General features: G+C 62.0%; 96 protein-coding genes, 1 other RNA gene and 2 pseudogenes (2 of these 99 only partly in view). 33 read left to right on the top strand and 66 right to left on the bottom strand.

Annotation, left to right across the window (positions count from 1 at the left end; genetic code table 11):
• From ABVN20_RS01590 to hemN, 4 genes are all read left to right on the top strand, one after another.
• Positions 1 to 1,302 carry the 3' portion of a heavy metal translocating P-type ATPase gene (locus tag ABVN20_RS01590; RefSeq protein ID WP_368553539.1) on the top strand. The gene continues 1,149 nt to the left of window position 1, outside the view, so 1,302 of the gene's 2,451 nt are visible here — the last part of the coding sequence; its start codon lies off the left edge, out of view; the stop codon is at positions 1,300 to 1,302.
• A 25-nt stretch (positions 1,303 to 1,327) separates the two neighbouring features.
• The gene (gene ccoS, locus ABVN20_RS01585; protein WP_368553537.1) at positions 1,328 to 1,543 is read left to right on the top strand and encodes a cbb3-type cytochrome oxidase assembly protein CcoS; all 216 of its coding nucleotides are present in this window, start codon (positions 1,328 to 1,330) and stop codon (positions 1,541 to 1,543) included.
• Entirely contained in the window at positions 1,536 to 2,219 is a 684-nt protein-coding gene (locus ABVN20_RS01580) for a sulfite exporter TauE/SafE family protein (RefSeq protein WP_368553535.1), read from the top strand. Before ccoS ends, ABVN20_RS01580 begins: the two co-directional genes overlap by 8 nt.
• Before the next feature lie 125 nt (positions 2,220 to 2,344).
• On the top strand, positions 2,345 to 3,727 hold the full coding sequence (gene hemN, locus ABVN20_RS01575; RefSeq protein WP_368554545.1) for an oxygen-independent coproporphyrinogen III oxidase: 1,383 nt from the start codon (positions 2,345 to 2,347) through the stop codon (positions 3,725 to 3,727).
• On the opposite strand, the gene ABVN20_RS01570 is transcribed toward hemN, so the two are convergent.
• On the bottom strand, positions 3,724 to 4,203 hold the full coding sequence (locus ABVN20_RS01570) for a hypothetical protein (protein ID WP_368553533.1): 480 nt from the start codon (positions 4,201 to 4,203) through the stop codon (positions 3,724 to 3,726). The genes hemN and ABVN20_RS01570 overlap by 4 nt on opposite strands.
• A 155-nt stretch (positions 4,204 to 4,358) precedes the next feature.
• Between ABVN20_RS01570 and fnr the strand changes: the two genes are divergently transcribed.
• Positions 4,359 to 5,093 carry a fumarate/nitrate reduction transcriptional regulator Fnr gene (fnr, locus tag ABVN20_RS01565; protein ID WP_368553531.1) on the top strand — a complete coding sequence of 245 codons (735 nt, stop codon included), beginning with the start codon at positions 4,359 to 4,361 and terminating at the stop codon, positions 5,091 to 5,093.
• 80 nt (positions 5,094 to 5,173) lie between these two features.
• A complete protein-coding gene (locus ABVN20_RS01560) occupies positions 5,174 to 5,722 on the top strand; it encodes an adenine phosphoribosyltransferase (RefSeq protein WP_368553529.1) in 549 nt (182 codons plus the stop codon).
• 120 nt (positions 5,723 to 5,842) lie between these two features.
• On the opposite strand, the gene ABVN20_RS01555 is transcribed toward ABVN20_RS01560, so the two are convergent.
• The 5 genes from ABVN20_RS01555 to dnaX form a co-directional block, all read right to left on the bottom strand.
• Positions 5,843 to 6,991 (bottom strand): acyl-CoA dehydrogenase family protein, encoded by a 1,149-nt coding sequence (locus ABVN20_RS01555; protein ID WP_368553527.1) that lies wholly within the window; start codon positions 6,989 to 6,991, stop codon positions 5,843 to 5,845.
• A 191-nt stretch (positions 6,992 to 7,182) separates the two neighbouring features.
• Positions 7,183 to 7,785: a recombination mediator RecR gene (gene recR, locus ABVN20_RS01550; RefSeq protein ID WP_368553526.1), complete on the bottom strand. Its 603-nt coding sequence runs from the start codon at positions 7,783 to 7,785 to the stop codon at positions 7,183 to 7,185.
• A gap of 66 nt (positions 7,786 to 7,851) precedes the next feature.
• On the bottom strand, positions 7,852 to 8,886 hold the full coding sequence (locus tag ABVN20_RS01545; RefSeq protein ID WP_368553524.1) for an NADP-dependent oxidoreductase: 1,035 nt from the start codon (positions 8,884 to 8,886) through the stop codon (positions 7,852 to 7,854).
• 275 nt (positions 8,887 to 9,161) lie between these two features.
• Positions 9,162 to 9,500 carry a YbaB/EbfC family nucleoid-associated protein gene (locus ABVN20_RS01540; RefSeq protein WP_368553522.1) on the bottom strand — a complete coding sequence of 113 codons (339 nt, stop codon included), beginning with the start codon at positions 9,498 to 9,500 and terminating at the stop codon, positions 9,162 to 9,164.
• Between the two features lie 66 nt (positions 9,501 to 9,566).
• A complete protein-coding gene (dnaX, locus tag ABVN20_RS01535; RefSeq protein ID WP_368553520.1) occupies positions 9,567 to 11,666 on the bottom strand; it encodes a DNA polymerase III subunit gamma/tau in 2,100 nt (699 codons plus the stop codon).
• Between the two features lie 142 nt (positions 11,667 to 11,808).
• Between dnaX and ABVN20_RS01530 the strand changes: the two genes are divergently transcribed.
• Complete coding sequence (locus tag ABVN20_RS01530; protein WP_368553518.1) at positions 11,809 to 12,555, top strand: substrate-binding periplasmic protein; 747 nt, start codon at positions 11,809 to 11,811, stop codon at positions 12,553 to 12,555.
• Positions 12,556 to 12,564: 9 nt separating this feature from the next.
• Here ABVN20_RS01530 and ABVN20_RS01525 read toward each other — a convergent pair whose 3' ends face one another.
• Positions 12,565 to 14,265 carry a putative bifunctional diguanylate cyclase/phosphodiesterase gene (locus ABVN20_RS01525; RefSeq protein ID WP_368553516.1) on the bottom strand — a complete coding sequence of 567 codons (1,701 nt, stop codon included), beginning with the start codon at positions 14,263 to 14,265 and terminating at the stop codon, positions 12,565 to 12,567.
• 419 nt (positions 14,266 to 14,684) lie between these two features.
• Between ABVN20_RS01525 and ABVN20_RS01520 the strand changes: the two genes are divergently transcribed.
• A complete protein-coding gene (locus ABVN20_RS01520; protein WP_368553515.1) occupies positions 14,685 to 14,999 on the top strand; it encodes a helix-turn-helix domain-containing protein in 315 nt (104 codons plus the stop codon).
• A gap of 180 nt (positions 15,000 to 15,179) precedes the next feature.
• On the opposite strand, the gene ffs is transcribed toward ABVN20_RS01520, so the two are convergent.
• The 6 genes from ffs to ABVN20_RS01490 all read right to left on the bottom strand — a co-directional run bounded on the left by ffs (position 15,180) and on the right by ABVN20_RS01490 (position 24,618).
• Positions 15,180 to 15,276, bottom strand: an RNA gene (ffs, locus tag ABVN20_RS01515) — signal recognition particle sRNA small type.
• Positions 15,277 to 15,516: 240 nt separating this feature from the next.
• A complete protein-coding gene (locus tag ABVN20_RS01510; RefSeq protein WP_368553514.1) occupies positions 15,517 to 16,638 on the bottom strand; it encodes a putative zinc-binding metallopeptidase in 1,122 nt (373 codons plus the stop codon).
• Between the two features lie 185 nt (positions 16,639 to 16,823).
• Positions 16,824 to 19,181: an NAD-dependent DNA ligase LigA gene (ligA, locus tag ABVN20_RS01505; protein ID WP_368553512.1), complete on the bottom strand. Its 2,358-nt coding sequence runs from the start codon at positions 19,179 to 19,181 to the stop codon at positions 16,824 to 16,826.
• Between the two features lie 162 nt (positions 19,182 to 19,343).
• The gene (gene zipA, locus ABVN20_RS01500; RefSeq protein WP_368553510.1) at positions 19,344 to 20,207 is read right to left on the bottom strand and encodes a cell division protein ZipA; all 864 of its coding nucleotides are present in this window, start codon (positions 20,205 to 20,207) and stop codon (positions 19,344 to 19,346) included.
• 259 nt (positions 20,208 to 20,466) lie between these two features.
• Positions 20,467 to 23,955: a chromosome segregation protein SMC gene (gene smc / locus ABVN20_RS01495; protein ID WP_368553509.1), complete on the bottom strand. Its 3,489-nt coding sequence runs from the start codon at positions 23,953 to 23,955 to the stop codon at positions 20,467 to 20,469.
• A gap of 3 nt (positions 23,956 to 23,958) precedes the next feature.
• The gene (locus tag ABVN20_RS01490) at positions 23,959 to 24,618 is read right to left on the bottom strand and encodes a GntR family transcriptional regulator (protein ID WP_368553507.1); all 660 of its coding nucleotides are present in this window, start codon (positions 24,616 to 24,618) and stop codon (positions 23,959 to 23,961) included.
• Between the two features lie 268 nt (positions 24,619 to 24,886).
• Here ABVN20_RS01490 and xdhA point away from each other — a divergent pair, with 268 nt between their 5' ends.
• The 4 genes from xdhA to guaD all read left to right on the top strand — a co-directional run bounded on the left by xdhA (position 24,887) and on the right by guaD (position 31,030).
• Complete coding sequence (xdhA, locus tag ABVN20_RS01485; protein WP_368553505.1) at positions 24,887 to 26,341, top strand: xanthine dehydrogenase small subunit; 1,455 nt, start codon at positions 24,887 to 24,889, stop codon at positions 26,339 to 26,341.
• Complete coding sequence (xdhB, locus tag ABVN20_RS01480; protein WP_368553504.1) at positions 26,334 to 28,733, top strand: xanthine dehydrogenase molybdopterin binding subunit; 2,400 nt, start codon at positions 26,334 to 26,336, stop codon at positions 28,731 to 28,733. The genes xdhA and xdhB overlap by 8 nt, the downstream gene beginning before the upstream one ends.
• Positions 28,734 to 28,857: 124 nt before the next feature.
• Positions 28,858 to 29,715, top strand: coding sequence for a xanthine dehydrogenase accessory protein XdhC (gene xdhC, locus ABVN20_RS01475; protein ID WP_368553502.1), 858 nt, complete (start codon positions 28,858 to 28,860; stop codon positions 29,713 to 29,715).
• A gap of 7 nt (positions 29,716 to 29,722) precedes the next feature.
• Positions 29,723 to 31,030 carry a guanine deaminase gene (gene guaD, locus ABVN20_RS01470; RefSeq protein ID WP_368553500.1) on the top strand — a complete coding sequence of 436 codons (1,308 nt, stop codon included), beginning with the start codon at positions 29,723 to 29,725 and terminating at the stop codon, positions 31,028 to 31,030.
• 116 nt (positions 31,031 to 31,146) lie between these two features.
• On the opposite strand, the gene ABVN20_RS01465 is transcribed toward guaD, so the two are convergent.
• Entirely contained in the window at positions 31,147 to 31,911 is a 765-nt protein-coding gene (locus tag ABVN20_RS01465; RefSeq protein WP_368553498.1) for a GntR family transcriptional regulator, read from the bottom strand.
• Positions 31,912 to 32,261: 350 nt separating this feature from the next.
• Between ABVN20_RS01465 and ABVN20_RS01460 the strand changes: the two genes are divergently transcribed.
• Complete coding sequence (locus ABVN20_RS01460) at positions 32,262 to 33,452, top strand: benzoate/H(+) symporter BenE family transporter (RefSeq protein ID WP_368553496.1); 1,191 nt, start codon at positions 32,262 to 32,264, stop codon at positions 33,450 to 33,452.
• 50 nt (positions 33,453 to 33,502) lie between these two features.
• On the opposite strand, the gene ABVN20_RS01455 is transcribed toward ABVN20_RS01460, so the two are convergent.
• Positions 33,503 to 33,847 (bottom strand): YggL family protein, encoded by a 345-nt coding sequence (locus ABVN20_RS01455; protein ID WP_368553495.1) that lies wholly within the window; start codon positions 33,845 to 33,847, stop codon positions 33,503 to 33,505.
• A gap of 233 nt (positions 33,848 to 34,080) precedes the next feature.
• On the opposite strand from ABVN20_RS01455, the gene dacB reads away from it, so the two are divergent.
• The gene (dacB, locus tag ABVN20_RS01450) at positions 34,081 to 35,541 is read left to right on the top strand and encodes a D-alanyl-D-alanine carboxypeptidase/D-alanyl-D-alanine-endopeptidase (protein WP_368553493.1); all 1,461 of its coding nucleotides are present in this window, start codon (positions 34,081 to 34,083) and stop codon (positions 35,539 to 35,541) included.
• 230 nt (positions 35,542 to 35,771) lie between these two features.
• Here the strand turns inward: dacB and ABVN20_RS01445 are convergent, their stop codons facing one another.
• Together ABVN20_RS01445 and rlmKL are read right to left on the bottom strand one after the other, a co-directional pair.
• Complete coding sequence (locus ABVN20_RS01445; RefSeq protein WP_368553491.1) at positions 35,772 to 38,165, bottom strand: diguanylate cyclase; 2,394 nt, start codon at positions 38,163 to 38,165, stop codon at positions 35,772 to 35,774.
• 258 nt (positions 38,166 to 38,423) lie between these two features.
• Positions 38,424 to 40,685 (bottom strand): bifunctional 23S rRNA (guanine(2069)-N(7))-methyltransferase RlmK/23S rRNA (guanine(2445)-N(2))-methyltransferase RlmL, encoded by a 2,262-nt coding sequence (gene rlmKL, locus ABVN20_RS01440; RefSeq protein ID WP_368553489.1) that lies wholly within the window; start codon positions 40,683 to 40,685, stop codon positions 38,424 to 38,426.
• Between the two features lie 527 nt (positions 40,686 to 41,212).
• Between rlmKL and ABVN20_RS01435 the strand changes: the two genes are divergently transcribed.
• Positions 41,213 to 41,428, top strand: coding sequence for a ribosome modulation factor (locus ABVN20_RS01435; protein WP_003223300.1), 216 nt, complete (start codon positions 41,213 to 41,215; stop codon positions 41,426 to 41,428).
• Between the two features lie 828 nt (positions 41,429 to 42,256).
• Here the strand turns inward: ABVN20_RS01435 and ABVN20_RS01430 are convergent.
• From ABVN20_RS01430 to ABVN20_RS01305, 26 genes are all read right to left on the bottom strand, one after another.
• On the bottom strand, positions 42,257 to 43,174 hold the full coding sequence (locus ABVN20_RS01430; RefSeq protein ID WP_368553487.1) for an IS110 family transposase: 918 nt from the start codon (positions 43,172 to 43,174) through the stop codon (positions 42,257 to 42,259).
• A 439-nt stretch (positions 43,175 to 43,613) separates the two neighbouring features.
• Entirely contained in the window at positions 43,614 to 44,633 is a 1,020-nt protein-coding gene (locus tag ABVN20_RS01425) for a quinone-dependent dihydroorotate dehydrogenase (protein ID WP_368553485.1), read from the bottom strand.
• Positions 44,634 to 44,762: 129 nt separating this feature from the next.
• Entirely contained in the window at positions 44,763 to 45,203 is a 441-nt protein-coding gene (locus tag ABVN20_RS01420) for a hypothetical protein (RefSeq protein ID WP_368553483.1), read from the bottom strand.
• Positions 45,200 to 45,886 carry an oxygen-regulated invasion protein OrgB gene (locus ABVN20_RS01415; RefSeq protein WP_368553481.1) on the bottom strand — a complete coding sequence of 229 codons (687 nt, stop codon included), beginning with the start codon at positions 45,884 to 45,886 and terminating at the stop codon, positions 45,200 to 45,202. Before ABVN20_RS01415 ends, ABVN20_RS01420 begins: the two co-directional genes overlap by 4 nt.
• Complete coding sequence (locus ABVN20_RS01410) at positions 45,858 to 46,415, bottom strand: secretion system protein (protein WP_368553480.1); 558 nt, start codon at positions 46,413 to 46,415, stop codon at positions 45,858 to 45,860. The genes ABVN20_RS01415 and ABVN20_RS01410 overlap by 29 nt, the downstream gene beginning before the upstream one ends.
• Positions 46,415 to 47,122, bottom strand: coding sequence for an EscJ/YscJ/HrcJ family type III secretion inner membrane ring protein (locus ABVN20_RS01405; protein WP_368553478.1), 708 nt, complete (start codon positions 47,120 to 47,122; stop codon positions 46,415 to 46,417). Before ABVN20_RS01405 ends, ABVN20_RS01410 begins: the two co-directional genes overlap by 1 nt.
• Positions 47,119 to 47,427, bottom strand: coding sequence for a type III secretion system inner rod subunit SctI (gene sctI / locus ABVN20_RS01400; RefSeq protein WP_368553477.1), 309 nt, complete (start codon positions 47,425 to 47,427; stop codon positions 47,119 to 47,121). Before sctI ends, ABVN20_RS01405 begins: the two co-directional genes overlap by 4 nt.
• A gap of 55 nt (positions 47,428 to 47,482) precedes the next feature.
• Positions 47,483 to 47,743, bottom strand: coding sequence for a type III secretion system needle filament subunit SctF (gene sctF / locus ABVN20_RS01395; RefSeq protein ID WP_368553475.1), 261 nt, complete (start codon positions 47,741 to 47,743; stop codon positions 47,483 to 47,485).
• A gap of 10 nt (positions 47,744 to 47,753) precedes the next feature.
• Complete coding sequence (locus ABVN20_RS01390) at positions 47,754 to 48,923, bottom strand: PrgH/EprH family type III secretion apparatus protein (protein ID WP_368553473.1); 1,170 nt, start codon at positions 48,921 to 48,923, stop codon at positions 47,754 to 47,756.
• Between the two features lie 120 nt (positions 48,924 to 49,043).
• Positions 49,044 to 50,654 carry a winged helix-turn-helix domain-containing protein gene (locus ABVN20_RS01385; RefSeq protein WP_368553471.1) on the bottom strand — a complete coding sequence of 537 codons (1,611 nt, stop codon included), beginning with the start codon at positions 50,652 to 50,654 and terminating at the stop codon, positions 49,044 to 49,046.
• Between the two features lie 220 nt (positions 50,655 to 50,874).
• Positions 50,875 to 51,954, bottom strand: a complete 1,080-nt coding sequence (locus ABVN20_RS01380) for an IpaD/SipD/SspD family type III secretion system needle tip protein (RefSeq protein WP_368553469.1) — start codon at positions 51,952 to 51,954, stop codon at positions 50,875 to 50,877.
• Between the two features lie 12 nt (positions 51,955 to 51,966).
• Positions 51,967 to 53,025: a cell invasion protein gene (locus tag ABVN20_RS01375; protein WP_368553467.1), complete on the bottom strand. Its 1,059-nt coding sequence runs from the start codon at positions 53,023 to 53,025 to the stop codon at positions 51,967 to 51,969.
• Positions 53,026 to 53,049: 24 nt separating this feature from the next.
• Complete coding sequence (gene sctE / locus ABVN20_RS01370; protein ID WP_368553465.1) at positions 53,050 to 54,801, bottom strand: type III secretion system translocon subunit SctE; 1,752 nt, start codon at positions 54,799 to 54,801, stop codon at positions 53,050 to 53,052.
• A gap of 2 nt (positions 54,802 to 54,803) precedes the next feature.
• Positions 54,804 to 55,286, bottom strand: coding sequence for a type III secretion system translocator chaperone SicA (gene sicA / locus ABVN20_RS01365; RefSeq protein ID WP_368553463.1), 483 nt, complete (start codon positions 55,284 to 55,286; stop codon positions 54,804 to 54,806).
• A 241-nt stretch (positions 55,287 to 55,527) separates the two neighbouring features.
• Positions 55,528 to 56,562 carry an EscU/YscU/HrcU family type III secretion system export apparatus switch protein gene (locus ABVN20_RS01360; RefSeq protein ID WP_368553462.1) on the bottom strand — a complete coding sequence of 345 codons (1,035 nt, stop codon included), beginning with the start codon at positions 56,560 to 56,562 and terminating at the stop codon, positions 55,528 to 55,530.
• The gene (gene sctT / locus ABVN20_RS01355) at positions 56,537 to 57,343 is read right to left on the bottom strand and encodes a type III secretion system export apparatus subunit SctT (RefSeq protein WP_368554544.1); all 807 of its coding nucleotides are present in this window, start codon (positions 57,341 to 57,343) and stop codon (positions 56,537 to 56,539) included. Before sctT ends, ABVN20_RS01360 begins: the two co-directional genes overlap by 26 nt.
• 4 nt (positions 57,344 to 57,347) lie before the next feature.
• Positions 57,348 to 57,602: an EscS/YscS/HrcS family type III secretion system export apparatus protein gene (locus ABVN20_RS01350; RefSeq protein WP_368553461.1), complete on the bottom strand. Its 255-nt coding sequence runs from the start codon at positions 57,600 to 57,602 to the stop codon at positions 57,348 to 57,350.
• A 10-nt stretch (positions 57,603 to 57,612) separates the two neighbouring features.
• On the bottom strand, positions 57,613 to 58,272 hold the full coding sequence (locus tag ABVN20_RS01345; protein ID WP_368553459.1) for an EscR/YscR/HrcR family type III secretion system export apparatus protein: 660 nt from the start codon (positions 58,270 to 58,272) through the stop codon (positions 57,613 to 57,615).
• On the bottom strand, positions 58,269 to 59,192 hold the full coding sequence (locus tag ABVN20_RS01340) for a FliM/FliN family flagellar motor switch protein (protein WP_368553458.1): 924 nt from the start codon (positions 59,190 to 59,192) through the stop codon (positions 58,269 to 58,271). Before ABVN20_RS01340 ends, ABVN20_RS01345 begins: the two co-directional genes overlap by 4 nt.
• A complete protein-coding gene (locus ABVN20_RS01335) occupies positions 59,189 to 60,022 on the bottom strand; it encodes a hypothetical protein (protein WP_368553456.1) in 834 nt (277 codons plus the stop codon). Before ABVN20_RS01335 ends, ABVN20_RS01340 begins: the two co-directional genes overlap by 4 nt.
• Positions 60,019 to 60,474 carry a type III secretion protein gene (locus ABVN20_RS01330; protein ID WP_368553454.1) on the bottom strand — a complete coding sequence of 152 codons (456 nt, stop codon included), beginning with the start codon at positions 60,472 to 60,474 and terminating at the stop codon, positions 60,019 to 60,021. The genes ABVN20_RS01335 and ABVN20_RS01330 overlap by 4 nt, the downstream gene beginning before the upstream one ends.
• Positions 60,458 to 61,780 carry a type III secretion system ATPase SctN gene (gene sctN / locus ABVN20_RS01325; protein ID WP_368553452.1) on the bottom strand — a complete coding sequence of 441 codons (1,323 nt, stop codon included), beginning with the start codon at positions 61,778 to 61,780 and terminating at the stop codon, positions 60,458 to 60,460. Before sctN ends, ABVN20_RS01330 begins: the two co-directional genes overlap by 17 nt.
• Positions 61,781 to 61,790: 10 nt before the next feature.
• Positions 61,791 to 63,833 carry an EscV/YscV/HrcV family type III secretion system export apparatus protein gene (locus tag ABVN20_RS01320; protein ID WP_368553450.1) on the bottom strand — a complete coding sequence of 681 codons (2,043 nt, stop codon included), beginning with the start codon at positions 63,831 to 63,833 and terminating at the stop codon, positions 61,791 to 61,793.
• A gap of 21 nt (positions 63,834 to 63,854) precedes the next feature.
• Complete coding sequence (gene sctW / locus ABVN20_RS01315) at positions 63,855 to 64,961, bottom strand: type III secretion system gatekeeper subunit SctW (RefSeq protein ID WP_368553449.1); 1,107 nt, start codon at positions 64,959 to 64,961, stop codon at positions 63,855 to 63,857.
• Positions 64,958 to 66,604: a type III secretion system outer membrane ring subunit SctC gene (gene sctC, locus ABVN20_RS01310; RefSeq protein WP_368553448.1), complete on the bottom strand. Its 1,647-nt coding sequence runs from the start codon at positions 66,602 to 66,604 to the stop codon at positions 64,958 to 64,960. The genes sctW and sctC overlap by 4 nt, the downstream gene beginning before the upstream one ends.
• Positions 66,605 to 66,607: 3 nt before the next feature.
• Positions 66,608 to 67,336 carry a helix-turn-helix domain-containing protein gene (locus tag ABVN20_RS01305; protein WP_368553446.1) on the bottom strand — a complete coding sequence of 243 codons (729 nt, stop codon included), beginning with the start codon at positions 67,334 to 67,336 and terminating at the stop codon, positions 66,608 to 66,610.
• 228 nt (positions 67,337 to 67,564) lie between these two features.
• Between ABVN20_RS01305 and ABVN20_RS01300 the strand changes: the two genes are divergently transcribed.
• The 7 genes and pseudogenes from ABVN20_RS01300 to cobA all read left to right on the top strand — a co-directional run bounded on the left by ABVN20_RS01300 (position 67,565) and on the right by cobA (position 77,634).
• On the top strand, positions 67,565 to 68,776 hold the full coding sequence (locus ABVN20_RS01300; protein WP_368553444.1) for a CmpA/NrtA family ABC transporter substrate-binding protein: 1,212 nt from the start codon (positions 67,565 to 67,567) through the stop codon (positions 68,774 to 68,776).
• Between the two features lie 15 nt (positions 68,777 to 68,791).
• Positions 68,792 to 69,367: an ANTAR domain-containing response regulator gene (locus ABVN20_RS01295; RefSeq protein WP_017337471.1), complete on the top strand. Its 576-nt coding sequence runs from the start codon at positions 68,792 to 68,794 to the stop codon at positions 69,365 to 69,367.
• Between the two features lie 324 nt (positions 69,368 to 69,691).
• The gene (locus ABVN20_RS01290; RefSeq protein WP_368553442.1) at positions 69,692 to 70,903 is read left to right on the top strand and encodes a nitrate/nitrite transporter; all 1,212 of its coding nucleotides are present in this window, start codon (positions 69,692 to 69,694) and stop codon (positions 70,901 to 70,903) included.
• A 7-nt stretch (positions 70,904 to 70,910) separates the two neighbouring features.
• On the top strand, positions 70,911 to 72,581 hold the full coding sequence (locus tag ABVN20_RS01285; protein WP_368553440.1) for a protein kinase: 1,671 nt from the start codon (positions 70,911 to 70,913) through the stop codon (positions 72,579 to 72,581).
• Positions 72,582 to 72,936: 355 nt separating this feature from the next.
• Positions 72,937 to 74,130 (top strand): annotated as a pseudogene (locus tag ABVN20_RS01280) (NAD(P)/FAD-dependent oxidoreductase); the annotation flags it as partial.
• A gap of 23 nt (positions 74,131 to 74,153) precedes the next feature.
• Complete coding sequence (locus ABVN20_RS01275) at positions 74,154 to 76,871, top strand: molybdopterin-dependent oxidoreductase (protein WP_368553438.1); 2,718 nt, start codon at positions 74,154 to 74,156, stop codon at positions 76,869 to 76,871.
• A gap of 10 nt (positions 76,872 to 76,881) precedes the next feature.
• Positions 76,882 to 77,634: a uroporphyrinogen-III C-methyltransferase gene (gene cobA / locus ABVN20_RS01270; protein WP_368553437.1), complete on the top strand. Its 753-nt coding sequence runs from the start codon at positions 76,882 to 76,884 to the stop codon at positions 77,632 to 77,634.
• Between the two features lie 529 nt (positions 77,635 to 78,163).
• Here the strand turns inward: cobA and ABVN20_RS01265 are convergent.
• From ABVN20_RS01265 to ppsA, 8 genes are all read right to left on the bottom strand, one after another.
• The gene (locus ABVN20_RS01265; RefSeq protein WP_368553435.1) at positions 78,164 to 79,198 is read right to left on the bottom strand and encodes an OmpA family protein; all 1,035 of its coding nucleotides are present in this window, start codon (positions 79,196 to 79,198) and stop codon (positions 78,164 to 78,166) included.
• Between the two features lie 108 nt (positions 79,199 to 79,306).
• Positions 79,307 to 79,897 (bottom strand): RNA polymerase sigma factor SigX, encoded by a 591-nt coding sequence (gene sigX, locus ABVN20_RS01260; RefSeq protein WP_092303030.1) that lies wholly within the window; start codon positions 79,895 to 79,897, stop codon positions 79,307 to 79,309.
• 87 nt (positions 79,898 to 79,984) lie between these two features.
• Positions 79,985 to 80,809 carry a mechanosensitive ion channel domain-containing protein gene (locus ABVN20_RS01255; RefSeq protein ID WP_007916401.1) on the bottom strand — a complete coding sequence of 275 codons (825 nt, stop codon included), beginning with the start codon at positions 80,807 to 80,809 and terminating at the stop codon, positions 79,985 to 79,987.
• 2 nt (positions 80,810 to 80,811) lie between these two features.
• Positions 80,812 to 81,060 (bottom strand): CrfX protein, encoded by a 249-nt coding sequence (locus tag ABVN20_RS01250; protein ID WP_368553432.1) that lies wholly within the window; start codon positions 81,058 to 81,060, stop codon positions 80,812 to 80,814.
• Positions 81,061 to 81,124: 64 nt separating this feature from the next.
• Positions 81,125 to 82,120 (bottom strand): zinc transporter ZntB, encoded by a 996-nt coding sequence (locus tag ABVN20_RS01245; protein WP_368553430.1) that lies wholly within the window; start codon positions 82,118 to 82,120, stop codon positions 81,125 to 81,127.
• 21 nt (positions 82,121 to 82,141) lie between these two features.
• Positions 82,142 to 82,633 (bottom strand): ribonuclease E activity regulator RraA, encoded by a 492-nt coding sequence (rraA, locus tag ABVN20_RS01240; RefSeq protein WP_368553428.1) that lies wholly within the window; start codon positions 82,631 to 82,633, stop codon positions 82,142 to 82,144.
• A gap of 118 nt (positions 82,634 to 82,751) precedes the next feature.
• Positions 82,752 to 83,741, bottom strand: a complete 990-nt coding sequence (locus ABVN20_RS01235; protein ID WP_368553427.1) for an alpha/beta fold hydrolase — start codon at positions 83,739 to 83,741, stop codon at positions 82,752 to 82,754.
• Between the two features lie 191 nt (positions 83,742 to 83,932).
• Positions 83,933 to 86,308, bottom strand: a complete 2,376-nt coding sequence (ppsA, locus tag ABVN20_RS01230) for a phosphoenolpyruvate synthase (protein WP_368553425.1) — start codon at positions 86,306 to 86,308, stop codon at positions 83,933 to 83,935.
• Positions 86,309 to 86,482: 174 nt separating this feature from the next.
• On the opposite strand from ppsA, the gene ABVN20_RS01225 reads away from it, so the two are divergent.
• Complete coding sequence (locus ABVN20_RS01225; RefSeq protein ID WP_368553423.1) at positions 86,483 to 87,301, top strand: pyruvate, water dikinase regulatory protein; 819 nt, start codon at positions 86,483 to 86,485, stop codon at positions 87,299 to 87,301.
• Between the two features lie 117 nt (positions 87,302 to 87,418).
• Here the strand turns inward: ABVN20_RS01225 and prpD are convergent, their stop codons facing one another.
• The 6 genes and pseudogenes from prpD to ABVN20_RS01195 all read right to left on the bottom strand — a co-directional run bounded on the left by prpD (position 87,419) and on the right by ABVN20_RS01195 (position 95,999).
• Positions 87,419 to 88,903, bottom strand: coding sequence for a 2-methylcitrate dehydratase (gene prpD, locus ABVN20_RS01220; protein ID WP_368553421.1), 1,485 nt, complete (start codon positions 88,901 to 88,903; stop codon positions 87,419 to 87,421).
• Positions 88,904 to 89,110: 207 nt separating this feature from the next.
• Positions 89,111 to 90,302 (bottom strand): annotated as a pseudogene (prpF, locus tag ABVN20_RS01215) (2-methylaconitate cis-trans isomerase PrpF).
• Positions 90,303 to 90,368: 66 nt separating this feature from the next.
• The gene (gene acnD / locus ABVN20_RS01210) at positions 90,369 to 92,963 is read right to left on the bottom strand and encodes a Fe/S-dependent 2-methylisocitrate dehydratase AcnD (protein WP_368553420.1); all 2,595 of its coding nucleotides are present in this window, start codon (positions 92,961 to 92,963) and stop codon (positions 90,369 to 90,371) included.
• Between the two features lie 156 nt (positions 92,964 to 93,119).
• Complete coding sequence (gene prpC, locus ABVN20_RS01205) at positions 93,120 to 94,247, bottom strand: 2-methylcitrate synthase (protein ID WP_368553418.1); 1,128 nt, start codon at positions 94,245 to 94,247, stop codon at positions 93,120 to 93,122.
• A 145-nt stretch (positions 94,248 to 94,392) separates the two neighbouring features.
• On the bottom strand, positions 94,393 to 95,283 hold the full coding sequence (prpB, locus tag ABVN20_RS01200) for a methylisocitrate lyase (protein ID WP_368553417.1): 891 nt from the start codon (positions 95,281 to 95,283) through the stop codon (positions 94,393 to 94,395).
• Positions 95,280 to 95,999, bottom strand: coding sequence for a GntR family transcriptional regulator (locus ABVN20_RS01195; protein ID WP_368553416.1), 720 nt, complete (start codon positions 95,997 to 95,999; stop codon positions 95,280 to 95,282). Before ABVN20_RS01195 ends, prpB begins: the two co-directional genes overlap by 4 nt.
• Positions 96,000 to 96,298: 299 nt before the next feature.
• Between ABVN20_RS01195 and ABVN20_RS01190 the strand changes: the two genes are divergently transcribed.
• Genes ABVN20_RS01190 through pabB form a run of 4 tightly spaced genes read left to right on the top strand, consistent with a single transcriptional unit; the run spans position 96,299 to position 100,709 of the window.
• A complete protein-coding gene (locus tag ABVN20_RS01190; protein WP_368553414.1) occupies positions 96,299 to 96,835 on the top strand; it encodes an ATP-dependent zinc protease in 537 nt (178 codons plus the stop codon).
• Positions 96,836 to 96,840: 5 nt separating this feature from the next.
• Entirely contained in the window at positions 96,841 to 98,376 is a 1,536-nt protein-coding gene (locus tag ABVN20_RS01185) for an inactive transglutaminase family protein (RefSeq protein WP_368553413.1), read from the top strand.
• Positions 98,376 to 99,362: an alpha-L-glutamate ligase-like protein gene (locus ABVN20_RS01180; protein WP_368553411.1), complete on the top strand. Its 987-nt coding sequence runs from the start codon at positions 98,376 to 98,378 to the stop codon at positions 99,360 to 99,362. The genes ABVN20_RS01185 and ABVN20_RS01180 overlap by 1 nt, the downstream gene beginning before the upstream one ends.
• Before the next feature lie 9 nt (positions 99,363 to 99,371).
• Positions 99,372 to 100,709 carry an aminodeoxychorismate synthase component I gene (gene pabB, locus ABVN20_RS01175; protein WP_368553409.1) on the top strand — a complete coding sequence of 446 codons (1,338 nt, stop codon included), beginning with the start codon at positions 99,372 to 99,374 and terminating at the stop codon, positions 100,707 to 100,709.
• A gap of 111 nt (positions 100,710 to 100,820) precedes the next feature.
• Here pabB and thrH read toward each other — a convergent pair whose 3' ends face one another.
• Complete coding sequence (gene thrH, locus ABVN20_RS01170; protein ID WP_368553407.1) at positions 100,821 to 101,438, bottom strand: bifunctional phosphoserine phosphatase/homoserine phosphotransferase ThrH; 618 nt, start codon at positions 101,436 to 101,438, stop codon at positions 100,821 to 100,823.
• A gap of 172 nt (positions 101,439 to 101,610) precedes the next feature.
• Here thrH and ABVN20_RS01165 point away from each other — a divergent pair, with 172 nt between their 5' ends.
• On the top strand, positions 101,611 to 102,351 hold the full coding sequence (locus ABVN20_RS01165; RefSeq protein WP_368553405.1) for a phosphoadenylyl-sulfate reductase: 741 nt from the start codon (positions 101,611 to 101,613) through the stop codon (positions 102,349 to 102,351).
• A gap of 231 nt (positions 102,352 to 102,582) precedes the next feature.
• Positions 102,583 to 103,329 (top strand): 3-oxoacyl-ACP reductase family protein, encoded by a 747-nt coding sequence (locus ABVN20_RS01160; protein WP_368553403.1) that lies wholly within the window; start codon positions 102,583 to 102,585, stop codon positions 103,327 to 103,329.
• 118 nt (positions 103,330 to 103,447) lie between these two features.
• Here the strand turns inward: ABVN20_RS01160 and ABVN20_RS01155 are convergent, their stop codons facing one another.
• Entirely contained in the window at positions 103,448 to 104,134 is a 687-nt protein-coding gene (locus ABVN20_RS01155; RefSeq protein WP_368553401.1) for an HAD-IA family hydrolase, read from the bottom strand.
• 260 nt (positions 104,135 to 104,394) lie between these two features.
• Here ABVN20_RS01155 and ABVN20_RS01150 point away from each other — a divergent pair, with 260 nt between their 5' ends.
• Positions 104,395 to 109,248, top strand: coding sequence for an RHS repeat-associated core domain-containing protein (locus tag ABVN20_RS01150; RefSeq protein WP_368553400.1), 4,854 nt, complete (start codon positions 104,395 to 104,397; stop codon positions 109,246 to 109,248).
• Between the two features lie 3 nt (positions 109,249 to 109,251).
• Positions 109,252 to 109,647, top strand: a complete 396-nt coding sequence (locus ABVN20_RS01145; RefSeq protein WP_368553398.1) for a hypothetical protein — start codon at positions 109,252 to 109,254, stop codon at positions 109,645 to 109,647.
• 27 nt (positions 109,648 to 109,674) lie between these two features.
• Here the strand turns inward: ABVN20_RS01145 and ABVN20_RS01140 are convergent, their stop codons facing one another.
• From ABVN20_RS01140 to ABVN20_RS01120, 5 genes are all read right to left on the bottom strand, one after another.
• The gene (locus ABVN20_RS01140; RefSeq protein WP_368554573.1) at positions 109,675 to 109,917 is read right to left on the bottom strand and encodes a hypothetical protein; all 243 of its coding nucleotides are present in this window, start codon (positions 109,915 to 109,917) and stop codon (positions 109,675 to 109,677) included.
• A gap of 119 nt (positions 109,918 to 110,036) precedes the next feature.
• Complete coding sequence (locus tag ABVN20_RS01135; RefSeq protein WP_368553397.1) at positions 110,037 to 110,402, bottom strand: glycine zipper domain-containing protein; 366 nt, start codon at positions 110,400 to 110,402, stop codon at positions 110,037 to 110,039.
• A 274-nt stretch (positions 110,403 to 110,676) separates the two neighbouring features.
• Complete coding sequence (locus tag ABVN20_RS01130; RefSeq protein WP_368553395.1) at positions 110,677 to 110,892, bottom strand: hypothetical protein; 216 nt, start codon at positions 110,890 to 110,892, stop codon at positions 110,677 to 110,679.
• Positions 110,893 to 111,046: 154 nt separating this feature from the next.
• Positions 111,047 to 111,367 (bottom strand): YbjQ family protein, encoded by a 321-nt coding sequence (locus ABVN20_RS01125; protein WP_368553393.1) that lies wholly within the window; start codon positions 111,365 to 111,367, stop codon positions 111,047 to 111,049.
• A gap of 53 nt (positions 111,368 to 111,420) precedes the next feature.
• Positions 111,421 to 111,618, bottom strand: coding sequence for a hypothetical protein (locus ABVN20_RS01120; RefSeq protein WP_368553392.1), 198 nt, complete (start codon positions 111,616 to 111,618; stop codon positions 111,421 to 111,423).
• A 446-nt stretch (positions 111,619 to 112,064) separates the two neighbouring features.
• On the opposite strand from ABVN20_RS01120, the gene ABVN20_RS01115 reads away from it, so the two are divergent.
• Positions 112,065 to 113,453, top strand: a complete 1,389-nt coding sequence (locus ABVN20_RS01115; RefSeq protein WP_368553390.1) for a tyrosine-type recombinase/integrase — start codon at positions 112,065 to 112,067, stop codon at positions 113,451 to 113,453.
• Between the two features lie 622 nt (positions 113,454 to 114,075).
• Positions 114,076 to 114,330, top strand: coding sequence for a hypothetical protein (locus tag ABVN20_RS01110; protein WP_368554543.1), 255 nt, complete (start codon positions 114,076 to 114,078; stop codon positions 114,328 to 114,330).
• Positions 114,331 to 114,673: 343 nt separating this feature from the next.
• Here ABVN20_RS01110 and ABVN20_RS01105 read toward each other — a convergent pair whose 3' ends face one another.
• The gene (locus ABVN20_RS01105; protein WP_368553389.1) at positions 114,674 to 114,910 is read right to left on the bottom strand and encodes a hypothetical protein; all 237 of its coding nucleotides are present in this window, start codon (positions 114,908 to 114,910) and stop codon (positions 114,674 to 114,676) included.
• Positions 114,911 to 115,208: 298 nt separating this feature from the next.
• On the bottom strand, positions 115,209 to 115,343 hold the 3' end of the coding sequence (locus ABVN20_RS01100; protein WP_368553387.1) for a recombinase family protein. It continues 435 nt past the right edge of the window; only the last 135 of its 570 coding nucleotides appear in the window; its start codon lies off the right edge, out of view; it ends in the stop codon at positions 115,209 to 115,211.

Here is a 115,343-nt window from a genome sequence, read left to right as displayed (position 1 = left end):
CTGAACGTCGAAGGCGCGCTGACCGTCGAGGTGCTCGCCCTCGGCCATGACACCCGCCTGTCCGCCATCGTCCGCCTGCTGGATCGCGCCCAGTCGGAAAAACCCCGCCTGGCCGAGATCGCCGACCGCGCCGCGCAGTGGTTCCTGCTGCTGTCGCTAATCGCCTCGGCGGTGATCGGCGTAGTCTGGTGGGAGCTGGACTCCTCGCGTGCGTTCTGGATCGTCCTGGCGATGGTCGTAGCAACCTGTCCTTGCGCCCTGTCACTCGCCACCCCTACCGCGCTCACCGCGGCCACCGGCACCCTGCACAAGCTCGGCCTGTTGCTGACCCGTGGTCACGTGCTCGAAGGCCTGAACCAGATCGACACGGTGATTTTCGACAAGACCGGCACGCTCACCGAAGGCCGCCTGGCACTGCGGGCGATCCGCCCCCTCGGCACCCTGAGCAGCGATCAGTGCCTGAGCCTCGCCGCCGCCCTGGAGAACCGCTCCGAACACCCGATCGCCCGGGCCTTTGGCCGTGCGCCACTGGCGGCCGAGGAAGTCCACAGTACGCCGGGCCTGGGCCTTGAAGGCCTGGTCGGCGAACAGCGGCTGCGCATCGGCCAGCCGGCGTTTGTCTGCGCCCTCAGCGGCGCCGTCGCGCCGCCGATGCCCGAGGAAGCCGGGCAATGGCTGTTGCTGGGAGATGCCAGCGGCCCCCTGGCGTGGTTCGTCCTCGACGACCGCCTGCGCGACGACGCCCCGGCGCTGATCGCCGCGTGCAAGGCGCGTGGCTGGCGTACGCTGCTGCTGTCGGGCGACAGCTCGCCGATGGTCGCCAGCGTCGCGGCTGAGCTGGGCATCGACGAAGCCCGCGCCGGCCTGCGCCCCGACGACAAGCTGCAAGTGCTGCAACAGTTGCACAAGGAAGGCCGCAAGGTGCTGATGCTCGGCGACGGGGTCAACGATGTACCGGTACTGGCTGCTGCCGACATCAGTGTGGCGATGGGTTCTGCCACGGACCTGGCGAAAACCAGCGCCGACGCCGTGCTGCTGTCCAACCGTCTCGACGCCTTGGTGCAGGCTTTCAGCCTGGCCCGGCGGACCCGGCGGATCATTGTCGAAAACCTGCTGTGGGCCGCGCTGTACAATGGCCTCATGTTGCCGTTCGCTGCCCTCGGCTGGATCACGCCGGTGTGGGCCGCCGTCGGCATGTCCATCAGTTCGTTGGTCGTGGTGCTCAATGCCCTGCGCCTGACACGCCTGCCGAATACGGCGGCCGTCAGCGCCACGCCAGAAACCCGCCCGCTGCCGGCCTGAGCCGCGCGGGCATGGAGCCTCAACCATGCCAGCTCTCTACGTGATGATTCCGGCCGCGCTGCTGATCGTCGGCATCGCGATCTACATCTTCTTCTGGGCCGTCGACAGCGGCCAGTACGACGACCTCGACGGCCCGGCCCACAGCATCCTGTTCGACGACCAGGACCCGAACCACACCGCCGCCGTGGACGAAGCCAAGGATCAGGCCAGGCCGGACGACAAGGCGCCGCCGCATGCTTGAACTGGCCCCTCTGCTGGTGTCGGCGGTGATCCTCGGCCTGTTGGGCGGCGGCCATTGCCTGGGCATGTGCGGCGGCCTGATGGGTGCGTTGACCCTGGCCATCCCCAAGGAGCAACGCAGCCGGCGTTTCCGCCTGCTGCTGGCGTACAACCTGGGGCGCATCCTCAGCTACGCCAGCGCCGGCCTGTTGATCGGCCTGGCGGGCTGGGCGGTGTCCAATAGCCCGGCGGCAACGTTCATGCGCGTCCTCGCCGGGCTGTTGCTGATCGCCATGGGCCTGTACCTCGCCGGCTGGTGGAGCGGCCTGACCCGCATCGAAAGCCTGGGCCGCGGTCTGTGGCGGCATATCCAGCCGGTGGCGAACAAACTGCTGCCGGTGTCCAGTCTGCCCCGCGCCCTGTTGCTGGGCGCGCTGTGGGGCTGGCTGCCGTGCGGGCTGGTTTACAGCACGCTGCTGTGGTCGGCGAGCCAGGGCAATGCCCTGGACAGTGCGTTGCTGATGCTCGCCTTCGGCCTGGGCACCTGGCCGGTGCTGCTGGCCACCGGACTGGCGGCGGAACGGGTCACGGCGCTGCTGCGCAAGCGCAGCGTGCGCATGACCGGTGGCCTGCTGGTGATCCTGTTCGGCATCTGGACCCTGCCAGGGCCGCATCAGCATTGGTTGATGGGGCATTAGCGTTGACCGCAACGCGATGAACCCTGCGCCACCCGAATACCTCGCGTTGATGCAAATCAAGATGCCCCAACGCCGCACCCCATAGACTCGCAGCACTGCTAGCCTATCCGGGGAATGCCCGCATGATGCTCGACGACATTCGTTGGGATACCGACCTGATCCGCCGTTACGACCTGGCGGGACCGCGCTACACCTCCTACCCCACCGCCGTACAGTTCGACGGGCACGTCGGCACCTTCGACCTGTTCCACGCTCTGCGAGAAAGCCGCAAGGCCCTGCGCCCGCTGTCGCTGTACGTGCACATCCCGTTCTGCGCGAACATTTGCTACTACTGCGCCTGCAACAAGGTCATCACCAAGGACCGCGGACGCGCCCTGCCCTACCTGCAACGCCTGGAGCAGGAAATCCAGTTGATCGCCTGCCACCTCGACCCCGGGCAGACTGTCGAGCAACTGCATTTCGGCGGCGGTACGCCGACCTTTTTAAGCCATGACGAGCTGCGCCAACTGATGGCCCAGTTGCGCAAGAGCTTCAACCTGCTGGACGACGACAGCGGCGACTACGGTATCGAGATCGACCCGCGCGAAGCCGACTGGTCGACCATGGGCCTGCTGCGCGAGTTGGGCTTCAACCGGGTCAGTATCGGTGTGCAGGACCTCGACCCGTCGGTGCAACGGGCGGTCAATCGCCTGCAAAGCCTGGATGAAACCCGCGCGGTGATCGAAGCGGCGCGGACCCTGCAATTTCGCTCGATCAACATCGACCTGATCTACGGCCTGCCCAAGCAGACCCCGGAACATTTCGCCCGCACCGTCGAAGAAGTCATCAGCCTGCAACCCGATCGCCTTTCGGTGTTCAACTATGCGCACCTGCCGGAACGCTTCATGCCACAGCGACGCATCAACAGCGACGAGCTGCCAACACCGGCGCAGAAACTGGAAATGCTCCAGCAGACCATCGAGCAACTGACCCGGGCCGGCTACCGCTACATCGGCATGGACCACTTCGCCCTGCCCGACGATGAACTGGCCATCGCCCAGGAAGAATCGACACTGCAACGCAACTTCCAGGGCTATACCACCCACGGCCATTGCGACCTGATTGGCCTGGGCGTATCAGCGATCAGCCAGATCGGCGACCTGTACTGCCAGAACAGCAGCGACCTGAATCAGTACCAGAGCACCCTGGCTTCGGCACAACTGGCCACCAACCGCGGCCTGCTGTGCACCCGCGACGACCGCGTGCGCCGCGCCGTGATCCAGCAATTGATCTGCAGTTTCGAGCTGGAATTTGCCGTCATCGAGAAGGCTTTCAACATCGACTTCCGCGCTTACTTCGCGCCGTTGTGGCCGCAGTTGCAAGGCATGGCCCAGGATGGCCTGCTTGAGTTGAGCGATGAACGCATCACCGTCTTACCCGCCGGACGCCTGCTGGTGCGCTCGGTGTGCATGGTGTTCGACGCCTATCTGGATCAGCAGAACCGCCAGCGTTTTTCCCGGGTGATCTAGCGTTCGAGGGCCAGCGAGGCGGTTTTCAGCACTTGCTCGGGCGTCAGGCTGGCCTGACTCATGGCTTTGGACAGGGACAGGTTGGCGGTGATCAGGCCGCCATTGAGTGAGGTGATGGCGGCCTGCAACGCAACGAGCTTGGCCTTGCGTTCCTCGGCCGAGAGCCGCTTGTCGGCCATGACCGCCTGCATTCGCGCGACTTTTTCGGCGACCTGTTGCTGCAACCGGCGGATCATTTTCAGAATATGTTGAATGTTTTCCGGCAAGCCGCTTTCTTCGATGTCCTTGTTATCGCCGTGCGCAGATGCGGCCTTGTTCAGGCCGACACCCGACAGCGACACCTTGATGCCTTCGGCAACCGGCGCGTCGAGCGGGCTTGCAGCGCTAGCCGCCCCTTCTCCAACGGCGCCCTCGGAGGGTTCAAGCAGAGTCTGGACACTACTGTTACCGGGAGTAAGCACGCCGATGCTGGCCATGAAGCGAGTACCTTGGGTCTATGCGGATGCCTGTGTATCGGCCGACACCCGCAACCCTTGACTGCGATGTGACAATTCGGCACACCGCTGGCTTCAACGACTTCCGTTGGGTTACCCTTACGTCCTATGTGTGATTTCCCACAAGGATTTAAGAAATGTCCGAGCCAGTAAAACTGCGCGCTCATAACCAGGCTCATTGCAAGGATTGCAGCCTGGCCCCCCTCTGTTTGCCACTTTCTCTGAATCTGGAAGACATGGATGCGCTGGACGAAATCGTTAAACGTGGCCGCCCGCTGAAAAAAGGCGAATTCCTGTTCCGCCAGGGCGACAACTTCGATTGCGTTTATGCAGTTCGCTCCGGCGCGTTGAAAACCTTCAGCCTGAGCGATGGCGGTGAAGAACAGCTCACCGGTTTCCACCTGCCCAGCGAACTGGTCGGGCTGTCGGGCATGGACACGGAAAAACACCCGGTCTCGGCCCAGGCACTGGAGACCACCTCGGTCTGCGAAATCCCGTTCGAACGCCTGGACGAACTGGCGCTGCAACTGCCACAACTGCGCCGCCAGTTGATGCGCGTGATGAGCCGGGAAATCCGCGACGATCAACAGATGATGTTGCTGCTGTCGAAAAAAACCGCCGACGAGCGCATCGCCACGTTCCTGGTCAACCTCTCGGCGCGTTTCCGCGCCCGTGGCTTCTCGGCCAACCAGTTCCGCCTGAGCATGTCGCGCAACGAAATCGGCAACTACCTGGGCCTGGCGGTGGAAACCGTCTCGCGGGTGTTCACGCGTTTCCAGGCCAACGAATTGATCGCCGCCGAGGGCAAGGAAATCCAGATCCTCGACCCGATCCAGCTGTGCGCACTGGCCGGCGGTTCGCTCGAAGGCTGATTGCGACAAATGGCGGCTGAGCCAAACGGTTCAGCCGCCGTTATAATGCGTCGTTTGCAGCCTGCCAGGACACTTCGACGATGGTCTTCGATTCCTTCGACATCAAATCCCTGATCCGCCCGGTGATCGACTTCCCGAAACCGGGCGTCATCTTTCGTGACATCACCCCGCTGTTCCAGTCCCCGACCGCTCTGCGCCTGGTGATGGACAGCTTCGCCCACCGCTACGTCGAAGCTGACTTCACCCACATCGGTGCCATGGACGCGCGCGGCTTCCTGATCGGCTCGGTGCTGGCCTATCAACTGAACAAGCCGCTGGTGCTGTTTCGCAAGCAGGGCAAGCTGCCGGCCGATGTGCTGGCCGAGGGTTATGCCACCGAATACGGCGAAGCGTTCCTCGAAGTGCACGCCGACAGCCTGTGCGAAGGCGACTCGGTGGTGATGTTCGATGACCTCATCGCCACCGGCGGCACGCTGATCGCCGCGGCCAACCTGATCCGCCGCATGGGCGCGCGGGTGCATGAAGCGGCCGCGATCATCGACCTGCCGGAACTGGGCGGCTCGCAGCGCCTGGAAGACATGGGCATCCCGACGTATTGCCTGACGCAGTTTGCGTTGACCGATAAGTAAGCAGCGCTTGTGGTACCGCTATCGCGAGCAGGCTCGCTCCCACAATGGTTTTGTGTATGACACCAATCAACTGTGGGAGCGAGCCTGCTCGCGATGAGGCCAGCCACCACACTATAAATCTCAAAGCCCCATCTGCTTACTGATAATCTCGTTCATCACTTCCCGCGTCCCCCCGCCAATCGACAGTATCCGGTTATCCCGGTACAACCGCTCCACCAGGCTCTCACGCATATAACCCAGCCCGCCAAGAATCTGCACCGCATCGTTGACGATCCGGTCCGCCGTGTCGGTGGCGAAGTTCTTGGCCATGGAAATTTCCTTGATCACGCTCTGCCCCGCCGCCATCTTCGCCGCCTGCCGGTAGGTGAACTCCCGCGAGACTTCCAGGGCCGTGGCCATTTCCGCGAGGCGGTGCTTGATCACCTGGAACTTGCCGATTGGCTTGCCGAACGCTTCACGCTGGCGCGCCCACTTCAGGCTCTCTTCCAGGGCCAGTTGCGCGGTCATGTTGGCCATCAGCGCCAGTGCCAGGCGTTCGCTCTGGAAATTGCCCATGATGCAGGCGAAGCCCATGTTCTCGCTGCCGATCAGATGGCCCACGGGCACCCTGCAATCGTCGAAGAACAGCTCGGCGGTGTCCGAGGCCCACCACCCCATTTTCTTCAGTGAGCGGCCCACGGTGAAGCCTGGGGTGCCTTTCTCGATCAGCAACAGGCTGATGCCGGCAAACCCCGGCTCGCCGGTGCGCACCGCCACCGTGTAGACATCGGCGCGCACGCCGCTGGTAATGAAGGTCTTGCTGCCGCTGACCCGGTAAAAATCGCCGTCACGCACGGCGCGGGTTTGCAGGTTGGCAACGTCGGAACCGCCGCCGGGCTCGGTGACGGCCAGGGCGCTGATCTTCTCGCCAGCCAACACCTGCGGCACGATGCGCTCGCGAACCTCGGGCCGGGCCCACTTGACGATGGGCGGCAGGCCGATGTCCAGCGACCCCAGCCCCGCCACCAGCCCGCCGGAGCCACAGCGCATCAACTCCTCGCTGGCGGCGACCTTGGCGAACAGGTCACCCTCGTGGCTGCCACCGAAGGCTTCCGGGTAACCGATGCCGAGAATCCCCGCCGCACCGGCCTTGAGGTACAGCTCGCGGGGAAAGCCCTCGGCCTCTTCCCACTGATCGATGTCCGGAAGAATCTCGCGCTCGACGAATCGTCTGACGCTGTCGCGGACCATTTGGTGGCTGGGGTCGAAGTATTCCTGGAAGGCAGGCATCGGCGAACTCCGCTGGAGGGGTTCAGCGAAGTTAACCGAGCGCTTGCTTGGTTTTCAACCAGATTGTGTGGGTCAGGTGGACCGAGGTGTCTGCATCGCGGGCAGGCCCGCTCCTACAGAGAACCCGCGCACACCACGATCCCTGTAGGAGCGGGCTTGCCCGCGATGGCGCCCGCCCAGCCAACACAAAATCACAGGGAAATCGGCTTACGCCCCGCAAACGAATGCGCCAGCGTCCCGCCATCCACCAGCTCCAGCTCCCCGCCCAGCGGCACGCCGTGGGCAATGCGCGAGGCGATCAGGCCTTTGCTGGCCAGCAACTGGGCGATGTAATGCGCGGTGGCTTCGCCTTCGACCGTCGGGTTGGTGGCGAGGATGACTTCGGCAAAGGTGCCCGCCTCGTCGATCCGCGCCAGCAATTGCGGGATGCCGATGGCTTCCGGCCCCAGGCCGTCGAGCGGCGACAGGTGGCCCTTGAGCACGAAGTAGCGCCCACGAAAGCCGGTCTGCTCCACGGCGTACACATCCATCGGCCCTTCCACCACGCACAGCAGGGTGTCGTCGCGGCGGGTGTCGGCACATTGCGGGCACAGGTCGTCTTCGGTCAGCGTGCGGCACAAGCGGCAGTGGCCGACCCCTTCCATGGCCTGACTCAGGGCCGACGCCAGGCGCGCACCGCCGCTGCGATCGCGCTCCAGGAGCTGCAACGCCATGCGTTGGGCAGTTTTCTGACCGACACCTGGCAAAATTCGCAGGGAGTCGATCAGTTGGCGAATCAAAGGGCTGAAGCTCATGGGGAAAAGGTCCGACAAAACGACGAGACGCGGTTTATACCCGCGCCTCTCTTTAGCGTCAAATACTCAGTCCTGCGCGACGCGCACCACCAGTTTGCCGAAGTTGCGCCCTTCCAGCAGGCCGATGAACGCCTCGGGGGCATTCTCCAGGCCATCAACCACATCCTCGCGGAATTTCACCTTGCCATCACGCACCCACGGGGCCATGGCGCTGACGAATTCCGGCTGGCGATCACCGTAGTCATCGAACACGATGAAGCCCTGGATGCGTACCCGCTTGGTCAGCAGCGTGCGTTGCAGTTGCGGCAGGCGATCCGGGCCGGTCGGGGCTTCCTTGGCGTTGTAGCCGGCGATCAGGCCGCACAGGGGAATCCGTGCCTTGGGGTTGAGCAGCGGCACGACCGCATCGAACACCTTGCCACCGACATTCTCGTAATAGATGTCGACGCCCTTGGGGCACGCCAGCGCCAGTTCGCTGGCAAAGTCGGCGCGCTTGTGATCGATGCAGGCGTCGAACCCCAGTTCCTCGACCACATAACGGCATTTATCCGCCCCACCGGCCACGCCGACCACCCGCAGACCCTTGATCTTCGCCACCTGGCCGACCACCGAGCCGACCGCCCCGGACGCAGCCGCGACCACCAGGGTTTCGCCCGCCTGGGGCTGGCCGATGTCCATCAGGCCCATATAGGCGGTCATGCCCGGCATACCCAGCACCCCCAGGGCCATCGACGGGCTCGAAAGCCCCGACGGCACCGGGATGATGTTGCGCCCATCGCTGATGCTGTGGCTCTGCCAGCCAGTGGCACCGACCACCAGATCGCCCTCGTGAAACTTGGGGTTCAACGAACGCTCGACCCGACTGACAGCCCCACCGGTCATGACCTCGTCGATTTCTACTGGCGCTGCGTAGGATGGCGCGTCACTCATGCGCCCGCGCATGTAGGGGTCCAGCGACAGGTAAAGGGTCTTGAGCAACACCTGACCGTCAGCCAGGTCCGGCAGCGCCTCCCTTTCCAGACGGAAATTCTCCGGCGTCGGCGCGCCCACCGGACGGGACGCCAGGACGATTCGTTGGTTGAGGATCAATGCTTCGGGCATGTGAGCGTCTCCTTTGAACGATGAGATGGGCGGGTGTAGATGAGCAGACCTTTGTGGCGGTTTGGGGTTCGATGTTTCTGGCAATTGGACCGAGTCGGCTTCATCGCGAGCAGGCTCGCTCCCACAGGAGTTTTGTGAACACTGAAGATCCACTGTGGGAGCGGGCTTGCTCGCGATGGCGGACTCATGAGCACCGCATATGCATCAGGCAAAAACAAAAATGCCAGGCACTAAGCCTGGCATCCTGTTTAACTCATCTCACCCGCCGTGGCGAATCAGAATGGCAGTTTCATGCCTGGCGGCAATTGCATGCCAGCGGTCATGCTGCCCATTTTTTCCTGGCTGTTGGCTTCGATCTTGCGCACGGCGTCGTTGACGGCGGCGGCGACGACGGCTTCCAGCATTTCCTTGTCGTCTTCGCTCATGCCTTCGACCAGGCTCGGGTCGATGGTCACGCTTTTCAGGTCGTGACGACCGGTCATCACCACGGTGACCATATCGCCACCGGCCTTACCGGTGACTTCGGCGTTGGCCAGCTCTTCCTGCATCTTGGCCATCTTTTCCTGCATCTGCTGCGCCTGCTTCATCAGGCCGGCCATGCCACCTTTCATCATGGTAATCACCTCAAAAGTACTTGGATGTAAGCAGCGTCCGGCCACCAGACCGAACGCCTTCAGTTATTAGCCCTGACTGACCAGGGCTTCGACAGGTTCAATAGTATCGTTACGGATGACGGCACCGAACTGCTGCATCATCTGCTGGATGAACGGATCACCGTGGATCGACTCTTCAGCCTCGCGCTGGCGATCGGCACGGCGCCGGGACGCGGCCTGGGCCGGTGTCTCCTGCTCGGGCTTGATCAGCTCCATGTTCAGGGTCAAGGTGCGACCGTGGTACTGATTCAACGCATCGTTCAGGCGACGTTGCTGGGTCGCGTTGAACAGCGCACTGTGGGCCGGATCCAGGTGCAACAGCCAGGTGTCGCCTTCAACGGAGATCAACGTGCAGTTGGCGGCGATACTGCCGGTCATGCCGGAAATCGGCAATTTCGGGAACAGCTCCAGCCACTCCAGGGCCAACCCGGTGGCGGGCATTGCCGCCGGTTCAGGCTCGGGCTCCGGTGCCGGCTCGGCGGTGTGTTCGCTGGCCAGTTCATCGAGGTAACTGTAGGCCGAATCCATGTCCGGCTCGATGTAATCCTCGTCCAGCGGCGGCTCGTCGTCCAGGTCCATGCCCGGCGTGGCGGCATCGACTTCGGCCACGGAAGGCTCGGGAATCGACGCAGAGGCCCACTCGGGAACGTCCGGTGCGTCCGGCACGACGCTGTCCGGCGTCTGCGCAAGGACCGGCGGCAATTCGGGTTGTTCGGCGATGGTTTCCAGCACCGGCTCGACAGCCGGCTGCTGGATGATTTCAGGCTCAGGCTCGGGCTCAGGCTCTACCGGATCATTCCACGGCAGGTCGACCACCTCTTCCACCGCGACAGGCTCAGGCTCGGCAACCGGCTCAGGCACAACCACAGGCGCGACCGGCTCGGGCGCAGGCGCTGGAGCGGCAGCCGGCGCCGGAACAGGTGCGGGTGCGGCAACGACTACCGGCGCAACCACCGGCGCGGCAGCCACTGAATTGGCGGAATCAACTGTGGCCTGGCTGATCCCCACTGACTTTAGTGGCTGCCTGGGTGCGTCGTCGGTGTCTGCCGGACGGAACGCCAGCATCCGCAGCAGGACCATTTCGAAACCACCACGCGGGTCCGGCGCCAGCGGCAGGTCGCGACGGCCAATCAAGCCCATCTGGTAGTAGAACTGCACGTCTTCGGCCGGCAGGGCCTGGGCCAGTGCCAGCACCCGGTCGCGGTCGCCGTGGCCATTGTCGACGCCATCAGGCAAGGCCTGGGCGATGGCGACCCGATGCAGCACATTGAGAATTTCCGACAGCACGCCGTTCCAGTCCGGCCCTTGCTCGGCCAGATGGCGCACGGCTTCGAGCAGGGCCTTGGCGTCGCCCTGGATCAGCGCGTGCAGCACGTCATAGACCTGGCCATGATCGAGCGTGCCGAGCATGGCCCGCACGTCGGCCGCCATGACCTTGCCTTCACCGAAGGCAATCGCCTGGTCGGTCAGGCTCATGGCGTCACGCATCGAGCCGTCGGCGGCTCGACCGAGCAGCCACAGCGCATCGTCTTCGAACGGTACGTTCTCGACACCCAGCACGTGGGTCAGGTGCTCGACCACACGCTCAGGGGTCATGTTCTTCAGGGAGAACTGCAAGCAACGCGACAAAATCGTTGCAGGAAGTTTCTGCGGGTCAGTGGTCGCCAGGATGAACTTGACGTAGGGTGGCGGTTCTTCGAGGGTCTTGAGCAGCGCATTGAAGGAATGGCTGGAGAGCATGTGCACTTCGTCGATCAGGTAGACCTTGAAGCGCCCACGGCTCGGCGCGTACTGCACGTTATCCAGCAGTTCGCGGGTGTCCTCGACCTTGGTCCGGCTCGCGGCGTCGATCTCGATCAGGTCGACGAAGCGCCCTTCGTCGATCTCGCGGCACACCGAGCACTCGCCACAGGGGCTGGAAGTGATACCTGTTTCACAGTTCAGGCATTTGGCGATAATCCGCGCGATGGTGGTCTTGCCGACCCCGCGCGTGCCGGTAAACAGGTAGGCATGGTGCAGCCGCTGGCTGTCCAAGGCATTGATCAGAGCCTTGAGCACATGGGTCTGGCCGACCATTTCGCGGAACGAGCGCGGACGCCATTTACGTGCAAGAACCTGATAACTCATCGAAAACCGTCGCAACCAAGGAACAGAAGCGGCTAATGCTAGCGGAGCAAGGGCAAAATTGCATCCGGCATGCTCGTCTAATCTGGCTAAGATGCACACTTTGGGTTTTATCGGCACAGGTTTCATCAGTACCGGAGCGTCTATGCGGCTGGCCTTGGGGGCACTGCTGTTGATCAGTCTGAACGCCAGCGCCTCTGATGCGCCGCTGCGCTTCGTGGTGCCCGACAGTTGGGCCATGCCGATGGTGCAGCTCGAGCGCGGCCAGCCGACCCAGGGCATTCTCTACGACGTGATGCTCAGCCTCGCCACCCAGGTCGGCCTGCCGGCTGAATTCCACGTGCTGCCGCGGGCACGCGTGCAGGGCGCAATGGAGCACGGCGAGGTCGATGTGCGCTGTTATGCCGCGCAATCGTGGCTGCCCAATCAGTCGGGTGACTACATCTGGAGCATCCCGTTGTGGACGCAGCCGGACCTGCTGGTCAGCCGCCAGGAAGCACCCTACGCCGTAGTCCCGGCGAGCCTGCCGCGCCAGACCATCGGCACCGTGCTGGGTTACAGCTACCCGACCCTGCAACCGCTGTTCGACAGTGCCCACCTGGTGCGCGAAGACGCGCGCAGCCAGGATCAGGCCCTGGAAAAATTGCAGGCCGGGCGCTATCGCTATGCGGTAACCAATCAATGGACCCTGGACTGGTTCAACCAGCGTCAGCCAGCCGAACGGCAACTGCAAGGCGTGGCGGTGTTGCAGGAGCAGAGTGTCGGCTGCTTCGTGCGTAATGATCCGGCAGTGCCGGTGCAGCGCATTCTGCGCACGCTGCTGCGAATGAAGATGTCCGGCGAGATCGACGACATTATCCGGCTGTATGTCGGCAAGGCGAACACCCCTTGAGCGCCGGTCCTACACCATGGCCTCATTCAGCCGCCATTGCAGCGGCGCGACGTAGCGCTCGACCCAGCCGGGCACTGCATCCGCCGGCATCGGCCGGGCGATGAAATAACCCTGGGCGATGTCGCACCCCAACTGCAACAGCAACTCGCCATGCTCGATACTCTCCAGCCCCTCGGCGATCACTTGCCGGCCAAACGCCCTCGCCAGGCCGATCACCGCCGTGGTCAGGGCCAGATCATCATGATCGTGCAAAATGTCGCGAATGAACGAGCGGTCGATCTTGATCGTTTGCGTGCGCAGGCGCTTGAGGTAACTCAACGACGAATGACCGGTGCCGAAATCCCCCAGGGAAAACTGCACACCGAGTGCCTGGCAGGCCTGTAGACAGGCGCTGACATGCTGGATGTTCTCAACGGCCACCGATTCGACGATTTCCAGGTCCAGCAACTGCGGCGCAACACCAGCATGCCGGGCAAGCAGAGCGCCGAGGCGATCGACGAAATCCGCCCGCTGGAAATGCCGCGCGCCAATGTTGACGCTGATCGGCCAGCACGTCCCTGCGGCCTGCCAGCGCTCCAGTTGCACTAACACCTGGTCGATCACCCACTCACCGATGTCGATGATCAGGTCCGTCTCCTCCACCAGCGGCAGGAACTCTCGCGCCGGGACCAGGCCGTCCTGCGGGTGCTGCCAGCGCAGCAGCGCCTCGAAGCCGACAACAGCGCCGCTGCGCATATGCACCTTGGGCTGGTAATAAAGACGCAGCTCGCCAGCGACCAGGGCCTGCCGCACCCGCTCCACCGTCTGGTGCGTCGCCCTGACCTCCCGATCACGGACCACATCGAACAGATGAAAGCGATTGCGCCCGCTCTGCTTGGCCACGTACATGGCCTGGTCGGCATGACGCAGCAGGGTTTCGGCATCTTCGTCGTCATGGGGGAACAGCGTGACGCCGATGCTGGCGAACACATTCAACGTATTACCCTGCACCGAGTAAGGCGTCGAGAGCGCACCCAGCACACGGTTCAGCGCAGCGCGCAGCTCGGGCAGATCACGCACGTAACGCAACACCAGCACGAACTCGTCCCCCGCCAACCGCGCCACTACGTCTTCGCCGCGAACGATATCGCGCAGACGCTTGGCCACCTCCACCAGCAACTGGTCACCGCTGGCATGCCCGTAGCCATCGTTGACGGCCTTGAAGCCGTCCAGGTCGAGCATGCACACCGCCAGCGGGATGTTTTCCTGACGGGAGAACATCAGCGCCTGATCGAGCAGATCCGAAAGAAATGCGCGATTGGGCAAGCCGGTCAGCACATCATGGCCGACACGCCATTGCAGGGAATGCAGCAACTGACGTTTTTCGCTGATATCGAAACGGATAGCCAGGTAACGGTGAATGCGCCCGGTCAGATCGTCCAGCACCGGCACCAGCGTGCTCTCGACCCAGAACAGGCTGCCATCCTTGGCGCGATTACAGATTTCGCCCTTCCATACATGACCCAGGGCGATGGTGTGCCACATATCAAGGAAGAATTCGGCGGGGTGCAGCCCGGAGTTGAGCAGGCGGTGGTTCTGTCCGAGCAATTCGTCGCGGCTGTAGCCGGACAAGGCGCAGAACTGATCGTTGACGTAGGTGATCCGCCCGGTGAGGTCGGTCTCGGAAAAAATCGCGGCGGCATCCACGGCCCGGCGGTATTTCTCATCCATGATTCAGGCTCGCTGCCGCTAGCGGCGGTACCGCTCGACCAGCGCGCAACGCCTGGTGGAGATGAGTTGAATCCTGTTGCGCAGCGCCACGTGATCACTCCATGTACAGCCATTGATGGCCCATTGGCAGCCGAAGATCTACTAGGCTCAAAGACCCGGACAGAAAAACGGTACCCGCCATTTCGGTAACTTTTTGCAAGGCTTCAAGACAACTTGAGCCCGCCGCCCACCTGCGGGAAAGAGCGCACTACTGGCTCCCCGCCATCAGGCGAACTTCAGAGAACCGGACACCCAATATCCCCTTGGGAGCGCCGATTCTACGAAACACATCACATTTTGCAAAGCAAGGTGATGAACCGCGCGGTTGTCTAATGCGAAAATCTATCGTTAAGTTCTTGATTCTAAATGGGAATTGAGCGATGCAAATTTTGAGTTTGGGTTCAGCCATTCGCCGTTACCGCAAGGTTGCGGGGCTTACTCAGGCTGAGCTCGGCGAAAGGACCGGTTTTGACCCCAAAACCATCAGCCGCTTCGAAACCGGCACCTACACGCCCAGCGTGGAGGCTCTGTTCCTGCTGGCCAATGTGCTGGGGGTCCAGCTGAAGGCATTTTTTGTCGACCTGGACGATGAAGACGAGCAGCGCGCCTACCTGTTCTCCGTCATCCACAGCGCCACACCGAAGGATCTGGGCAAACTGATCGCCGCCGTCGATCAGGCGCTGTCCAAGCCCTAGCGACCGACATGAAAAAAGGAGGCCGACTTGATTCAACAGGTCGGCCTCCTTTTTTATGTGCCGCTGGCCAACGCGCAAACGACAGACATCCGCCGCTGGAAACGATCCATGGCAGAGCAGAAAAAATGAGATTGGAGATGAAAAACGCGAGAGAGGGCTTGCGGTTCGTTAAGGTGGCAACCCCACCAGCCACACCCCGGCACACAATGTTCCCGCTGTGGCTGCTGCCTTCCGGCTCTGACCAGGTTCACGGGTAATCGTTGCGGGGGGACCGATGGGGTCACCATAACGACGCCCGCCTGACGGCGAGCCGCGCCATTGTACCTGTCTGCGGCGAAGTTACAACCGTTGGCCGGGATAAAAATTTGAGTGGGTTCAAGGACATGCAAAGGCTGTCGCGGGCGAGCCCGTTCCCACAGGGGGCTTGCCGCCTGTTCACGGTGAAATCCTGTAGGAGCGAGCTTGCTCGCGATGGAGGCCCAGGCACCGCTGGCTATCCTGACACTCAGCGTTATCGTTAACGACCATCGCGAGCAAGCTCGCTCCTACAGGTTACAAGGTGGATGAAGTGCAGTTTGGTGATCGCCGCCGGGGGCAGGACGAAGGGGTAGAAATCCGGCTGGCCCATGCTGTGTGACAGTTCGTTGAGCAGGCTGGCCAGTTCGATCCAGGCGTTGATGACGGACAGGAATGCCTCGCCGCCGGGGTGCTCTGGATCGAACAGGACGCTGGCGGGGTACGGCGGGTAGTCGAGGTCCACTCCCCTTGCGCTCAGGCCAAAACCGAGGGCGGTGTCCACGGCGTCCATCATGTGCAGGTAGTGCGCCCAGGTTTCCGCCCAGTCTTCCCATGGATGCATGGTGGCGTAGGCGCTGACGAACCGTTGCTGCCAGCCGAGCGGCGGTCCTTGCTGGTAGTGACGCTCGAGGGCAGCGGCGTAGCTGGCACGTTCATCACCGAACAGTGCTCGAAACGGTTCCAGCCATGGGCCGTCGGCGATCAGCCGATCCCAGTAGTAGTGACCGATCTCATGCCGAAAATGCCCGAGCAGCGTGCGATAGGGTTCGTGCATGTGCACCCGCACCTGTTCGCGATGGGCGTCGTCGGCTTCCTCGATGTCGAGGGTAATCAGGCCGTGGGCGTGGCCGGTGGTGGGTGGTTGGCCGTACTGGTCGACGCCGATGAAGTCGAACGCCAGGCCGGTCTCTGCGTTTTCCGACCTGGGGACGACCGACAGACCCAGGCCGAGTAACTGGGCGATCAGCCGACGCTTGGCCGCTTCGACCTTGCGCCAGCGCTCGTGGTTGTCGGCAATCGACAGATCGGGGATGGTGCGATTGAGTCGGCAAGCGATGCACAAGCGGTGTGGATCGCTGGCCGGCAACAACCAGTTGCAGGCGGCCGGCGAGTCGAGGTTGGCACAGCGGCGCCAGGCACCGGTGTCCGGGGCGGCGTCGAGCTGCCAGGTGCCTGGCTGCTCGGCAGGTTGCATGGAGGTCAGGCGGCCTTGCCGGGGCTGATAGCCCAGGGCGGCTGAACAAGCCAGGCATTGGCTGTTGGGGAAGAACAGCGATTGCCCGCAGCGACAGCTCCAGACTTTGCGGCTGCGCGGGCTGAGCTGTTCGAAGAAACGGAGCATGGCGATCTCTTCCTGGGGGTTGCCAAGACTAGATCATTGCTCCATCGAGATCGTTCCCACAGTGGGTTTGGGTTGAACAAGAATCCACTGTAGGAGCGAGCTTGCTCGCGATAGCGGAGCATCAGGCGACACAACTGGTGAATGCCCCACCGCTTCGCGAGCAAGCTCGCTCCTACAGGGGGCCGCTACGCAGATATGCCGTGCTCAGCCAGGAAGCTGACAAACGCCTCTTCATCCAGCACTTTCAGCCCCAGCTCATTGGCCTTGGCCAGCTTGGAACCCGCACCCGGGCCCGCCACCACGCAATGGGTCTTGGCCGATACCGAGCCGGCCACCTTGGCGCCCAGGCTTTCCAGTTTTTCCTTGGCTACGTCACGGCTCATCAATTCCAGCGAGCCGGTCAGTACCCAGGTCTGCCCTGCCAGCGGCAAGCCTTCGACGACTTTTTTCTCGCTCTGCCAATGCATGCCGAACTCGCGCAACTGCTGTTCGGCGGCTAGCGCCAGTTGGCGGTTCTCGGGCAAGGCGAAAAACTCGCGCACCGAGTTGGCCTGTTTCTCCGGCAAAGCCTGGCGCATGTCCAGCCAGTCGGCATCCATCACCGCCTCGAGCGAACCGAAGCGGTCCGCCAGTTTCTGCGCCCCGCCCGGCCCCACCGATGGAATGTGCAACTTGTCGAGCAAGCCGCCCAGGGTGGTGCTGGCGGCAAACTCGGCGCCCAGCTCGCCCTGATCCTGAATCTGCAAACCATGCTTGAGCAGGTCGGCGATGACCTGCTGGTTGTGATGGTCTTCGAAGAAGCTGTGAATCTCGTGCGCCACTTCCAGGCCGACATCCGGCAAGTAGGTCAGCACGTTGGGCAAGGCTTGCTGCACCCGCTCAAGCGAGCCCAACGAGCGCGCCAACACCTTGGCCGTCTCCTCACCCACATCGGGAATGCCCAAGGCATAGATGAAACGCGCCAGGCTCGGCCGCTTGCTGTCCTCGATGGCGCTGAGCAGCTTCTTGCTGGACAGCTCGGCAAAGCCCTCCAGGTCAACGATGTCTTCGAACTTCAGCGCATACAGGTCGGCCGGCGAACTCACCAAACCTTCATCGACCAGTTGCTCGACGCTCTTGTCGCCCAGGCCTTCGATGTCCATGGCGCGGCGCGAAACGAAATGGATGATCGCCTGCTTGAGCTGCGCACCGCAGGCCAGTCGGCCGACGCAGCGGTACACCGCACCTTCGCTGACGGTCTCGCGGCCCTTGCTGCGCTTGACCAGTTGCGTGCGCTCGACGTGGGAGCCGCACACCGGGCAATTCTCGGGAATGTGCACCGCCCGCGCACTTTCCGGGCGCCGCTCGGTCACCACCTGCACCACTTGCGGAATCACGTCGCCGGCGCGGCGGATGATCACGGTGTCACCGATCATCAGGCCCAGGCGCGCCACTTCATCCATGTTGTGCAACGTCGCGTTGGCCACCGTGACCCCGGCGACCTTGACCGGTTTCAAGCGTGCCACCGGCGTCACCGCGCCGGTACGACCGACCTGGAACTCGACGTCGAGCAACTCGGTGAGTTCTTCCATGGCCGGGAATTTATGGGCGATCGCCCAACGCGGTTCACGCGCGCGGAAACCCAGTTCGCGCTGGGAGGCGATGCTGTTGACCTTGAACACCACGCCATCAATTTCGTAGGCCAGGCCATTACGCCGCTCACCGATATCGCGGTAGTAGTCCAGGCACTCGTCGATGCCGTGAGCCAGTTTCAGCTCGCGACTGATCGGCAGGCCCCAGGCTTGCAGTTGTTTGAGGTTGCCAATGTGGGTGTCGGCGATGTCCTGGGAAATCTGGCCGATGCCGTAGCAGCAGAACTCCAGCGGACGGTTGGCGGTGATCTTCGAGTCCAGCTGGCGCAGGCTGCCCGCCGCCGCGTTGCGCGGGTTGGCGAAGGTCTTGCCACCGGCCTCCAGTTGCGTGGCGTTGAGCCGTTCGAAACCGGCCTTGGACATGAACACTTCGCCGCGCACTTCAAGGGTGGCCGGCCAGCCCGTGCCTTGCAGCTTGAGCGGGATGTTGCGCACGGTGCGCACGTTGACGCTGATGTCCTCGCCGGTGGTGCCATCGCCGCGGGTGGCGCCGCGCACCAGCACGCCGTCCTGGTACAAGAGGCTGACCGCCAGGCCATCGAGCTTCGGCTCGCAGCTGTACTCCACCGCCGGGCCGCCACCGAACAAGTCGCCGGCTGGCTGATCGAGGCCTTCGTTGACCCGGCGATCGAACTCGCGCATGTCGGTTTCTTCGAAGGCGTTACCGAGGCTGAGCATCGGCACTTCATGGCGCACCTGGGTGAACGCCGACAACGCCGCGCTGCCGACACGCTGGGTCGGCGAGTCGCTGGTGATCAGCTCCGGATGCTCCGCTTCCAGGGCCTTGAGTTCGCGGAACAGGCGGTCGTATTCGGCGTCCGGAATGCTCGGCTCGTCCAGCACGTGGTAGCGATAGTTGTGCTGATCCAGTTCAGCGCGCAGCTCTAGAATGCGGGTTTTAGCGGCGGTCATGGGTGTTCTCTCATAAAGCAAAAGAGCAGCCGAAGCTGCTCAATTTGTTAATGCGGCAAAGCTTATTGTAGGAGCCGAGCTTGCTCGCGATGGCGATTTCAAGGACGCCATCGCGAGCAAGCTCAGCTCCTACAGGTACAGGTCGCGCGGCGCGACCTGTTCTCAACGCTTCTGGGTCAGTGCGCGACGTTCGAACTCGACGATGCGCTGACGGTAATGTTCGATGGTCTGGGCGGTCAGCACGCTGCGCTGATCGTCCTTGAGTTCGCCGTTCAGCTCCTGGGACAGCTTGCGCGCCGCTGCCACCATCACGTCGAAAGCCTGCTTGGGGTGACGTGGGCCTGGCAGACCGAGGAAGAAGCTCACCGCCGGGGTGCTGAAATGGTCGATGTCATCCAGGTCAAAGATGCCTGGCTTGACCGCGTTGGCCATGGAGAACAGCACTTCACCGTTACCCGCCATGCTTTCGTGGCGATGGAAAATGTCCATCTCGCCGAAGCGCAGGCCGCTTTCGAGGATGTTCTGCAACAGAGCCGGGCCCTTGAAGCCGGCGGCGTCGCGGCAGATCACGCTGATCACCAGCACTTCCTCGGCTTGCGGCTGATCCTTGTCGCCCAGCGCAGGCGAGGATTTGCTGTCGTCCGGGAAATCGTCGTCACGGCTGCTGAAGCTCGGGCCGCCATCCAGGTCCAGGCTCAGGTTCATGTCGCCCTGGGCAGGCTCGGAATGACCACGCTTGCCGCGCTTGGCGACTGGCTCACGGGTTTCGCGAGGCTCGCGGGCCGGTGCACTGACCGACGGCAGGTCATGCTCGTCCAGTTGCGGCTCTTGATGGGTATCGAGCACGCGGGACGGACCCAGCAGCTCGGCATTGCCGTCGTCATCCGGCAAATTGGACAGATTTCGATCAAGACGGAACTTCAGCTTCCCCTTGCCGCCGCGCATCCGGCGCCAGCCATCAAAAAGAATACCGGCAATGACAATGATGCCGATGACGATCAGCCACTCGCGCAGACCGATTTCCATGTAATCCCGTGCCTCTATAAAAAATGCTGAAAAATAAGGGGTTTACAACTGGTAAACCGCTTTAAAACGTGGCGCCAACTCTATGTTCTGACAGGCGTTTTGCCCACGTATACGAAAAATTGACATTAAACTAGCACGACCAAAGACAACTTTACACCGTCTGTCACCATGGCTTGCGCGAATATGTCGATTTGCCAGCAAGAACAAGCGTTCAGAAAGGCCTTACAGACTGAAAACTATAGTTCCTACTCACACCGGCTCAGGCATCCACCATCGCCATCGCTTCCTCGACATCCACTGCCACCAGTCGCGAACATCCCGGTTCGTGCATCGTCACCCCCATCAATTGATCAGCCATTTCCATGGCGATCTTGTTGTGGGTGATGTAGATGAACTGCACCGTCTGCGACATCTCCTTCACCAATCGTGCGTAACGTCCGACGTTCGCGTCGTCCAGTGGCGCATCCACTTCATCGAGCATGCAGAACGGTGCCGGATTCAACTTGAAGATGGCAAAAACCAGGGCCAATGCGGTCAGGGCTTTTTCGCCACCGGAGAGCAAATGGATGGTGCTGTTCTTCTTTCCTGGCGGACGCGCCATGATCGTCACCCCTGTATCGAGTAGATCTTCGCCCGTCAGTTCCAAATAGGCGCTGCCTCCACCGAAAACTTTTGGGAAAAGCGCCTGTAAACCGCCATTGATCTGATCAAAGGTATCCTTGAAGCGGTTGCGGGTCTCCTTGTCGATCTTGCGAATTACGTTCTCGAGCGTATCCAGCGCTTCCACCAGATCGTCGTTCTGCGCATCCAGATAACGTTTACGCTCCGATTGTTGCTGGTATTCGTCGATGGCCGCGAGGTTGATCGCGCCCAGGCGCGCAATGCGTGCGGCGATGCGCTCGAGTTCTTCTTCGGCGTCCTTCTCGTTGGCCTCGGCGGCCAGGGTGGCGAGCACGCCGTGCAGGTCGTAACCGTCGGCGAGCAACTGATCTTCCAGAGCCTTGCGGCGCACGGTCAGGGCTTGCCATTCCATGCGCTGGGATTCCATCTGGCCACGGATCAATTGCGATTGCTGCTCGGCCTGGTTGCGGCGTTTCTCGGCGTCGCGCAGTTCACGGTCGGCATCTTCCATGGCGATCTGCGCGGTCTTGAGTTCTTCGTCGACGGTCATGCGCTTGTCGAGCAATTCCTCGAGCTTGAGCCGCAGCTCTTCCAGCGGCGCCTCGCCCTCCTCCAGATTGAGACTCAGCTGTTCACGTTTTTCGGTCAGGCGCTCGGACTGCATTTCCAGGCGCTCCAACGCCTGGCGCGTGGAGTCGTGCTGCGCGCGCAACGAACCCAGGCGCACGGCCAACTGGTGAGCGTGATCCTTGTGCTGCCGCGCTTCCTGGCGCACACGGTCGAGGCGTTCGCGCAGGCTGTCACGCTGGGCCAGCAGCAATTCGCGTTGCTCGGTGTCCAGCGCCATGGCATCCAGGGCGTCCTGCAATTGCAGGCGCGCTTCACCAATGTTCTCGTGCTCCAGCTCGCGCTGCTCGGCCAGCTCGGTCAGTTCGTCATCCAGCCGGCTGCGGCGCAAGGTCAACTGTTCGGCCTTGGCCTTGCCGGCGGACAGTTGTGCCTTGAGTTCGCCCTGCTGGCGCGCCTCGTCCTGCAACAGACGACGCAAATGCTCGCGACCGTTTTCCTGCTGGCGCTGCTGTGCCCGCAGGTTTTGCAATTGGGTTTCCAGAGCCTCGACCGAAGCTTCGCGCTCTTCGCGCTCCAGGCCCAGTTGCTGGATCTCCTGCCCGCGGGCCAGCACGCCGCTTTCCGCTTCGCTGGCCCGACGCACGCGCAGGAAGTGCCGGCCGACCCAGTAACCATCGCGGCTGATCAGGCTTTGCCCGTCCGCCAACTGGCCACGCAGGGCCAGAGCCTGTTCGAGGCTGTCGACCGGCTTGACCTGACCCAGCCACGGCGACAGGTCGATCTGCGCCTCGACCTTGTCCAGCAGACTGCCGGCCACCCGTACGCCATCGCCGGCAGGGCTGAGCAAACGCAAATCGCCCTGGGTAAAACCGCCCAGGTCGATGCCGGCAAAATCGTCCACCAGCACCGCTTGCAGATCGGCGCCGAGCACGGTTTCCACCGCCAGTTCCCAGCCGGCGTCGACCTTCAGGCCTTCGGCCAAACGCGGACGCTGCGCCAGGTTCTGCTCGCGCAGCCACTGGGCGGTGCCGGTGCCCGGATCGAGCGCGGCCTGCTGCAAGGCTTCCAGCGACGCCAGGCGCCCGTTGAGGCGCTGCAAATCGCCCTGCGCCTGTTGCTGCGCCGACAACGCCTGCTGCAATTGCTGGCGCAGTTGCTCAAGGCGTTCGACCTGGGCCTCTTCGCTGGCCTGCAAGTCTTCCAGGGTCGCTTCGCTGGTCGCCAGTTGCTCGGCAAGCTCCATCATCGCCGCGTCTTCCGGGTCCGCCGAAAGCAACTCGCGTTCCTCGGCCAGGCGCTTCTGCCGGTCGGCCAGGCGCTCCAGGCTGGTTTCCAGCTGCTGGATGCGCGCCTGTTGCACTTCGGACTGGCGGCGCGGCTCGGCGGCCGTCAGGTTGAAGGCGTCCCACTGCTCCTGCCAGCCGTGCATGGTGGTTTCGGATTCTTCCAGCGCGGCGGCGGCTTCTTCGGCGGCGGCGCTGGTGACTTCCTGCTCAGGGGTGAGCATGTCCAGCTCTTCGCCCAGGGTCAGCAGCAAGGTGCGGTCGTGGCCCAGGTGCGATTCGGTTTCCAGGCGCGCGCGCTCGGCTTCCTTCAAGTCGTCCTGCAACTGGCGCAGGCGTTGCTGGCCGTGCTGGATGCTCTGCTCGACCCGGGCGATGTCGCCGCCGACCGAATAGAAGCGGCCCTGCACCAGATTGAACCGTTCGGACAGGTCATGGTGTCCGTCGCGCAGGCGCTCGATGCTGGCGTCGGCATTGCGCTGTTCGGCCACCAGCGCTTCGAAGGTGACTTCCTGGTTGCCGATCACCGCTTCGCGCTGCCCGACCTGCTCGTTCAGTGCCTGCCAGCGCAGTGCCGACAACTGGGCCTTGAGCTGACGCTCCTCGCCCTTGTATTCCTGGTACTTCTTGGCCGACTCGGCCTGACGGTGCAGGCGTTCGAGCTGACGTTCGAGCTCTTCGCGCAGGTCGGTCAGGCGCGCCAGGTTTTCGTGGGTGCGGCGGATGCGGTTCTCGGTCTCGCGCCGACGCTCCTTGTACTTGGAGATCCCCGCCGCTTCCTCGATGAAGTTGCGCAGATCCTCAGGCTTGGCTTCGATCAGCTTGGAGATCATCCCCTGCTCGATGATCGAGTAGCTGCGCGGGCCCAGGCCGGTGCCGAGGAAGATATCGGTGATGTCGCGACGACGGCATTTGGCGCCGTTGAGGAAATAGCTGTTCTGGCTGTCGCGGGTGACTTTGCGGCGAATGGAAATTTCCGCGTAGGCGGCGTATTCGCCGATCAGGGTGCCATCGGAGTTATCGAACACCAGTTCGATGCTCGCCTGGCTCACCGGCTTGCGGCTGGTCGAGCCGTTGAAGATGACGTCGGTCATCGACTCGCCACGCAGGTTCTTCGCCGAGCTCTCGCCCATCACCCAGCGCACGGCGTCGATGATGTTCGACTTGCCGCAACCATTGGGCCCGACCACCGCCGCCATGTTACTGGGGAAGTTCACCGTGGTCGGGTCGACGAAGGACTTGAACCCCGCCAGCTTGATGCACTTGAGCCGCACCCTTTAAGCGTCCGTCAGGGCAGAGATCACCAGATCGCAACTGCGCTGGCCATAGGCCGTCAGTACTTCGCGGATCTGTGGGAAATCACGGGCGACCACGGCGGCCAGCAGTTGCTCGAACAACGCCAGGTATTCGCTCATCGACGCCTTGCGCTGGTCGAGGGCCAGGAAATACGCACGGCTCATGGCCGGCTGCAGGTTTTCGACGGTTTCCTGCAAGTAAGGGTTATTGGCGAACGGATACGCGGCGCGCATCACATTGAAGCTGTCATCGACGAAGGTGCGGATGTCCTGGCGCTCGAAGCTGGCCTGCAGGCGCTGCTGGATCTGCACGAACGGCGCGAGGTCGGCCTGGACTTGCCAGCCGGTGGCCACGGCGTTGCCCAGCAGGATGTACAGCTCGCCCATCAGCGTGCACAGGCTGCGCACTTTGTGGGCAGTCAGTTCGGTGACGTGCGCACCGCGTCGCGGCAGGATCGCGATCAGGTGACGACGCTCGAGGATCAACAGGGCCTCGCGGACCGAACCGCGGCTGACATTGAGCGCCAGCGTGACCTTCTGTTCCTGGATGCGCTCCCCGGGCTGCATTTCGCCTCGGATGATGCGCTCGGCGAGGTGGTGAGCGATTTGCTCGGCGAGGCTGTCCGGCGCCTTGAACGTCATGGTTGTCCCTTCAAACTCTTCGATCTGTACAAGCGGCGCAGTGTAGCGCACATGAGCGGTCATGGCGGAGTGCCCACACAGCGGTTTTTGGCATGAATCCAGCAAAAAAGCAGGGGATCACGTCAGGGTCAATACTCAATAAACCTGCTGTCGAGCGAGAAAGCGAATTTTCCTGACCTTTAAGTCAAAAAATCATTGACCCAAAAGTCAGAACTGCTAAATTCGGTTCAAGTCGCTTAACAACAATAATGAATCTGCGAGGCCGTCCGTGATCCAGTTTTTACTCAACCAGGAACTTCGAAGCGAGCACGCCCTGGACCCCAACCTGACCGTGCTCAATTACTTGCGCGAGCATGTCGGCAAACCCGGCACCAAGGAAGGCTGCGCCAGCGGTGACTGCGGTGCGTGCACCGTGGTGGTCGGCGAGTTGCAGACGGACGCGGACGGGCGCGAACACATCCGCTACCGCAGCCTCAACTCGTGCCTGACCTTCGTTTCGTCGCTGCACGGCAAGCAGTTGATCAGCGTCGAAGACCTCAAGCACAAGGGCGAACTGCACAGCGTGCAGAAGGCCATGGTCGAGTGCCACGGCTCGCAGTGCGGGTTCTGCACCCCAGGTTTTGTCATGTCGTTGTTCGCCCTGCAAAAGAACAGCGACGCACCGGATCACCACAAGGCCCACGAAGCGCTGGCCGGCAACCTGTGCCGCTGCACCGGCTATCGGCCGATCCTGGCCGCGGCCGAGCAGTCCTGCTGCGGCCAGCAACCCGACCAGTTCGACGCCCGTGAAGCGCAGACCATCGCCCGCCTGAAAGCCATCGCCCCCACCGACATCGGCGAACTCAACAGTGGCGACAAGCGCTGCCTGGTGCCGCTGACCGTGGCCGACCTGGCCGACCTCTACGACGCTTATCCACAGGCGCGGCTGCTGGCTGGCGGCACCGACCTGGCGCTGGAAGTCACGCAGTTCCACCGCACCCTGCCGGTGATGATCTACGTGGGCAACGTCGCCGAGATGAAGCGCATCGAACGCTTCGACGATCGCCTGGAAATCGGCGCGGCCACTGCCCTCTCCGACTGCTACGAGGCTTTGAAGGCCGAGTACCCGGATTTCGGCGAACTGCTGCAACGCTTCGCCTCCCTGCAGATCCGCAACCAGGGCACCCTGGGCGGCAACATCGGCAACGCCTCGCCGATCGGCGACTCGCCACCGCTGCTGATCGCCCTCGGCGCGCAGATCGTGCTGTGCAAGGGCGACACCCGCCGTACCCTGGCGCTGGAAGACTATTTCATCGACTACCGGGTCACTGCGCGCCAGGAAAGCGAGTTCATCGAGAAGATCATCGTGCCCCGTGCCAGCGCCGAACAGTGGTTCCGTGCGTACAAGGTGTCCAAGCGCCTGGACGATGACATTTCCGCGGTCTGCGCGGCGTTCAACCTGCGCCTGGAAAACGGCGTGATCAGCGACGTCCGTGTGGCCTTCGGCGGCATGGCCGCGATTCCCAAACGCGCCAGCGCCTGCGAAGCCGTGTTGCGTGGCGCAGCGTTCGACAACGCCACCGTGGAGCGCGCCTGCGCCGCCCTGGCCGAGGACTTCACGCCGCTGTCGGACTTCCGTGCCAGCAAGGAATACCGCCTGCTCAGCGCGCAGAACCTGCTGCGCAAATACTTCATCGAACTGCAAACGCCGCACATCGAGACCCGGGTGACCGCTTATGTCTAACCATCACGCCGTAGAGAAGACCCAGGCCGAACTGGCAGAGCTGTTCGCCAAGGACCTGACCACCGGTGTCGGCCGCAGCGTCAAGCACGACAGCGCCGCCAAGCATGTGTCCGGCGAAGCGCAGTACATCGACGACCGTCTGGAATTCCCCAACCAGTTGCACGTGTATGCGCGCCTCTCGGACCGCGCCCACGCGAAAGTCATCAGCATCGACACCACGCCCTGCTACGCCTTCGAGGGCGTGCGCATCGCCATCACCCACGAAGACGTGCCGGGCCTGAAGGACATCGGCCCGCTGCTGCCCGGCGACCCGTTGCTGGCCATCGACACCGTGCAATTCGTCGGTCAGCCGGTGGTGGCCGTGGCGGCCAAAGACCTGGAGACCGCGCGCAAGGCGGCGATGGCGGCGATCATCGAATACGACGACCTGGAACCGGTGCTCGACGTGGTCGAAGCCCTGCGCAAACGCCATTTCGTGCTCGACAGTCACACCCACCAGCGCGGCGATTCGGCAGGCGCATTGGCCACTGCCGAACACCGCATCCAGGGCACGCTGCACATCGGCGGCCAGGAACACTTCTACCTGGAAACCCAGATCTCGTCGGTGATGCCCACCGAAGACGGCGGCATGATCGTCTACTGCTCCACGCAGAACCCCACCGAAGTACAGAAGCTGGTGGCTGAAGTGCTCGACGTGTCGATGAACAAGATCGTCGTCGACATGCGCCGCATGGGCGGCGGTTTTGGCGGCAAGGAAACCCAGGCCGCGAGCCCGGCGTGCCTGTGCGCGGTGATTGCCCACCTCACCGGCCAGCCGACCAAGATGCGTTTGCCACGGGTCGAAGACATGCTGATGACCGGCAAGCGCCACCCGTTCTATGTCGAATATGACGTCGGCTTCGACAGCACCGGCCGCCTGCACGGCATCGCCCTGGAACTGGCCGGCAACTGCGGCTGCTCGCCGGACCTATCGGCGTCCATCGTCGACCGGGCGATGTTCCACTCCGACAACTCGTACTACCTGGGCGACGCCACCATCAATGGCCATCGCTGCAAGACCAACACCGCCTCGAACACCGCCTACCGGGGTTTCGGCGGCCCGCAGGGCATGGTTGCCATTGAGGAAGTGATGGACGCCATCGCCCGCCACCTGGCCCTCGACCCGCTGGCCGTGCGCAAGGCCAACTACTACGGCAAGACCGAGCGCAACGTCACCCATTACTACCAGACCGTCGAGCACAACATGCTCGAGGAAATGACCGCCGAGCTTGAACAAAGCAGTCAGTACGCCGAGCGTCGCGAAGCGATCCGCCGCTACAACGCCAACAGCCCGATCCTGAAAAAGGGCCTGGCGCTGACCCCGGTGAAATTCGGCATTTCCTTCACCGCCAGCTTCCTCAACCAGGCCGGCGCCCTGGTGCACGTCTACACCGACGGCAGCATCCACCTCAACCACGGCGGCACCGAGATGGGCCAGGGCTTGAACACCAAGGTGGCGCAGGTGGTCGCCGAAGTGTTCCAGGTGGAAATGGACCGCGTGCAGATCACCGCGACCAACACCGACAAGGTGCCCAACACCTCGCCGACCGCAGCCTCCAGCGGTGCCGACCTCAACGGCAAGGCCGCGCAGAACGCCGCCGAAACCATCAAGAAACGCCTGGTGGAATTCGCCGCGCGGCAATACAAGGTCAGCGAAGAAGACGTGGTTTTCCACAACGGCCACGTGCGCGTTCGCGATCACATCCTGACCTTCGAGGCGTTGATCCAGCAGGCGTATTTCGCCCAGGTGTCGCTGTCGAGCACCGGTTTCTACAAGACCCCGAAAATCTACTACGACCGCAGCCAGGCCCGTGGCCGGCCGTTCTACTACTTCGCCTTCGGTGCGGCATGCTGCGAAGTGCTGGTCGACACCCTGACCGGCGAATACAAGATGCTGCGCACCGACATCCTCCACGACGTCGGCGCCTCACTGAACCCGGCCATCGACATCGGCCAGGTCGAAGGCGGTTTCATCCAGGGCATGGGTTGGCTGACCATGGAAGAGCTGGTGTGGAACAACAAGGGCAAGCTGATGACCAACGGCCCGGCCAGCTACAAGATCCCGGCGGTGGCGGACATGCCGCTGGACCTTCGCGTGAAGCTGGTGGAAAACCGCAAGAACCCCGAAGACACGGTGTTCCACTCCAAGGCCGTGGGCGAACCGCCGTTCATGCTCGGCATCGCCGCGTGGTGCGCGATCAAGGATGCCGTGGCGAGCCTCGGTGATTACAAGCACCAGCCGAAGATTGATGCGCCGGCGACGCCGGAGCGGGTGTTGTGGGGGTGCGAGCAGATGCGGCAGTTGAAGGTGGCCAGGGCTGCCGAGGCTGAAACCGAGATGGCTTCGCTCTAGACCGAGGCGCGGCCATCGCGAGCAGGCTCGCTCCCACAGTCAATCTGTGGTGCTCACAAAATCACTGTGGGAGCGAGCCTGCTCGCGATGACGGACTGACAGACACACAGATGTCGAGGTGAACATGTACAACTGGATCGACGCCCTCGCCGACCTGCAAAACCGCGGCGAACCCTGCGTGCTGGTGACCATCATCGAAGAGCAGGGCTCGACCCCGCGCAATGCCGGCTCGAAGATGGTCATCAGCGCCCGCCAGGCCTTCGACACCATCGGTGGCGGGCACCTGGAATACAAGGCCATGCAGATCGCCCGCGAGATGCTTGTCAGCGGCAAGCAGGACACCCACCTGGAGCGCTTCAGCCTCGGTGCCAGCCTCGGCCAGTGCTGTGGCGGCGTTACCGTGCTGTTGTTCGAACCGATGGGCCAGGTCCAGGCGCAGATCGCCGTGTTCGGCGCCGGGCACGTCGGCCGCGCGCTGGTGCCGCTGCTGGCCAGCCTGCCCTGCCGGGTGCGCTGGATCGACTCGCGCGATGCCGAGTTCCCCGAGCAGATCCCCCATGGCGTGCGCAAGATCGTCAGCGAAGAACCGCTGGATGAAATCGACGACCTGCCCGCCGGCAGCTACTGCATCGTCATGACCCACAACCACCAGCTGGACCTGGAACTGACCGCCGCGATCCTCAAGCGCAACGACTTCACTTACTTCGGCCTGATCGGTTCGAAGACCAAGCGGGTGAAGTTCGAACACCGCCTGCGCGACCGTGGCTTCGACGCCGCCGTGCTGCAACGCATGCGCTGCCCGATGGGCATCGGCGAGGTCAAGGGCAAGCTGCCGGTGGAAATCGCCATCTCTATCGCCGGCGAGATCATCGCCACCTACAACGCCAATTTCGGCCAGCAGACATCCAGCGCCGAACCGATCGCCAAGCTGCTGCCGGTGTCACGCCGCAGCCAAACCGCACAATTGAAAGCCTCGAACTGAGAACCTTATGCCTCTGACTCGCAAAGCCTACCGCGCCGCCATCCTGCACAGCATCGCCGACCCCGCCGAAGTCGGGATCGAAGCGTCCTACGAGTATTTCGAGGACGGCTTGCTGGTGGTGGATAACGGCCAGATCAGCGCCCTCGGCCCTGCCGGCGACCTGCTGCCGACCCTGCCTGCCGATATCGAGATCAACCATTACCCGAATGCACTGATCACCCCCGGCTTCATCGACACCCACATCCACCTGCCGCAAACCGGCATGGTCGGTGCCTACGGCGAGCAACTGCTGGACTGGCTCAACACCTACACCTTCCCCTGCGAAAGCCAGTTCGCCGACAAGGCCCACGCCGACGAAGTCGCGGACATCTTCGTCAAGGAACTGCTGCGCAACGGCACCACCACCGCGCTGGTGTTCGGCAGCGTGCACCCGCAGTCGGTCAACTCGTTCTTCGAAGTTGCCGAGCGCCTGGACCTGCGCATGATCGCCGGCAAGGTGATGATGGACCGCAATGCCCCGGACTACCTGACCGACACCGCCGAATCCAGCTACGTGGAAAGCAAGGCACTGATCGAGCGCTGGCACGGCAAGGGCCGCCTGCACTACGCGGTCACCCCGCGTTTCGCCCCGACCAGTACACCCGAACAACTGACCCTCGCCGGCCAGTTGCTCGGCGAGTACCCGGACCTGTACATGCAGACCCACATCAGCGAGAACCTCAAGGAAATCGAGTGGGTCAAGGAGCTGTTCCCGGAGCGCAAGGGCTACCTCGACGTCTACGATCACTACCAGTTGCTGGGCGAGCGCTCGGTGTTCGCCCACGGCGTGCACCTGTGCGATGAAGAGTGCGCCCGCCTGGCTGAAACCGGCTCGGCGATCTCGTTCTGCCCGACCTCGAACTTCTTCCTCGGCAGCGGCCTGTTCAACCTGCCGATGGCCGAGAAGCACAAGGTGAACGTCGGCCTGGGCACCGATGTCGGTGGTGGCACCAGCTTCTCGCTGCTGCAAACCCTGAACGAGGCGTACAAGGTCATGCAGTTGCAGGGTGCGCGCCTGAGCCCGTTCAAATCGCTGTACCTGGCCACCCTCGGCGGCGCCCGCGCGCTGCGCCTGGAAGAGCGCATCGGCAACCTGCAACCGGGCAGCGACGCCGACTTCCTGGTGCTGGACTACAACGCCACGCCGCTGCTCAGCTATCGCCTGAAGCAGGCCAAGGACATTGCCGAGACGTTGTTTGTGCTGATGACGCTGGGGGATGACCGGACGGTGGCGCAGACGTATGCGGCGGGGAATCTGGTGCATCAGCGGGATTGATCTGGCGCCTGTGAGGGCGCTATCGCGAGCAGGCTCGCTCCCACACTGGATCTGTGGTGTTTACACATCCCTTGTGGGAGCGAGCCTGCTCGCGATGAAAGCGACGCGATGCCAGATCAGATCTTGGCCGGCGACCGCCCCGCCTTCTTGGTCTGCAGCAGATGCGAGAACACCGCATGCAAGTCGTCCGAGGCGCTTTCCTCGTCGAGGTTGAGCTTGCTGTCGATGTGATTCATGTGGTGCATCATCAGCTCCACCGCAAGCTCGGTGTTGCGCGCTTCGATGGCGTCGATCAGTTGCGTGTGTTCGTCGTAGGAACAGTGCGAACGGTTGCCGCTTTCGTACTGGGCGATGATCAGCGAGGTCTGCGACACCAGGCTGCGCTGGAAGCTGATCAACGGCGCGTTCTTCGCCGCCTCGGCCAGTTTCAGGTGGAACTCGCCCGACAGACGGATCCCCGCACCGCGGTCGCCACGGGAAAAGCTGTCGCGCTCGTCGTTGACCATCTGCCGCAACTCGGCAATCTGCTCGGCTCCCGCGTGTTGCACCGCCAGTTCAGTGATCGCACGCTCTACCAGGCGGCGGGCGAAGAACACCTGACGCGCCTCCTCGACGCTCGGGCTGGCGACCACGGCGCCACGATTGGGCCGCAACAGCACGACGCTTTCGTGGGCCAGGCGCGACAGCGCGCGGCGAATGATGGTGCGGCTGACCCCGAAAATTTCCCCCAGCGCTTCTTCGCTCAACTTGGTGCCGGGCGCCAGGCGCTGTTCGAGGATGGCCTCGAAGATATGCGCGTAGACGATATCGTCCTGGGTTCCGCTGCGGCCGGCTTTGCCTGCTCGCGGTTGTTTCTTGAGGGGCTGCAACTGTTCGTTCATGGGCACTCGGGTCGGGAGAACTGCGGCGAATTGACCGTGACTGTAATACGGCACAGCGGGTCGCTGGCAAGTATCGCGTAAAAAACACGGCGATTGTACACAATGGATGGTGGCAACACGACTGTACGGCTGTTTGTCACCCCGGCTGTATGGCAACGTCTGCTTACATTTGAGTTTAGTCTTTAAACCCCGCTTGACCCGGCCCCTGTAGGAGCGAGCTTGCTCGCGATTGCGGTACTTCTGATACATCAATGTTGAATGGCACGGCCTCATCGCGAGCAATCGAGCGTCGACTGGCTGCTCCTACAGGGATCGGGGATATGTCCATCTGAACCAGGAACACCGCTGTCATGAACGACGCCACACACACGCCCCTGCGCCCCTTGGCCGATACCTCGCCGTCGGCCATCGTCGCCGGTTTCATCGCGATGATGACCGGCTACACCAGTTCCCTGGTGCTGATGTTCCAGGCCGGGCAGGCGGCAGGGCTGACCAGCGGGCAGATTTCCTCGTGGATCTGGGCCATTTCCATCGGCATGGCGGTGTGTTCGATCGGCTTGTCCCTGCGCTATCGCACGCCCATCACCATTGCCTGGTCGACCCCCGGCGCCGCGTTGCTGATCACCAGCCTGGGTGGCGTGACCTACGGCGAGGCCATCGGCGCTTACGTGACCTGCGCGGTGCTGGTGACCATTTGCGGCCTGACCGGCAGTTTCGAGCGGCTGGTGAAGAAGATCCCGGCGTCCCTGGCCGCCGCCTTGCTGGCGGGGATCCTGTTCAAGATCGGCAGCGAGATCTTCGTCGCCGCCCAGCACCGCACCGCCCTGGTACTGGGGATGTTTTTCTCCTACCTCGTGGTCAAGCGCCTGTCGCCGCGCTACGCCGTCCTCGCCGCGCTGCTGATCGGCACGGCGCTGTCGGGCCTGATGGGCCTGCTGGATTTCAGCGCGTTCCACCTGGAGGTGGCGACGCCGGTCTGGACCACGCCGCACTTCTCCCTGGCCGCAACCATCAGCATCGGCATCCCGCTGTTCGTGGTGGCAATGACCTCGCAGAACATGCCCGGCATCGCCGTGCTGCGCGCCGACGGCTACCACGTACCGGCCTCGCCCTTGATCACCACCACCGGCATTGCCTCGCTGTTGCTGGCGCCGTTCGGCTCCCACGGCATCAACCTGGCGGCTATCAGCGCAGCCATCTGCACCGGCCCGCATGCCCATGAAGACCGTAACAAGCGCTACACGGCGGCGGTGTGGTGCGGGATTTTCTACGGCATCGCCGGGGTGTTCGGCGCGACGCTGGCGGCGCTGTTTGCCGCGTTGCCCAAGGAGCTGGTGTTGTCGATTGCCGCACTGGCGTTGTTCGGTTCGATCATCAACGGCCTGAGCATCGCCATGAGCGAAGCGAAGGAACGTGAAGCGGCGCTGATCACCTTCATGGTCACGGCGTCGGGGCTGACGCTGTTTTCCATCGGTTCGGCGTTCTGGGGGATTGTCGCGGGGGTGGTGACGCTGGTGATTCTCAACTGGCGCAAGGCCTGAACATCGCGCACAAAAAAACGGCGACCCTCGGGTCGCCGTTTTTCATGACATCAGGCTTTCGGATTGATCGGCTTTTCCGGGTACCAGACGTCGATCAGCGGGCTGACGGTCATTTCGGTCAGTTCGCTGCGGCCCTTGAGCCAGGCTTCCACAGCAGCACGCTGCTCTTCGGACACCGAGCCACGCTTCTGCAGGCAAACCAGACCGAAGTCGTCGCCGCCAACATAGCCCAGGCCGTTGGCTTCCATGGCTTCTTTGAGGAACGCGTCGAGGAAGGCATCAATGGCTTCTTCGGACAGGTCGTCCTTGAAATCCAGGTTCAGTTCGAAACCCAGCTCTTGAAATTCATCGACGCACAGTTTTTTGCGCAGACGCTGGGAACGGTTAGTTGCCATTGGAACAATCCTCATAAGTATTAACGGGCGGCACTTTAGCAGTTTAAGCGGCCAATTGCCCGGTTCTCTGGGTGCTGCGAGTGACCGTCGGTAAAAAAATAGCGGATCGAACGCCCCGAGCACGGCACAAGCCGCTACACCTTGGGGCATAATGCGGACACTTTCATGTCACTGAGGGACTTTATTTTCATGCCCTCGTCTTTTTCCCCCTCGGCTGTAGGGTTTTATTTCACATGATCAAATCTTTGCGTCCATTGCTGTTGGCCAGCCTTCTGCTCCCCCTGGCCCTCCCCGCTTCCGCCGCCGCTATCAACACCTCGCTGACCCCCAACGTCGAAAAGGCCCTGAAGGCCAGCAAGTTGCCGGACAACGCCCTGTCGCTGGTGATGATCCCGCTCACCGGCCCCGGCACTCCGACCGTGTTCAACGCCGACGTGTCGGTCAACCCGGCGTCCACCATGAAGCTGGTGACCACTTACGCGGCCCTGGAAATGCTCGGCCCCAACCACCAGTGGAAAACCGAGTTCTACACCGACGGCACCCTGAGTGGCGGCATCCTCAACGGCAACCTCTACCTCAAGGGTGGCGGCGATCCGAAGCTGAACATGGAAAAACTCTGGCTGCTGATGCGCGACCTGCGCGCCAACGGCGTGACCCAGGTCACCGGTAACCTGGTGCTCGACCGCGGTTTCTTCGTGCAACCGCAACTGCCCGAATTCAACGATGACGGCAACGACGAGAACAAACCGTTCCTGGTCAAGCCCGACGCGTTGCTGGTCAACCTCAAGGCCCTGCGCTTCGTCGCGCGTAACGACAATGGCCGTGTGCTGGTGTCGGTGGAGCCGCCGATTGCCAGCATCCGCATCGAAAATCAGGTCAAGGCCCTCAACTCCAAGCAATGCACCGGTGGCGTGCGCTACAACCCGGTGACCCAGCCCGATGGTTCGGTGACCGTGACCGTCGGTGGTCAGTTGGGCGACGGCTGCAGCTCGCAGACCTACCTGTCGCTGCTCGACCACGCCACCTACACCGCCGGCGCCGTGCGCGCCATCTGGAAAGAACTGGGCGGCAGCATCCAGGGCCAGGACGTGCTGGCACCGACGCCCAAAGACGCCAAGGTGGTGGCCCGCGCGTTTTCCCCGGACCTGGCGGAAATCATCCGCGACATCAACAAATACAGTAACAACACCATGGCCCAGCAGCTGTTCCTGAGCCTGGGCCAGAAATTCCGCACCGAGGCCGACGGCGATGACGCCCGGGCTGCCCAGCGCGTGGTGCGTCAGTGGCTGGCGAAGAAAGGCATCACCGCGCCGCATCTGGTGATGGAAAACGGTTCCGGCCTGTCGCGCTCCGAGCGGGTCAGCGCCCGGGAAATGGCGGCGATGCTGCAAGCTGCGTGGCACAGCCCGTATGCCGCCGAGTTCATCAGCTCGATGCCGATTGCCGGCACCGACGGCACCATGCGCAAACGCCTGAAGACCACGGCCATGCGCGGCGAAGCCCACGTCAAGACCGGCACCCTGAACACCGTCCGTGCGATTTCCGGCTTCAGCCGTGACGTCAACGGCAACACCTGGGCGGTGGTGGCGATCCTCAACGACAAGGCCCCGTTCGGTGCTTCGTCCGTACTGGACCAGGTGCTGCTGGACCTGTATCGCCAGCCGAAACTGCCGGAGACGGCTTCGGTTCTGTAACCGGCGCCCAGCCGATGCTCGCTTCCTCGTGGGAGCGAGCCCGCTCGCGATGGTCGTCAACGATAACGCGGGTTGCCTGACACCCCTATCGCGAGCAGGCTCGCTCCCACAAGAACACAACCGAACCTGTAGGAGCGAGCTTGCTCGCGATTGCGGTCAGTCATTCGACATCTCCATGACTGACACAACGCCATCGCGAGCAAGCTCGCTCCTACAGGAACGGCGGCAACCTAAATGATCTCGCTTTCCACCCGATCCCTTCCCGCCTGCTTCGCCGCGTAGACACCGGAGTCAGCGCGCAGCAACAGCGCGTCCGCGCCCTCGCCCGGCCGCCAGCTGGCAATGCCGAAACTCGCGGTGACGGTGCCGACTTCGTCGATCGGCGTACTGCGCAGCCCCTGCCACAACTCCAGCGCCAACAGACGAGCGCTTTCGCCGTCGATGTCCGGGCACAGCACCATGAATTCCTCGCCGCCCAGGCGACAGAACACGTCGGTACGGCGTAACCGATGGCCAATGCGTTCGCAGACCGCCTGCAGGACCCGGTCGCCCACCGCATGGCCATGCTGGTCATTGATGCGTTTGAAGTGGTCGATGTCGAGCATGATCACCGACAACTCACCACCGCCCCGCTCGACCCGGGCCATTTCGGTGGTCAGGCGCTCCTGGAAGTAGCGGCGGTTGTGGATCCCGGTCAGCGCGTCGGTGATGGACAGTGCCCGCAGCTCTTCCTCGACCCGTTTCAGGTCGGAGATGTCCGAGATGTAACCGTGCCACAGCACCCCGCCGCCCGGCAGTTCTTCCGGGGTCGCCTCGCCGCGCACCCAGCGCAGGCCACGGGTGGGCAGCAGCACGCGGTACTCTTCGCGCCAGGGGCTCAAGTTGTCCGCCGAGGCGCGGATCGAAGAGCGCACCCGCGAGGTGTCCTGGGGATGAATGCGGGTGAAGATCGACTCGGCGTTGAGTAGCAATACCTCGGGTTCGAGTTCGTAGATCTCGCGGATGCCATCGCTGGCGTAGATCACGCTGAAACGCCCGTCGAACTCCATCTTGAATTGATAGATGCCGCCGGGCAGATGGGCGCTGAGCTTTTTCAGCAGCAGGTCACGCGCCGCCAGCGCTTCATAGACGCGCTTGCGTTCGGTGACGTCGATGCAGACGGCCAGGTGGCCGACCCACAGCCCCTGGTCGTCGAGCACCGGGGTCGCCAGCATGTTCACCGTCAGGTGGCTGCCGTCATCGCGCACCAGGGTCCACTCCCGCGCCTCGTGCCCGCCCTGCTCGCCGCCCTCGACCAGCATCGCCTGGCAGGTCGGGATGGGTTTGCCGTAGCGCGCACTCAACTCAGCCGAACGCGCTTCCAGCTCCCGGGGCAGCAGGAGGTTTTCCAGGGTCATGCGCCCCACCACGCTGTAGCTGGAATAGCCGAGCATCTGCTCTGCCCCGGCGTTGAAGGTGCTGATGACGCCACGCAGGTCGGTGGCGATGATTGCCACCTGGGTCGCAGCATTCAACACGCCGCGCAATTGGCCATGGGTGCCGCGCAGCTCCAGTTCGCGGGCTCGCAGCTCCTCGGTGCGTTGCTCGACCATCTTCAACGCACGCTGGCGCTGGCTGACCAGCACGTAAAGCAGCGCACTGAGCAACAGGCTGAGCAGGCCACCGAGGATCACCAGGCTGTTCACCGAAGAATGGTTGGCACGCAGGAAGGCTTCGGAAGGCTGGATATCCACCTGATAGTCGTGGTCGGCGAGGCGCAGTTCCCGGGTCGCGGCCAGTTCGCTGTCGGCCGGTCCGCTGGGGGATTCGTAAAGCACTTCGTGCTGGTCATCGGTGGACAGGTCGAGGATACGCACCGACAGGTAATCACGGCTGGCTTCCGGCAAGTCTTCCGCCAGCAACTGGCGCATGCTGATCACCGCCATCACATAGCCGAAGGGTTTGCTGCCGGCACTGGCGTCGCGCAGGATCACCGGCGCGACCAGCAGCACACCCCGTGCATAGGCCGGTTCGATGCTGACCAGATGCATCGGCTGCGACACCGCCATCTGCCCGTGCTGGTCGGCGCGTTCGAGGGTGGCACGACGCAGGGGCTGGGCCAGCAGATCGTAGCCCAACGGCGAGCCGAGTTTGCTCTGGGTTTCGCTGAACAGCACCGGCACGTATTCGTCGCGCTCGGCGGCCAGTTGCAACTGTCCGTCGACGTTGAGTTCGCGAATGGTGAAGTCGCTGTAGCCTTCGGCCCGGACCCGGCGCTCGAACTCGGCGCGATCGGCACCGCTCACCCGCAGGGCGAACGAATAGGCCTGGGTGCGGTGCAGCAGGGGTTGGGTGTAGCCGTTGAATTCCTCGCGTTCGACCGCATCGGAATTGATGAAGAAGCGGCGCAAGCCATCGAGGCGCTGTTCCTGGTCTTCGAAACGTTCGGTGATGCGGCTGTAACGCTCACTGGCCAGCAATTGAAAGCGTTCGCGCAATTGCTGTTGAAACAGTTCCAGGGTCGACCAGGCCAGCATCCCGGTGAGAATCCCGCCGACGATCAATACCAGCAGCGCGACCAGCCAGGCCGAAGCGTCTTCACTGATAAAACCCAGAATCTTGGGGCGCACGGAGTGCAACGACATAAAGGCCACTCAAAACGCCAGGTGCTGGAAATGCGCATTGGCCATGTCTTGAGTTATAGCTATTAGCCATCAATTTGGCCAGTGTTCGCCGATGGGTGAAAAGGTCGGCCGGGCCAAAATTGAACCCGACCTGTGGGAGCGAGCCTGCTCGCGATGGACGTTAACGATAACGCGGAGTGTCAGGCACTCGGCAGCGTTTTCACGTTCATCGCGAGCAGGCTCGCTCCCACAGGGGGACAAACCCCACAGAGGTGGGGATTACCGCAGGGTGATCTTCCACGCCCGGTGAATCTTCGCATTACGGGCAAAATCCGGATCAATGGTCTGGGCCGTGATCTCTTCGACCGCATAGCGCTCGCTGAGGTTGGGCTCCAGTTCGAACTTGCGGAAGTTGTTGGAGAAGTACAGCACGCCTCCGGCGGCCAGGCGAGCCATGGCCAGGTCGATCAGTTGCACCTGGTCACGCTGCACGTCGAACACCCCTTCCATACGCTTGGAGTTGGAAAAGGTCGGCGGGTCGATGAAGATCAGGTCGTACTCGTCGCGGGCCGCTTCGAGCCAGGCCATCACGTCGCCCTGCTCCAGACGGTTCTTGTCGGAGAAACCGTTGAGCGACAGGTTGCGACGCGCCCAGTCGAGGTAGGTTTTCGACAGGTCGACGCTGGTGGTGCTGCGCGCGCCGCCCTTGGCCGCGTGCACACTGGCGGTGGCGGTGTAGCAGAACAGGTTGAGGAAACGCTTGCCGGCAGCCTCTTTCTGGATGCGAATGCGCATTGGCCGGTGATCGAGGAACAGCCCGGTGTCGAGGTAGTCGGTGAGGTTGACCAGCAGCTTGACGCCGCCTTCGTTGACCTCGACGAACTTGCCCTGCGCCGCCTGCCGCTCGTACTGCCGGGTACCGCTCTGCCGCTCGCGGCGCTTGACCACCACGCGGCTCTTGTCGATGTTCAAAGCCTGCGGGATCGCCGCCAGCGCGTCGAACATGCGTGCCGAGGCTTTTTCCGGGTCGATGGATTTCGGCGCGGCGTACTCCTGGACGTGCACCCAATCCTGGTACAGGTCGATGGCCATGGAGTATTCCGGCATGTCGGCATCGTAAACGCGGTAGCAGTCGATCCCTTCACGCTTGACCCACTTGCCCAGCGCCTTGAGGTTTTTCTGCAGGCGGTTGGCGAACATCTGCCCGCCTTCGCTCAAGCGCGGTTGCTCGATCACCACCGGAGCCGGTTTGATCGGGTTGCCGTTCTTGTTGTACTGGCGTTCCTGCGGCACGTCCGGGGTTTGCTCGTACGCGGCTTGCTCGCGCTCGATCTGGCGCTGTTCCGGGGTGCGTCGCTCGCCGGTGACGAACTGGTCAGGCTTGACCTTGATCAGCAGCAGTTTGCACGGCAACGCGCCGTTCCAGAACGAGTACTGCTTGTGGCTGCGGATGCCCATGCGCTTGCCCAGGTCCGGGGCACCGGTGAACACCGCCGCTTCCCAGTTCAGGCAGGCCTGGCGCAGGCGTTCGCCGAGGTTCTGGTAGAGGTAGAGCAGACTGGCTTCGTCGCCCAGGCGCTCGCCGTACGGTGGGTTGCAGATCACCAGGCCTTTCTGGTTCTGGTCCGGGCGCGGCTCGAAGGTGGCGACTTCGCCCTGGTAGATTTTGATCCACTCGCTCAGGCCCGCTCGCTCGACGTTGTTGCGCCCCGGCTGGATCAGGCGTGGGTCGGCTTCATAACCGCGAATCCACAGCGGCGGCTTGGCCAGGCCCGCGGCCGCGCGTTCGACGGCTTCTTCATGGAGTTTTTTCCACAGCGCCGGCACGTGACCGAGCCAGGCAGTGAAGCCCCATTGTTCACGGCGCAGGTTGGGCGCCATGTCGGTGGCGATCATCGCCGCCTCGACGAGGAAGGTGCCGACACCGCACATCGGGTCGGCCAGCGCGCCGCCTTCGGCGGCAATGCGCGGCCAGCCGGCACGGATCAGCACCGCTGCCGCGAGGTTTTCCTTGAGTGGCGCCGCGCCCTGCTGCAGGCGGTAGCCGCGCTGGTGCAGGCTGTGGCCGGAGAGGTCGAGGGACAGGATCGCTTCGCCACGGTCCAGGCGCAGGTGTACGCGCAGGTCCGGGTTGAGCTTGTCGATCGAGGGGCGATCGCCCTGCGGGGTGCGCAGCTTGTCGACGATGGCGTCCTTGACCTTCAACGCGCCGAAGTGCGTGTTGTCGATACCCGAACCGTGGCCGCTGAACTCGACGGCCAGGGTGCCGTCGCTGAGCATGTGGTCCTGCCAGTCGATGTCGAGCACGCCGTGGTACAGGTCATCGGCGTTTTTCATCGGGAAGCGCTTGAGCACCAGCAGCACGCGGTTGGCCAGGCGCGACCACAGGCACAGGCGATAGGCGGCTTCCATGGTGGCCATGCCACGCACGGCGGAGGTGTGTTCACGCGCTTCTTCAAGGCCAAGCCCGACGGCTTCCTCGATGAGCAGGCCTTCGAGGCCTTTGGGACAAGTGAGGAAGAGTTCGAAACGATCGGACATGGTGATTCGCGGCCTTTGGCAGAGTGGACCGACAACGCATTGCCGGCCCGGTTTTCAATCAGGCGCTTTTCTCAAAGAGCGCCCGCGTGGCACGAAGGTGTGCCGTCCCACCCGTGCTGCTCCGGGTTAGAAGAGCTTAGATGCACGGACAGAGAAAAAAGTTATGCAACAAAATGTCATAACGCGACCCTTCGTCGCATAGTGCCCGATTTAACACCGGGCGCTGGAGACTGAGGATTACCCCCATCATCTCGCGAAGGGCTGATCATACAGGGGTTTGAACCACAAATCGGCAATAAACATCGCGTTACTTATGGCCATAGCATCTTTATGGTTACGTCCTTATGACAAAACGATCATTCCCTCACTGTGACGCATTGGTTAGAAATCAACACAGGTTGACGCCACATCTGACGTCAACACCTTGGCTCGCCACGCCGGCAGCGAGCCCCAACGGCAGAAACTTCTGCCAGACCTCGATTGAGGTCAACGCGATAAAAACAGTCAACAAGTGAGGGCAACACCCTATGAGAAGACTTAAGCGTGATCCGTTGGAAAGAGCATTTTTGCGCGGATATCAATATGGCGTAGGTGGCAAATCCCGTGAGCTTTGCCCTTTTACTCTACCGTCAGTACGCCAAGCCTGGATCAACGGCTGGCGAGAAGGACGCGGCGACAACTGGGACGGTATGACCGGCACTGCGGGTATCCACAGACTCAACGAACTTCACGCCGTCGGCTGACACAAGGCACCTAATTCCGACACGACAACCTGAATTACATTTCGACTTACCACGCACGCCCCATCCGGGCGGCGGGCTTCGGCCCAGGGGCTCCTTCGAGGAGCCCTTTTTTATGCCTGACCGATCTGTAGCCTGTCCCCTGTCCCCTGTGGGAGCGAGCCTGCTCGCGATGGTCGTTAACGATAACGCGAGCTGTCTGATGCCCAGCGGTGCCTGGGCCACCATCGCGAGCAAGGCTCGCTCCCACAGGGGATCGCGTAACGCTTTTGATCTTCTGTGGGAGCGGGCTTGCTCGCGATGGTCGTTAACGATGACGCGGGCTGTCTGATGCCCAGCGGTGCCTGGACTACCATCGCGAGCAAGGCTCGCTCCCACAGGGGATCGCGCAACGCTTTTGATCTTCTGTGGGAGCGAGCCTGCTCGCGATGGTCGTTAACGATGACTTGGGCTGTCTGATGCTCAGCGGTGCCTGGTCTACCATCGCGAGCAAGGCTCGCTCCTACAGGACGGCGCCGATCAATTGTGGGAGCGGGCTTGTCGAGGCGTCGAACCGTCGCGATGGTCGTTAACGATGACGCGGGCTGTCTGATGCCCAGCGGTGCCTGTGCCACCATCGCGAGCAAGGCTCGCTCCTACAGGACGGCGCCGATCAATTGTGGGAGCGGGCTTGTCGAGGCGTCGAACCGTCGCGATGGTCGTTAACGATGACGCGGGCTGTCTGATGCCCGCGGTGCCTGGGCCACCATCGCGAGCAAGGCTCGCTCCCACAGGGGATCGCGTAACGCTTTTGATCTTCTGTGGGAGCAACTGTCTTACCCATACCGCTCATCACCGCCACTCTGTTCCGTCTCGCAGCATGGCGTTGAGTCTAATCAGCAGTATTCGCATGCAGGCGATGAGCGCGACTTTCGCGCTCTTGCCTCGCTCGCGTAAAGCCTCGTAGCGTGCCTTGAAGTCTGCCTGGTGGCGGATTACGACCCAGCAAGACATGTAGAGTGCACGGCGGACTCGGGCTCGTCCCCCGTAAATCTGGCGCTTCCCGCTGTGATTACCGCTGTCATCGTTGTATGGCGCGATGCCGGCCAACGCCGCGATCTCCCGACGATTCAGCTCACCAAGTTCGGGCAAGTAAACCAGCAAACTGGCGGCAGCCACTGTGCCTATGCCTTTAACAGCAATCAGCCGCTCGGTTTTCTCTGCATCCAGGTCGCGCATGCTTTGGTTGATGGCCTTGCCGAGTTGCCTGATCTGTATCTGCAAATAGCGAATGTGTTCCTCGATCATGCCGACAACCGCTGGCAGCTGGGCTTGTTGCAGCCGACGCTTGTTGTCGTCTCGCTGCTGAACCAAGTGTTCGCGTAGCTGAATCAGCTCGCGTAGAGCCTCTCGCTGGGGCGAGATTACTGGGTCGCAGGGAGCATGCAGAGCTTCGGCGAACGCGGCCAGGACAGCGGCGTCGATCGGATCGGTCTTGGCATTTTTGCCCATTGCCACAGCAAAGGCTCTGGCTCGCCGGGGATTGATCCTCAGCACGTTGAAGTGCGCGTTTTGCAAGGCGACCATGCTCTGGCGCTCATAACCGCCCGTAGCTTCCAGCAGAACCCGGCCAACTTCGTAACGGTTCAAGCGCTGGATCAGCTCAACGAAGCCTTCAGAACTGTTTGGAACATCAAAGCCGTCGTTCTGTGGTTGAACCCAGACAACGAGCTTTGATTTGGAGATATTGATGCCAACCCAGGAAATCATGACAAAACCCTCTTACACTCAGAAGTGAGAGTGCTCTGGCTTTGCCCACGCTTGTGATTCGAGTGGCGCTCGTCTAACTGTTCGGGCTTATGGGCCAGAGTGGAAAGGTGGATGGCAGCTCGGCTCCCACACGTGCTTCAAGCACCGCGGACTCACAGCTTGCCATCCACCCCTCTCACCTCTGATTTTATTCCCTGATCAAGACACAAGCGGGCTTGCTCGCGATGGTCGTCAACGATGACGCGAGCTGTCTGATGCCCCACGCTGCCTGGGCCACCATCGCGAGCAAGCTCGCTCCTACAGGGGATTGCGTAACGCTTTTGATCTTCTGTGGGAGCGAGCCTGCTCGCGATGGTCGTTAACGATGACGCGGGCTGTCTGATACCCCGCGATGCCTGGGCCACTACGGGGTTTCAAGGGTCAGGTCAGGGGCAACGGGTCAGCGCAACGCCGCAATCGCATCCACCGACTCGCGGATCAAGGCCGGGCCTTTGTAGATGAAGCCGGAGTAGATCTGCACCAGGCTCGCGCCGGCGGCGATTTTCTCGGCGGCGTGTTTGCCTTCGGTGATGCCGCCCACGGCGATGATCGGCAAGCGACCCGCCAGCTCGGCCGCCAGGACCTTCACGGTGTGGGTGCTCTTGTCGCGTACCGGTGCGCCGGACAGGCCGCCCGCCTCGTCGCCGTGCTCCATGCCTTCGACGCCGACACGGCTCAGGGTGGTGTTGGTGGCGATCACCGCGTCCATCCCGGTTTCGAGCAGCGCCTGGGCTACCTGAGCGGTTTCTTCATCCGACATGTCCGGGGCGATCTTGATCGCCAGCGGCACGTGCTTGCCGTGACGCAGCGCCAGTTCCGCCCGGCGCGTGGCCAGGTCGGCCAGCAATTGCTTGAGCGAATCACCAAATTGCAGGCTGCGCAGGCCCGGAGTATTGGGCGAGCTGACGTTGACGGTCACATAGCTGGCGTGGGCATAGACCTTGTCCAGGCAGATCAGGTAGTCATCGACCGCACGTTCGACCGGTGTGTCGAAGTTCTTGCCGATGTTGATGCCCAGCACACCCTTGTATTTGGCCGCGCTGACGCGGGCCAGCAGGTGATCGACGCCCAGGTTGTTGAAGCCCATGCGGTTGATGATCGCCTCGGCTTCCGGCAGGCGGAAGATCCGCGGTTTCGGGTTGCCCGGCTGCGGCCGCGGCGTGATGGTGCCGATTTCGACGAAGCCGAAACCCAGCTGGGAGAAACCGTCGATGGCCGCGCCGTTCTTGTCCAGGCCCGCCGCCAGGCCGACCGGGTTCGGGAAGTCCAGGCCCATGACATTCACCGGCAAGTGCGCCGGCGTCTTGCACAGCAAGCCGTTGAGGCCCAAACGTCCGCCCGCACCGATCAGGTCGAGGGACAGATCGTGGGAGGTTTCCGGGGAAAGTTTGAACAACAGCTGACGGGCCAGGGAGTACATGGGCTGATTTTGACTCTGGGCTATGAAAAGTGTCGGCGATTATAGCCGGGGTTGCCTGACTCAAGGAACCACAGTCTCCCGAGGCCGCATGGTCCCTGCCCTGAACGGCGTACAGGCAGTCGGACGGCATCACCATTGGTGTTTTTCCAGCGCCTCGTCATCCAGCGGCCGAAACACCTCGCGGGCATGGTCAGCGACAAACAGCGTCATGTTGAAAGCCAGGCCATTGGCGCCTTTGACTTCCCGGTAAAGCGACGAGTCTGCCAGTTCGTCGTCTTTCAATCGGAGCAGTAACTGCTGCGTCACGTTCATCAAGGCCTGCGCAGTGGGGTACATCGCCGTGCTGCGATCTTCACCGGGCAATGTCCTGAGGAACGCGTACAGCGCCTTGGCGCCCTGCCCCTTCATGTTCAGCAGCCGTCGATACACCCCTTCGAAGCCGGGGTCGGCAGGCGTGTCGATGTGGGTCGTCGTTTTGTTGGCTGCCGCCTGCAACAGCCGCGACTCCAGGGACTCGACCGCCGGCGTCGATGCCATACGGTGAGCGTTCATCAGTGTTTCGATCTTCATGCAGTCTTCTCCTTGCAGGGCGCAGCCCATTGCGAACACAACTCGCGCAACTGCCCGATCGAAGCCTCATCGAGGGTTCGAACCGCTTCGGGCAAATTCGCCAGCCGCGCCAGCAACAGGGGTTCCAGGCGCTGACAGGTCGCGCCGATATCGAATTCGAGCAACTGGTCGGCCAAACGAAACACGTAGCGTTCCTCAGGTGCATAGTCGAGGATCAACGCCCCTGACCACAGCCCCTGCAAACGCTGGCGCAACGCCGCTCCCTGGGGTTTGCAGCGCCCAGGCAGCAACACCTGCAACGGTGCCGCGCAATCGGCTCGCTGCGCCAACCAGCGTTCGAGCATTTCATCCAGCCATTCGGTACGCACCAGCACGTCGCTCAGCAACTGCCGGGCGGCGCGCACCAGGTCTTCGTGCAGTTGCAGCCCGAGCGTCCGTGATTCGAGCAAGCCGTTCGCCAGGTCTTGCGCGGCGCGGACCATGCCGCTGGCATAACCTTGCTGGAACGCCTGCGCGCGAATCGCTTCGGCTTCCGCCTGTGCCTGCCTGACACACGCCTTCGCCCCACGTCGGGCCTGTTGCTGCAACGCGCGACGCTGGCGCATGGCGGCCAGGTCTGGCGCCGCCACCCGCGCATCCTGCGATGCCGGCAGGTCACTGAGGGTTCGGATAGTGTCGAGCATGCTGCACCGCCAGAAAAAACAGAGTGGTATCGGCTGCCGCCAGCGGCCACTGCGCCTGCCGGTCGATCACATCCGCAGCGAATTGCAGGCGCAGCCGTTCCAGCAACGGCGACGAGACAAATCCGGACAAGCCCACCAGTACGTGGTAACCCGCGGCATCAACCAGTTGCAGTGGCGCGCAGGATCGCTCCAGCGGCAGGCAGGCGCGGGGCGCGGGACGGCATCCGGCGAATTGAAGCAATGAAGCCGGCAGGCGCTGCAAGGCCCCGCCGCGCGCCAGTTGTGGAAACAGCCGCCAGGCCCCCATGAGCCTGGCGATGTAAGGCAGTTGCCGCCATTGCCGGATCCACTGCTGCGCTACGCCATTGCACGGCCAGGGAGCAGACGGGTCCGACCCTTCCAGCAGAATTCGATTGAGCGCACACCGGACGCCAGGGTTGTCGAACCCGGGCGGCAGCTCCAGGCGCTGTGGGTGCAGATACTCCAGCGGTTCACCGAGAATCTGCCGCAGACGTTCAGCGCATGCCATTACACCGCCCGCCTTTTTTTCATTCGATAGCTCGCCAGGGCGCCGCCGGCCAACAGGACGAACAACGGCGCCGGCAGCCAGGCCCAGGGCGAATCCGCAGGCGTCGCCGGCATGGACGGCGCAACGTGCTGGGTAGGCGAGCGCGCCGACAGAACCACCGAGATGTTTTCGTATTCGACCGCGGCAAAACTGTTCTTGAGAAAACGCTTGATGTCGCCAATCAGCAACTGCGGCTCGACGTCGCGCTCATGCACAGCGACAACCGCCAGGTGGATGGGCGCGGCCTTGCGCCCGCCTTCGCCGGCATCCACGTCATAGCTGACATGCACCCGCGCCGAAACCACGCCTTCGAGCACGCCAACGGACTGTTCCAGGCGCTGCTCCAGTGCCGAGTAGAGCCGGGCTTTTTCCGCTCGGGGCGAGGCGACCAGTGCATCGGCGGGAAACATGTCGGCCACTTGCAGCCGTGGCCTGGAAGGCAACGAATAGAGGTTGAGCAAATCGACCGCGGCGGAAAAATCCACCTGATTGATCTTCACCGCATAGCCGGCCTTGCCCGAGTCGACTTTGGTCGCCGCGATGTTGTTGCGTTGCAGCACCGCCAGCACTTCATTGGCCTGCTGCTGGTCCAGCCCTTCCAACAGACTCGGCTGGCGGCAACCCAGCAACGCCACGCACAGCAATATCAGCAGCACACTCGCTTTCATGAGGCGCGCAACAGGGTTTCGGCCGTGCTCACCGCCTTACGCACCAGCACGTTGAGCAAATTGATGTCTACGTTGTATTGCCCCATCTGTTCCTGCAATTGCGCCAGCACTTCGGGGCTGGTGATTTCGGGGCTGTTGGTCAGTCGCTCGATCGCCCCGACATCCTGCGCGCTGTCCACCGAGGAACGGGCAAAGGCTTCGATCAGCCGCTGTTCGAGGGACACCACCGGGCCTTCCTGGGGGTTGCGCAACGGCGCCACAGCCACGGCGCTGGCCAGCGAAGGAGATACGCTCTGGATCGTCATGTCGTGTTCTCGTGAAAGTGGCCATCGCCGGATGGCGATGGCCGTGGGGACTCGATCATCGAGCAGCCTGGATGATCGCCATGTCGATGTCCTTGAAGCCCTTCACCGTGCTGGTCTGGGCGTTACGAAACACCGTGTAGGACGAGAAGGCCGCCTGGTACGCGGCCAGCTTTCCGGGATCGGACGCGTCATCGCCCAGGTCCTTCAAGGCCTTGTCCAGGGCCGTCTTGAGACTGGTCGCGCCGGTTTCGAACGCACGCCCTTGTCGGCCGAGAAAATCACCGACAAAACTGACTCCTATACCCACACCGGACATAGGTCACCTCCTATAGTTGCTTGGGAAAATGCCATGACGACGAGGTCGTCTTGATGTAGCCCCGAGGGCCGGTTTGAAATGACTTGCCCTTGAGCGCGTCATCCTTGAGCTCGACAGCGAAGTGCACGTAGCGATCACCCCACTGCCGATGAAACGCGTCGACATACTGGCGAGCCGTCGCCAGCTCGGCGTCCTGCAGATTGGCGCCGATGGCGAAGGTCACACTGTCGGCGTTGCCGACCCGGCTGTACGTCAGCGCGAGGCGACGCAAGCCCTGCTCGGCGAGGTCGGCGAGCAGGTTGTCATCCTGCACCTGCACCGCGACTTCGCGGGCATAGGGCGCCGCCTCGAGCACGGCGTCGAACAGTTGTGCCTGTCGTTGCGCAGTGAGCGGATGGCGCTGTGCACTGAGCAGCAACCGTGGCATCGCCGGGTCCTTGAGGTCCAGGGCGTGCCAGGCCAGTTGCGGGTCGTGGTCGACCAACAGGTTTTCCAGGCGTCGACGTTCCTGATCGAGCACCAGCACCCGGCCCTTCGCCTGATGGCGCATCAACACCTGCCGGCTCCACCCGGCGTCCCGCTCGGAGGCGACGAACACGTACAGCCTCTGATCTCGTCCCTGCACCACCGCGACAGTGTCCGGGCTATCGCCGATCAGTCTGCGGACATCCTGTTCCGGTACCGGCGCTGGCTGCGGCCAGAAGCCTGTGGACGCCACCAGCGCCACCACCATCAGCAATCCGGCGCCCACCCAGGCGAGCGGTTTGACCGGCCAGCGGTTTCGGCCTGTCACTTCGACCGGCGGCACATCGGGCAGGTCCAACAGCGGCGGCGCCCAGCACTGATCGGCGTAGCGCAGGGCAACCTGAAGGCCCCCGGCGTGCATCAGTTGCTGCAACGGGCAGTCGAGGGTTTGCGCAGGTTCGCCCAACAGACGCAAGGTCACACCGCCAGGGTCGTCGTCCAGTAACACTTCGAAGTTACGACCGCCCTGCTCCAGAGGCACGAAGATCGCGTCTTCGGGGATACTCATGGCCTGGGCTTGCGTACCCAGCAATTCCAGCGGCGCGACGATGAACAGAGTGCGTGCCTGGTCGAGCGCAAACTCGCAGCCCCGGAGCGGACCGTTGAATATGCGCAAGATGCAGGGTTGCAGGGGTCGCACTGAGGACTCTGTCACCGATCACGCTCCAGGCGTTGAATGAGCTTGCATGCTAGGAGCGTCGCGCCTGAAGTTCCTGATCGAAATCTGCCGATCGCCTTCGATCGACATCAGAATCGGCGCAGGGCGTTCATCGGCTTACGCCAGGCACCGGTCGCCGGCCACGGCCAGCGCATGTCCGATGTCCGGCGCGGCTCGATGCAGCGTCCTCCACAGCGGGCTGATCCGGTCCCCTTCGGGCAATGCTGATCCGCTGGAGGTGCAACGATGCCGGGCCAGTTGCAACCAATGGTCATATTGATCCCGGGCGGTTAACGGGTCGGCACCGAACACCACGTTCCAGGCAACCTGTCCCAGTTCACCGACCGCACTATCGCTCAGGCCGACCAGGTCCAGTTCGTGCCAGGCCTGCGCGTGCTGCTGGAAATAGGCCAGCACCACCGCATGCAGAATGACCAGCAACGGATGGCCACCGGCACCGTGCTGCAAGGTCTGGCGCGCCATCAGCATGGCGTCCTCCGGGTCACTCTCCAGGGCGATACGAACACGCAGCAATTTCGCTGCCACGCAGTTCGAGTCCTGGCGCAGGCACTGGTCGAGGCTTTGCACGGCCCGGCCATTGCGCTGCCAGAACCAGTGGTGCCACGCATGCAGGTAGTGCACATCGGCCTGATCGGCCGTCAACAGACAGCGGCGGAACAGCGCCTGCGCCGCTTCCTCACAACCTCGCAGGCTGGTCAGCAACGCGAGGCGTGCGATGGCCGGCGTATTACCGGGGTCGAGCGACAAGGCCCTGGCCACCGCCGCGTGCGCTTCATCGACCGCCTGCGCCGAATCACACAGGCCGAGCATCGCCTGCCCCAGCCAGACATCCACCAGGCCGCACCAGGCCGGCACATAACGATCATCCAGTTGCAGGCTGTGGCGAAATTGCACCTGGGCATCGCGCAGGCTTTGCGGGGTGTAGCGCTGCACGCTGCATAAACCGTTGAGGTACGCCACCAGCGCCGGGTAGGAAGCACAGCTGTTCGTGCCAGGGCGCAACCCCGGCAGGCGTTGCGCAACCAGGCAGGTCAAGGCCGCCAGGGCCTCCCCCGGATCAACGCCAGACAACACCTGGGTGTGCAGCAGCAGGTGATCGCTGCCGCGAATCAGTTCGACCGACCATTGCCGGTCCTGGTCCTGGTGGATATGTCGGCCAGCCAGATAAAAGTCCGGCATCAAGCGCTCGACCAGGCATTGCGCATCGAACGGCTGGGCATGGCCCGCCATCAGGCCCGCCGGGACAACCCGAAGGGTTTCGCCGAAGGCCGTGCTCAACTGACGGATCATGGCATCCTGCAAATCCAGCGCCTGGGGCTCGTCGACACCGCGAAACGGCAGGACGGCCAGCGACGACACCGTGACCGGTGCCTGCTCGGCGAGCCCGACCACCGGGCAGGTGAACCGGTAGCCCTGACCGTACACCGTGGTGATGAAATCCTTGTTGTCCTTGAGCAATTTGCGCAAGACGTAAATGCAACGGGTCAATGACTCTTCGGCCGCGTCGGCGTCGGCCCACACACTGTCGAGCAAATGATCCTTGCTGATCACCTTGCCGGCCGACGCCAGCAATATACGCAGCACACTCAACTCTTTGGGGGGAACATGGACTCCCTGTCCATCTCGCATCAGCGTTCCATCGCTTTGCAGCAGCCAGTGGTCAAAAACGAACGACCGTACCGGCGTTTTATCAGTTGCACTGTCCATACGTTGAAGCTTCTCTATAGAAAGTTACTGAGCGCAATCGAGCCCGTCGTCAGGCGGTCTCGAGATGACAAGCTGCGTGACTATAGGAAGTTGAGTCGGGGGATTCCGCAGGGCGATCACTCTTTTCGGAGGATGAAAACGCGCTTTGTTCTGTAGGACGAGAACAACAAAAAAACCATCGCCCCACACCGCTCCCGCACTTGAAAAAAACCGTGGCCGATCAGAAGTTCAGCATCGCCCGGAGCATGTCCGCGTACTGACTCAAGTGCGAAGACAGGATCTTGTTGAAGTTGTCGTGGTAGGCATTGGCATTGGAGTATTTCTGCGTGAAGGATTGCAGCATGTTCTTCAGGCGCTCTTCCTGGGCATTGAAACCGGTCTGCCAGGACTGGAATCGGGCGGTGTCCCATTTTTGCGCCGTCGATGGCAGTTGGTTGATCATGGTGTTCAAGGGGCCAAGGTCCATGACCACGCTGAAGCTGCCGTTGGCGTTGCGCTTGAGCGACTCGGGCGGCAGCCCCAGCGCCACTCGCCATTTGTCTGCCTGCTCTTTGCTGGCGGGTTCCATACCGGGGGCCGGATACAGGACAGCCGCGGGCTTGGGATGCGAGTACTTGTCGCGCAATGACCGCAGTGCAAAGCCGAGCTTGGCGGCATCCAGTTCGACTTCCTTGCCGTCGTTGACGCCCTTGATCCAGTCTTTCAGCTTTGCGGTAATCTGCTGATTGAAGTCGGCGAAAAATTGGGTGAAGCGGTCGATGATGTGCTGGTAGCCGGCCAGGTAACCGTTCTTGATCAAGTCGATGAGGTCCCGCAGTTTGTCGAAAAAGTCATTCGACGAACGACTGGCCTGATCGAATGCTCCGGCGATTTCCCCGGGCGGTGGCAAGTCTTGCGGCAGATCCGTCAGCACGCTGTGCTGAGCCGCGATCAGGCCCTGGCGTTGCTGGACGGGCAGCGTGTCCTGCACATGGGCCATCAGCGCACCGGACTGATTCAATTGCTGCGTCCACATCTGCGCGCGAACCTGGCGGGTCTGCACCTGCTCGTCAAACTCCGCCATTACGCCTTCCGGCGCCGCCCCCGCGAGCAAGCGCTCGGTGACTTTTTCTGCCGACGGCTGAACCTTGAGCAGGTTCTGCAGATGACGCCCCATACCGTTGTTCGAACGGTCCAGCAACTGCACCAGCGGCCGGTCGACCCGCGTCGAGCGGGGTTCCGGCGCCTGCGGTGGCTCGGTGGCCCGGTTGGAATCGGCGTTGGAAACATTCGCAGGCGGTGTGAAATCGCCAATTCTCATGCTGCACCCCCGTCAGGCCAATTTGCCGATCACTTCGATTCGCGATTGGAACAACTGCATCACGATGTCCATGAGCTTTTGCAGAAGCGCGGCATCCGCCGAGTCTTTTTGTCCGGTTTCATCCGCCAGGCTCTTCTGGGTGTTTTGCGCGCCCTGTTGCAGGACTTCCTTTTCCCGCGCAGCGTGCTCGCCGAGGCGCACCATGCTGGACACCACCTGACTCATGCTCATCGACATGGCATTGAGCGCACGACCGATTTCCAGGCGTTTTTCAACGCCCTTGCCGCTCATTTGACTCAACCAGTCCGACGTGCGGCCGACGTTCTGCGCCTTGCCGATTTCAGCGTTGAACCAGGCTTGCTCCTGGGCTGTCAGCGTCGAGCCCTGGGGTTTGAAGTCAACGGTTCGGGTTCGGCCAAAATCATCGAACACGGTGATTTTGTAGGGGGTATCCGGGCTCCAGTCATCGCGACTGCGGGCCTGCTGCAAGTCGCGCTCGATATTGCCGGCGTCCAGGGCGCTGCGCTTGTGCAGGTTGATGTCCGCCTGTTTGAGCCCCTGGCCCTGGAAGGTCTTGAACAGCGCGAAGCCGGCGATGGCACCGGAAACCACCGCCGCCGTGATGGCGCTGTACATCGCCGCCCTGCCCGACTCGACAATCGCCGCGCCCTGGGATTTGGCGGCGTCGGCCGCCATGACGCTGAAGTGCCCGCGCAATTGCGCATTGGCCACCCGTGCGACGTTCAACGCGATGATCGCGGCCACCAGCACATTGGCGTGTTTCTCCCAGGCGCCGGGATCGAAGAGCAGATCGTTGCGCACGTCGTCCTTGAGCATCAGCGTGGCGGCGAGCAGGTTGCGCTCGTCGGCTTCGCCGGGCTGATAGGCGTCGATCTGGCGTTGCAGGTCCGCCGCCAAGGCACCGGGCGCGGGCGATTTGTTCAGGATCTGACCCTGGCCGACAACGCCCTTCAAGGCCGAATCAGCGGGCGACAGCCATGGTTTGTCGGCGGTCACCGTCACCGGTGGCTGCACGACTGAAGCGAACGTGGAACTGGCAGGAGTAATCATATGAAAGTCCTTGCGTAGATGAATTCAAACGTTGCGGGCCATTTGCAGGCTGACCGAATGGCTGCGTTGCAGGTCGGCGAACACCTGTTCGATTTGCCGGCTGCGATCCTGCATCGCTTTGCCGTAGTCCTCGACCAGGCGCGTCAGGTAGGCGGTAATCTCTTCGCTGATGGCCATGCGCACCCGCACATCGGCCATGTGCCCGGCCGCCTGGGCCTGGTGTTCGCCGCTGCGGATGCCCATGACGCCTTGCGCGCCGACGCCACCGAACTCGGTAACGGCCTGGGCGATCTCGACCCTGGCGGCGTAACGCGCCAGCGAGACCGGATCGGCGCCGTTGCTGATGAACGTGCGCAACTGGCTGAGCATCTGGGTCAGGCTGTTGCCGACCGAGGAAGCGAGTTGTCTGGCGGCCTGCACGGCCGCCGGTGCGGCTTGCGCCACCACCGAGCCGATTTTCGACGCGACGGCGCTGAGCATCGGCCCGATCACCTTGATCCCGACCACGGCCACCAGGACGATGGCCGCCAGGGTCGCCGCGACGCCGGCGATCATGCCGGCGATCTGCCCGATGTCCCTGGCCGTTTCGGCATCGACGCCCAGCGCCAGCAGCGCCTTGGTGTACAGGTCGGTGAACAGCTTGACCGCTTCCTGCATCACCGCGGTCAACGGCTTCATCACGTCAGCCATGAACGATGTGCCCGTGAGTTGTTTGGTCACCTCATCGGCAATCATGATGGCGGCCCCGATCACCCCTACCGCGATCAGCACCGGGTTGACCGTCAGCACCCCTGCGACGATGGTGGCGATGGACACCAGCGCACCGACGATCTTGCCGACGCAGCCCATGGTCTTTTGCAAGGCTTCGGCTTTGCGCACTTCCTCCAGGTACTTCTGTGATTCGAGCTGCATTTTTTCCTGCAACTTGGCTTGCAGTTGCAGTAACACCTCCTGATTGAGTTCTTCCTTGGCCTGCGCGGCATCGCCCAACAGTTCGATGATCTTCAAGCGATTGAGCAGGGCCAGGGCGCTGCCGCTCAAGGCCTTTTCATCGGTTTGCCGGATCGGGTCCGCGCCGAGTCCCGCGTCCACGACCTTGACGGTCACCGCCAGCAGTTGCCGGGCGGCGCCATTGGCCGTCTCGACCCGTTTCAAGTGCTCATCGGTGGCCTTTTCGAAGGCTTTCGTCGCCACCGCCAGCTCACCCTTGAGCCGGTCTCGTCGAGCCGATTCTTGCGCATGCTCAGTCGACTCGGGTGCCAGCCCGGCCAGGCGGGTTTCGCTTTCACCGAGTTGACCTTGCAGGTGCTGAACGCGCTCGTGGCGTTTTTCCAGTTGTTCCTGACCGCGCCCCACCGCACCTTCGGCGGCTTCAACGGCGGCTGTCGCCGAAGAGTATTGAGCCGCGAGTTTTTCCTGCCCCTGCTGCTTGGCGCCAGCCAGGCTCTGCAGCGTCTGCAATCGGTTTTTCAGCTTGTTGACGTCGACTTCGCCGAGCAACTCGCTGATCATCGCCATCAGCAAAGTGAACAGATCACCGTCGGAGGCTTTGCCGGTCTCCTGCGTCTGGGGCGGGTGCAGTTGCGGCCGCCCGGAGAGTGCTGCGGGTTTGCCCGGCGCGGCGTCGAAGTTCACCGACAGCAGCCCCGCCAACGCTTGCTGGCCGGCCTTCTGATAGTCCACGGCGATGGCCGCCTTGCGCTCGGTTTCAACAGTCGCGGCGCGGATAAGCCCTGACGCAAAAGCCGGGCGAGATGTACTGCTGATTTCGCTCATGTTCAGTCCTCCGAACAGTCCTTTTCGATAATGACCAGCATGTCGAGATACACCTGGGCCTGTTGGCGCAGTTCCTCTTCCGTGGCCTGCTCGATGACACACTCGAAACACAACCGCGCCTTGCCGGTCTTGCCCAGGGCAAGCTGGCACTGGCCGGTGTACAACATCGGTCGGTAATCGTTGCGGCCCTGGGCAAAGGCGATGGCGTACAGGTCGATTGCCTTCTGATGGTTCAGCTTGAGCTGATGCACCGCCGCCAGTCCCATCCAGTAATGGCTGTTGTAGAAGTCGTAGATGCACAGGAAGTGAAAGAACTTCTCGGCATCGTCCAGCCGTCCCTGCTCATAGAACTTGAAGGCGAAGGCATACAGGCCGTCCATGTGCTCGTCGCTCAGGCCCTGCACCTGCTTGAGCGGTGCCCCGGCGAGAACGGCATCGACAATGCCCAGAGCCACCTGCTCGTCTTGTTGATTGTCACGACTCATCAGCCACCTCCTGAAAAAACGCCAGCACTGCCGACCCCCGCATTGAGCCAAAGCACCACCGGCCTCGCTGCCAAATTGCGCTCATTGCCCACCTGCCCCGTCATCGTTGACAACCATCCTGTAGGAGCGAGCTTGCTCGCGAAAAAAACCCAAGAGCGCCACGGGGCACCAGGTATCTCGCGTCATCGTTTACGACCATCGCGACGGTGCGACGATTCGCCAAGCTCGCTCCTACAGATTTTCATGCCTGCTCAACCTGCTCCAGCCAGATCAACAGGCGCAGGACTTCCTCGACCTCCTGCACCTGCAGAAAGCTGTAACGCTGGTGGGTCCTGTAAATCCGCCGGGCCAGGGCGACGTCATTGATCACCGGCACGCCGACCTCTCTGGCATAGGCGCGAACGGCCAGGGCGCGCTGGTTGGTTTCCATCAGGGAAATGAACGGCAGCACGGTGATTTCCGGCTGGAAGTACACGCCGATGGCGATGTGCGTGGGGTTGGCGATGATCATCCGCGAGTTGCGCACGTCGGATTTGATCTGCTCCGACAGCAGCTCACGGTGCAGTTCACGACGGCGCCCCTTGACCTGTGGGTCACCGTCCTGCTCCTTGTGTTCACGCTTGACCGAATCCTTGTCCATCATCTGGTCGCGCATGAACAACCCATACTCGCTCAGCGCATCGAGCACGACGATCAACAGCACGCAGACCAGAAACGTCAGCACCAGCACCAGCAGCAAATGGCCCCAGATCGCGAACAGATCGGGTACCTCGGCGAACAGTTGGGCAAACAACAATTGCCGCTGGGTGATCCAGACAATCCACAACGCCAGCGCGAAGCTGGCCAGGTACAACAGCGCTTTGACCGTGTCTTTCACGGTGCGCAGGCTGAACAGTTTTTTCAGGCCATTGATCGGGTTCAACGCACCGAAGTTGAGCTTCAAGGCTTCGCTGGCCATGGCGAAACCGCTTTGCAGCAAGGCCGGTACGGCACTGGTCAGGACGCACACCACCAGCAACGGCAACAATGCCTTGAGCCCCACGATCACCAGCGTTGCCGAATACTGCTGCAAGTCGGCGTCAAATCCCCTGGCGATGATGCGTCGATAGGCCTCCATGATGTCCATCAGAGAAGCGTTGAATACCATGTAGGTCATGCCGCACAGCGTCAGGCAGGTGACCACCAGATCCTTGGCCTTGAACGTCTGCCCCTTGCGTGACGCATCGCGCAGGCGCTTGGCCGTGGGCTTCTCAGTCTTCGAAGCGCTGGACGACATCGCCGGCCTCCCCATCGACATGCAGGCTGTGTTCCAGCGCCTGGGGCTTGCCGCCCAGACGCAGGACTTCGTCAGGCAAATGCACGCCGAAGTACAGCATCAGCACCACCAGTGCCACCAGACTCTTGACCGTCAGCGACACCGAAAACGCGTTCATCTGCGGCGCGTAGCGCGAGAGCAACCCCAACAAGGCCTCACTGATCAGCAACGTGGCCACCACCGGCGCGCTGATCACCAGCGTCTTGCTCACCAGCGCATCGAGCAGGCCCACCGCCGCCCACACGCTCACCTCGCAGGCGTTGCTCGGCGCGCACAGACGGTAGCTGTGGTCCACGGTTTCGAGCATCAACAGCATGCCGCCGCCTTCGAGATAGACCACGGCGGCGAACAGTTGCAGAAAGTTCGCCAGCTCCGAAGTATCGACACCATTGGCCGGGTCCACGGTACTGCTGAGCATCGCCCCGCGCTGGTTGTCGATCAGGTTGCCCATGGCGTGCAGTACCCAGAACGGCCAGCACAGCAGGCAACCCAGCAACACGCCGATCCCGGCTTCGCGCAGCAGCAAACCGAAGAACGCCAACCCGTCGAGACGCGGCAGCGGCATGCCGATACAACTCCAGAACCCCGCCGCCACCAGCAGGATCACCGCCTGTCGCGGGGCGCCGGTCAGGACACTGCTGTTGAGAAACGGCAGCATGAAAAAGATCGGAGCCAGCCGCGCAAACCCCAGGAGTGCGCCGGCGAACCAGGCATACAGCTCGAAAAACAGCGTCACCGACATCGGGCTAGACCAGCGCCAGGCGGATGACTTCACGACTGAAGTCCAGCAAAGTTTCGCCGTACCATCCCGACAGCAGAAACAGGCACCCCGCCACCGCTAGCAGCTTGAAACCGAACGGCAAGGTCTGCTCCTGCAACTGCGTCACGGTCTGGATCAGCCCCACCACCAGCCCGACCACCGTGGCCACGATAATCGGCCAGGCCACCATCAGCAGAATCAGGTACAGGGTCTTGTTGCCGGCATACACCAGATCATTCATCCGGGTCGCCTCACGCCAGCAGGGTCAGGTACTGCTTGACCAACCCGGTCGACAGCAGTGCCCAGCCATCCAGCGCGACGAACAACACCAGTTTGATCGGCACCGAAATGATCACCGGGCTCATCATCATCATGCCCAGCGCCAGCAGGATGCTGGAGATCACCAGATCGACGATCACGAACGGCAGGTACAGGTAAAAACCGATTTTGAACGCACTCTTGATTTCACTCAGCGCGTAGGCCGGCAACAGCGCAAACAACGACGGCGTCAGCGCCTCATCCTCGACCGCGTCGTGCCTGCCATCGACCTGCACCGCCTGGGCTCGTTCGAAGAACAGCGCCAGGTCGGGATCGGTGTACTTGCGCAGGTAATCCTTGTAACCGCCCAAGCCGTTTTCGGCGAAGGTCACCACCGATTCGATATCGGTGAACGCCACGGCCTCTTCCCGGTAATACCCGTAGCCTTGCTTCATCACCGGGGTCATGACGAAGATCGCCAGCATCAGGGCAACCGCATTGAGCGTCATGTTCGAGGGCACCTGCTGCAACCCCAGCGCGTTGCGCACGATGATGAACACAATGGAAAACTTGATGTAGCAGGTGCCGGCGGCCACCAGGAACGGCAACAGCGAGGCGAAGGCCAGCAGCGCGATCAGCGAGACATCGTTCATAGCGGCGGTTCCGACCGATACACCTCAAGCACCTCGACGCCCAACCCTTGCTCAAGCTGCACCAGCTCTCCCCGGGCGACGGGTTTGCCATTGGCGCGCACTTCGATGTGTTGTGCGGCATCGCTCGTCAGGGCGATCAACTGGCCCTCGATCATCTGCGCCAGCGTTCCCAGATCAGTGTCCTGGCGGGCCAGCAGGAACTCGAGGCGTAACGGCAATGTCGCCAGATCGGCCTGCGCCGGGGTCTCCTCAGTGTGCTGCTGAAGTGGCTCGGCAAGCGTAGATTGCATGTGTATTCCCTCTGGCGTGAACGTGAAATGGCCGATGCATTGACCGGCCAGCAGGCATTGATCGGTTCGATGCGTGATACGCAGGACATCGCCCACACCCAGCCGCGCCCGACTGTCCTGGCGCAAGTGGCTGACACCCAGCAACAATTCCAGGCGCAGCGGCAAACCCCGCAGCCACAACGGAGCGCTCACCGGGCGGCTGAGCGAGCGTGGCGCGGGCAATTGCGTCACCCACACCCTGCCCCGTGGCGTGTCGAGCCACGGCCAGTCGTGCACGGGCTGTGGCGCTGCCGTGATCAGTTCAATGTCGATCAGCTCGTGATAGCGCAACTCGTCAACGGGCAGCACCAGCGGTTGTGCCACGGCCTGGAACAACCGGACGATGCGGGTATCCGGACATGCATCGCTCAGCAATGCACGCAGGCCCGGTAGCGCGTGACTCAGCCAGTCCTGGGCGCCGGTCAGGCCACGCCACTCGCCCTCGCCGCCACGGGCAGCAAACCGCAGATAGCCGGATGACTGCTCCGGCCTGCCCAGGCCCGCACCATGACCGGCACGGCGCCAGCGTTGCAGCGCTTGCGCCCTGGCATGCGCCAACACCTCGACCCGGCGCAATCTCAAGTTGCTCATGTCGACGACTCCGACGGCTCGTCATCCGGTGACTGGCGCGAACCCTGACGCTGCTGCTCGCCACGCTGATCAGTCAGCCGCCAGGCGGGTTCGCGCAGTTGTTCGAGCGGTGCCTTGAGTTGTTCGAAGACTTGCGGGTTGCTTGGGCTGAGCAGCAACGGTCGCGCCGGTTCGTCGAACTCTCGGCTGATCGTCACCTGCCCGCTGGCCACCCCTTTGTTGAAGGGCACCTGCAACAGGCCCGGACTCGGGCCGGGGGGCACTTCAATGTTCACTTCGAGAGCGGCTCGGGGCAGCGGCGCCGACGGCAAAGGCACGGCAGGCGAGGTGATCACGGGGACGTTGCGTGGTGCTTGCAGGTTTACTTCGGGAACTGGCGCTTCACCCACGGGAACAGCCAGTGCCGGGGCAACGGCAGTTCGCTCGATCACCAGCGGCTCGACCCTGCCGGGCAGCGGTTCAGTCGCGGGTTGCGGCGAATCCGCTGCAAGGGTCGCGGCGAATGACGCCAGCCTGGCAGGCAAGTCGAATCGACGCTCCGGCACGGCCACCGGCAACGACAACGGCAACGACAACGACAACGGCAACGGCTTCGGGTCCGGCTCCGGCTCAGCGGCGGATGCAGGAGCATCGGCTGTCAGAGGTGCCGCCTGGCCAGCGGATGGCGGCGGAGGACGCACGACCAGCATCGCCAGCAAATCCAGCACGCCTTGCGGCAGCTCGTCCTGTTGCGCCGGTATCTGCGTTTCTAATGGCAGGTCCGTGCCAACCACGCGCGCGGGGTCGAGGGTGTAGATCCAACCTGCTGGAACAATGGGAAGCCCTTTCATCGCCGTACTCCACTCATGTCGTCCATTTCTCGTTCCTCACGGCGCAACTGTTCCTGGCGCTGCGCGCGCATCCCTTGCTGCACCGAACGTGCGCAGGTGTCGTGCCGACGCCGCGCCTCACGCAGGTGTTCGCGTTGCACCTGCAACGACTGTTCGAGCGCCCTGCACTGCCCGGCCACGTGGTCGTGCTCGACACGCAGCAGATCCAGCTGCCGGCGGATGACCGCCTGGGTCCGCAACAGCGCCAGCAGTTGCACACGCTCCAGCACGCAATCGGTGGCGCGATGGCTGGCCAGCAACTGCTGCAGCGATGCCTCTTGCCCGGCGAAACCGGCCAGTTCCGCGCGCAACGCCTGCAACTGCCGCTGGCTCTGGTGCAGCACCCGTTCAGCCCGCTGCTGACGCCACTGTTGCAACGCCAGCAGGCGCCGGCGCTCAGGCAAGGAGTTCATTGAGGCTGCGCAGGGTTTCGTCGGGCTGGCTCCGCTGCGACGTGGGTTGGCGCAACCACAGCGTCAACGCCTCGCGACGCTGCAACGCCTGGTCATTGGCGACGTCATTGCCCGGGGTGTACTCGCCCATGTCGAGGAAAATCTGCAACTGCTCCAGGCGTGCCAGGGTGTCCCGGGTCGAGGCCGCGGATTGCCGAACGTCGGCCGAGGTAATTTGCGTGGCCACACGGCTGACGCTGCGCAGCACATCAATCGCCGGGTAATGCCCCTTGGCCGCCAGGGCACGGCTGAGATAGACATGGCCGTCGAGAATGGAGCGGATCTCCTCGGCAATCGGATCCGGCTCGTCGTCACTTTCCAGCAGCACCGTGTACCAGGCCGTGATGCTTCCGGCGGCGGTCACACCGGGCCGCTCCAGCAGGCGTGGCAAGGCATCGAACACCGAGGCCGGGTAACCGCGACGGGCCGGCGCTTCGCCAGCGGCCAGCGCCAGGTCGCGGCGGGCACGGGCATAGCGGGTCAACGAGTCGAGCAGCAACAGCACATTGCGGCCCTGATCGCGAAAGTACTCGGCAATGGTCGTGGCCAGCAGCGCCGAGTTGCAGCGGTCCACCGACGAAAAGTCCGAGGTGGCAAATACCACCACGCACCGTGATCGCTGCGCCGACTGGCGCAACTGTTCAATGAATTCGGTCACCTCTCGGCCACGCTCGCCGATCAGGCCGATGACGAAGACATCCGCCTCGCTGTGGCTGATCAGCATGTTGATCAAGGTGGTCTTGCCCGAGCCCGCCGCGGCGAAAAGTCCCATGCGCTGGCCGACCCCGCAGGTGAGCAAGCCGTCAATGACGCGAATGCCGGTGTTCAGCACGTCGGCCACGGGCCGGCGCTGGTGGTACGCCGGCGGGTCGGCATCCACCGGATACGCTTGCGCCGCCACGGCGGTCGCAGGTGCCAGACGCTCGACGATCTGGCCCTGGGGGTCGACCACACTGCCCAGCAAGGCATCGCTGCACATCAGGCGCAGCGTCGAGCCGGTCGGCACGATCATCGACTGCCTGGACAGCCCCTTCGCGTCCCCGAGCAGACTGAGCAGCACCGCGTCGGGTTTGAAACCAATCACCTGAGCCCTGGCCGTCACCTGCGGCGAGCACCAGTGACGCCGCACGTCGCAGACTTCACCGATCACCACATCCTCCAACGCCGCTTCGAGCAACGGGCCGCTCAGGCGCAGCGGATGCGCCGCGCGCCGCTCCAGTCGCGTGCCTGTCGGTGCTGTTCGAGTCTCAGGTGCGGTCGGGTTCATGCCAGGGTCCTCAGAGCGTCTTGATGACATTGACCGAGACGGTCTCGGAGATTTCGCCGAACGACATCACGTCCAGCTCGCGGAATCGCACCTCGATCAGCTTCTTGACGTAGCGCCGCACATCCACCGAGCACAGCAGCACCATGTCCTTGTGCGCGATGTGCAGGCTGTCCAGGCCCACGCTCAGGCGGTCCATCAGCTCTTCCGAATCGGCCGGTTCGAGGTTGATGAAACTGCCGCCCGAGGTTTGCCGGATACCCTGGCGCACCACTTCTTCGAACTCCGGCGACAGCAGCAGCACGCGCAGGTCATTGCCGTGGGCGAACTTGTTGCTGATGTAGCGCGCCATCGTCCCGCGCACATGTTCGACCAGCACCAGGGCGTCCTTTTCCCGCGAAGCCCAGTGCGCCAGCGACTCCAGGATCAGCTTCATGTTGCGTACGGAAATCCGCTCGCCAATCAGGCGTTGCAGCACCTCGGCGATCTTCTGCACGGTGACGTGGCGGTACACTTCCTTGAGCAGATCGGGATAGCGGGTCTCCATTTCGTCGAGCAGCTGCTTGGTCTCCTGAACGCCAAAAAACTCGCTGATGTTGCGCGCCAGCAACGTCACCAGGCAGCGATAGCATTCCTCGTCGGCCGGGCGCAGTTGATAGCCCAGTTGCAGGATGCGCTCGCGGTCGCCCGCGTTGACCCACACGCCGGCCAGACGATTGCTGTCGTTGCCGCGTACCAGGGAAAATCCCAGGGGTTCCAGATCCGGCGAATAGTCGAGCAGGCGCCAGTGATCGAAGTGAATGTCGAACTGCTCGGCGCGCACTTCATTGATCAGCACTGCCACCTGATGCGCCGGCAGGCCATCGTTGCCACGCAGTTGCGGCTCGGGAATGCGCAGCCCGTAGTCGATGAAAAACTGGTTGCGAAACCGCCCCGGCCAACGCGCGTCGGTCAACGCTGTCAGTTGCGCGGTGGGCACCAACAGCATCAGGGCGACGGTTTCGGTGGCGACGTTGTCGATGTTGTCCAGCAGGCCCGAGCCGCCCGGCGGCGCGTCCTGCTCGCCGCCACTCGCATGCTTGTTGCCCGCAGTGACACCGGGGCGCTGGCGGACAAACACCACCAGCGCGAGCAACCCGGCGATGGGCACGAAGGTCAGCAGCGGGAACCCCGGCAACAGGCCAACCCCGACCGCCAGCAGCGCAGTCACGCCCATCACGAACGGATTACCGAGCATCTGCGCGAGCATGTTGCGCCCCAGGTTGCTGTCGTCCCCGTTGACGCGGGTCACGATGAAGCCGGCGCCGATGGCGATCAGCAACGCCGGGATCTGCGCGACCAGGCCATCGCCGATGGTCAGCAAGGTGTAGGTCGACAGCGCGGTGGAGGTATCCATGCCCAGTTGCCCGAGCCCGATGGCCATGCCACCGATGAAGTTGACGAAGATGATCACGATGCCGGCGATCGCATCGCCCTTGATGAACTTCATCGCCCCGTCGAAGGAGCCGTACAACTGGCTTTCACGCTCCAGCACGCTGCGTTTTTCCCTGGCCTCCTCGGCGCTGATGACGCCGGCCTTGAGGTCGCCATCAATGCTCATCTGCTTGCCGGGCATGCCGTCCAGCGAGAACCGCGCCGCGACCTCGGCGACCCGCTCCGAACCCTTGGTGATCACGATGAACTGGACAATGGTGACGATGGAAAAGATCACGAAGCCCACCACCAGGCTTTCGCCGATCACGAACTCTCCGAAGGAGGCGATGATCTCGCCGGCATCCGCCTGGCTGAGAATCAGACGGCTGGTGCTGATCGACAGCGCCAGGCGAAACAGCGTGGTCAGCAGCAGCAACGCCGGAAAGGTCGAAAAGGCGAGGATGCGTTCGATGTAGAACGAGCCCATGAACACCAGCAACGAAATGACGATGTTCAGGCCGATGAGAAAATCCACCAGCACCGTCGGCAAGGGAATGATCAACATGGCGATGATCATCACCATCAGGGTCAGGATCAGCAGCTCCGGGCGCGCGCCGGCGTGGCGCAAAAACACATTGAACATGGCGTCAGCTCCGGGCAGCGATCATGAGTCACCGCCGGGATGTCCCAGGGCCAGGCCTTCGTGGCGCCAGGCAAGGTCGGCCAGGCCCGAGAACTGTTGCGCCAGGCGCAGAGGTGCCTGGTCATCGGCGAACAGTACCAGCGGCAAGGCGAGGCTCAATCGCCGCAGCGTCTGCAGCAATGCCGAGCGCTCACGGTGCGGGCTCAACAGCAGCGCCTCACCGACCACGCCAAGCAGTAATTCATCGAGCTCATCCGGGCAGGTCAACAGGCCGAACAGGAACACCAGCCAGTCCGCCTCGTCGGGGTTGTGCCGACAGACCAGCGCATCCCCGAGCACGCCCGCGACGAACCGGGTTTCGGCTGAACGCAGGTGCTTGAGCTCGTTCAATCGCGCCAGCAGGCGGCCGAACTCCAGACGCGAACAGCTCGGGTCCTGGGCACTGATATCGGTCAACAATGCCGCTTCGACGAACGCCAGCACGTGCAGGCGTTGCGTCAGGCCATAGAGCGCGATCCAGTCCTGATAACAACCGACCGGCCCGTCATCGGACTCGAGAAAATCCCGGTACGTTTCGCGCAACAGCGCCGCGCGCACGGCCATCGCCGCACCGAACATCCTGGCCTTGAGTGCGGCGTTGATTCCGGCCTTCAATCGCTTCGGGCAAGCCTGGGCGACGACGGTGTGCAACAGGGTTTCGAGGCGCTGCCGGCTGACCTTGTCCAGCGTCCTGCGGCGCAACAGGGCGCGCAGCACGCAGGCCAGGTCGCTGTCGTCGGCGAACAATTTGCGCGCCATCTGCAGCAGCCACGCCACCGGCTGCGCGGCGAGTGGCGCCAGCCTGAGCAAGTGCTGAACCTTGGGCAGGATGTCGTCATCCAGCACGCGTTCGAAGCTGTCCGTCAGGCCATCGGACTTCTGCTCGAAATGCCGCCGGGCGCGAAACTGCGTGAGTGCCGCCGACATTTCATCGCTGATCTGCGCCAGGCGCTGGGCTACCGCCACGGCGGAGCCCTCCTCGGGTTCCGCTTCCGCCGTTGCCTGTGGCTGCGGATGCTCGGCGGCCTTGTCCGCGTTGAGTCGAGCCTGGGCCGCCCGTCCGGTGCTGGAAACCGCCGGCAGGATCATGGCGGCGTCCCCCGCAGATAGCTGCGGCGCACCCACTCGTGCTGTTGCGGGGTCAGCAAGCGCGCGGCCGGCTCGACGACATCGGGCTCCAGGGTGTCGCGAATTTCCCTGGGTTGAATCAGGAACACCCGCACGGTATTGGCCGAGCGGCTTTGCCGATAGCTGAACAGCCGCCCGACCCACGGGATCGAGCCAAGCACCGGTATCCGGCCGATCTGCTCGCTGTGATCATCGCGGGTGAAGCCGCCCACCAGCAGGCTCTTGCCCGGAGGCACGCGCGCCACGGTGCTGATGCGGGTCCGACCGACCGTTGGCAATGCACTCGGTTGTTCCCCCTGATCGGGGTCGTCGATCTGGTTGCCGTCTTCGATGGTGAGCGACATTTCAATTTCGTCGGTCTGGGCGAACCGCGGCAGCACGTTGACCAGCGTGCCGTAGGTCACGTGTTGCAGATCGACACTGCGCTCGCCCACCAGCGGCGCATAAAAGGTGCGGTTGTTATCGAAGATCGCCGGCACGTTTTCCTGGGTCAGAATCATCGGCCGCGACACCACATTCGCTCGTTGCGTACGCTCAAGGGCCAGAATGCGCGCGACGAACGACGCGCCATTGAGGGTGGTGGTCGAACCGGCATTGAGCGAGGTACCGAACCGCCCAGCGACCCTGGAACCGCCTTGCCAGTTGATGCCCAACTGATTGAGTTCATCCTTGTGCAGGTCGATGATCCACAGCGACAGTTCGACGTGGCGCTTGGGCGTGTCCAGCGCCGTCACCAGGTTCTCGATAAAGCGGACCTGCTCGGGCAAACCCTTGATCAACAGGCTGTTGGTGTCGGGATAGGCCACGACACGGATGTTGCCGGCGGCCATGTCACGCGCCAGGATGCGCGGTGCCGCCGGATCCTGCTCGGTCAGCGCACTCGCCAGCCCGGCCAGGGGAAACTCCGGCATCCCGGCCTGTCGCTGCGACGGGATCTGGGCCACGGTGGTCTCGACAGCATTGGGCTCGCCCCGCAGCAAGTCCTCGATCACGGTCGCCAGGCCCGGTACGGTGATCTTGTCGTCGCGCAGGTCGTATTGGCGATTGCCGACAAAGGTATTGCGCACCTGGATCACGCCGATCTGCTGCTTGCCGAGCATCAGTTCCGAGCGCTGGTTATCCATCATGCCCGCCGCCTGCATCACCAGGTCGACGTACATCGGCGGCCCGGACACATGGAACGTGCGCAGGCCGTCATGACGCAACGGATACCGCCGGTCATGCAAGCCGGAGCGCTCGAGGAACGCCTGCAACTTCGCCACCGTCAGGGTCTGCAACGACATCATCGAGCTTTTGAATTCGGCGGCGTCATACAGGTAGATCGCCTGACCGTCGCTGTACCAGATCAGGCCCATCTGTGCGCTGACACGCTCGAACGTCTGCTGTGGCTTACGCAGGTCAAAGGTGCCGGAGATGCGCTTGGCCGCCGCGGTCTTGCTGACCACGACCGGCTTGCCGAGGGGCCCGGACAGCTCACTGAAAAATGTCCGCACACTCTGCTCGCGGGCTTCGAAACTGTAGACATCGGCCTGGGCGCCTGAGGGCGCGAGCAGCCCTGCGAGGCACAGCCAGGTGGACAGAAAAGAGATGGCTGGACGGTTCATCATTCACTTGCCCGGCAGATACGTGATGTCACACAGGCTGCTGGGCGTGAACCCCACCAGCGTGCGGATTTCCCTGGAGAAATGCGAAGACGAGGCGAAGCCCAGTTCCAGGGCGACATCGGTCAGCGAACTGTCCTGCAGGCTCATGTTCAACAACGCCCGGGCCGTGCGCCAACCGCGTAACGCCGGCTTGGCTGCACTGCCCAGTGCCTGGTGGCATAAACGGCGGAAGTGCGAAACCGACACACCGTAGCGTTGCGCCAGGTCCGAAAGCTTTTCGCTGTGGGTGCCCTGCTCCAGCAGAAAGCGCACGAGGCCGTAACTTTCGCCATGACGCAGGACCCTGGCGAAGCTCTGGTAGGCCGCGCCACCGTCGAGTGCTTGCGCGATGTACCAGCGTTCCAGGGCGCCCTCGGAGCGGACGGTGTCGACATCCACCGCCAAGGTCGCCCACGGCGCAAGGCGTTGCCGTGGCTCGCTCAAGGCGGCGCTGAGGTCGATGAACACCTGCAACTTCACCAGCAACCCCTGCGCCAGCGGCATGACCTGCACGCCGTCGCCCTGGAGTTGCAGGGCTTCGCTGACAGCGACCAGGCCTTGCCAGCCGGCAGGCAGGCGCAGGTGCTGTGACGGCCCCAGCAACAGGGCCGATTCGCTGACCCGCAGATGCAACACGCGCTCGCCGCAGCGACCACCGGGGAATGTTGTGACGCAATGCGATTCGGTGAGCACGCCAATCTCCTTTGCGGCCTGACGATCAAGGGTTCGCAGGATGGAAGAGCGAGCCCGGCAAGTCCTGATGAAAACCTGATGAATGGCGCGCTGGCATATGCCTTGCACCCGCAGAGGTATCAGCACTCATGTCAACGGCGGGATGCGTGCAGGGACAATGGCGTCGTCACCCGGCCTTGCGCATGCAGGGACGCGGGGCGACGCTTTTTTTTGCAAGGTGAAGACGTAATGATCGAACCATCAATGGGCCCACTGGCCTGGGTCAACGGCAGCGATGCCCCGGAGAAAACCGAGATCAATCTCGGTTTCATGGCCTTGAGCGACTGTGCCTCGGTGGTGGTCGCCGCCACCCAGGGTTTCGCCCAGCCCTACGGGCTGACCCTGAACCTCAAGCGCCAGTCGTCCTGGGCCAACCTGCGCGACAAACTGGTCAGCGGCGAACTGGATGCCGCCCACAGCCTCTACGGCCTGATCTACGCGGTACACCTGGGCATCGGCGGCGTGGCCGGCACTGACATGGCGGTGTTGATGGGCCTGAATCAGAACGGCCAGAGCATCAACCTGTCCCACGGCTTGCAGGCGTTGGGCGTGACCGGTCCTGAGGCACTGGATCGGCACGTGCACCAAACTCGACCAAAACTTACGTTCGCCCAGACCTTCCCCACCGGCACCCACGCGATGTGGCTGTATTACTGGCTGGCGAGCCAGGGCATTCACCCGCTGCACGACGTCGACAGCGTGGTGGTGCCGCCGCCGCAAATGGTCGCGCACCTGCAAGCCGGGCGTATCGACGGTTTCTGCGTCGGCGAGCCGTGGTCCGCCAGCGCGGTGAAGCAGGACCTCGGCTTCACCCTGGCCACTTCCCAGGCCATCTGGCCCGACCATCCGGAAAAAGTCCTCGGTTGCACCCGCGCCTTCGTCGAGCAATACCCCAACACCGCGCGCGCCCTGGTGATGGCGATCCTGCAAGCCAGCCGTTTTATCGAAGACAGCCAGGAGAACCGCCGCAGTACGGCACAATTGTTGAGCGCCCCGCAGTACCTCGATGCACCACTCGATTGCATCGAGCCACGGTTGCTCGGCGATTACCTCGATGGCCTCGGCAATCGCTGGCAGGACCCGCACGCCCTGCGCTTTCATGCTGAGGGCGAGGTGAACGTGCCGTACCTGTCCGACGGCATGTGGTTCATGACCCAGTTCCGCCGCTGGGGGCTGTTGCGCGAAGACCCCGACTACCTCGCGGTGGCTCGTCAGGTCCAGCAACTTGAGCTGTACAACGCGGCGGCCAGCGCCGTCGGCATCGTCCCCTCGACCCGGGACATGCGCAGCAGCCAGTTGATCGACGGCAAGACCTGGGACGGTTCGGACCCGGCCGGCTACGCCCGCAGCTTCAAGCTGCACGCCATGAGCGACAGCTCGCCCCTACTCGCCAGCCGCTGACAGGAGACTGCGAACATGTTGCGTATCCTGCTGATCAATGACACCGCGAAAAAAGTCGGCCGGCTCAAGGCGGCCCTGACCGAAGCCGGCTTCGAAGTGATCGACGAGTCCGGCCTGACCATCGACCTGCCCGCACGCGTCGAAACGGTGCGTCCGGACGTGATCCTGATCGATACCGAGTCACCGGGCCGCGATGTGATGGAACAAGTGGTGCTGGTCAGTCGCGACCAGCCACGCCCGATCGTGATGTTCACCGACGAACACGACCCCGATGTGATGCGCCAGGCGATCAAGTCCGGGGTCAGCGCCTACATCGTCGAAGGCATTCACGCGCAACGCCTGCAACCGATCCTCGACGTCGCCATGGCCCGCTTCGAAAGCGACCAGGCCCTGCGCGCCCAGCTGCATGCCCGCGACCTGCAACTGGCCGAGCGCAAGCGCATCGAGCTGGCCAAGGGGCTGCTGATGAAGATGAAGGACTGCAACGAGGAAGAGGCCTACACCCTGATGCGCCGCCAGGCCATGAGCCGCCAGCAGAAGCTGATCCAGGTGGCGGAGCAGATCATTGCCATGAGTGAACTGTTGGGTTGAAGGACGCCATCGCGAGCAGGCTCGCTCCCACAGAGGATTTGTGTGCACCGCAGATCAACTGTGGGAGCGAGCCTGCTCGCGATGGGCCGTTACACGGTCCCACCTGTTGGCACAGATCTGGCAAAGCATTCCCTCACAGGTAACCAACGGCGGTTGCCCCACCTACGACAAAGACGTCGCTCACCTGATTGGCCCATGGCGAATCCGGTGGCGGCGTCTTTTTTGTTTTGGCCCCACAGCCCGGGGCCGGTGGTGCGGCCGTTGCGGCCTGCCACCCGCAAGCTCATGACTCCTTCTCGAGACGACTCACAGCTGAGGTGCGCGATGAATTCAAGCTTCTGGAAATCCGGCCATACCCCGACCCTGTTCGCGGCCTTTCTCTATTTCGACCTGAGCTTCATGGTCTGGTACCTACTGGGCCCACTGGCGGTGCAGATTGCCGGCGACCTGCACCTGACCACCCAGCAACGCGGCATGGTCGTGGCCACGCCGATCCTGGCCGGCGCCGTGCTGCGCTTCGTCATGGGCATGCTTGCCGATCGCCTGTCGCCCAAGACCGCCGGGCTGATCGGCCAGGTCATCGTCATCTGCGCACTGTTCGGTGCCTGGAAGCTGGGGATCCACAGCTACGAACAGGCGCTGCTGCTCGGCCTGTTCCTGGGCATGGCCGGCGCCTCCTTCGCCGTCGCCCTGCCGCTGGCGTCGCAATGGTATCCACCGCAGCACCAGGGCAAAGCCATGGGCATCGCCGGGGCCGGCAACTCGGGCACTGTGCTGGCGGCCCTGATCGCCCCGGTGCTGGCGGCCGCGTACGGCTGGAGCAACGTGTTCGGCTTCGCCGTGATCCCGCTGGTGCTGACCCTGATCGTCTTCGCTAGCCTTGCCAAAAACGCCCCTGAACGGCCCAAGGCCAAGGCAATGGCCGACTACTTCAAGGCCCTGGGCGACCGAGACAGCTGGTGGTTCATGTTCTTCTACTGCGTGACCTTCGGCGGCTTTATCGGCCTGGCCAGCGCCCTGCCCGGCTACTTCAACGACCAGTACGGCCTGAGCCCGGTGACGGCCGGTTATTACACCGCCGCCTGCGTGTTCGGCGGCAGCCTGATGCGCCCGCTGGGTGGCGCCCTGGCCGATCGCTTCGGCGGCATTCGCACCCTGCTCGGCATGTACACCGTGGCGGCGATCTGCATCGCGGCGGTGGGCTTCAACCTGCCCAGTTCCTACGCCGCACTGGCCCTGTTCGTCTGCACCATGCTCGGCCTGGGTGCGGGTAATGGCGCGGTGTTCCAGTTGGTGCCGCAGCGCTTTCGCCGCGAGATCGGCGTGATGACCGGGTTGATCGGCATGGCCGGCGGCATCGGCGGTTTTGCCCTGGCGGCCGGCATGGGGGCGATCAAGCAGAGCACCGGCAGCTACCAACTGGCGCTGTGGTTGTTCGCCAGCCTTGGCGTGCTGGCCTGGTTCGGCCTGCACGCGGTCAAGCGTCGCTGGAGAACCACCTGGGGCTCGGCCGCTGTCACCGCCGCACGGGTGTAAGCGTTGAATGAGCCTGCAACTGAGTTTCGCCGAAGCCAGCGCCATCGGCCCCCGCGAGGAAAACCAGGACGCCCTGCGCCTGGTCACGCCGGCGCCGGCATTGGCGGCGAGCAAGGGTTTCCTGTTCGCCATCGCCGACGGCGTCAGCCAGTGCGCCGATGGCGGGCTGGCCGCGCGCTCGACCTTGCAGGCGCTGGCCCTGGACTACTACGCCACCCCGGAAACCTGGGGCGTCGCCCAGGCGCTGGATCGCCTGCTGCTGGCACAGAATCGCTGGTTGCAGGCCAACGGCGGCGGGCAACCCTTGCTCACCACCGTCAGCGCACTGGTCATGCGCGGACGGCGGTTTACCCTGGCCCACGTCGGCGATTGCCGGGTGTATCGCTGGCACGCCGATCAACTGCAACGGATCAGCGAAGACCACGTCTGGGACCAGCCGGGCATGCAGCATGTGCTCAAGCGCGCGCTGGGTCTGGATCAGCACCTGGTGCTGGACTTCCTCGACGGCGAATTGCGCCTCGATGAAAGCTTCGTGCTGCTCAGCGACGGCATCTGGGCCGTGCTCGGTGACACCGCGATCGCGGCGATCCTGCGCGACCAGCCGGACCTGCACAGCGCCGCGCAAACCCTGGTGAGTGCCGCGCACCTGGCCGGCAGCCAGGACAACGCCAGTGCGCTGCTGGTGCGGGTCGACGCCCTGGGCGAGACCAGCATCGGCGATGCGCTGATTCATTTACAGCAATGGCCGTTGCCGCCGCCGCTGAAAGCCGGCCAGTCCTTCGAGGGCTGGCTCGTTGAAGGGGTTGTCGCACAGAGCCAGCAATCACTGCTCTATCGGGTGCGCGACGCCCAACAGCAATCCTGGCTGTTGAAAACCCTGCCCCCGGCCCTGCACGACGATCACCTGGCCGGGCAGGCATTGCTCAGCGAAGAATGGTTTCTCAAGCGGGTGGCCGGACGACACTTCCCCGAAGTGCACGCCGGCAGTCAACGCCAGCACCTGTATTACGCGATGCGCGAGTACCCTGGCTCGACCCTGGCGCAACTCACGCAAGGCGAGGCCACGCTGCCGCTGGGACAATGGCAGGACCTCGCCGAGCGTTTGCTGCGGGCGGTGGGCATGCTGCACCGCAGGCAGATCCTGCACCGCGACATCAAGCCGGAAAACCTGCTGCTGGGGGAGGACGGCGAACTGCGCCTGCTGGATTTCGGCCTCGCCTACTGCCCAGGCCTGTCCGAGGATCAGCCTTCGACGCTGCCCGGCACGCCGAGCTACATTGCCCCGGAGGCCTTTCGGGGTGACCCGCCGACGGCGCAACAGGACCTTTACTCGGTTGGCGTGACCTTGTATTTCCTGCTCACCGGGCATTATCCCTACGGCGAAATCGAAGCCTTCCAGCGCCCGCGGTTTGGCGCGCCGGTCAGCGCCAGTCGCTACCGGCCCGACGTGCCGGAATGGGTCGCGCAAAGCCTGGAGCGCGGCGTGGCGGCAGACCCGGGCCAGCGCTTCGAGACGGCTGAGGAATGGCTGCTGGTGCTGGAACAGGGCGAACGGCGCAGCCTCAGCGTTCGACCCAGACCCTTGCTGGAGCGCGAACCGCTGAAGGTGTGGCGGACGTTGGGGCTGGTGTCGTTGTTGGGGAATCTGGTGCTGCTGGTTTTGTTACTTCATGGGTAGACCGGGTCGCCGCCATCGCGAGCAGGCTCGCTCCCACACTGGATTTGCGAACACCCTGTGGGAGCGAGCCTGCTCGCGATAGCCGCACCTCGGTCCACGCTCCATTACCGGGCAACCCGCTTCGATTCGGTGCACCCCTCCCCCCAGCCAACCGCTCCACCCCCAATAAAACCAGCCCTCCGCCGACTTGGCACAACCGCTGCATTAGCCTTCCCATCAAACATAAAGCCCGACCTTCAACGATGAAGGCTGCGCTTCCCGAGAGAACGGGACCGGACAAAGGCGTCCTCGCAGGAAAACCTGCGGGACGCCTTTTTTGTTTGCGCGCCATTGGTCGAACACGCTGGAGAAGCTGATGAAAAAACTCAAACTGGTGATGATCGGCAATGGCATGGCCGGCGTGCGTACCCTCGAAGAGTTGCTCAAGCTGAGTAACGAGCTGTACGACATCACCGTCTTCGGCGCCGAGCCCCATGCCAACTACAACCGCATCCTGCTGTCGCCGGTACTGGCCGGCGAGCAGACCTTCGACGACATCGTGCTCAACGATCTGCACTGGTATCAGGAAAACGGTATCAAGCTGCTGCTCAATCGCAAGGTGGTACAGATCGACCGGATCAAGCGCCGGGCCATCGCCGAGGACGGCACCGAGGCCGAATACGACCGCCTGCTGATCGCCACCGGTTCGAAACCCTTCATCCTGCCGATCCCCGGCAACAACCTGCACGGCGTCATCGGCTACCGCGACATCGCCGACACCCAACTGATGATCGACACCGCCAGAACCCATCGTCACGCCGTGGTGATCGGCGGCGGCCTGCTCGGTCTGGAAGCGGCCAACGGCCTGATGCTGCGCGGCATGCACGTCACCGTGGTGCACAACGGCGAATGGCTGCTGGAGCGGCAACTGGACCACACCAGCGGGCGCATGCTGCAAACCGCTCTGGAAGAACGTGGCCTGCATTTCCGTCTGCGCGAACAGACCAAAGCCTTGCACGACTCAGGCAATGGCCGGGTCGGCTCGGTCGAATTCGGCAACGGCGACATCATCCCGGCGGACCTGGTGGTGATGGCCGCCGGCATCCGCCCGGCGATCGAACTCGCCCAAGACGCCGGCCTGCCCTGCCAGCGCGGGATTCTGGTCAACGATACGATGCAAACTTTCGACCCACGGGTCTATGCCATCGGCGAATGCGCCAGCCACCGTGGCACCGCCTATGGCCTGGTCGCACCGCTGTTCGAACAGGCCAAGGTCTGCGCCAACCACCTGGCCCGCCTGGGTTTTGCCACCTACAAGGGCTCGGTGACCTCGACCAAACTGAAAGTCACCGGCATCGACCTGTTTTCCGCCGGCGATTTCATGGGCGGCGAAGGCACCGAGACCATCACCCTCAGCGACCCGATCAGCGGCATCTACAAGAAGCTGGTGATCAAGGACGACGTGCTGGTGGGCGCCTGCCTGTACGGCGACACGGCGGATGGCGGGGATTACTTCCAGCAGATCCGCCAGAACCTGGACATCGCCGAGATCCGCGATCGGCTGATGTTCGGTGACCTGAGGGAAGCCAGCTGATGAACCGCCAGATCACCGCGTCTACCTGCTGCTACTGCGGGGTTGGCTGCGGCGTGCTGATCGAGCATGACGGCGAGCGCATCCTCGGCGTCAGCGGCGACCCGGCGCACCCGGCCAACTTCGGCAAGCTGTGCAGCAAAGGCTCGACCCTGCACCTGACCGGCGACCTTGCTGCCCGCGCGCTGTACCCGGAACTGCGCCTGGGCAAGGGCCTGGCACGCAGCCGCAGCGACTGGGACAGCGCCCTGGATCACGCCGCCAGCGTGTTTGCCAGCACCATTGCCGAACACGGCCCGGACAGCGTGGCGTTCTACATTTCCGGGCAGTTGCTGACCGAGGATTACTACAGCTTCAACAAACTGGCGCGGGCGCTGGTGGGCACCAACAACATCGACAGCAATTCGCGGCTATGCATGTCATCGGCAGTGGTTGGCTACAAGCGCAGCCTGGGCGCCGATGCGCCACCGTGCAGCTACGAGGACCTGGAATCGAGCGACTGCGTGATGATCGTCGGCAGCAACATGGCCTACGCCCACCCGGTGCTGTTTCGTCGCCTGGAGGAAGCCAAATCCCGCCGGCCACAGATGAAAGTCATCGTCATCGACCCGCGTCGTACCGACAGCTGCGACCTGGCTGACCTGCACCTGGCGATCCTGCCGGGCACCGACGTCGCGCTGTTCCATGGGATCCTGTACCTGTTGTTGTGGGAAGGCTGGATCGACCGCGACTTCATCGAGGCCCACACCGAAGGCCTGGCCGAACTCAAGGAACTGGTGCGCGATTACACCCCGCCGATGGTTTCGCAACTGTGCGGGATCGACGTCGAGCAACTGCAGGAATGCGCCCGCTGGGTGGGCACCTCGCCGAGTTTCCTGTCGCTGTGGTGCATGGGCCTGAACCAGTCCACCTCCGGCAGCGCGAAAAACAGTGCACTGATCAACCTGCACTTGGCCACCGGGCAGATCGGTCGTCCGGGCGCAGGACCGTTCTCCCTCACGGGTCAGCCGAATGCCATGGGCGGGCGGGAAACCGGTAGCCTGTCCAACCTGCTGCCCGGCCATCGCGACGCTGCCAATGCCGAGCATCGTGCTGAAGTGGCGGCCTACTGGGGCGTCGATCAGTTGCCCGAAAGCACTGGCCGGCCCGCCATCGAACTATTCGAGCAGGTACGCAACGGCACCATCAAGGCGCTGTGGATCGCCTGCACCAACCCGGCGCAATCCATGCCGGACCAGAACGCCGTGCGCGAGGCGTTGCAGGCCTGCCCGTTCGTGGTGTTGCAGGAAGCCTTCCGCACCACCGAAACCGCGGCCTTTGCCGACCTGTTGTTGCCCGCCGCCAGTTGGGGGGAGAAGGAAGGCTCGGTGACCAACTCGGAACGGCGGATTTCCCACGTGCGCCGGGCCATCGTCGCACCCGGTGAAGCGCGGCCCGACTGGGCGATCACCGTGGATTTCGCCCAGCGCCTGGAAAAACACCTGCGTCCCGGCCAGCCGAGTCTGTTTACCTTCGACACGCCGGCGCAGTTGTTCGACGAGTACAAGCAGCTGACCCGCGGGCGCGACCTCGACCTGTCGGGCATCAGCCATGCACTGATTGATCGCCTTGGGCCACAGCAATGGCCGTTTCCTGCTGGTGCCGATAAAGGCACGGCGCGCCTCTACACCGACGGGATTTTTCCCACCGCCAATGGCCGTGCGCGGTTCATTGCCGATCCCTACTGCGCCGCCAAGGAGCAACGCGACAATCAGTACCCTCTGACGCTGCTGACCGGCCGCCTGCGCGACCAGTGGCACGGCATGAGCCGCACCGGCACCGCTGCGCAGTTGTTCGGGCATGTCAGCGAAGCGGTGTTGAGCCTGCACCCGGATGATTTGCTGCGCCATGGCCTGAAAGCGGGTGAACTGGTCAGCCTGAAAAGCCGTCGCGGTGCGGTGATCGTCGCCGTCGGTGGCGACGACAGCGTGCGTCCCGGCCAGGCGTTCTTGCCCATGCATTGGGGCGATCGCTTTCTCAAGGGCGGGGTCAATGGCATCACTCAGCCGGCGTTCGACCCCTTGTCGAAACAACCGGAACTCAAGCACACCGGCGTGCGACTCGACCCCGTGGACCTGTCGTGGACGTTTTTCGCGCTGATCGAAGGCGATGTACAACGTCACTTCGAGACACTACGACCGCTGTGTGAGGCGTTTTCCTACGCCAGCCTCAGCCTGACCGGGCGGGAGCGTCCCGCGTTGCTGATACGCGCAGCCAACGCCACTGCGCCCGATGCGCAAGTGCTGCGCGACATCGACCGCTGCCTGGGGCTCGACGAGGGTCCGGTACTGGCCTACGACGATCCTCGGCGCGCCATCGGCAAACGGGTGCGCATCGACGGTGGCCGGATCACGGCGATTCGGCTGGCGGGCGAAACCCTGGCCCAGCATTGGTTGCAGGATCTGTGGTTACAGGGCCGCGTCGACCAGCAACTGCGCCGCTGGCTGCTCGCGCCACTGAGTGCTCCACCCGGCAACACCGACACAGCGGCGGCCGGTAGCAAAACCCTGTGCAACTGCAAAAACGTCAGCCAGGGCGCGGTGTGTGCCGGCATTCGTCGCGGCCTCGATCTGCAAGGTTTGAAACAGGAACTGGGTTGCGGCACGCAATGCGGTTCGTGCGTCCCGGAAATCAAGCGGTTGCTGGCGGCCACCGCGCAACCCGTCGCCGTCACCTCGTGAGGAAAACACTATGAACGCAAAAGTCTGGCTGGTGGGTGCGGGTCCCGGTGACCCGGAGTTGCTGACCCTCAAGGCTGTTCGCGCCTTGAACGAAGCGGATGTGGTGTTGATCGACGACCTGGTAAACCAGGCCGTGCTCGAGCATTGCCCAGGTGCCCGGATCATTGCCGTGGGCAAACGCGGTGGTTGCCGCTCCACGCCGCAGGCGTTCATTCATCGGCTGATGCTGCGTTACGCCCGCCAGGGCAAATGCGTGGTGCGGCTCAAGGGTGGCGACCCGTGCATTTTCGGCCGCGGTGGCGAAGAAGCACAGTGGCTGCGCGAGCGTGGGGTCGAGGTCGAGCTGGTCAACGGCATCACGGCCGGGTTGGCAGGCGCGACCCAGTGCGACATTCCGCTGACCTTGCGCGGCGTGGCGCGTGGCGTGACGCTGGTCACCGCCCACACCCAGGATGGCAGCCAATTGAACTGGCAGGCACTGGCCCAGGGCGGGACTACCCTGGTGGTGTACATGGGCGTGGCGAAACTGAGTGAAATCCGCGAACAGCTGCTGCAGGGCGGCATGGCGGCGGATACGCCGGTGGCAATGATCGAAAACGCCTCCCTGCCCCACCAGCGCGAGTGCCGCAGCGACCTGACCCGCATGGAAGAAGACGCCCGCGACTTCGAACTGAAAAGCCCGGCGATCCTCGTCATCGGTGCAGTGGCCGGCGTCGCCAATACCTGCACCGCAGAAATCCAGACAACCACCGCCATCCTGTAGGAGCGAGCCTTGCTCGCGATGGAGGCCCAGACACCGCGGGCATTCAGACAGCCCACGTCATCGTTAACGACCATCGCGGGCAAGCCCGCTCCCACAGTTGATCGGCGCGGTCCTGTAGGAGCGAGCCTTGCTCGCGATGAACGCCCAGACACCGCGGGCATTCAGACAGCCAGCGTTATCGTTAACGACCATCGCGAGCAGGCTCGCTCCTACAGTTTGATCGGCGCTGTCCTGTAGGAGCGAGCCTTGCTCGCGATGGAGGCACAGACACCGCGGGCATTCAGACAGCCCACGTCATCGTTGACGACCATCGCGAGCAAGGCTCGCTCCTACAGTTGATCGGCGCTGTCCTGTGGGAGCGAGCCTTGCTCGCGATGGAGGCACAGGCACCGCGGGCATTCAGACAGCCAACGTCATCGTTCACGACCATCGCGGGCAAGCCCGTTCCCACAGGTAACGAGGTGACGCGGTTAAATCACAGGCAAAAAAAAGCCCGGCCTAAGCCGGGCTTTTTTCGAGCGGTAGCTAATTACTTAGCTTGAGCTTCAACCTGCGCTTCTACGCGACGGTTAACAGCGCGACCAGCTTCAGTGGCGTTGTCAGCAACTGGGCGGGATTCGCCGTAGCCGACGGACTGAACGCGGGACGACTCAACACCGTACTGGTTGGTCAGAACTTGCTTAACGGCGTTTGCACGACGCTCAGACAGTTTCTGGTTGTAAGCGTCAGGACCGACGGAGTCAGTGTGACCTTCAACAGTAGTGGTGGTGGATGGGTACTGCTTCATGAAGTCAGCCAGGTTTTTGATGTCGCCGTAGCTGTTTGGCTTGACGACCGACTTGTCGAAGTCGAATTTCACGTCCAGCTCTACACGTACGACTTCAGCAACTGCCGGGCAGCCATCAGCGTCAACGGTAACGTTGGCTGGGGTGTCTGGGCACTTGTCGACGTTGTCGCACACGCCATCGTTGTCGCTGTCGGAGCAGACTTCAGCTGGTGCTGGAACTGGAGCAGCAGCAGGCTTGGAGCCGCCACCGAAGTTCACACCGATACCGACGCTAGGAGCCCACTCGGTGTCGCCCTTGTCGATGTTGTACTGAGCTTCAACGCCGGCACGGGCGTAGAAGTTGTCGGTGAAGTACAGCTTGGCACCGCCGCCAACGTTGGCGAAGGTGGAGCCGTCACGACCACCGCGATCGTTCTGGCCGATGCTCTGGTCGGAGAAACCAGCGGAGACGTACGGACGCAGCATGTCGCCTGGGTTGTTGAAGTGGTACAGAGCGTCCAGGGCAGTGTTGGAGCCCTTGATGTTCTTGCCAGAATCGCTACGCACGTTGTGCACTTCGTCGTAGCCCAGACGCAGTTCAACGTCGTCGGTCAGGAAGTAACCAACCGAACCACCGAACAGGTTGCCGTCGTTTTTGAAATCGCGTTGGCTGTCGTAGTACTCTTTCTTCGCGAAACCTTCGATTTCAACTGCGCCTTGGCCTTGTGCCAGTGCGCCGACCGAAGTGGCCGCAATCAGAGAACCAATGGCCAAGCCCAAGGTGTTTTTCAGTTTCATCCGTTAAATCCCCATCTGGTGATTGTGAATCAGTCCCGCAAACCGGGGGACAACTCGGCGGCAATTCTATCAGAACTTGCCTACACGTAAGAGATAATTTGCGCCGAACTAAGTTTCAGCAATGCCTGCAAATTTCTCACGCAATTTATCTAGAGCACGTTTGTAACGCATTTTTGTTGCACTCAAACCCATGTGCATGATGTCTGCGATCTCCTGAAACTCCAGCTCTGCGACAAATCGTAGCACCAGAATTTCCCGGTCAATCGGGTTCACATGCACCAACCAGCGATCAAGTCCACCTTTTTCCTCGGGTTTCGGCGCCTTTTCTTCGGACGCTTCTTCGAGGGGGTCCAGACTTAGAGCGTCCATCAAGCGACGCTTTCGCCGTTCCTTTCGATACTGCGTGATGCATTCGTTGTACGTGATGCTATATAGCCATGTCTTGAACTTCGATTTCCCTTCGAAATTCTTCAACCCATACAGCACCTTCAACATCACTTCCTGACAGACATCGTCTGCGTCGCGATCGTTCCCAAGATATCGTGCACAGACGTTAAATAATGTTCGCTGGTACCGGCGCATCAACTCTTCGTAGGCGCGCGTTACGTGAAACAGCTCGGTATGCGAGCGCGCGACCAACTCCTCATCAGAGAGCTCGCGGGGGTCATAGCGCGTGGAGAGCGGTTGAGCTTTATTCAAAACAAGTCGGGCCGACAGTCAGGTCAATGTCCACCGCAGCCCTTCAGGGCATTTTTGCGGCGGCATACATTAGCAGGGTTTGCCGGGTTAGCGGCTACTCACATGCTGCTCCAGGAGAATCCGATTGGAGAGTGAGACTAGCTCACCCTCATCGGTCAGCAATGTGGTTTTAACCGTGCCGATCTCCTCGATCTGGCCTTCGACCTCGCCAACACGCACTTGTTGCCCAACCTGATACAACTCACGCACATAGATTCCCGCGAGAATCTGACCGGCAATTTCCCGGCTTCCCAACCCCATGGCCAGCGCTACAGCCAGACCAACGGTAATCAAAACGATCACGATCACATGGTTGAGCAGGTCAGTCTTGACCTCCAACTGGCTGATCGCCACCGAAATACTGATGATAATCACCAGACCCTGGGCAATTCGCCCCAGGCCGGAGGCGTAATCCAGCCCTACGCCTTCCGCGGCGCCGCGCACGAGGCCATTGGCCAATTGCGCCAGCAACACACCGACCAGCAACACCAATGCTGCGCCGAAAACTTTCGGCAAATACAGCGCCAACATATCCAGCGTAGCTGAAACTCGCTCAAGCCCAAGGGATTCTGCTGCAGAAACCAGGAAAATCAGCAGAACGAACCAATAGACGATTTTGCCAATGAGGGTCGAGATCGGCACTTGCAGGCCGGCCCGGGACATCAATTTGGTCAGGCCGGTGCCGCCCATCAGGCGATCGAGGCCCAGCTTGGCGAGCAACTTCGACAGCAAAGTGTCGAGAAGTTTCGCCACGACGAAACCCAGCAGCAGCACAACCAGTGCGCCGAACAGGTTCGGAATGAAGTTCGCAACCTTGGTCCATAGTGCAGTCATTGCAGTGACGAGGCTCTGTGTCCAGAGATCAAGTTCCATATTCAATCAGCCTTATCAGCAGTGCGAGCAGTAGGTTTACGAAGACGGGAAACCGGCGAGACATGGGCCGAGCCGTTGTTCAGGGCGATCATCAGCGCGGGCAGCCAGCGGCCCAGCAGGCTGAACAGATCGCCGGCGCCAACCTGGCGGTTGGCTGTTTTGAGGACGCGGCCCAGGCATGCATCGTCGTCACGGGCGGACGGTTGAGCATTGAGCATGTCGCGCAAAGACTGTTCAAACGGATCGTGCATACGCACCTCTCGTGATGTCTGTGAAAGACGCGGTCAAATTTGCACGGGTCACATGGCGCATCGTTCAGACCCAGCGCAAACGTCTGAATAACCACCATTGCCCCAGCGCCACCAGGACCATCAACAGACACGCAACCATGAAGCCATAGGGGCTGGCAGAGAACGGAATGCCACCCACATTGATGCCCAACAGGCCGGTGAGAAAACTCATCGGCAGAAAGATCCCGGTGATGATGCCGAAGCGGTACATCGTGCGGTTCATGCGCTCGTTCAAACGCCGGTCTTCGGCCTCCAGGACAAGCCCCACGCGCTCTCGCGTCAGTTCCAGCTCTTCCAGGTAGCGGGTCAGGCTGTTGTTCAATTCGTTCCAGTAGTCCCCGTCATCTTCGACAAACCAGGGCAGCTTTATCCGTGTCAGCTGACCGAAAATATCCCGTTGCGGCGCCAGAAAACGTTTAAGCCCGGCCGCCCTGCGACGGATCTGCAAAACAGTGCCATGTTCCGGGGTATACCGTTCGTCGGCATCCAGCTTTTCTTCTTCCTCATCGACGACTTCCGAGAGGCAACTGACCAGATCCTGCACCTTGTTGGTGAGGTTCTGGGCCATATAAAGGATGAGCTCGGAAGCGGTTTTCGGCCCCTTGCCTTCCGCCAGCTGCACCAATAATTCATCGGTGGCACGCAGTGGCCGCAAACGCAGGGAGATCACCCGTTGCGCCGAACCGAAGATCCGCACCGAAACCATGTCTTCCGGCTCGGCCCCCGGATTGAGGTTCACCCCACGCAAAAATAACAGCAGTTCGCTGTCAGTCAGCTGTAAAAGACGCGGACGGGTGTTTTCTTCGAGCAACAGGTCGCAGTTGAATTCGCTCAGGCCACTGGATTTGCGCAGCCAGGTCTGGGTTTGCGGATGACTGCGGTCCCAGTGCAGCCACAGGCTTTCATGCGCCTTGAGCTGCAAGTCATCGAGTTCAGTCCGGGCTATCGAACGCGCACCGCCTTTACCATCCAGCACCAGGGCATGCACCAGCCCCCACTGCGCGTTGTCTTCCTCGAACATCCGCATTCCTTCGGTCAAGGGTTATTCAGGCATCTTCAGCGGGCTCGGCGAGATGATCACGCCGTTATTGTCCGCATAGAGGTAGTGGCCCGGATGGAAGGTGACGCCGGCGAAGGTCACCGCGACGTTGAGGTCGCCGATGCCGCGCTTGTCGGTCTTCATCGGATGGCTGGCCAGGGCCTGGACGCCCAGGTCGGTTTGCGCAATGACGTCGACGTCGCGGATGCAGCCGTAGATCACCAGCCCTTCCCAACCGTTTTTCGCCGCTTTCTCGGCCAGCATGTCGCCCAGCAATGCGCGACGCAGCGAGCCGCCACCGTCGACCACCAGCACCTTGCCATTGCCCTTGAGTTCGACCTGCTCCTTGACCAGCGAGTTGTCTTCGAAACACTTGATGGTCACGATTTCGCCGCCGAAGGAATCACGGCCACCGAAATTGCTGAACATCGGTTCCAGCACCTGCACCAGTTCCGGATAGGCGTCGCACAGGTCGGGCGTAAGGTAATGGTTCATCGAGAAGCTCCTGAAAAGAGGACAATCGAGGATGTCGCAAAGTGACCGAAAAAGCGCAATGCGTCATATCTTAGCCGCAAGCCGGTCCGAGCGAAATGCCCTTGATAGAGCATCCGGCTCAGACTGCCGCGGCCAAATCCGCTGCCTCGCCCAACAGCGGCGTGTGCTGATCGTTCAGCCAGCGCACCACCAACGGCCAGACCTCGGCCTGGGCGGCTTTGCTGACAAGCATCTCTATATGGCCAAAATTGTCGCCAAAACCCTGCTCGCGTCCCAGGTTAATGAACTGCTTGTGCTCCGAGCCTAGCTGATCGAACAGTTTGCGGCAGGCCCATTCCGGGTCCTGGTGATCGCCCGCCGCGCTGACCGCCAGCACCGGCAACTGGACGTTGGCCAGACCGGCCCACCAATCCTTGTCGCGATCGCCAAAGCGGCCGAACAGGCCGTACCAGCGCATGCTTTCCAGGGCCAGGCCAATCGGCTCGTCCTCCGGGCCGCGCTTGAGCCGTGAACCTGAAAGCTGGGCAAAACGCTTGAGAATGAAGCGACCGCCCCACTCCACCGGTGGAATCTTCAATGGCCAATAGGTGCGACTGACCTGTGTGCCGAAGAACGCCGCCGAAGCCACCACCGGCTCGCCGATGTATTCACCACCCAGCGCGGCGGCCAGGGTAATGCCGCCGAGGGAATGCCCGATCCAGTGTGGAATCTGCGCGCTTTGTTCGCGCACGAACGCACCGATGGCCGGCAAATCGTAGCGTGCGTAGTCGGCGACGCGGTTCTTGCGGTAATCCTGGTTACGCTGGGACAGGCCGTGGCCGCGCATTTCCGCGATCCACACGTCGAATCCCAGGCGTGCCAGGGTTGCCCCCAGTCCGACGCCCTTTGGCGAGAACCAGAAACGGCGGTTGGAAAAACTGCCGTGCAACAGGATCACCGGCACGCCGCGTACGGCGGGCTCGTCCGCGAGCCCCAGGCGCGTGACCGCCAGTTCGACGGTGTTGTCCGGGCTGTTGCCGGGTTTCAAACGATAAACATCTTCGCTCAGATCGCCGCGCCGCTCGGCGCTGATCAGGGCGACAGGAAATAGGTTGCTGCTGCTTTGCATAATGCTCTTGCACAAAAAAGGGCGGCATCCGTGGAGCCCGCCCTGATTGAATCGTGAAACTGTAGGAGCGAGCATGTCGAGGCGTCGAACCGTCGCTATGGTCGCCAACGATGACGCGGGGCATCAGGTGCCCCGCGGTGTTGCAGAATCCATCGCGAGCAAGCTCGCTCCTACAGGTACAGGGTTGCTTGTCAGGCCGAAGCTTGACCTTCCGCCAGGAAGAACCAGGTTTCCAGTACGGAGTCCGGGTTCAACGAGACGCTTTCGATGCCCTGCTCCATCAGCCACTTGGCCAGGTCTGGGTGGTCCGAAGGGCCCTGGCCGCAGATGCCGATGTACTTGCCGGCCTTGTTGCACGCGGCAATGGCGTTGGCCAGCAGCTTCTTGACCGCCGGGTTCCGCTCGTCGAACAGGTGCGCGATGATCCCGGAGTCGCGGTCCAGGCCCAGGGTGAGCTGGGTCAGGTCGTTGGAACCGATGGAGAAACCGTCGAAATACTCGAGGAACTCTTCGGCCAGGATCGCGTTGGACGGCAGCTCGCACATCATGATGATGCGCAGGCCGTTGTCGCCACGGGCCAGGCCCTTCTCGGCCAGCAGGTCGACCACCTGGCTCGCTTCGCCCAGGGTACGGACGAACGGCACCATGATCTCGACGTTGGTCAGGCCCATCTCGTTGCGCACGCGCTTGAGGGCGCGGCATTCGAGTTCGAAGCAGTCACGGAACGATTCGCTGATGTAACGCGAAGCGCCACGGAAGCCCAGCATCGGGTTTTCTTCTTCCGGCTCGTACAGCTTGCCGCCGATCAGGTTGGCGTATTCGTTTGACTTGAAGTCCGACAGGCGCACGATGACCTTTTTCGGCCAGAACGCGGCGGCCAGGGTGCTGATGCCCTCGACCAGTTTCTCGACGTAGAAGCCGACCGGATCGTTGTAGCCGGCGATGCGCTTGTCGACGCTGTCCTTGATGTCCTGTGGCAGGCCGTCGTAGTTCAGCAGCGCCTTAGGGTGCACGCCGATCATGCGGTTGATGATGAACTCCAGGCGGGCCAGGCCCACACCGGCGTTCGGCAACTGCGCGAAATCGAAGGCGCGGTCCGGGTTGCCGACGTTCATCATGATCTTGAACGGCAGCTCCGGCATGGCGTCCACGGAGTTTTTCTTGATGTCGAAGCCCAGCTCGCCTTCGAAGATGTAGCCGGTGTCGCCTTCGGCGCAGGACACGGTCACGCCCTGGCCTTCCTTCAGCAACTCGGTGGCGTTGCCGCAACCGACCACGGCTGGAATGCCCAGCTCACGGGCGATGATCGCCGCGTGGCAGGTACGACCGCCACGGTTGGTGACGATGGCGCTGGCGCGCTTCATGACCGGTTCCCAGTCCGGGTCGGTCATGTCGGATACCAGTACGTCGCCGACCTGGACCTTGTCCATCTCGGACACGTCCTTGATCACGCGGACCTTGCCGGCGCCGATACGCTGGCCGATGGCGCGACCTTCGACCAGCACGGTGCCGGTTTCCTTCAACAGGTAACGTTCCATGACGTTGGCCTGGGTGCGGCTCTTCACGGTTTCCGGACGGGCCTGCACGATGTACAGCTTGCCGTCGTCACCGTCCTTGGCCCATTCGATGTCCATCGGGCACTGGTAGTGCTTCTCGATGATCATCGCCTGCTTGGCCAGCTCGCTGACCTCGGCGTCGGACAGGCAGAAACGAGCGCGATCGGCCTTGTCGACGTCGACGGTCTTGACCGAACGACCGGCCTTGGCCTCGTCGCCGTAGATCATCTTGATGGCCTTGCTGCCCAGGTTGCGGCGCAGGATCGCCGGGCGACCGGCGGTCAGGGTGTCCTTGTGGACGTAGAACTCGTCCGGGTTCACCGCGCCTTGTACGACGGTTTCACCCAGGCCGTAGGCGCCGGTGATGAACACCACGTCACGGAAGCCCGATTCGGTATCGAGGGTGAACATCACGCCGGCGGTGCCGGTTTCGGAGCGGACCATGCGCTGCACGCCAGCCGACAGGGCGACCAGCTTGTGATCGAAGCCCTGGTGCACGCGGTAGGAAATCGCCCGGTCGTTGAACAGGGAGGCGAACACTTCCTTGGCGGCGCGGATGACGTTGTCGACACCACGGATGTTCAGGAAGGTTTCCTGCTGACCGGCGAAGGAAGCGTCCGGCAGGTCTTCGGCGGTCGCGGAAGAACGCACGGCCACGGCAATGTCAGGGTTGCCGGCCGACAGCGCGGCGAACGCGGTGCGGATCTCGGTGTTCAGTTTTTCCGGGAACTCGGCTTCCATGATCCATTGGCGGATCTGTGCGCCGGTCTTGGCCAGGGCATTCACGTCGTCGACATCCAGGGCATCGAGGGCGTCGTGAATCTGCTGGTTCAGGCCGCTCAGTTCGAGGAAATCACGATAAGCCTGGGCGGTTGTGGCGAAGCCACCAGGTACCGATACACCGGCACCGGCGAGGTTGCTGATCATCTCGCCCAGGGATGCGTTCTTGCCCCCCACATGCTCAACATCGTGTTTGCCGAGCTTATCGAGGGAAACTACGTACTCTACCAAGGTGATCTCTCCACTAACTGTGTTGGAAAAGCTCAAAACCGGCGCTCTATATGGAGCATTTGCCAGCTATATGGCCTGGACCTGGAAAATAAGTGAGAATGCGGGCCATTGGCGGCCGGCAAATCGCGCCTATCATATCCAAGAATCGTCACTAGCTTAAGGCCCAAGGTGCAAATGAAACGATCTGCTTTCTTTATCTCCGATGGTACCGGCATCACTGCCGAAACCCTGGGTCAAAGCCTCCTGGCGCAGTTCGAAAACATTACCTTCAGCAAATTCACCCGGCCGTACATCGACAGCGCGGATAAAGCGCGGGCCATGGTACAACAAATCAACAAGGCCGCCGAAAACGACGGCTTCCGGCCGATCATCTTCGACACCATCGTCAATCAGGACATCCGTGAGATCCTCGCAACGTCCAATGGTTTCATGATCGACATTTTCTCGACCTTCCTGGCACCGCTTGAACAGGAACTGACCGAGCATTCTTCCTATACCGTCGGCAAGTCCCACTCCATTGGTACCAACTCCAACTACATGGAGCGCATCGAGGCGGTGAACTTCGCCCTCGACAACGACGACGGCGCCCGTACGCATTATTACGACAAGGCCGACCTGATCCTGGTCGGCGTGTCGCGCTGCGGTAAAACCCCGACCTGCCTGTACATGGCCATGCAATTCGGTATTCGTGCGGCCAACTACCCGCTGACCGAAGACGACATGGAACGCCTGACCCTGCCAAACGCCCTGCGCTCGCACCAGCACAAGCTGTTCGGCCTGACCATCGACCCCGACCGCCTCACCGCCATCCGCAACGAGCGCAAGCCCAACAGCCGCTATTCGAGCTACGCACAATGCGAGTTCGAAGTGCGCGAGGTGGAAAACCTGTTCCGGCGCGAGAACATTCCGCACATCAATTCCACGCATTTTTCCGTTGAAGAGATCTCGGCGAAGATTCTTGTGGAGAAAGGGGTGGAGCGGCGGTTCAAGTAGTTTTGTAGCGCCTGTTTGGCCGCCATCGCGAGCAGGCTCGCTCCCACAGTGGATTGGTGAACACTGCAAATCCGGTGTGGGAGCGAGCCTGCTCGCGATGAACGATAACGCGATCTCCTAGATAACAAACAAATCCACAAACCGATTGACCGGCGTCAGCTCAAGCCGCACCTGGTCCTTGCACAACGCAAAAATCTCCTCGCAACGCTGCCCGGCAAACCGGGTCGCCAGGTTCGCCCGGAACTTGTCCTCCAGCAATGGAATGCCCTCGGCACGCCGGCGGCGATGGCCGATCGGGTACTCCACCACCACATTTTCAGTGCTAGTACCGTCCTTGAAGAACACCTGCACGGCATTGGCGATGGAGCGCTTGTCGGCTTCCAGGTATTCGCGGGTGTAGCGCGGCTCTTCGACTATGACCATTCTCTCGCGCAGCACGTCGATGATCGGGTGCGCCTTGTGGAAATCGTCTTCGTATTGCTCGGCCACCAGGTTGCCAAACGCCAGCGGCACGGCGGTCATGTACTGGATGCAGTGATCGCGATCCGCCGCGTTGGCCAGCGGGCCGACCTTGGAAATGATGCGAATCGCCGACTCGTGGGTGGTGATGACGATCCGGTCGATTTCGTGCAGGCGATTGCGCACCTGCGGGTGCAGGGTCACGGCGGCTTCGCAGGCGGTCTGCGCATGAAACTCCGCCGGGAAGCTGATCTTGAACAACACGTTTTCCATCACGTAGCTGCCGTAGGGCCGGGACAGGCTGAATGCACGCTTGTCCTCGGGCTTGAGCGCCAGGTTGCTGTTGGTGTGGCTGAACAGCACGTCGTAGAAGCCCCACTGCCGCGCGCCCAGCACGCCGGGAATGCCCATCTCGCCGCGCAGGGCGATATCCGCCAGGCGCACGCCGCGGCTGGAGGCATCACCCGCCGCCCAGGATTTGCGCGAGCCGGCGTTCGGTGCATGGCGATAGGTGCGCAACGCCTGCCCGTCCGCGAAGGCATGGGACAGCGCAGACAACAGCTGCTCGCGATTGGCCCCCATCAGCTTGGCGGTGACCGCCGTCGAGGCAACCTTGACCAGGATGACGTGGTCGAGGCCTACCCGGTTGAAGGAGTTTTCCAGCGCGATAACGCCCTGGATCTCGTGGGCCATGATCATCGCTTCGAGCACCGCGCGCATGGTCAGCGGGGCTTCGCCATTGGCCTGGCGTTTTTGCGACAGGTGGTCGGCGACCGCGAGAATCCCGCCGAGATTATCCGACGGATGACCCCACTCGGCCGCAAGCCAGGTGTCGTTGTAGTCGAGCCAGCGCACGATGCAGCCGATGTCCCACGCCGCCTTGACCGGGTCGAGGCGAAACGAGGTGCCCGGCACGCGCGCGCCGTGGGGCACCAGCGTGCCCTCGACCAACGGCCCCAGGTGCTTGGTGCACTCGGGAAAACGCAAGGCCAGCAGGCCGCAGCCCAGGGTGTCCATCAGGCAGTTGCGGGCGGTGTCCAGGGCTTGCGCAGACTGGATCCGGAAATTGAGGACGTAATCGGCAATGTCCTGCAGGACCTGGTCGTAGTCCGGGCGATTGTTCAGGTCAACGTTGGCGCTCATGTTCGATTCACTCGTGAAGTGGTTCGTTGATGGGACCTCGGTTCAGGTCAATCGCGGTGGGCTTACACCCTTCTCATTGTCAGAAAAACACAACTCCATTGTGGGAGCGAGCCTGCTCGCGATAGCGGTTTTTCAGTGTCATTGATGCTGACTGACACTGCCTTATCGCGAGCAGGCTCGCTCCCACAGGTGTTATGCAGGGAGGGGTTAGAAACAATCCCCCGGCACCCGCACAAACCCTTCCATCAACACCCGCGCGCTGCGGCTCATGATGGCTTTTTTCACGGTCCACTCGCCGTTGACCTGACTCGCTTCGGCGCCCACGCGCAGGGTGCCTGACGGATGACCGAAGCGCACCGCGTTGCGTTTGATGCCGCCCGCCGCGAGGTTGACCAGGGTTCCGGAAATGGCCGCCGCCGTGCCGATGGCCACCGCAGCGGTACCCATCATCGCGTGGTGCAGCTTGCCCATGGACAGCGCACGCACCAGCAGGTCGACGTCGCCTGGCAGCAATCGCCTTGCCGCTGGAAGCCACGTAGTCCGCCGGCTTGGCGACGAACGCCACCTTCGGCGTGTGCTGACGCTTGGCCGCTTCGTCGACGTTGGCGATCAAGCCCATGCGCACGGCACCGTAGGCGCGGATGGTCTCGAACATCTGCAACGCTTTCGGGTCGCCGTTGATCGCGCCCTGCAGCTCGGTGCCGGTGTAGCCGATGTCCGCCGCATTGACGAAAATCGTCGGGATGCCAGCGTTGATCAGGGTCGCCTTGAAGGTGCCGACACCCGGGACTTCGAGGTCATCGACCAGGTTGCCGGTGGGGAACATCGAGCCGCTTGCGCCCTCTTCTTCCGCCGCCGGATCGAGGAACTCGACCTGCACTTCCGCCGCCGGGAAGGTCACGCCGTCGAGTTCGAAATCGCCGGTTTCCTGCACTTCACCGTTGGTGATCGGCACATGGGCGATGATGGTCTTGCCGATGTTGGCCTGCCACACGCGCACCACGGCCACGCCGTTGTGCGGAATACGGCTGGCGTCCACCAGGCCATTGCTGATGGCGAACGAACCGACCGCCGCCGTCAGGTTGCCGCAGTTGCCGCTCCAGTCGACGAAAGGCTTGTCGATGGAGACCTGACCGAACAAGTAGTCGACGTCGTGATCGGCCTTGATGCTCTTGGACAGGATCACGGTCTTGCTGGTGCTGGATGTCGCGCCGCCCATGCCGTCGATCTGCTTGTCGTACGGGTCGGGACTGCCGATCACTCGCAACAACAACGCATCGCGGGCCGGGCCGGGGACCTGCGCCGCTTCAGGCAGGTCCTGCAGGCTGAAAAACACGCCCTTGCTGGTGCCGCCGCGCATGTAGGTGGCGGGAATCTTGATCTGAGCTGGGTGAGCCATGGGCCTTCTTACTCCTGAACTTGAACCAGGCAGGGGTCTTGAAATCCCCTGCCCGTGCATCGTGTTTTAGACCGCGACCGCCGACTCTTCGAGGAAGTCCTGGGCGAAGCGTTGCAACACGCCGCCGGCCTCGTAGATCGACACTTCCTCGGCGGTATCAAGGCGGCAGGTCACCGGCACTTCGACACGCTCGCCGTTGTGGCGATGGATCACCAGCGTCAGCTCGGCACGTGGGGTACGCTCGCCGATCACGTCGTAGACTTCGGTACCGTCGATGGCCAGGGTGTTGCGGTTGGTGCCCGGCTTGAACTCCAGCGGCAACACGCCCATGCCCACCAGGTTGGTGCGGTGGATACGCTCGAACCCTTCAGCGGCAATCGCTTCCACACCGGCCAGGCGTACGCCCTTGGCCGCCCAATCGCGGGACGAGCCCTGGCCGTAGTCGGCACCGGCGATGATGATCAGCGGCTGCTTGCGGTCCATGTAGGTCTCGATGGCTTCCCACATGCGCATCACCTGGCCTTCCGGCTCGACACGGGCCAGCGAGCCCTGCTTGACCTTGCCGTTTTCCTTGACCATTTCGTTGAACAGTTTCGGGTTGGCGAAGGTCGCGCGTTGCGCGGTCAGGTGGTCGCCGCGGTGCGTCGCGTAAGAGTTGAAGTCCTCTTCCGGCAGGCCCATTTTCGCCAGGTATTCGCCGGCGGCACTGTCCAGCATGATCGCGTTGGACGGCGACAGGTGGTCAGTGGTGATGTTGTCCGGCAGGACCGCCAGCGGGCGCATGCCCTTGAGCGGACGCGCACCAGCGAGGGCGCCTTCCCAGTACGGCGGACGGCGGATGTAGGTGCTCATTTCGCGCCAGTCGTACAGCGGCGCAACTTTCGGGCCGGTGTCTTCGTGGATGGCGAACATCGGGATGTAGACCTGGCGGAACTGCTCGGGCTTCACCGAGGCCTTCACCACCGCGTCGACTTCTTCGTCGCTTGGCCAGATGTCCTTCAGGCGGATTTCCTTGCCATCGACCACACCGAGCACGTCTTTTTCGATGTCGAAGCGGATGGTCCCGGCAATGGCGTAGGCGACCACCAGCGGTGGCGAGGCGAGGAACGCCTGCTTGGCGTACGGGTGAATCCGCCCGTCGAAGTTGCGGTTGCCCGACAGCACGGCGGTGGCGTACAGGTCGCGGTCGATGATTTCCTGCTGGATCACCGGGTCCAGTGCGCCGGACATGCCGTTGCAGGTGGTGCAGGCGAATGCCACCACGCCGAATCCGAGCTGCTCCAGCTCATCGGTCAGGCCGGCTTCGTCCAGGTACAGCGCCACGGTTTTCGAACCCGGGGCCAGGGACGACTTGACCCATGGCTTGCGGGTCAGGCCCAGCTTGTTGGCGTTGCGCGCCAGCAGGCCGGCGGCGATCACGTTGCGCGGGTTGCTGGTGTTGGTGCAACTGGTGATGGCGGCGATGATCACCGCGCCGTCCGGCATTTGGCCCGGCACGTCTTCCCACTGACCGGAAATGCCCTTGGCGGCCAGGTCAGCCACCGCGACACGGGCGTGCGGGTTGCTTGGGCCGGCCATGTTGCGCACGACCGAGGACAGGTCGAAGGTCAGGCCGCGCTCGTATTGCGCGCCCTTGAGGCTGTCGGCCCACAGGCCGATCTGCTTGGCGTAGTTCTCCACCAGCTCCACCTGCTCGTCTTCACGGCCGGTGAGCTTGAGGTAGTCGATGGTCTGCTGGTCAATGTAGAACATCGCCGCGGTGGCGCCGTACTCCGGGGCCATGTTGGAAATGGTGGCACGGTCGCCCAGGGTCAGGGCCGACGCGCCTTCGCCGAAGAACTCCAGCCAGGCACCGACGACCTTCTGCTTGCGCAGGAACTCGGTCAGGGCCAGCACCATGTCGGTGGCGGTGATGCCCGGTTGCAGTTTGCCGGTCAGTTCGACGCCGACGCTTTCCGGCAGGCGCATCCAGGAGGCACGGCCGAGCATCACGCTCTCCGCTTCCAGGCCACCGACACCGATGGCGATCACGCCCAGCGCATCGACGTGCGGGGTATGGCTGTCGGTGCCGACGCAGGTGTCGGGGAATGCTACACCGTCGCGGACCTGGATCACCGGGGACATTTTCTCCAGGTTGATCTGGTGCATGATGCCGTTGCCCGGCGGGATCACATCGACGTTTTTGAACGCCTTCTTGGTCCAGTTGATGAAGTGGAAACGGTCTTCATTGCGACGGTCTTCGATGGCGCGGTTCTTCTCGAACGCCTCGGGATCGAAACCACCGCGCTCGACGGCCAGGGAGTGGTCGACGATCAGTTGGGTCGGCACCACCGGGTTCACCTGCGCCGGGTCACCACCCTGCTGGGCGATGGCGTCACGCAGGCCGGCGAGGTCCACCAGCGCGGTCTGGCCGAGGATGTCGTGACACACCACGCGCGCCGGGAACCAGGGGAAATCGAGGTCGCGCTTGCGCTCGATGAATTGCTTGAGGGATTCGGTCAGCGTGGCCGGGTCGCAGCGACGCACCAGGTTCTCCGCCAGCACGCGGGAGGTGTACGGCAGGGTGTCGTAGGCGCCGGGCTGAATGGCCTCGACCGCCGCGCGGACATCGAAGTAATCCAGGTTGCTGCCAGGCAGCGGTTTACGGAATTCTGTGTTCATCGTCAGGACTCGGTCACGGTAAATACAAAAGGCGGGGCCGGCTATTGCCCCTGTAGGAGCGAGCTTGCTCGCGATTGCGGTGTGTCAGGTCAACCGCTATCGCGAGCAAGCTCGCTCCTACAGGGGGATGGTGTGTTCAGTACCAGCCCCCACCATTCAGCGTTGTTCGATTGGCACGAACTTGCGCTGTTCGACGCCGGTGTATTCGGCGCTCGGGCGGATGATGCGGTTGTTGGCGCGTTGTTCGAACACGTGGGCTGCCCAGCCGGTCAGGCGCGAGCAGACGAAGATCGGGGTGAACAACTTGGTCGGGATGCCCATGAAGTGGTACGCCGAGGCATGGTAGAAGTCGGCGTTCGGGAACAGTTTTTTCTGCTCCCACATGGTCTTGTCGATGGCTTCGGACACCGGGAACAGCACCTTGTCGCCCACTTCGTCAGCGAGCTTTTTCGACCAGCCCTTGATCACTTCGTTACGCGGATCGCTGTCTTTGTAGATCGCGTGGCCGAAGCCCATGATCTTGTCCTTGCGCTCGAGCATGCCGAGGGTGCCCTTGATCGCCTCTTCCGGCGACGAGAAGCGCTCGATCATTTCCATCGCCGCTTCGTTGGCACCGCCATGCAGCGGGCCGCGCAGCGAGCCGATGGCGGCGGTGACGCAGGAGAACAGATCGGACAGCGTCGAGGCGCAGACGCGGGCGGTGAAGGTCGAGGCGTTGAACTCGTGTTCGGCGTAGAGGATCAGCGAAACGTTCATCACCTTGACGTGCAGCTCGCTCGGCTTCTTGCCGTGCAGCAGGTGCAGGAAGTGACCACCAATGGACGGCTCGTCGCTCACGCACTCGATGCGTTTGCCTTCGTGGCTGAAGCGATACCAGTAGGTCATGATCGCCGGGAAGGCGGCCAGCAGGCGGTCGGTCTTGTCGCGCTGCTCGGAGAAATCGTTCTCCGGCTCGATGTTGCCCAGGAACGAGCAACCGGTGCGCATCACGTCCATCGGGTGGGCGTCAGCCGGAATGCGTTCGAGCACTTCCTTCAGGGCTTGCGGCAGGTCGCGCAGCTTGCTGAGCTTGGTGATGTAGGCCGCCAGTTGCGCCTTGCTCGGCAGTTCGCCGTACAGCAGCAGGTAAGCGACTTCTTCGAATTGTGCGTCAGCCGCCAGTTCGCGAACGTCGTAGCCGCGATAGGTCAGGCCAGCACCTGCCTGGCCCACGGTGGACAGGGCGGTTTGCCCGGCAACCTGGCCACGGAGCCCGGCGCCACTGAGTACTTTTGCTTCGGCCATTTGCTGTCTCCAGTTTTCTTGAATTTGTCAGAGATTCTTTTCGCTTTTCTGTAGGAGCGAGCTTGCTCGCGATTGCGACTTATCAGTAATGGATGAGTGTCTGACCCACCGCCATCGCGAGCAAGCTCGCTCCTACAGGTACCGATTACTTCTTGGAAGCAAACAACGCATCAAGCTTCTGCTCGAAGGTGTGGTAGTCGATGCGATCGTAAAGCTCCATGCGGGTCTGCATGGTGTCGATCACGTTCTGCTGGGTGCCGTCGCGGCGAATGGCGGTGTAGACGTTTTCCGCCGCCTTGTTCATCGCCCGGAAAGCCGACAGCGGGTACAGCACCAGCGATACATCCGCGCCGGCCAGTTGCTCGGTGGTGTACAGCGGGGTGGCGCCGAATTCGGTGATGTTGGCCAGGATCGGCGCTTTCACACGGTTGGCGAACAGCTTGTACATTTCAAGTTCAGTGATGGCTTCCGGGAACACCATGTCGGCGCCGGCCTCGATGCACGCGGCAGCGCGATCCAGGGCAGACTCCAGGCCTTCAACCGCCAGGGCGTCGGTACGCGCCATGATCACGAAGCTGTCATCGGTACGGGCATCGACAGCCGCCTTGATGCGGTCGACCATTTCCTGCTGCGAGACGATTTCCTTGTTCGGACGGTGGCCGCAACGCTTGGCGCCGACCTGGTCTTCGATGTGGATCGCCGCGGCGCCGAACTTGATCATCGACTTGACGGTGCGGGCGACGTTGAACGCCGACGAACCGAAACCGGTGTCCACGTCCACCAGCAGCGGCAGGTCGCAGACGTCGGTGATGCGACGCACGTCGGTCAGCACGTCATCCAGCCCGGTGATACCGAGGTCCGGTACGCCGAGGGAGCCGGCAGCGACGCCGCCACCGGACAGGTAAATGGCTTTGAAACCGGCACGCTTGGCCAACAGCGCGTGGTTGGCGTTGATCGTGCCGACCACCTGCAATGGATGCTCGCTGGCGACCGCATCGCGGAAACGCTGGCCTGGAGTGCTCTTGTTGGAACTCATGACTCACCTCGTTTGGCTGTCGGGTTGGCGCCGTCCTGGTAATGACGGGCGATGTTGCGTTTGGAAGCGCCGATGTGACGACGCATCAACAACTCGGCCAGTTCACCGTCACGGTCGGCGATGGCATCGAGAATTCGGTGGTGTTCGGCAAAGGCCTGGTGCGGGCGGTTGGGCGTGGTGGAGAACTGGATGCGGTACATGCGCACCAGTTGATACAGCTCGCCGCAGAGCATTTGCGTGAGGGTGCGGTTACCGCTGCCCTGGATGATCCGGTAGTGGAAGTCGAAATCGCCTTCCTGCTGGTAGTAACCGACACCGGCCTGGAACGCGGCATCGCGCTCGTGGGTTTCGAGGACCTGGCGCAGTTCGTCGATTTCTTCGTGGGTCATGCGTTCGGCTGCCAGGCGGCAGGCCATGCCTTCCAGGGATTCGCGGATTTCATAGAGTTCCACCAGCTCGGCGTGACTCAGCGACACCACCCGCGCCCCGACATGCGGCACTCGCACCAGCAGGCGCTGACCTTCCAGGCGGTGGATGGCTTCGCGCAGCGGGCCACGGCTGATGCCATAGGTGCGCGCCAGCTCCGGCTCGGAGATTTTGCTGCCGGGGGCAATTTCGCCCTTGACGATGGCGGCCTGAATACGCCGGAAGACGTTCTCGGACAATGTTTCCGAATCGTCCTGGGCAATGGCAGGGGGATCGAGTTGATCCAACATATTGTCGACACCTTGAAAGCTGATGCGGCAAAAAGTAGCGAATCAAGCCGTAGCAGTCAAAGGATAATTAGATATTGTCGACAATCGTCTAATAACCGCCTGCACCATAACCAAGCACTCCTTCTGTTTATAGCCACCTTGCGGCGCTGGCGCCACATGACCACCGTGCTAGAATGCCGCCCGCATTTGTCTGCGACATCTACACTAATTGTCATAAATAATTGATAGGCATACGAAGGAGCTTGCGCAGCGATGCCAGGGCCTTGGATCTAAACACGGACCGCTGTGCACCAGGATTTATGAGACTCAAGCCCTTCCCCACCTTCCTTTATCTGCTCTGCCTGCCCGGTGTCGCCGCGGCGGGGGAAAAGACCGTTTACGGCCTCAACGAGTACGCCTCGCTGGACGGCATCAACCTGAAGGTTGCGGCCAAACTGGACACCGGAGCGAAAACCGCCTCCCTCAGTGCCCGCGACATCAAACGTTTCAAACGCAATGGCGAGTCCTGGGTGCGCTTTTATCTGGCCATCGACGCCGCGCACTCGCACCCGATCGAACGGCCCCTGGCCCGCGTCAGCAAGATCAAACGGCGCGCCGGCGACTATGATCCTGAGGAGGGCAAGAAATACACCGCCCGCCCTGTGATCGAGCTGGATATCTGCATGGGCTCGGCTTTACGCAGCATCGAAGTGAACTTGACTGACCGAAGTGCGTTCCAATACCCGCTTCTGATTGGCTCCGAAGCGCTGAAACGCTTCGATGCACTGGTCGACCCCAGTCTTAAATACGCCGCTGGCAAACCCGCCTGCGCCACCGACGTACATACCGCAGAGTAATTCCAATGCGCGCTCTTACCCTTCATCTGAAAATGCTGATCGCCATCCTGGTGGTGCTGGGCATTTCAGTTACGGCCTACCAGATCTTCGTGCTCGGCATTCCGGTGACCGAGGACGCCACCGACGACTTGTGGAACATCGACGCCAAGGTCGAGTTCGTCGCCAACGCCAAGGACCCGGTCAAGATCCAGATGTTCGTGCCGCCCCTGAGCCGCGACTACGTCAGCCTCAATGAAAGCTTCATCTCCAACAATTACGGCGTGGCGGTGAACCGCGTCGACGGCAACCGCAAGGTGACCTGGTCGGCGCGTCGGGCCAAGGGCAACCAGACCCTGTATTACCGCCTGGTGCTGACCAAGCGCTACAGCGCGGAAAAAACCAAGATCAAAGGCCCGACCTTCCGCGACAGCATCGTGGTAGAAGGCCCTGAAAAGATTGCTGCCGAGGCGCTGCTCGCGCCGATCCGCCAACACTCAGCTGACGTCGAGACGTTCATTGGCGAGGCGATCAAGCGTGTCAACAATGTCAATGACGACAACGTCAAACTGCTGCTGGCGGGCGACCCGTCCAGTGGGCACAAGGCCAAGATCGTCGAACTGGTGCTGTCCATCGCCCACGTGCCGGTGGAAAAGGTCCACACCATCCGCCTGGTGGCCGACCAGCCGCAGACACCTGAACTGTGGCTGCGCAGCTTCAACGGCACCGACTGGCTGTATTTCAACCCGGAAACCGGCGAACAGGGCCTGCCCACCGATCGCCTGCTGTGGTGGACCGGTGACGAAAACCTGATCACCGTCGATGGCGGCAAGAAAGCCAACGTGACGTTCAGCCTGAACAACAGCGAAATGAACGCCATTCGCCTGGCCAAGCTGACCGACGAGAACACCGACGCCAACTTCCTCGAATACTCTCTGTACGGCCTGCCACTGCAAACCCAGCAGACCTTCATGATCATGGTGATGATCCCGATCGGCGTGCTGGTGATCCTGATCCTGCGCAACCTGATCGGCCTGCAGACCCTCGGCACCTTTACCCCAGTGCTGATCGCCCTGGCTTTCCGCGAAACGCAGTTGGGCTTCGGTATCGTGCTGTTCACCGTGATTACCGCACTGGGGCTGTCGCTGCGCTCCTACCTTGAGCACCTCAAGCTGCAAATGCTGCCGAGACTGTCGGTGGTGCTGACCTTCGTCGTGGTGTTGATCGCGGCAATCAGCCTGTTCAGTCACAAACTCGGCCTGGAGCGCGGTTTGTCCGTGGCACTGTTCCCGATGGTGATCCTGACCATGACCATCGAACGCCTGTCGATCACCTGGGAAGAGCGGGGTTCGGGGCATGCCATGAAAGTGGCGATCGGCACCCTGTTCGCCGCTTCCCTGGCACACCTGATCATGAGCGTGCCGGAGCTGGTGTACTTCGTCTTCACCTTCCCGGCGATCCTGCTGATCCTGGTGGGCTTCATGTTGGCCATGGGTCGTTATCGCGGCTACCGCCTGACCGAACTGGTGCGTTTCAAGGCGTTCCTGAAGAAGGCTGACGCCTGATGTTCGGATTCTGGAAGACCTGGAAAGCCCTGGAAGCCCGGGGCATCATGGGGATCAATCGGCGCAACGCGGACTACGTGCTCAAGTACAACAAGCGCAGCCTGTACCCGATCGTCGACGACAAGATCCTCACCAAGGAGCGCGCGATTGCCGCCGGCATCCATGTGCCGGAGCTGTACGGCATCATTTCCACCGAAAAGGAAATCGATAACCTCGACAGCATCATCGGCGGGCGCAACGACTTCGTGATCAAGCCTGCCCAGGGCGCGGGCGGTGACGGCATCATCGTCATCGCCGACCGCTTCGAGGGCCGCTATCGCACGGTGTCCGGCAAGATCATCAGCCACGAGGAAATCGAGCACCACGTCTCCAGCATCCTCACCGGTCTCTACTCACTGGGTGGACACCGCGACCGGGCGCTGATCGAGTACCGGGTGACCCCCGACCAGATCTTCAAGAGCATCAGCTACGAAGGCGTGCCGGACATCCGCATCATCGTGCTGATGGGCTATCCGGTAATGGCGATGCTGCGCCTGCCAACGCGTCAGTCCGGCGGCAAGGCCAACCTGCACCAGGGCGCCATCGGCGTCGGTGTCGATCTCGCCACCGGCCTGACCCTGCGCGGCACCTGGCTGAACAACATCATCACCAAACACCCGGACACCACCAACGCGGTGGATGGCGTGCAGCTGCCCTACTGGGACGGCTTCATGAAGCTCGCCGCCGGCTGCTACGAGCTGTGCGGGCTGGGTTACATCGGTGTCGACATGGTGCTGGACCAGGAAAAAGGCCCGCTGATCCTGGAACTCAACGCCCGCCCCGGCTTGAACATCCAGATCGCCAACGACTGCGGCCTGACCCTGCGCACCCATGCCGTCGAAGCGCGCCTGGAAGAACTGAAGGCCCGCGGCGTCACGGAAACCGTCGAAGAGCGCATGGCGTTCGTCCAGGAAATGTTCGGCCATATTCCGCCGGTCGAAGGTTAAGCATCCATCATGCTGACCTGTGCCGTACACCCGCTGCCCTATCGCGCCAACCCTGCCGATTACTTCGCGGCGATTCGCCATGCTCCCGGTGCCGTGCTGCTCGACAGCGGCCGCCCGAGTGCCGAGCGCGGACGCTTCGACCTGTTCAGCGCCTGGCCACTGGAGCAACTGACGGTTGCGCCTGACGAAAGCGGCAGCGATTTCCTGCACCGCCTGCGCCTCAATCTGCAACGACTGGGCGAAGCCAGCGTCCCGTTCGACCTGCCCTTCGCGGGCGGCCTGATCGGTTACCTGAGTTACGACTTCGGTCGGCATCTGGAGCATCTGCCCAGCCTGGCGCAGGACGACCTGCAACTGCCGGATGCGCACCTGGGCCTGTACGACTGGGCACTGATCAGCGATCACCAGCGCCAGACCAGTCAACTGGTGTTTCACCCCACGCTGGTCGACAGCGAACGCCAGCGCCTGATCACGCTGTTCAGCCAGCCATCGGCCGCGCCGATCGAGGCCTTCAAGCTCAAGGCGCCCATGCAGCCCGACCTCAGCGCCGACGACTATCGCCAGGCCCTGGAACGCATCCAGCAGTACATCCAGGCGGGTGACTGTTATCAGGTCAACTTCGCCCAGCGCTTTCGCGCCGAATGCGCCGGTGATCCGTGGGCAGCCTACGCTGCGCTGCGGGCGGCCTGCCCTACCCCGTTTTCCGGTTTCCAGAGCCTGCCGGATGGCGGCACGGTGCTGAGCCTGTCGCCGGAACGGTTCATCAAGGTCAGCCAGCGCCACGTCGAAACGCGCCCGATCAAGGGCACCCGCCCTCGCGGCCTGAACGCCGACGACGATGCGGCGAATGCCGCCGAACTGCTGGCCAGCCCCAAGGACCGTGCGGAAAACCTGATGATCGTCGACCTGCTGCGCAACGACCTCGGGCGCACCTGCCGCGTCGGCTCGGTTCGGGTGCCGGAGCTGTTCAGCCTGGAAAGCTATCCCAACGTGCATCACCTGGTGAGCAGCGTGACCGGAGAATTGGCGGATGACCGAGATGCCCTCGACCTGATCGCCGGCAGCTTCCCGGGTGGCTCGATCACCGGGGCGCCGAAGATTCGCGCCATGCAGATCATCGACGAACTGGAGCCCACCCGGCGCGGCCTGTATTGCGGTTCACTGCTGTACCTGGACGTGCGCGGCGAGATGGACAGCTCCATCGCCATTCGCAGCCTGCTGGTCAAGGATGAGCAGGTGTGTTGCTGGGGTGGTGGCGGGATCGTCGCCGACTCGCAGTGGCAGGCGGAGTATCAGGAGTCGATTACCAAGGTGAAGGTTTTGCTGGAAACGTTGCAGGGTCTTTGACCCTGCACCTGAACCTGTAGGAGCGAGCTTGCTCGCGATGGCGCGGGGTATCTGACACTCCGCGGTGTGGCGACTACCATCGCGAGCAAGCTCGCTCCTACAAAAGCCGGGTTACAGGGACAGGGTGCGGTTGGACGCCTTGATGAATTCCTGCTTGAGGTCTTCGAAGCTGTGCACCGCCGGGAATTGCGGGAACTCGCGAATCACGTTCTCCGGCGCATGGAACAGAATCCCGGCATCCGCCTCGCCCAGCATCGTGGTGTCGTTGTAGGAATCCCCGGCGGCGATCACCCGGTAGTAGAGGCTCTTGAAGGCCAATACCGACTGACGCTTGGGATCTTTCTGACGCAACTGATAGCTGGTCACTCGTCCGGTTTCGTCGGTGATCAGGCGGTGGCACAGCAACGTCGGGAAGCCCAGCTGGCGCATCAACGGTTGCGAGAACTCATAGAAGGTGTCCGACAGGATCACCACCTGGAAGCGTTCGCGCAGCCAGTTGACGAACTCGATGGCGCCATCCAGCGGCTTGAGCGTGGCGATCACTTCCTGGATGTCAGCCAGTTTCAGGCCATGCTCGTCGAGAATGCGCAGGCGCTGCTTCATCAACACGTCATAGTCGGGAATGTCCCGGGTGGTGGCCCTGAGGGATTCGATCCCGGTTTTTTTGGCGAAGGCGATCCAGATTTCCGGGACCAGTACACCTTCAAGATCCAGACAGGCAATTTCCACAAGACACCCCATTTGTATTGATTATTGAGTCGAGCGAGCAAAAAGCCCGCCGAACTCTAGCCGCTCGCAGGGGCCTGCGCAACGCACAGGGCGCGCCAGCCGTGGCAGGATTTTGTTACCATCAGGCCCATATAGAGCGCCCAGCGCCACCGACCTGTAGGAAACCGCCCTGATGAGCCCAACGTTCGACGTCGTGGAACTCGCCACGACCTATGCCAACAAATCCGCCCAGGACATCCTGAAACTCGCGTTTGCCGAGTTCGGCGATGAGCTGTGGATATCTTTCAGCGGCGCCGAAGACGTGGTGCTGGTGGACATGGCCTGGAAGCTGAACAAAAACGTCAAGGTGTTCAGCCTCGACACCGGCCGCCTGCACCCCGAGACCTACCGCTTCATCGACCAGGTACGCGAGCACTACAAGATCGACATCGAACTGGTATCGCCGGACTACACGAAACTTGAACCCTTCGTGAAGGAAAAAGGCCTGTTCAGCTTCTACAAGGATGGCCATGGCGAATGCTGCGGCATCCGCAAGATCGAGCCGCTGCGGCGCAAGCTGTCCGGCGTCAAGGCCTGGGCCACCGGTCAACGCCGCGACCAGAGCCCTGGGACCCGTAGCGCTGTTGCGGTCATGGAAATCGACACTGCGTTCTCCACCCCGGAGCGCACCCTGTACAAGTTCAACCCGCTGGCGCAAATGACCAGCGAAGAGATCTGGGGCTACATCCGCATGCTCGAACTGCCTTACAACAGCCTGCATGAGCGCGGCTTCATCAGCATCGGCTGCGAACCCTGCACCCGCCCGGTACTGCCGAACCAGCACGAACGCGAAGGCCGCTGGTGGTGGGAAGAATCCACGCAGAAAGAATGCGGGCTGCACGCCGGGAACATCATCAGCAAGACTAAGGCGTAAGTTTTCCCCTGTAGGAGCGAGCTTGCTCGCGATGGCGGCGGGTCAGTCGACATGTTTTCGACTGATACACCGCCATCGCGAGCAAGCTCGCTCCTACAGGGGGGGGGTAAACCACTTTCAACTTCCGGTTGAAACAGAACACCGAAGTCACCGGCTACTCAGCCCGTCACCCGCATTCGATACTACGCTCCATCAGCCGAGACATTTCGCCTCGGGACTTTGGAGATCGACATGACTACTCAGAACCTCAGCGGTAAAGTGGCCTTGATCCAGGGCGGGTCCCGTGGCATCGGTGCCGCCATCGTCAAGCGCCTGGCTGCTGAAGGCGCGTCCGTTGCCTTCACCTACGTCAGCTCCACGGCCAAAGCCGAAGAACTGCAGAACAGCATCACCAGCAACGGCGGCAAAGCACTGGCCATCAAGGCCGACAGTGGCGACGCCGAAGCCATTCGCCACGCGGTCGCTGCCACCGTCCAGGCCTTCGGTCGTCTCGATATCCTGGTCAACAATGCGGGCGTGCTGGCCGTCGCCCCGCTGGATGATTTCAAGCTGGAAGACTTCGACCAGACGCTGGCGATCAACGTCCGCAGCGTGTTCGTCGCCACCCAGGCTGCCGCGAAACACATGACCGAAGGCGGTCGCATCATCAACATCGGCAGCACCAACGCCGATCGCATGCCCTTCGCCGGTGGTGGCCCGTACGCCATGAGCAAGGCGGCGCTGGTCGGCCTGACCAAAGGCCTGTCCCGCGACCTCGGCCCACGCGGCATCACCATCAACAACGTACAACCGGGCCCGGTCGACACCGACATGAACCCGGCCAGTGGCGACTTCGCCGAAAGCCTGATCCCGCTGATGGCCGTGGGCCGTTACGGACATGCCGAGGAAATCGCCAGCTTCGTCGCCTACCTGGCCGGCCCCGAGGCGGGCTACATCACCGGCGCAAGCCTGACCATCGACGGTGGTTTTGGCGCGTAACCCAGCCCCCCCGCCCCTGTAGGAGCGAGCTTGCTCGCGATGGACGCCAACGATGACGCTGGGCACCTGACATCCCGCGTTGTTCATGCGTCCATCGCGAGCAAGCTCGCTCCTACACCTACAGTACGGGTAGTCCGTAATCACTGGGCATGAACGCCTTAAGCGAACGCAGAATGCCATCGGCGTGCGCATACTTCTCATCCGCCATCGCCGCATCCGGAATCGCAATCGCCGTCATGCCCGCCGCCTTCGCCGCCGTCACACCGAACGGCGAATCCTCGAACACCAGACAGTCCTCAGGCGCCACGCCCAGCCGCCGCGCTGCGGTCAGAAAGATGTCCGGCGCCGGCTTGGCTGCACCCACCTCCGGGTCATCGGCCGTGACAATGAAGTCGAACAGCGCAAACCAGTCGCGGTGCAAAGTGGTTTTCTGCCCGAACGACTGACGCGAAGAACTGGTGCCCACCGCGATCGGCACATTGTTGGCCTTCAGGTGCCGCACCAGCTTCTCGGCGCCTGGCATTGCCTGGGCCGTCGGGAACCGCTCGCGCATCAGCGGCTCGCGGATCACCAGAAACTCCTCGGCGGTGATCGGCAAATCCAGCGCCTGGACCACATAACGCGCCAGATCCCCGGCGCCGCGACCGATGATGTTCTGCTTGACGCTCCAGTCGAAGGTACGGCCATAGCGCCCGGCAATGATCGAGGTGACTTCGGTGTAAATGCCCTCGGTGTCCAGCAGCAAGCCGTCCATGTCGAAAATCACGGCTTTGATCGGGCCGAACTCTTTGCGCGGTGCATTCATCGCATCTGATCCGTTTTTAATGACATCCGGACCGACGCAGACGAGGCCGGCCCTGGATTGGATTAAAGGTTTCAGCAGCATAACGAGCGCGGCCGCTATTGAGCAACGGACAATCTCCCCACGGTTGAAAAGCCCGGGCTGAAGCATGACCCGGCATTTAGCGATTCCCCCTACACCAAACACCTCCTTTCCCGACTTCTTTCCCCAGTGATCCCCCGCAAAGTCTCGCGATCCAATTCGATCAGCGCGAGGGACTGCGAATGTTCAACCCTGACAAGGTCCTGGCCTTGAACAACGCCATCGGGCTGCTCGTGGTCGCCGCCATGAACCCCGAACAACCGGATTTCGAAACGCTGATCAGCGAGTTCCGCCTCTGCCTCAATGACTACGACGCCTGGGCAGAGAACTTCTGGACCGGTGGGGCGCTGGACGTCGAACAGGTCTTCAAGGTTGGCAATGACATACGCCTGAGCGCACCGCGCGACACACCCGTCAGTTCGACGGTGGCGACCTGTCCGGCGAGCGGCCCCCTGACGCTGGTACACATGTTCGAGGCCGCGCGCTTCGTGCCGATCGGTGATACGCCGGTGATGCTCGAGCCCCTGCTGACTGAAGACAGTGGCGTACAGACGTTTGGCGAGCCGGTCCACAAGGTCATCGGCCCCGACGGCATTCTCGAAATCCCGGATTGCTGGCGGGGCCATCGTTATCGGATCACCTTCTTTCCCAACGTTTCCACCGCCCACGTCAAAGCGCTTTACGCCTCATATCAACACGAGATCGACGAGCTCGAACGCTGGCTGCGCGAGGAATGGGCAGCCGAGTTCCAGGGCATGTGGACCGGGTTCTCCAGGGCGACCTTCAGCGAACGCTACGGCCTGTTGCAACAGGCCGACTGGCGAGGCCTGGAAAATTCGCTGCAGGGTTTATGGGATGACGTAAAGCAGGTCTTCGCCCTGGTGGCGGACCTGCAGGCCAACAGTGAAAAACTCCTCGAATACCTGACTGAACTCGAGCTGCAAACGCTGCTGAGCGTGCCAGCCGAAGCGATTGCCAATCTGCTGCTGTTGCTGAGCGACGAGCCACTGCTGTTCATTCATCTCGCGGCGTTCACCACCTGGCTGCGCCTGTTACCGCCGCAGTATGCCGCCGAAGTCGTGGCGCAGATCCGCACGGACACCCTGATCGGTTTCCTGCTTGCACGTTTCATGGGGCCTGCCGGCTTGAGCGGCGGGATTAGCGTCCGGGTGCTGGGCAAGATCAAGTCCGAGCGTGCCCGCCAATGGCTGGCTGCTGCGAGCGCAAGGCTGGGCGAACTCTCCGGACGCGCCGACCTGACCTCACACGTGCGTGCGCTCAAACCACTAATGGTCAATGCCAGCAACTCGTTGCTCAAGCCGACACCGGCGGTGGCGATGCACATCGCTACAGCGGAATCGGCGGTCAAGCAGGTCAGCAACCCTCTGGCCATCGCACGGAACAAGTCCAAAGCCAGGACCCGCCTGAACCGCGAGGAGCATCGCGATGACGCCCCCGCTCCGGCGAAAAATCCCAACGGTGACAGCGTCGACTCGGCGGACAAAACCGCAACCAACGGTTGCCCGGTGTCGATGGTCACCGGCGAGGAACTGCTGACCCTGACCGACGGTTCGCTGGATGGATTGCTGCCCTTCGAATTTACCCGCGTGTACCGCACCAGTGCCGTCGAAATCGACAGCGGCCTTGGCTTCGGCTGGAGCCATTCGCTGGCCCATCGACTGGAAATCAGCGGCGAAAACGTCACCTGGGTCGATCACGAAAACCGTCGCACGCCCCTGCCGCTGCCCAACAGCAAGAGGCCGGCCATCCACAACAGCGTGGCGCGGGCAGCGATTTTCCTGGGGGACGCGCCGGAAGAACTGGTCCTGGCACCCGCAGGCCGGAACACCTGCTTTTACCACTTCATCAAGGGACAGCTGGCGGCCATCAGCGATGCCTATGGCAATCGGCTGACGGTGCAGCGCGACCGATCCGACAGGATCATGCGCCTCGACAACGGTGCCGGTCGCTCGCTGCGCCTGCGCTACGAACGCCGCCACCTGGCCGCCGTCGAGTACCAGAGTTTTCATCCCGCCGACACGCTGGAAGAGGCCTGGCGCACCGAGCAGACACTGGTCGTCTACCGCTACGACGCTTGCCACCGCCTGATTGAAGCGTCCAACGCCCTTGGCGAAAGCGAACGCTACGACTACGACGACCAGCACGTCATCCTGCAGCGACAACTGGCTGGCGGCGCGAGTTTTTTCTGGGAGTGGGAAAACTCCGGCAAGGCTGTGCGCTGCATTCGGCACTGGGCATCGTTTGCACAGATGGACACGCGCTATGCCTGGGATGACCGCGGCAGTGTGCAGGTTAAAAGCATCGACGGCAGCGAAGCGACTTACCAACACGATCATCAGGCGCGACTGGTACGTCGTGTCGAGCCGGACGGCGCGCAATACCTCAATTCCTACGACGACAATGGCCGGCTGATTGCGGAACAGAATCCGCTGGGGGCAATCACCCGATACGGCTACGACGAAATCGGCCGACTGATTGTCCTGATTCCTCCAGAGGGTGAGCCAACTTCCTACGAGTACCGAAACGGCTTTCTGTACTCGCAGTCCCGTGGCAAAGCGCGCTGGACCTATCAGCGCAACCCCCAGGGTGATGTCACCGAAGTCACCGATCCCGACGGGCATGTCACCCGTCATTACTACGATGTAAAAGGCCGACTGCTGTCGACCCGTCATCCTGATCACAGTCGCCACGTGTATGTGCGCAATGCCCTCGGACAGCTGCTCGAAGAAACGCTGCCGAACGGCGGCCAACGCAGTTACTCCTACGACGTATTGGGCCGACGGACAGCCCGGCAGGACGAGCACGGGGCCGTCACCCGCTACACTTGGGATGCCGCTGGACGACTGCTCCAGACGATTTATTCCACCGGCGCAAACCGCACCTTCAGCTACAACGCCTACGGCAAGGTCACCGCTGAACGCGATGAACTGGGCCGCGTGACCCGCTACGAATATCTCGATGATCTGCACCTGGTCAGTTCACGGACCAACCCCGACGGCACCCGACTGCGTTATCACTACGACAACGCGCGCCTGCAGCTCACGGAAATCGAAAATGAAGCCGGCGAACGATATCGACTGGACTACACCCCTGGCGGGCGGATCCGCGAGGAAACCGGATTCGATGGCCGCCGCACCGCGTATGCCTATGACCTCAACGGTCATCTGCTGGAAAAAACCGAGTTCGGTGATGACAACTCGACACTGGTCACCGCCTATCAGCGCGACTCGAGCGGACGGTTGCTGGTCAAGACCTTGCCGGACGGCGTCACCGTCGAGTATCGCTACGACGGCCTTGGCCGGCTGGTCAGCGTCGACGACGGTAACGATCACCCGCTGGAATTCGAGTACGACCAGCAGGATCGGTTGATCACCGAACATCAGGGCTGGGGCACGCTGCGTTATGGCTATGACGCCTGTGGACAGCTCGATCGCGTGCGCCTGCCCGATGACAGCAAGCTGCACTACCACCGTGCACGGGGTGGTGTGCTCACGGCCATCGACCTCAATGGTTCGCGACTGACGGCACACACCTTTTTCGCCGACCGTGAGCAAACCCGCCGGCAGGGCCTGTTACTCAGCGAGTACCAGTTTGATGATCAGGGCCGCCTGAAAACCCACGCCATCAAGCAGCGACAATCGCTGTACCGACGAGATTACGCCTACAGCGCAAATGGCAATCTCGACAGCATCAGCGACACTCGCCACGGCCAGCGCAACTATCAATATGACGCGCAAGACCGCCTGATCCGGGTTCGCCACTCTCGCGATCAGCAACCGGAAAGCTTTGCCCATGATCCGGCCGGCAATCTGCTGATGCAGGACCGCCCCGGCATCGCCAAGGTCCAGGGCAACCGTCTGCTGGTACAGGGTGACCGGCATTACGACTACGACGCCTTCGGCAACCTCATCCGCGAGCGACGGGGCAACGGGCAAAAACTCGTTACCGAATACCGCTACGACTGCCAGCATCGACTGATCGGCGCCACCCTGCCCAATGGCAGCCAGGCCACTTATCGCTACGACGCCTTCGGTCGTCGCATCAGCAAAACCGTCGATGACAAAACTACCGAGTTTTTCTGGCAAGGCGACCGCCTCATCGCCGAGAGCAGCCGCGAACACTATCGCAGCTACGTTTACGAACCCGGCACTTTCCGGCCATTGGCCCTGGTGGACGGCAAAGGCGCGCTCAAGGCCTGCCCGTTTTACTACCAACTCGACCACCTCGGCACGCCCCAGGAACTCACCGACTACAGCGGCGACATCATCTGGGCCGCCCGCTACACCGCCTACGGCCGCCTGACCCGCCTTACCCGCGACAGCCATCAGGTCATCGACCAGCCACTGCGCTTCCAGGGTCAGTACTTCGACTCCGAAACCGGCCTGCACTACAACCGGCATCGGTACTACCAGCCGGATCTCGGCCGCTACCTCACGCCCGACCCGAGCAAGCTGGCCGGGGGATTGAACCCGTATCGGTATACGCGCAGCCCGACGGGGTGGGTGGATCCGTTGGGGTTGAATGAGTGTCCGGGAGAGGGGAAGTGCAAACGACAAGAAAGTACTGACGACCCTGAGATTCAGGTGAAAGAAGGTGAACCACTGCCCCCTTCCTCCGATACAGGAAGCGAATATCTCTATCGTGGGGATTTACGTCGACCGGACGTGATTTTTGCGACTGGGTTCCAAAGTCTTGGGACGAGCAAAGACTTGTTATTGCATGCTCTGGATAACAAAAATCCACCTAGCAATTTCGTTAGTACCTCGACGGACCATGAGGTTGGAATCGATTTTGGTACCAAATTCAGAACCATCAAGGGCTATTTGTATACGTTGAAGAAAATACCCGGCCGTGACATCAACAAAGAACTGAATCCGAATGACGTTCCGTATAGCTACGAAGACGAGATCGCCATTCCTGACCGAATCAAAAGCGAGGATATTGTGGGTGCTACCCCCCTTAAAAAAGACGGCAGTTATGTTGGGTACTCAATACCCAACCCGAGGAGGAAGTGACCAATGGAGAAGAGAAGAATCTCAGCCTTGATCGACCAAAAGCTGACATCCGCAGACCTAGAGTACGAAGAGCATCCGCCATCTATACGCCTAACCCTTGAGAACGGTTGGACGCAGGAGTTCACAGGCGCAGACGTTTATCAGTGCTTCGGGAAAATCTTGGAAGCACTGCCCCAGGTCAATTTTCTCTGTAAAGGTGCAAAGGTGAACGTGAGGCCTTCTTCAATGTCCTCTCAAATGACATCGGGAATTATGGCGTATGAACACCAGCTAGGAACGCGGGTGACTCGAAAAGACGTCGTTCATATTTTTGACTTCGACGATCAAGACATCGTCAATGATCCGCAACTACAGCAGGCTTTCTTTTACCGTTGGTTAGAATCAATTAAGCAATCGTAATCAATGGCCCATGCTTGTTCGATTCCCCTACTCACTCGACGCGCGCTCAACATCCTCCTCATCCGGCGGCCGCTGATCACGCCTCAGTGAATCCGTCGGCGAAGGCAGTGGGTACTCCGGCGTCTCGTCATCAATGTCCGCGTCGTCCTCTTCCATCAGCGGCACCGTCGCATCATCCATCAGCGACCCTGGGTCTTCATTACCCGGATCATTGATGAACGGCAGCCCACTGGGCCCTTTTTCTTCCTTGCCTTGGGTTTTGGGCGTCATGACAGACCTCGGCTATTCAGGCATGTATCAATTGAGAGGCAGCCTGACGTGAAATGTTCCGACGCGTACAAACGAAAAAGCCCGGCATCGAGCCGGGCTTTTTCAGCGGGTATTCAAGATCAGTGACGTTTCTTGCCCAGGTTGCTGCCTACGCCGCCGCCGATGGCACCGCCCAGGCCTGCACCGATGGTCGAGCCTGTCTTGCCGCCCAGGCTGTTGCCGATCACCGAACCGCCAGCAGCACCGACGCCGCCACCGATGGCCGCTTTGGTGCGGCTGCCCTTGCGTGCTGCCACGGCACTGCCGGCTGCGCCCGCAACGCCTGCACCGATCGCTGCGCCAGTGCTGCCGCCCATGCTTTGGCCGACTACGTTACCCAGCGCGCCGCCCAGACCGCCGCCCAGCGCAGCCGTGCCGTCGCCAGCAGCCATTGCACCTTGAGCAACCAGAAGGCCCAGAACTAGAGCCGGCAGAGTTAAACGCATGACAAGAACCTCAAAAATAGGGGGAAATCAAAAAGGGTCGAGATTGAAAGCTGTAACGACGAGAAAGTCCAGCCACGCGGACGCAACCTCGCCATTGGCGACGGTTGGACAGCGTTTTTGGAAAAGGTTTTATGGCAGGCAAAAAAAAGCCCGCTGGGGAGACGGGCCAGGTGTTGCTTTCTAACGGATGAGTTGAGCCTACGTAAGGTGTTGTGAAAACTTTGTGAAAAACCCCAAGACCGCAATACGTCGTTAAACAATCCGGTTAACACCCTTAATGGCGGGGCCCATGAACCACCTGCTCCCTCTTGGCGGGAGCCGCTACCCTGGGCATGAATTTGGCTTTCGGCCCCAGAGGCAGCGTGGCCTTCATCCTGTCGAGCTTGACCTCTTCGTCGCCGAACCCCACCAGATAGTCGGTCTGGCCGCACTGCACGCAGTTATTGATCGGAAACTCGGCACCATCGTCTTCGATATATGGATCAGCCATTTCATCACCCCTCTCAAAAACGGGGTCGACACCGGCAAACCCTTTGCCTGAAACATATCGACCGCCAAGCGATTGAGACTAGCCGGTCATTTACGGACTTGTGGTTCTTCGCTCATGACGCCCGACGAATGGGCCACGCTGCCGCCTGCAGGCATCACCTCAGTTTGACGGCGGTCCCGGTGACGAAAACCACGACCATCCCGCCCTTCCCGGCCGGCATGCTGATCTCGAAGTCGAGCGCCACCACGGCATCAGCCTGAAGTGCGCGCGCCCGCTCCTTGATCTCCTCGGTCGCCTGGATCCGCGCTTCCTTCAACGCACGCTCCAGAGTCTGAGAGCGGCCACCAAAAAAATCGCGCATGCCGGCGAACATGTCCCGAATCACGTTGACCCCCTGCACCGACTCGGCGCTGACGACATCCAGGTAAGCGGTGATCTGTCGGCCTTCGATGGCCTGGGTAGTGGTGGCAATCATGGGATGTCCCTTTCGTGGCTTTGATTGAAGAGCTGATAACAAATGTGGAGGGTTTAAAGCAGCTTGAGCAGCACCGCCGTCACGGTGGCGACCGTGCCAATCATGCCTATCGCGATAGTAACGGGATACCAGAAAACCTCGCAGGTCATCTTCCCGGCCTCAGCATTCAACTTGCGTTGTTCTGCTATCAGCTTGACGATCTCCACGTGAAGCTTTTCCAGTTCAGCCTGCTTGGGGGTAAATTCCTGCATAACGTGCCTGCGTCCATTGCGGTCTTATGAAGGGTTGCGTCATCAACGCCATCCGTTAGCCCATTCTGGACGCTGGACACCCTCAATGAACACCCCCTCCTGGAAACCGCAATTTTTGCGCTGAACCCCGTCAAACCCCTTATCTAAAGCGGTTGCCGACACTGCGTCCCACACGAGTGTCACACGTCCTACGTCATTTTCAGAAGGACCTTCATCGAGCGGATGGGACAAGGCCCTGAAGAAATTCAGGCGCCCTAAACCACAAAACCCCTGACTTCTTTCGAAATCAGGGGTTTTGCTTACATCGAATTTGGCGGTGAAGGAGAGATTCTAATTTCGCACGACTTTTGACCAGCAACCCCCGTATTCAGGGGCTTTCAGCGTGCATAGTAGTACAAACGAGTAGTACAATCCGCCGTATTCTCCCCCATCTCAACGGCGATGCAATGGCAGACAACCTGATCCAGAAGAAAGGCGAATCCACATGGTATGTCCGGCTGGCCGTTCCCGTGGATGTGCAAAAAGTCCTTCGCTGCAAGGTACTGATTCAGTCGCTGAAGACGGGGCTTCGTAAGGAAGCAATGGATGCCCGCCTCCCCTACTTAGCCCAGTGGAAAGCAGAGATCGCAGCAGCCAGACTCCAACTGCAGGACGAGAACAAGCACTGGAGAACACATGTTGCCTTGATGGGGACCGCCATACAGAAACTAACTCATTTGAAGTTGAAGCGGCTAATGGATGGACCTCCTGCTGACCTACCAGCAGGCGTCGTCGACTTTAATGCGAAGCGTGAACGTGGCTTCGTTGATAGTGCACGCAAGGCAGCAGAAAGATATGGCCTCAGACCTCTGGAGGCTGTAGAAGCGGAAACGCTCCTAAAAAACCCAGCCACTTACATTGATCCCAATCCAGATAACGCGAAGCGGAACTCGCCAATCACTCTGGCCCGCCTCAAAGCGTACCGAGAATTCCGGGAGACCCGTGGCGGCGCACCGAAACACGTTGATCAGCAGGTGGGCAAGATGCAGCGCCTGGCGGAGTTCCTCCAAAAAGAAAATTTGGCGATCAACTTCGACGCGGTCGATGCATGGTTGAAATCAATGGATCGCGCACCAGCCACCTTGAGCCAGTACCTCATGGCCGGCACTTCGTTTTGGAAGTGGGCGATGAAGTATGACTCCAGCTGGCGTGAACGGTACAAAGACAAGGTGAACCCCTTCACTGGCCACGATTTGCCGAGGGGCGGAGGTTCCGAGACAGCGGGCCAAGACAGGGAAATTTATACGCGGGCAGACGCCCTCAAACTGCATCAAGCAGCACTGGACAACAAAGATAAACCCCTCGCGGACCTCATCGTACTGGGCTGGTATACCGGGGCAAGAATCGAGGAATTATGCCGCCTCACCAAAGACAGCGTAATAACTGTTGATGGCATACGGTGCTTAGACTTCCCACGGAGCAAAAGCAAAGCGAGCAAACGTATGGTGCCGATCCATCCGAACTTGTTGCGGACCATTGACCGACTCTGCGAAGACTCAACCAACAACTTCCTCATCCCCACGGAATCCGCCGACAAATATGGCAAACGCTCGCATGCAATATCGAAAGCGTTCGGCAGATTGCGAAGAACAGCAGGCTTCAGCAAGCTCCACGTTTTCCACAGCTTCCGACATACGGTGGTCACCGGACTGGTCAGGGCTGATGTGCCAGATGCCTTGGCGAAAGAACTGGTCGGGCATGAAACAGGATCAGTGACGCACGACGTTTACTCAAAGGGCGCTTCCGCTGCACAAAAGTTCGCCGCCATATCTACGCTGCCCAGCATCGAACAGTAAAACGTCGCTCACCAGACCAGAAGCGGTTAACCGTGTTTGGCAGATGTTTTCGGATTCGTGATTTGTGTTCGCCAAACGAACGCGAATGAAAACGAACGAATACCAATGAAACGTCGATTGGTACCCAGATGCCTTACGAGGGCCTCAATAGGCCCTAGGCAGCGACACAAGCAAATGCAAGGGATCACTAGGGGGCTGGTGCCACCATCGCCTCAGGAGGCCTGTAGAAGCCCGGCGAAAAATAAATTTCATCGAAAACGACAGACGGTATAGCCCTTACAGGCTGCGGCCTACAGGGGCTATAGGCACTTACCCACAACACTTATCCACAGGTTATGAACAACTGTATGCTTGCACACTTAAAACGAGGCGATTATCGTAGGCAGCACAAACGCAAAAACTCCCATTGAAGGGAGTTCTGCTGAAAAATGCATGCAAGTAGCCGCGCTACGTTTGGCGACAGAAACGTGACTACCTGCACCCTCTGACGCACGCATTTGTAAATGCACGTATCTAGAGAAGGACGCTATTTAGCCCACTGCTGACAAAATCGTCAACAGGGAACTGATTGGTGGTCATTTTAGATAGGTGCGCCAATATCGCAAATATCGAGATCATTCCAATGGCTAAAAACACAAAGCAATCCTCCGCGAAGGTGGCCAAGCTGGCCTCTGAAACCCTCCGCGACCCTCACGCATCTGCAATTGCCAAAAGTCTCGCTGCTTCCACGTTAGCCCAAGCCAACACTGGCAAGCAAACGAGTGCTGAGATGGAAGCGAAAGCAGGTCGGGTGCTTCAGAGTGAGAAGTACAGCGAAGAGACAAAGACCCTTGCTGGTTCGGTTGTCTCTCAAGCCAACAAAGCGCGAGGGGAATGAATCATGACCATTTTCGTAACCTTAACGGTGGACTTGAACGGTAACGTAACCCAGACAGCGAGAGCGAAGTTTTACGAGTACCTCAAGGGTCAAAACTATACGAAGCACAAGCTCACTACCTTGTGGACCGCATGGTTCAATCCCGGCAGTACGATAGACAGTGCCGTCAGTTACACGAAGGCGACTGTAGCGGCTGCGGCACGCGTTGCGGGAATCTCGAATTATGAGGCATTGGTAATGCCGGGAGAGCAGCAACCTACGGAGTGGCGCCAGTAATAGCCCGAAAGTTTTGACGTGATGCAAAACCCCGCTTCGGCGGGGTTTTTGTATTGCGGTATCTGATTCAGCCTGAATGACGACTTCGACGCAGCTTTTCTATGGCTATGGTGATCGCATCTGCATTCAAATCTAATGTTCCAAGTGCGGTAATGATGTTGTCCTGCGTATCCAAAGCGCCGCGAGCCTCGATCCATAAGGCAACTTCCTCAAGGCCGGCAGCGATCGCATGCTGGTTGAGCAAAAGCAATTCCAACACGTCGGCTACGACTTCGTTTCTTTCGCCCATTGGGTTATCAGACATCATTGGCATCCCCGAGTGATGTAGCGGGAAGCCTAGACCAACTCACCGCTGGCGGGAGCCAATTTTCCCAAACCACTGACACTCGAAACTTTTCAAAGAGACACTGGCCCTGGATCGTACCCAGCCGTGAATGTGCCTACGAAATATCGTGACAGGGTATCAGGCAGAACGTCGGGCGCTATATTCTGGAGACCGGTCCTTAACGCCTTTGCGGTGCCGCCTCGCTGCTGGCAACTACGAGTTTGAAATATCGTGTCCCAAAGAAAAGCCCCGCACTTGGCGTGGTTTGCTCAGTGGACTAGGCCTTGTTCCAGTGACGTTTGACGGTAGCAATACCGATCTTCAGCTCACCAGCTACCTGAGACTGAGTCATATCCCTTGCCTTGAGTCGCTGCACTGCCGCCGTGGTATTCGTTGCCTCTGGACGGCCCAA

Origin of the sequence: Pseudomonas sp. MYb118, from assembly GCF_040947875.1 — a bacterium.
GTDB lineage: Bacteria > Pseudomonadota > Gammaproteobacteria > Pseudomonadales > Pseudomonadaceae > Aquipseudomonas.
The sequence above is the reverse complement of the archived record's forward strand: the minus strand, read 5'-3'. Positions and strand labels throughout refer to the sequence as shown.

Excerpts from the sequence above, each read along its gene's own strand:
- ABVN20_RS01580 (WP_368553535.1), top strand. The coding sequence starts at position 1,536 with ATGCTTGAACTGGCCCCTCTGCTGGTGTCGGCGGTGATCCTCGGCCTG.
- ABVN20_RS01225 (WP_368553423.1), top strand. The coding sequence starts at position 86,483 with ATGAAACGATCTGCTTTCTTTATCTCCGATGGTACCGGCATCACTGCC.
- cobA (WP_368553437.1), top strand. The coding sequence starts at position 76,882 with ATGAACGCAAAAGTCTGGCTGGTGGGTGCGGGTCCCGGTGACCCGGAG.
- ABVN20_RS01420 (WP_368553483.1), bottom strand. The coding sequence starts at position 45,203 with ATGAAGATCGAAACACTGATGAACGCTCACCGTATGGCATCGACGCCG.
- prpD (WP_368553421.1), bottom strand. The coding sequence starts at position 88,903 with ATGAGCGCCAACGTTGACCTGAACAATCGCCCGGACTACGACCAGGTC.
- ABVN20_RS01540 (WP_368553522.1), bottom strand. The coding sequence starts at position 9,500 with ATGATGAAAGGTGGCATGGCCGGCCTGATGAAGCAGGCGCAGCAGATG.
- ABVN20_RS01425 (WP_368553485.1), bottom strand. The coding sequence starts at position 44,633 with ATGTACTCCCTGGCCCGTCAGCTGTTGTTCAAACTTTCCCCGGAAACC.
- ABVN20_RS01525 (WP_368553516.1), bottom strand. The coding sequence starts at position 14,265 with ATGGATGAGAAATACCGCCGGGCCGTGGATGCCGCCGCGATTTTTTCC.
- ABVN20_RS01455 (WP_368553495.1), bottom strand. The coding sequence starts at position 33,847 with ATGGCAACTAACCGTTCCCAGCGTCTGCGCAAAAAACTGTGCGTCGAT.
- ABVN20_RS01250 (WP_368553432.1), bottom strand. The coding sequence starts at position 81,060 with ATGCACGATCCGTTTGAACAGTCTTTGCGCGACATGCTCAATGCTCAA.
- ABVN20_RS01405 (WP_368553478.1), bottom strand. The coding sequence starts at position 47,122 with ATGAAAGCGAGTGTGCTGCTGATATTGCTGTGCGTGGCGTTGCTGGGT.
- sctI (WP_368553477.1), bottom strand. The coding sequence starts at position 47,427 with ATGACGATCCAGAGCGTATCTCCTTCGCTGGCCAGCGCCGTGGCTGTG.
- sctE (WP_368553465.1), bottom strand. The coding sequence starts at position 54,801 with ATGAGCGAAATCAGCAGTACATCTCGCCCGGCTTTTGCGTCAGGGCTT.
- ABVN20_RS01430 (WP_368553487.1), bottom strand. The coding sequence starts at position 43,174 with ATGATTTCCTGGGTTGGCATCAATATCTCCAAATCAAAGCTCGTTGTC.
- ABVN20_RS01300 (WP_368553444.1), top strand. The coding sequence starts at position 67,565 with ATGATCGAACCATCAATGGGCCCACTGGCCTGGGTCAACGGCAGCGAT.
- ABVN20_RS01190 (WP_368553414.1), top strand. The coding sequence starts at position 96,299 with ATGAGACTCAAGCCCTTCCCCACCTTCCTTTATCTGCTCTGCCTGCCC.
- ABVN20_RS01350 (WP_368553461.1), bottom strand. The coding sequence starts at position 57,602 with ATGAATGATCTGGTGTATGCCGGCAACAAGACCCTGTACCTGATTCTG.
- guaD (WP_368553500.1), top strand. The coding sequence starts at position 29,723 with ATGCCTCTGACTCGCAAAGCCTACCGCGCCGCCATCCTGCACAGCATC.
- ABVN20_RS01380 (WP_368553469.1), bottom strand. The coding sequence starts at position 51,954 with ATGAGAATTGGCGATTTCACACCGCCTGCGAATGTTTCCAACGCCGAT.
- fnr (WP_368553531.1), top strand. The coding sequence starts at position 4,359 with ATGTCCGAGCCAGTAAAACTGCGCGCTCATAACCAGGCTCATTGCAAG.
- ABVN20_RS01340 (WP_368553458.1), bottom strand. The coding sequence starts at position 59,192 with ATGAGCAACTTGAGATTGCGCCGGGTCGAGGTGTTGGCGCATGCCAGG.
- ABVN20_RS01555 (WP_368553527.1), bottom strand. The coding sequence starts at position 6,991 with ATGCCTGCCTTCCAGGAATACTTCGACCCCAGCCACCAAATGGTCCGC.
- ABVN20_RS01135 (WP_368553397.1), bottom strand. The coding sequence starts at position 110,402 with ATGCGTTTAACTCTGCCGGCTCTAGTTCTGGGCCTTCTGGTTGCTCAA.
- ccoS (WP_368553537.1), top strand. The coding sequence starts at position 1,328 with ATGCCAGCTCTCTACGTGATGATTCCGGCCGCGCTGCTGATCGTCGGC.
- ABVN20_RS01105 (WP_368553389.1), bottom strand. The coding sequence starts at position 114,910 with ATGTCTGATAACCCAATGGGCGAAAGAAACGAAGTCGTAGCCGACGTG.
- ABVN20_RS01335 (WP_368553456.1), bottom strand. The coding sequence starts at position 60,022 with ATGAAAGGGCTTCCCATTGTTCCAGCAGGTTGGATCTACACCCTCGAC.
- ABVN20_RS01490 (WP_368553507.1), bottom strand. The coding sequence starts at position 24,618 with ATGACGTTCAAGGCGCCGGACAGCCTCGCCGAGCAAATCGCTCACCAC.
- ABVN20_RS01150 (WP_368553400.1), top strand. The coding sequence starts at position 104,395 with ATGTTCAACCCTGACAAGGTCCTGGCCTTGAACAACGCCATCGGGCTG.
- ABVN20_RS01125 (WP_368553393.1), bottom strand. The coding sequence starts at position 111,367 with ATGATTGCCACCACTACCCAGGCCATCGAAGGCCGACAGATCACCGCT.
- xdhB (WP_368553504.1), top strand. The coding sequence starts at position 26,334 with ATGTCTAACCATCACGCCGTAGAGAAGACCCAGGCCGAACTGGCAGAG.
- ABVN20_RS01530 (WP_368553518.1), top strand. The coding sequence starts at position 11,809 with ATGCGGCTGGCCTTGGGGGCACTGCTGTTGATCAGTCTGAACGCCAGC.
- ABVN20_RS01285 (WP_368553440.1), top strand. The coding sequence starts at position 70,911 with ATGAGCCTGCAACTGAGTTTCGCCGAAGCCAGCGCCATCGGCCCCCGC.
- ABVN20_RS01460 (WP_368553496.1), top strand. The coding sequence starts at position 32,262 with ATGAACGACGCCACACACACGCCCCTGCGCCCCTTGGCCGATACCTCG.
- ABVN20_RS01245 (WP_368553430.1), bottom strand. The coding sequence starts at position 82,120 with ATGTTCGAGGAAGACAACGCGCAGTGGGGGCTGGTGCATGCCCTGGTG.
- sicA (WP_368553463.1), bottom strand. The coding sequence starts at position 55,286 with ATGAGTCGTGACAATCAACAAGACGAGCAGGTGGCTCTGGGCATTGTC.
- ABVN20_RS01165 (WP_368553405.1), top strand. The coding sequence starts at position 101,611 with ATGAGCCCAACGTTCGACGTCGTGGAACTCGCCACGACCTATGCCAAC.
- ligA (WP_368553512.1), bottom strand. The coding sequence starts at position 19,181 with ATGACCGCCGCTAAAACCCGCATTCTAGAGCTGCGCGCTGAACTGGAT.
- ABVN20_RS01295 (WP_017337471.1), top strand. The coding sequence starts at position 68,792 with ATGTTGCGTATCCTGCTGATCAATGACACCGCGAAAAAAGTCGGCCGG.
- ABVN20_RS01375 (WP_368553467.1), bottom strand. The coding sequence starts at position 53,025 with ATGATTACTCCTGCCAGTTCCACGTTCGCTTCAGTCGTGCAGCCACCG.
- ABVN20_RS01235 (WP_368553427.1), bottom strand. The coding sequence starts at position 83,741 with ATGCAAAGCAGCAGCAACCTATTTCCTGTCGCCCTGATCAGCGCCGAG.
- ABVN20_RS01320 (WP_368553450.1), bottom strand. The coding sequence starts at position 63,833 with ATGTTCAATGTGTTTTTGCGCCACGCCGGCGCGCGCCCGGAGCTGCTG.
- ABVN20_RS01410 (WP_368553480.1), bottom strand. The coding sequence starts at position 46,415 with ATGGCATGCGCTGAACGTCTGCGGCAGATTCTCGGTGAACCGCTGGAG.
- ABVN20_RS01560 (WP_368553529.1), top strand. The coding sequence starts at position 5,174 with ATGGTCTTCGATTCCTTCGACATCAAATCCCTGATCCGCCCGGTGATC.
- prpB (WP_368553417.1), bottom strand. The coding sequence starts at position 95,283 with ATGAGTTCCAACAAGAGCACTCCAGGCCAGCGTTTCCGCGATGCGGTC.
- pabB (WP_368553409.1), top strand. The coding sequence starts at position 99,372 with ATGCTGACCTGTGCCGTACACCCGCTGCCCTATCGCGCCAACCCTGCC.
- ABVN20_RS01520 (WP_368553515.1), top strand. The coding sequence starts at position 14,685 with ATGCAAATTTTGAGTTTGGGTTCAGCCATTCGCCGTTACCGCAAGGTT.
- ABVN20_RS01275 (WP_368553438.1), top strand. The coding sequence starts at position 74,154 with ATGAACCGCCAGATCACCGCGTCTACCTGCTGCTACTGCGGGGTTGGC.
- sctF (WP_368553475.1), bottom strand. The coding sequence starts at position 47,743 with ATGTCCGGTGTGGGTATAGGAGTCAGTTTTGTCGGTGATTTTCTCGGC.
- ABVN20_RS01360 (WP_368553462.1), bottom strand. The coding sequence starts at position 56,562 with ATGTCGTCCAGCGCTTCGAAGACTGAGAAGCCCACGGCCAAGCGCCTG.
- xdhC (WP_368553502.1), top strand. The coding sequence starts at position 28,858 with ATGTACAACTGGATCGACGCCCTCGCCGACCTGCAAAACCGCGGCGAA.
- hemN (WP_368554545.1), top strand. The coding sequence starts at position 2,345 with ATGCTCGACGACATTCGTTGGGATACCGACCTGATCCGCCGTTACGAC.
- ABVN20_RS01115 (WP_368553390.1), top strand. The coding sequence starts at position 112,065 with ATGGCAGACAACCTGATCCAGAAGAAAGGCGAATCCACATGGTATGTC.
- acnD (WP_368553420.1), bottom strand. The coding sequence starts at position 92,963 with ATGAACACAGAATTCCGTAAACCGCTGCCTGGCAGCAACCTGGATTAC.
- ABVN20_RS01110 (WP_368554543.1), top strand. The coding sequence starts at position 114,076 with ATGGCTAAAAACACAAAGCAATCCTCCGCGAAGGTGGCCAAGCTGGCC.
- ABVN20_RS01510 (WP_368553514.1), bottom strand. The coding sequence starts at position 16,638 with ATGCTCCGTTTCTTCGAACAGCTCAGCCCGCGCAGCCGCAAAGTCTGG.
- ABVN20_RS01180 (WP_368553411.1), top strand. The coding sequence starts at position 98,376 with ATGTTCGGATTCTGGAAGACCTGGAAAGCCCTGGAAGCCCGGGGCATC.
- zipA (WP_368553510.1), bottom strand. The coding sequence starts at position 20,207 with ATGGAAATCGGTCTGCGCGAGTGGCTGATCGTCATCGGCATCATTGTC.
- ABVN20_RS01290 (WP_368553442.1), top strand. The coding sequence starts at position 69,692 with ATGAATTCAAGCTTCTGGAAATCCGGCCATACCCCGACCCTGTTCGCG.
- dnaX (WP_368553520.1), bottom strand. The coding sequence starts at position 11,666 with ATGAGTTATCAGGTTCTTGCACGTAAATGGCGTCCGCGCTCGTTCCGC.
- dacB (WP_368553493.1), top strand. The coding sequence starts at position 34,081 with ATGATCAAATCTTTGCGTCCATTGCTGTTGGCCAGCCTTCTGCTCCCC.
- rraA (WP_368553428.1), bottom strand. The coding sequence starts at position 82,633 with ATGAACCATTACCTTACGCCCGACCTGTGCGACGCCTATCCGGAACTG.
- sctC (WP_368553448.1), bottom strand. The coding sequence starts at position 66,604 with ATGAACCGTCCAGCCATCTCTTTTCTGTCCACCTGGCTGTGCCTCGCA.
- ABVN20_RS01415 (WP_368553481.1), bottom strand. The coding sequence starts at position 45,886 with ATGCTCGACACTATCCGAACCCTCAGTGACCTGCCGGCATCGCAGGAT.
- ABVN20_RS01130 (WP_368553395.1), bottom strand. The coding sequence starts at position 110,892 with ATGGCTGATCCATATATCGAAGACGATGGTGCCGAGTTTCCGATCAAT.
- ABVN20_RS01155 (WP_368553401.1), bottom strand. The coding sequence starts at position 104,134 with ATGAATGCACCGCGCAAAGAGTTCGGCCCGATCAAAGCCGTGATTTTC.
- ABVN20_RS01345 (WP_368553459.1), bottom strand. The coding sequence starts at position 58,272 with ATGAACGATGTCTCGCTGATCGCGCTGCTGGCCTTCGCCTCGCTGTTG.
- ABVN20_RS01265 (WP_368553435.1), bottom strand. The coding sequence starts at position 79,198 with ATGAAACTGAAAAACACCTTGGGCTTGGCCATTGGTTCTCTGATTGCG.
- prpC (WP_368553418.1), bottom strand. The coding sequence starts at position 94,247 with ATGGCCGAAGCAAAAGTACTCAGTGGCGCCGGGCTCCGTGGCCAGGTT.
- sctT (WP_368554544.1), bottom strand. The coding sequence starts at position 57,343 with ATGTCGGTGACGCTGTTTTTCGAGCTGTATGCCTGGTTCGCCGGCGCA.
- ABVN20_RS01385 (WP_368553471.1), bottom strand. The coding sequence starts at position 50,654 with ATGGACAGTGCAACTGATAAAACGCCGGTACGGTCGTTCGTTTTTGAC.
- ABVN20_RS01120 (WP_368553392.1), bottom strand. The coding sequence starts at position 111,618 with ATGCAGGAATTTACCCCCAAGCAGGCTGAACTGGAAAAGCTTCACGTG.
- ABVN20_RS01145 (WP_368553398.1), top strand. The coding sequence starts at position 109,252 with ATGGAGAAGAGAAGAATCTCAGCCTTGATCGACCAAAAGCTGACATCC.
- ABVN20_RS01445 (WP_368553491.1), bottom strand. The coding sequence starts at position 38,165 with ATGTCGTTGCACTCCGTGCGCCCCAAGATTCTGGGTTTTATCAGTGAA.
- ABVN20_RS01545 (WP_368553524.1), bottom strand. The coding sequence starts at position 8,886 with ATGCCCGAAGCATTGATCCTCAACCAACGAATCGTCCTGGCGTCCCGT.
- ABVN20_RS01195 (WP_368553416.1), bottom strand. The coding sequence starts at position 95,999 with ATGTTGGATCAACTCGATCCCCCTGCCATTGCCCAGGACGATTCGGAA.
- rlmKL (WP_368553489.1), bottom strand. The coding sequence starts at position 40,685 with ATGTCCGATCGTTTCGAACTCTTCCTCACTTGTCCCAAAGGCCTCGAA.
- ABVN20_RS01570 (WP_368553533.1), bottom strand. The coding sequence starts at position 4,203 with ATGGCCAGCATCGGCGTGCTTACTCCCGGTAACAGTAGTGTCCAGACT.
- recR (WP_368553526.1), bottom strand. The coding sequence starts at position 7,785 with ATGAGCTTCAGCCCTTTGATTCGCCAACTGATCGACTCCCTGCGAATT.
- ABVN20_RS01140 (WP_368554573.1), bottom strand. The coding sequence starts at position 109,917 with ATGACGCCCAAAACCCAAGGCAAGGAAGAAAAAGGGCCCAGTGGGCTG.
- sctW (WP_368553449.1), bottom strand. The coding sequence starts at position 64,961 with ATGATCCTGCCGGCGGTTTCCAGCACCGGACGGGCGGCCCAGGCTCGA.
- ABVN20_RS01330 (WP_368553454.1), bottom strand. The coding sequence starts at position 60,474 with ATGAACTCCTTGCCTGAGCGCCGGCGCCTGCTGGCGTTGCAACAGTGG.
- sctN (WP_368553452.1), bottom strand. The coding sequence starts at position 61,780 with ATGAACCCGACCGCACCTGAGACTCGAACAGCACCGACAGGCACGCGA.
- ABVN20_RS01435 (WP_003223300.1), top strand. The coding sequence starts at position 41,213 with ATGAGAAGACTTAAGCGTGATCCGTTGGAAAGAGCATTTTTGCGCGGA.
- ABVN20_RS01255 (WP_007916401.1), bottom strand. The coding sequence starts at position 80,809 with ATGGAACTTGATCTCTGGACACAGAGCCTCGTCACTGCAATGACTGCA.
- ABVN20_RS01465 (WP_368553498.1), bottom strand. The coding sequence starts at position 31,911 with ATGAACGAACAGTTGCAGCCCCTCAAGAAACAACCGCGAGCAGGCAAA.
- ABVN20_RS01185 (WP_368553413.1), top strand. The coding sequence starts at position 96,841 with ATGCGCGCTCTTACCCTTCATCTGAAAATGCTGATCGCCATCCTGGTG.
- ABVN20_RS01160 (WP_368553403.1), top strand. The coding sequence starts at position 102,583 with ATGACTACTCAGAACCTCAGCGGTAAAGTGGCCTTGATCCAGGGCGGG.